The following is a 107,058-nucleotide window of genomic DNA, read 5'->3' on the forward strand; positions in this document are numbered from 1 at the left end:
GGAGAAGGCGCAAAATGCTGTCCTTACAAGGTGATATTACTAGGCCTGATTATATCTGATTTAAAAAGCTAGTTCGTAGGGCGATATCATTTTCCAGAAGTTGGGCGATATTTCGTGTGTCATCGATACCGGAATGCAGTCGCCCACTAAATGTAAGCCCCGATAGTTTAATAGCCTTGGCTAGGTTGACGCGGTGTCCTTTATTGTCAGCGAATATTTGCTTCACATTAATGTGAGGCAGGTACTGTAAGGGGTTTGCTATTTCCTTTCTGCCTGTTTCCATGCGCAATTGCCATGCATCAAAATTTCCCCAGCTGCCCCATGCGGCTAATTCATAGTTGGAAAGCCAATCTTTGAATTTATCCAGTACCCCGGGTAACAACGAGGCCTTATCAACCTGCTCCTGAGTAATACCCGTTAATTCGGTACAAAATAGTGTCAATTTCCTGTGAAGAAAGGGTTTTACGTATAGCTGCCTTTCATCTAATTGAACAAAAGATTTTTGTGTCAAACTTCCCACTATCGCACCCAACTCTATGGTTTCGGCTTCTTCTGGAGGGAGGGGCGGCTCGTTATCACAAGTACATTCGAGATCAACCAAAAGGATACAGGTTTGATTCTTCATCGTTAATTGAGAAGCTTTTTGCAAGAATATTCATGACAATGTTTAATTTATAGTCTATGTAGTTATTCGGATAAAGCTGGCGTGATTTTCTCTAATTTTTCATTATTTCCTAACTCGGTTATTGCAGTTATTGGATTTGCGTTATTGATTTATTAAAGGGGGAAACAAAACGCGCACCAAAAATTTGTATCGTCCAGCAGTAAAAAGTAGATGGATATATTCTTATGGGGATATCTCTTTGATTGGGGTTGGGAAATTGACTACGAATGAGCATACAAATGGCTGGCAACCACCGATTCTTGAAGATCCCAGCAGATACTTGAAACTAGCAAATAATTCTTGGTTTAACTTGCTGGTAGATTTGCAAGACATACTTACTCGAGAGACAGCAATGTTCTGGCGAGGCCAGGGAATTGGAACCGTTCACTTACCTGTTACGACTGGTAGTATTTCGAGCCCAGTTGGGCTGGGCAGTGATTCAATTCCTGTGAGTATTCAATTAAATGGTCAGGAAACATATCTAGCCGACTCCATGCAGTTTCAGCTTGAGTTGTGTTGTCGAATGAAGCCTCGGGGCGCTTATTATCTAATGCCGTCATTTCGTGGGGAGGACTGGGACGCTACACATCTCTGTCAGTTTATGCACAGCGAGGTAGAAATTGGTGGCGACTTGGATGAGGCTATGTCTTTGGCTGAAGGATATATCCGTGTGCTTTGCGAAGCGATACTTAGGGAGCAAGCTGAGTCAATTACACGAGCAATCGGCAGCTTAAGTCACTTAGAGTCAGTGGCAAACGGAGATTTAACTTTTAATTCTGTTACTTTTGATGAAGCCGCCAAGCTTCTTCAGGACAAGCCGGAGTTTATCGATAAAACGGATTACGGGCGAAATCTTACTAGAGCGGGAGAGCGAGAGCTTATCAGAACTATTGGCCCCTTTGTTTGGGTTACCAAGTGGGACCATGGAATTGTTCCTTTTTATCAAGCCATGGATAAAAACGGCTATAGCGCATTAAATAGTGATCTCTTATTTGGATGTGGCGAAGTGGTTGGTTGTGGTGAGAGACATGTTGACGATCTGGCCGTTCTCACAGCTATGAAGGTACATGGGGTAAATCCAGAATCCTATAAGTGGTATACGAATATGAAGCGGGTTTACCCATTGAGAACGGCTGGATTTGGCATGGGTGTTGAGCGATTTTTGATGTGGGTGCTCCAACACGATGATATTCGGGATCTCCAGATATTACCTCGTAGAAATGGATTTGAATTGTCACCATGAGTTCTTTCGATAGGGACCCTTCAAGTTACAATATTTCTAATCAGGTAAGAATTAGCTCACTGGGATTAGCTGAAGATAGAGTACCTCAGCACTTACACCCCATACTTTCATTTATCAATTCATGGGCAAATCAACAAGATGCACCAGTGACTATAACTATAGGTGGAAGCATCGCATCTGGTGAAGCCGATGCTTTTAGTGATTTGGATATCACGGCAGTCTATGAGTCGACTAATCCACTCAATAGGGCCAGAGCTGAATTTGAGCAGATGTTCACCCGGTATTTTAATATTTGCGTGACATTCTCTGCTGTGCATGCGGGAATCCCAAATTTACTTGTTTTCTATACTCGACAAGATGACTGGATTGTAAAGTTAGATATAAGTTTTTTGTATTGTGCAGATCCTCCCTGCTGTATCCAAGAACCATTCATCGTCTTGCGTAAAGATATTCCTATCAACCAAAACACCATGCCTGATACGGAATCAATGTCAGTGCAGGATATTATTCCTCGTTATTGTGGATGGCTTTGGTATACATTTGCAAAAATTAAAAGAGGTGAGAGTCTGGCTGCTTGTGACTCTCTCGCCTTTACACGTAAACATGCCATTATCCCACTTATTCAACAGGCTACAGGTGTTAAATTACAGGGGGATCGGCGATTAGAGCAGCGATTGCCGACCGACTGGGTAGAACAACTTCATAACACTCACCCTCGTACTTTGAAGCCTGAGGATCTTTATTTGAGTCAAGCTAGCCTTCATCAAATTTTCCTGCGAGCGGTTAATGAAATAGGAAAGTCTGATTTGTTACTAGAGGAGCAAAAATATAATCAGCTTGTTGATGTGTTACGACGGCAGGGGCTAACCATTGACTGGCCTGAATAATGATGCAATGTCGGTAAACTTTGGGCGCTCTGGGCATAAGCCCAGAGAAACAATGTTCGAAATGAAAAGTTCACGCTATCAATATGAATAACAGGTTTTATCCTAAGTTAATACCGGGAAAGGCGATAGCAATATATTCACCCTCTTCAAATGTAGCAAGTGAATATCCTGACCGATTAATTCGGAGCGTCAAAGCCTTGGAGCGAACCTTGAATACAAAGGTTGTACTGCCGGAGCAGGTGTGCTTTTCAAGAGGATTTACGGCAGGGACTGCATTGGAGCGGGCTCAGGCGTTTGAGAGTTTATTACTCGATCACTCGATTGCGGGAATCATGTGTTCAATTGGAGGATTCAACTCAGCTGAAATATTAGAACACTTGAATCGAGATATTGTTTGCCGATACCCCAAAGTGTTAATTGGCAACAGCGATGCGACAGCCTTGATTTTAGGTATTTTTAGTTTGAGTGGATGGACTACTTATTTTGGCCCCACGCTGTTACCCCAGTTTGGCGAATACCCTCAGCCTTTTGCTTTTACGATCGAGAACCTTTTTTCTGCCATCGGTAATAATGAGACCTTGACAGAGCTAAGAGATCCTGCTGCATGGACTCGTGAATTTACTGACTGGGGTGAAAGTCCGCAACGGCGTCGTTTGATGGGAAAAGACAGTCACCGAATAGTTTATCGAGAAGGGCTGGGTGAGGGGATATTGTTTGGAGGGAATATAGAGACGCTAAATATGCTTGTGGGTACGCCATATCTTAATATCCCCTCAGATATTATTTTTTTCTGGGAGGCCCATGCTGAAGAAGCGCGACTAGAGAGGGTTCGTCGTGCCCTTACCCATCTGCGTCAATCAGGGATACTCTCTCACGTTAGAGGTATGCTTATTGGACGCTCTCCATATTGCACTGATATTGCCGGCGTCACGCTAAAAGATACGGTTCTTGAGGCTTGTGCAGATTTCGACTTTCCAATAGTGGCGAATCTAAGTTTTGGGCATACGGATCCCATGTTGACTTTACCAATCGGCGTTTTGGCTAATGTTTGTGTAATGAAAGGTAGTGAGGCTCGTATCACAATTGTCTAACTTACTTTTGTCAAAACAGGGATGCCCATGCGGTTATTGCTTGAGTACCCCGGGGGAGAGGTCGCAATTTATTGTCTGTCAAAATGATGTTGCGACCGCACTAATACCGATACGTCCGAGAATTAGGGGGAATGTGGTGGTGGTGCCTCACGCCTATCATACGGATTTTTCCACATTCAATCAGAGTGAGTTCCGCGATCTGTTTAAGTGTGTCAGGGAGTCTACTTTTGCAGTAGAAAACCTCTATGATCCGGATGGTACCAATGTCTGGTGTGATTGGGGGGGAATTACGGGGCGATCCTATCTTCACTTAGTTTGGGAGATTGTCCCCAGGAGTGATAGGAAAGCGGGTAGAAAATATCGCTATACGGATATTTTTTCGTGTCCGCAATGGAGTTCGCCGGAGAGGGCGAAGGAAGCTGCACGTCTACGCGGTGCTCTCAATTTCTCGAAATAACCCCTATTATAAAACGATCATAACTTGTATTGAGTTTGCTGTGCCTTATACGTTTCGAGTTCGAAGGCCGTGCCCGCTATGTACACTGATGCATTCGAGTGTTCCGCTGGTAAAGGAGATGAAGCACGCTTGCCTGGCGGTAAATCCGAGGCAGCGCAGTAAAGGCGCATTGTTAGTAATCCCTTCTTTGCACACGAATCATTTTACCGCTTGTGACTCGGTAGTTTTATCAGATGTCAGCAATTTGATCCTAACGGGTGTTGATATTCTGCGAGAGGCATTTCAGCCAGATGGTATTCATACATTCTGCAATTCCGGAGTGTCCGCAGGCCAGTCTGAAGATCACATGCATGTGCAAATCATCCCGCGATATGCAGATGAGCCCTATTCATTTGTACCCAGTGATGAGATTCCACTATTAGCTGAGGATAAGTTAGCCGAACTCGTCAGCGTTCTACTGCGAAGGAGCGCCAATGTAGACTAGCAGCAGTTTTTTCAGCCGGCTCTAGTGAGCGGTACAGCATCCATTCAACAGATTGTTCCCACTCTTTAGAACTGAGTGCTTGTCAGGTTCCTCAAAGCCGAGACTGTTGACATTAGGGCGCTTCGGCCCTAGATTCAAACGAGCGTTTGAAACACTTGAATGAGGACCGGGAGCATGGCCGACTATAAGGCGCCACTAAGGGAGATGAACTTCCTACTTCACGAGGTATTTGCTGCGGAAAAACTCTGGGCGGAATTGCCCGGGTTGGCTGGGGCGGTAGATCGTGAGACCGCAGATGCGATTCTCGAAGGGATGGCCAAGCTGGCTGCCAACACCCTGGATCCGATCAATCGCACTGGCGACGAAGAGGGCTGCCAGTGGAATGACGGTGTGGTGACCACGCCGAAAGGCTTTAAAGAAGCCTATGCCACCTTCTGTGAAGGCGGTTGGGGTGGACTGCTGGGCAACCCGGAATACGGCGGCATGGGTATGCCGAAAATGCTGGGCGCTCAGGTTGAGGAGATGATCAATGCTTCAAATATCTCTTTTGCACTCTACCCGGTTCTGACTAACGGCGCCTGCCTGGCAATTGATGCCCACGCCAGTGATGCGCTGAAAGAAAAATACCTGCCCAAGATGTATGAAGGCACCTGGGCTGGTGCCATGGGCCTTACCGAGCCTCACGCCGGTACAGACCTGGGTATTATCCGCACCAAGGCCGAGCCCCGTGGCGATGGCAGCTTTAGCATTAGCGGCAGCAAGATCTTTATCACCGGCGGTGACCAGGATCTGTCCGAAAATATTATCCACCTGGTATTGGCAAAATTGCCGGACGCACCCAAGGGGCCGAGAGGCATTTCGCTGTTCCTGGTGCCCAAATACAAGGTGAACGAAGACAACAGCATCGGCGAACACAACGATGTGAACTGTGGCTCAATCGAGCACAAAATGGGTATCAAGGCCTCCGCTACCTGTGCGATGAACTTCGACGGCGCCCAAGGCTGGCTGGTCGGCGAGGAGAACAAAGGACTCGCGGCCATGTTTACCATGATGAACTACGAGCGTCTGGGTGTCGGTATCCAGGGCCTCGGCGCTTCAGATCGCTCCTATCAAAATGCTGTTGAATACGCTCGCGACCGTATCCAAAGCCGCTCTCCAGCGGGCGCCAAGCAGCCAGAGAAAGCCGCAGACCCCATCATTGTTCACCCGGATGTGCGCCGTATGCTGCTCACCCAAAAAGCCTTGGTCAACGGCGGCCGCGCTCTGTCCACTTACGTGGCCAAGTGGTTGGATATTTCCAAGTTCGGCGAGGGTGAAGAGAAAAAGAACGCGGAGAATATGGTTGCCTTGCTGACCCCGGTAGCCAAAGCCTTTACTACTGATATGGGATTGGATTGCACCATCCTCGGTCAGCAGGTCTTCGGTGGCCACGGTTATATCCGCGAATGGGGCCAGGAACAGTTGGTGCGCGATGTGCGTATTACTCAGATCTATGAAGGAACCAATGGTATCCAGGCTCTGGATCTGGTGGGCCGCAAGACTGTAGCTACCGGCGGTGCTCTATTCGAATTGTTTGCTGCAGATGTACAGGGCTTTATCGATGCCCAGATTGATCTCGAGGAAATGGCAGAGTTTATCCAGCCGCTCATCGCTGAGATGCAACGCCTGCGTGAAGCAACTGAGAATATGGTTGCCGCCACTCAGCAAGACCCCCACGCACCGGGTGCTGCCTCTGTAGAGTACCTGCACCTGTTCGGCTACGTCGCTTACGCCTTTATGTGGGCGAAAATTGTGTCTGCGGCGCTGCCGAAAGCGGAAGCGGATAGCTTCTACAACGGCCAGATAAAGACAGCGCGCTTCTACTTTGCTCGCCTGTTGCCACGTACCCAGGCATTGGCCGGCAGTGTCAATGCAGGCAGCGCTAGCTTGATGGACTTGGAGGAAGAGCTGTTCTAACAGCCCCCAAAGAAAGTGTTAAAAAGCCCCGCATCGCGGGGCTTTTTTGTGGAGCTGTAGAAAGCTTTCTCCTAAACTCAGGGCACAAAAATAACGAGCGAAAGTGCCCATGTTAGATCCCTCCGAAAAGAAACTCTCCGATGAAGACCAAGCCAAGGTCGATAAATACCTGCAGTCCGGCATCAACAGTGTCGAACGCAAGCCTTTCCGTCCCTGGGTATTGTTACTAGGCTTGTTAGCGTTATTGACGCTGCTATCGTTGCTGAGCCTGTACATCGCCCAGACAAAAGGTATCGTCTAGCGCGGCGTGGAGCTTCCCAAGTGCTGGAGTAGCTGCCATTCGTCACCGGAAACTGGCTGGATAGACAGGCGCCCCTGTTTTACCAGCACCATCTCTGCTAACTGGGGGATGCCCTTGATTTCTGCGAGGGGCACCGGCCGCTGGAACTCACTTCGCCAGCGAATATCGACGCAGTACCAGCGCGGTTTATCCTCGCTGGACTTGGGGTCAAAGTACTTGCTTTCTGGGTCGAACTGGGCCGGATCGGGGTAGGCAGAGCGAACCACTTCGGCGGAGCCCACAACTGCCGGCACCTTACAGGCACTGTGATAAAACAGCACGCCATCTCCTTCCTTCACCTTATCGCGCAAAAAATTGCGTGCCTGGTAATTGCGGATACCATCCCAGCGACCGCAACCGCTGGATTCGGCAGCGAGGTCCTGGAGGCTGTATTCATCGGGCTCAGATTTAAATAACCAGTAGGTCATGCGGCAGTTTGTCTCTTTGCTGCGCCGGTTGGTGTTTCGCCGGCTTTCGACGCCATTTAGTATGAAGCTGCCGATTAGTGTCAAATCGGCGCATAGATTTTTACCCAATAAGCGGGAGATTATGGGAAGCAAAACACTTCAGTGGCTCTCACAGAAGCTGGCCAGTCGTCGTTCACAGTACTGGGCCTTGCAGCTCTCTGGTTGGGGGGGCTATACGCTGTTGACCTTTGTGGGCAGTTTTTTCTGGGTGAATGACCACTGGATTCACTCGGGCTACATCATTGTTGCCACTACTGCGGGGGTTGTTCTCAGCGAGAGCATGCGCTTGGGTTTCCACCGCCTGTGGAGTAAGCCCCCAGCACTGCGATTGCTAGGCTCTTTACTGCTGGTGGTAATGGCGGCAGTGATTTGGGCAGCAATAAAATTCGCCGGCTCCCTGTGGCTTTATGGCCACGATGGTGATGAGCACCCGGCACTCCTGGCTATCTACTGGTTCACCTATTCATTTCTGATTCTGATGACCTGGGCGGCGCTCTATTACGGCATCAAGTATTACCGCTCCTCTCAGGCCCAGCAGGAGAAGGCGCTGCGGGCGGAATCAATGGCGCATCAGGCTCAATTAAAAATGCTGCGTTACCAGCTGAATCCGCACTTCCTGTTTAACACACTCAACGCAATCTCCACCTTGATCCTCGATAATGACGGGCGCACGGCCAACAATATGGTGACACGCCTGTCTCAATTCCTGCGCCACTCCCTGGATAATGACCCCATGCAGAAGGTCACTCTGGCGAAGGAAGTTGAGGCGCTGATGTTGTACCTGGACATTGAAAAGGTGCGCTTCGCCGATCGCTTGGGGGTGAATCTGGATTTACAGGGGGAGTCCCCCCAGGCCCTGGTGCCGAGCCTGTTGTTGCAACCGTTGGTTGAAAACGCGATCAAATACGGGATTGCACAACTGGAGTGGGGCGGTGAGATTGGCATCAAGTCACGGGTTTTCGCCGGTGAACTGTTACTGGAAGTCAGCGATAACGGCCCCGGTATGTCGGAAGAGGAGCTGCGCCTGATTGGCAAAGGCTACGGAGTGGGCATTCGCAATACCTGTGAGCGCCTTAAGGCCCTTTATGGCGATGACCAGAGAGTGCGTTTCCGCAATCGTCCGGAAGGGGGCTTGTCGGTAAATATTCGTATTCCCTTTGAACAGGAATAAAGAAATGAGTGGAGTAGAGATCCTGAGGGCGATCGTTGTCGATGATGAACCCCTGGCTCGTCGCGGCTTGCGGCTGCGCCTGGAGCAGATGGCTGATATCGAGGTGGTTGCAGAGAGCGGCAATGGTCGCGATGCGTTGGAGAAAATACTGGAGCTGAGGCCCGATGTAGCATTTGTGGATATCCAGATGCCCGGCGTAAACGGTTTGCAACTGGTTCAGTTGATTCCGTTGGACTCTCTGCCTCATGTGGTATTTGTCACGGCCTACGACCAGTATGCGGTAGAGGCTTTTGAAATTAATGCGGTGGACTACGTATTAAAACCCATCGAAGAAGAGCGCTTGGAGTTGGCTCTTACCCGAGTCAGGGAACAGAGAGCCAACGCTGATATCGCTAACCAACGAGAGCAATTACTCGAAGCTGTTGCCGATTTGACCAAGGAATCCCCTGAGGTGCTGGAGCAGAAGCTGGTTAGCGGGCAATTTGCCGGCAGTGCCTATCCGGACAAAATTGCAGTGAAAGATGCGGGCAAAATAACTTTGGTGCCCTCCAGTGAAATCGACTGGATCGATGCTGCCGGTGATTATATGTGTGTGCACGCTCGGGGTGAGACCCATGTGATGCGTATCACCATGAAAGAACTGGAGCAGCAGTTGGACCCGAAACTTTTCCAGCGCATACATCGGTCAACAATCGTCAATTTAAGTCGGGTAAGGGAAATACGTGCCCATATTAATGGCGAATACCATCTGGTATTAGATAGCGGCGAGTGTTTAAAAATGAGCCGCAGCTATAAAAATAAAGTCCAGCACTTCCTCTGATCCATAATTTTTTTATGGCTCTTAGGTGAGGCAGCAAAGCAGATGGGTTTTCCACTGTAACGCTGCCTCTTAAGGCATGGATTTCATTTTGTGAATTTTTATTTTCTTTCCGGCGAATAAACGGGCTCTTCATGGCCTGATCGAATTTTCCTGGCAACTAGTCGCAACTGCCTTGTAAGGAATTCATATTCCGCTAGCCTTCAATCCCAATAAAAAACTGGGGCTGAAGTAATGGCATTAACACGCGCCGCTTTAAAAAATCCCGCTGCTGCGGGGGTCGCTGTGGTTATGGCTGTTCTGCTTGGAGCTTTCCTCGCCAGCCAGCTGCCGGTTCAACTTTTCCCCGATATCGACAATCCTCGTATCGCTATCCAGGCAGGCTGGAGAGCGGCCGCACCGAAAGAGGTGGAGGCAGAAATTGTCGAGCCGATCGAATCCGTATTACAGGGCCTCACCGGTCTGGAAATGATGCAAGTCAACGCCGGTCGCGGTGGCGCCTGGGCAAATCTGGAATTTGCCATGGGCACCGATATGAACAAGGTGCTGATTGATGTTATCAGTCGTATGAGCAGCCTGCCGCCACTGCCCCGGGATGCGGAGCCACCGCGAGTAATGCTGGGTGGCTGGGGTGGAGATGCGACAGCACTGACCTATTTCTTTCTGCAAAAATTACCTGATAACCAGAATAACCTGGATGACTACGCTGGCCTGATTGAAGATGTACTGCGCCCGGAGTTGGAGTCGGTGCCCGGGGTTGCCAGTGTCCAGGCCCAGTCTGGGAGTGCGGCACAGGAAGAGTTACAGATTATTTTTGATCCCTGGAAAGCTGCTGAACTGGGAGTAGAGCTGCCTACAGTGAGTCGGCAGCTGGCGTCTGCCAGGGATGTCTCCGGCGGATTTACCGACGTTGGGCGGCGTCGCTATACCCTGCGCTTTGTCGGCGAGTATGAACCCAAAGACTTATCCGAATTAGTATTGGAATGGCGCAATGGACAGCCGGTGCGCCTGGGCGATATTGCCGAGGTCAAGGTGGGGCCGTCAGAATCCCGCGGTGTCACCACGCAGAATGGCAACCCGGCAGTTTCTCTCCGTATTAACCGTACCAACAATGCCAATATGCTGGCGACTTTGGAGCGGGTTAAGCAAAAAGTCGCTGAGCTGAATGAAACTAAATTGAAAGCTGAGCAGCTTGTGCTGGTGCAATCATTCGATGCATCGGTGTTTGTTTACCGGGCTTTAAACTTGCTCGGCGGTAATATGATTTTAGGTATCGTATTAGCTGTCGGAGTCCTCTGGTGGTTTATGCGACGCATGCGTGCGACCTTGATCGTTGCCGCAGCGATTCCAATTTCATTACTTTCGACCTTTGTGGTGCTGTCGGCCGCAGGCCGCAGTGTAAATGTAATTTCTCTGGCGGGACTGGCCTTTGCCACCGGTATGGTGCTCGATGCTGCGATAGTAGTGTTGGAAAATATTGTGCGCCTGAGAGAAAAAGGTCGGGGGGCAGAGGAGGCTGCGGAGCAGGGTGCGGGCCAGGTGTGGGGTGCACTGTTGGCCAGTACTGCGACAACCGTTGCGATATTCCTTCCGGTATTTTTCCTTAACAGTGTCGAAGGGCAGGTCTTCGGTGACCTGGCCCTGACTATTGCTGTGGCTGTGGTATTTTCCCTGTTGGTTGCGGTGGCTGTGGTTCCCCTGGCTGCGCGTCTGTGGCTACCCTCTATCTCTACTGAAGACCGTCTCTCCCGAGTGTGGGAAAAAATAACTGCGCGGGTAATGGCTTTGACGAGTACCAGGACCCGCCGTTGGCAGGTGATCGGGGGGCTTTTATTAATGCCCATGGTTGCGACTTATTTATTCTTACCAAACCTGGATTATTTACCGCCGGTAAAAAGGGATGCGGTCGATGTGTGGATGAATTTCCCCGCATCCACTAATACCAAAACTTTAGAAACAGAAATCGTCAACGAGTTGGATAAGCGTATGGCACCCTACATGAGTGGTGAGCGCGAACCAGCCCTAAAGAACTACTACGTGATCACCTGGCCCAATGGCGGCACTATGGGAGTTCGGGTTAAGGATATGGATCAAGCCAAGGAGATGGAGAGAGTCCTGCGGGAAGAAATCCTGGTGGATATTCCTGATTTCCAGGGATTCGCCGCGCGGGGTAATCTGTTTGGCCAGTTCGGTGGTGACCGCAACATTGCTTTACATCTGCAATCCCGTGATGCCGAAGCATTGATGCGTGCGGCTGCCCTTGGAGTTGAGGTTGTTGAAGAGGTGATGCCGGGAACGCCGGTGCAGACCAACCCGGGCTTATCTTTATCAGAACCTGAATTGACAGTGCGCCCCAATGATCGCGCAATGCTGGAGCAGGGCTGGAATCGCCAGGATATGGGCGGACTGGTTCGAACGCTGGGTAATGGTCTCTATGTTGGCGAGTATTTTGACGGTGAAAAGCGCCTGGATATTATTTTTAAAGCGCAGCCCTGGAGTACTCCAGAACAACTGCAAAATACGCCGTTGGTAACGCCCCGTGGGGAAGTGGTGCCACTCAGTCAGCTGGCCAGTGTGGAGCGGACTGTGGGGCCGGGCAGTTTGCGCCGAGTCGATGGTCGGCGCACTATTACACTGAATATAGTACCGCCGGAAGATGTGTCCCTCGAAGAGGTGCGCGCACAGCTGGAGGCGGATGTATTGCCGAAGATTCGCGAAGCTCTGCCCGCTGACGGGAGTATTTTGGTGGGAGGAAATGCCAGTGACCTGGATAAGGCGTTGGCTTCGCTTTCCAAGAATTTCCTGTTAGCGCTGCTAATTTTATTCCTGCTGATGAGTGCACTGTTCCGCTCCTTGCGGGATGCCTCTCTGGTATTGCTCACCGTGCCCCTGGCGACAGTGGGCGGCGTGTTGGCGCTACAAATTTTAAACTTGATCGATTTCCAACCACTGGATCTGCTCACCATGATTGGCTTTGTGATACTGCTAGGCCTGGTGGTGAATAATGCTATTTTGCTGGTACACCAGACGCGAGCGGCAGAAATGGCGGGTAGCACTCGGGTCGACGCTGTAGAGCAGGCCTTGCGCCTGCGCTTGCGCCCTATTTTTATGAGTACCTTGACCAGCGTGTTTGGCATGTTGCCACTGTTGGTTGCTCCCGGTGAGGGCAGTGTTATCTACCGTGGCCTGGCCGCAGTGATTGTGGGCGGCATGGCAGTGAGCACGCTCTTTACCCTGGTTTTATTGCCGGCATTACTGCAAACCGGCAGCCTGCCACTACCCAAATTTACGGCTATGCGCGAAAGGTTTGCCCTGAGGAGTTCACAATGAAGAAATTGCTCGCAGGTATCGTTTTATCTCTGGGCGCTAATGGCGTTTGGGCGCAAGGCGATCCTATTGCGGTATTGGTGGACCGGGCCCAAGTTCGGGAAATTGCTCCGAGCCAGTGGTCTGCAGGTGAGGTGGTGAGCCGACGAGATATCCTGGTTTCTTCTGAACTGGATGGTGTGTTGGAATTTGTCGCTGAACCCGGCAGCTTTATAAAAAAGGGTGAGCGCCTAGCCGAGCTGGACAGTACTCATTGGCGATTACAGCTGCGCAATAGTGACAGTCGTATTGCACAATTGCGTGCGCGGTTGACCTATATGGATGCTCAGTTAAATCGACTGAGTAAGTTGGCGGAAACCAATAGTACCTCCCGAGCTGCACTGGAAGAGCAGCAGGCGGAGCGCGAGGCAATGGCTCAGGACCTGATTGCGGCTCAAATTGAGCGCGACCGACGGGCCTATGAATTATCTAAAACAGCCATTGATGCACCCTTTGATACTTTAGTGGTGAGCCGCGAATTACAGGCGGGAGAATATGTGCGCACCGGTTCGGAATTACTGCGAGCCCTGGATATGTCACAGGTGGAAGTGGAGGCGGATATTCCCTTGACGGCTCTGCCGCTGATTCGCATCGGTGACACGGTGGCGCTACGCAGTGATTCTGTCTCTCTGCCGGGAGAGGCACGGGTGGATGATCAATTATTTAGCGGCCGGGTACGTCAATTTGTGCCTGTGGCCAGCGATCGCTCCCGGCGAGTTAAGCTGATGGTAACTTTGCCACAGAGTGTGCCGGAGCAGTGGGACTGGATTGTCGGTATGCCGGTACAGGTCTCTGTGCCCATTGCGCAGGCGCAGGCCACCATGTCTGTGCCAAGGGATGCCTTGGTTTTAAGAAATGGCGATACCTTCGTATATCGAGTGGGCGAAGAGGATAAGGCTGAGCGATTATCTGTGCGTATCGGCAGTGGCGATGGTGAATGGGTGTCGGTAAGCGGTGATCTCACCAAGGGCGATCGTGTGATAGTGCGTGGTGCTGAGCGCTTGCAGCCTGGACAGGAAGTTAAAGTGCTGTCGGAAGTGGTGCGAGATAAAGAGCCATTACAGGCGGGTAGCGGTTAATTTCCAACCTGACCATAATTTTGTGAAGTCACATATCGCTGTGCTGATAGGTTAAGCTGATAATCTTGGGATTGCCAAACTCGCACCATACCCTTAGCGGATTGCAATTTGCTGATGATATTAGCCATGCGATCCCTGCTTACCCTATTTCTTGTACTCTTCTGTTCTGTTTCGGAGTCTCAGGTTCGATCGGACCACCTGCCTCCCGGAGCTGAGCCTATCGAAGTGAATAACCAGACAGTTTTTTATAAAAATGGTTATTTCTACCGCAAAGGCCCCGACGCCTATACCCGGATTGAGCCGCCTCTGGGAGCTCGGGTCTCCCGAGTACCTTTTGGAACCCCCATTAACTTGGGTAACAAGCATTATGTGCTTGCGGGTAATGGTACCTTTTTCTTATTAGACCCCAGGGACAATCAATATGTGGTGGTCACGCCCCCTCCCAATTGGCAGCATGTTAATCGCAATCCCCTAGCTCCGAAAAAGAAAATATACCCCCGAGCGTATCCGCCCCGCCATTTGCGGCACCGCTCAGAGGGTAAACGAGTCGATCGTAAGGATTGGGATATTTACTGTGAAGCCCGGGCGGCAAATTTGCTGCGTAGTACGGGTGAGCCTGGTAACACAACCAGACGGGCTATGCGTGAATATCGCAAGATATATAGAAAATGTTTGCGTCAAAGTCGGCGCTTCAGGTAAATGCATGGGGCAGGGAAGTCCCTGGGCTACACTGAACAATATGGCCCAGTAGGCGCCTATTTTATTAGTGCCGGATTTTTTCACGGATAGAAGTATTTTATGCCGGGTGCCAGCCTTTTTATCCCTCGTTGTAGTGCCGGCAAAGAATTTTCTTTTCTTCACCTCGCCCTTTCATTTCTCCTTTTCTTTAGTGTCGCCTGTGTCTCTGTTTCCAGTGTCGCCCAGCTTCCCGGTAGTAAACCCAAGGAGTTTAAGCCGGAGGTTCCAGATTTTTCTGACCCCTCTGCAGATTGGTGGACTGGATGGACCAGTGCATCTCCCGAAGAGCGACGAGAATGGCTTAGCTTGGTCACAAAGAGCTGGGAGGAGTGGGAAAAGGATTTGCCGGAGGATGAGGCCTTACAGGAGGGTGCAGAAAAAATTAGCCAAAGTTTACAAGGGATCGCAATTACCTGGAAAAAACGAGAGGAGTACCTGAAAGTCCCTTTAATGCCGGATGTGGATTTTCCAGAAAACCCAACGGTATTGAACTGGGCCAAGGCTGATTCTGCCATCAGCCGTGGCCGACGTAGGTTGAAAGGCGTAGAACTGGAGGCTCGCCAACTTAAATCAACCCAGTCCCAGTCTCTATCTTTACTGCGTAAACAAGTGATTGTGCTGCGGGATTCCAGTGGACGAGAGGAGGATGAGGCGGCGCAGGCCCTACTTTTAGCTCAAATAAATCACCTAAATATTATTGAGCAGCTGAGTACCGTTAATACTTTCCTGGGAACCTGGCGGGAAAAGATTAACAGCGCAGAAATTAAATTGCGGAGACTTCTGGATACCCTCGTCTACTCCAGTAAAGATGCAGAGGAAATAGATAAGGATATTGCCGCGAACGAAAAGAAAATCGGACGTATTTCTGCGACCCGCACCAGTATTCAAAGCACTACAGAACCCTCCACTGACCCCACCATCAATATGCAGAAAGACCTCACCCTGATGCAGCTTGAAGTGGACTTGTTAGAGGAGCAGCTGGAAAAACGCAAAAGTGAGTTGCTGCAATCCATCAATGAGGTTCTGAATGAAGAGGGCGAAGAGCGCCCGCTGATTATCAGTCGGGATTTATTGGAAAACGCCAACTCTGTGATTGAAAGTGCGTCGCGGGAGTTGGCGGTGCGCCAGCGCCAGGTGGTGGCCTGGCGCGAAGATGAAGAGAATGAAGACCTGAGTCGCTGGTGGTCTTACTTTGAGCGTATTGGCAGTGGCCTGGCCCGCGCCAATGACTTCGAACAGGATATTCAGCGCTATGAAAAGGCCCAGCTGGAGGTTTACAAGGAGCGCCAGGGTTGGTGGGCAACAGTGCGCGAACGAGTCGCACTGGGCGCAAGACAAGCTTATAACCGCTGGCGTAAGTTGGCGGATTATCAGCTATTTACCGTTGCTCAGAACCCGATAACCCTGCGGTTGATCGCTAAGATGATTGTGGTCCTGGTGGGGGCCTGGCTATTGTCTGGACTCACCCAGGCCTTCCTGCGCCGGCTTGTGCGCAGGGAGCATGCCAGTGAATCCTCCATGTACAATCTTGGGCGGGTGTTGCACTACATCTTTATTTCCGCGGCCCTGATTGTGGTGCTTAGCATGTTGGGCCTGGATACCTCCAAGTTGGCCCTGGTCGCTGGAGCCCTGTCGGTAGGTATTGGCTTTGGGCTCCAGGCAATCTTCTCGAATTTTATCTCCGGTTTGATTTTGCTGTTTGAGCGCCCTCTCAAAGTGGGTGATCTGGTGGAGCTGGAGTCGGGCGTTTTTGGCCGCATCCGCGATATCAGCGTGCGCTCAACCCGTATTACCACGCGGGACAATGTGGATATCTTGGTGCCGAACACTGAGTTTGTTGCGGGCCGGGTTATTAACCACACACTGGATGACCCTGTGCGCCGTATTCACGTACCCTTTGGTGTGTCTTATGCCTCGGACCCAGACTTGGTACGGGAAGCTGCCCTGGAAGCTGCCGCTCGAGTCAATATCACCCATACCGACTGGAAGCGAAAAACCGAGGTGTGGCTGATGGGGTTCGGAGATAATGCCCTCGACTTCAAGTTGGTGGTGTGGGTCAACAGCAATATGGTGACTTCCCTGGGAGACTCCTATGCCCTGTACAACTTGGAGTTGTTGCGGGAATTTCGCGATAAGGGTATAGAGGTACCTTTCCCTCAGAGAGATCTGCATCTGCGCAGTTGGGATGTTCCGGCGATCATTGGCCGTACCGCCAGGAAGTAAGTGAGGTCCGGCTGGCATGACACCTCTGGGATTTCATAGTATTTTCAGCCCACTGGCCTTTGTGTCGGTGCAAGTTCATTTACCGGTGTTACTGCGTTTTCTCTCAGGGCGCTGATGAAATCACAATAAGGGAAGCCCGTGCTGATCACCCCCATCCAAAACAAACCCGACTGGCGCCGGCCGCCATTAATGTGTTTTGCGTTGATTGCCCTTAACTTGCTGATGTTTGTTTTCTATCAAGGGGGGGATGAAGCACGCTGGCAGGAAGCTGAAGATTACTATTTTGAGAGTGACTTACCGGACCTCGAAGAGCAACGCTTTCTTGTGTATGTCAATGAAATGCACCCAGAGTGGAGAGCGCAGATGGGTGTGGAAGGGGAAGAGTTTTTTTACCGGGAATCCCTCGGTAACCCTGAATTCCACCACTGGCTGTTGCCGAAGCTCGAAGCAGAGGGTGAGACCGAGTGGTTACGACAGAGGCTGGAGTTTGCCCAACTGCGGGATAGGGTCAGTAGCAACGCTCTGGGACTGATACCGGCAGACCCGAGTATTGCTGGGGCCTTTGGCCATATGTTTCTACACGGTAGCTGGGATCACCTTATTGGCAATATGGTGTTTCTGCTGTTGTTTGGCTTGTCGGTTGAGTTGGCCCTGGGTGGGGTGTGGTTTATAGGGCTCTACCTGGTGGGAGGATTGGCGGCAGCGGGTCTGCATGTGCTGGTGGAATCCGGCAGCCATGTACCGATGGTGGGTGCCTCCGGTGCGGTCTCGGCAATTATGGGCATGTTCGTCGCGGTTTACGGTGTGCGCCGGTTGCGTTTCTTTTACACCATTGGTTTCATGTTTGGCGAATTCAGTGCACCGGCGCTGCTGGTGTTACCGCTGTGGTTGGGCAAAGAGATTTTCGGTTATTTGTATGGAGATGCCAGCATTGCTTACTGGGCCCATACTGGTGGTTTACTTGCGGGTTTTGCCCTGACTTTGGCGGTGCTGTATTGGCGCCCGATGGTGGAACCTATGCCGGAGGAAGAGGAGGCCCCGTCCCCCCAAAGGGTAGCCCTGGCGCGGATTGATCGTTTTTTGGAAGAGGGAAAAATCCTGGAAGCCACTGAAGCGGCAGCCTCAGCGGTGCGGCAATATCCACAGGCTTTAACACTGATTGAGCGCTATATAGAACTGACCTCAGCGGCGCCAGAGAGTGAAGGTTACCACCGGGCCAATCTCGCTTTATTTGCCCAGGCAGGAAATCTGGAGATCGATGGCCATACCCTGGCAAGTGGCTATCGCCGCTACTTGGCGGCAACAAAAAGTCCAAAGGCGCTCACCGGAAAGGCAAACTTATTGATGGCACGGCGTGCAGCGGAGGAAAAGGACTGGCCGTGGCTAGAGAAATTACTGCGCCACTTGAAACAGCAGCGAGTGAATCACCCCTTGATTCCGAAGCTGGGAATGGTTCTGGTCAATTACTATCGTCGCCTGGGTGAGGAAGGCCGCGCGCGCGAGGTGAAAGAGATGACCCAAGATATGGCTGCCTCAGGTTGAAGAACATAATTCGGTATGTCTTATAAATAATTAAGTAATGTATTGGGGGCAGAGTGAGTCGCTATATTTTGACCGGGACCGAAATTGCAGGGATGGAGGGGGAGCGCAAGGTACATTTCCTCAATGCCAATGCGGTGCGTAAAAACAAGTCTCTGGGTGATCTTACCGGCATATCCGGCTTTGGTTTCCATATGATCGAAATCGAGCCAGGTTATGAATCCACAGAATTCCATTGTCACTATTTTGAAGACGAATGTGTTTATATCCTGGAGGGTAGGGCCGAGGTGCGTATTGGTGACGATCACCACCAGGTTTCTGCAGGGGATTTTATTGGCTACCCCGCTGGAGGCCCAGCTCATGTGATGCGGAATGTGGGGGAAATGACCTTGCGCTGCATAGTTGTAGGCCAGCGACTGCAACATGATGTTGCCGACTACCCAGAAAAAAATCAGCGGATCTACCGAAATAATGGTTTACCCTGGGAGTTGGTGAATCGCGATGACATTGACCACCCTAAGTAGTTTTCGCCGGTAGAAAAAGAGTGGATTTTTAGCTTATGCCTGAAAAGATTCGGGTTTTTTATAATTCTGCTTGTCCAGTCTGTAACGCAGGAATTTCAGCACAAAAGAAAAAGTCCGTCTCCTGCCAAGTGGATTGGGAGGATGTTCATATTGATGAAGATAAAGCGAAGGAACTGAATACAGATTTAGAGTTTGTCCGTGAGCGGTTGCATGTATTGGATGCGGATGGAAATCTGAAAGTGGGCTACGAAGCTTTTATTACAATTTGGGAGAACTCTCCCAAGGAGCAATGGAAGGCTAGGGTGTCGAAGCTACCCGGCCTTAGGTGGTTTTTGAATAAAGGTTACAACGTTTTTGCGCGAGGTTTGTATCTATGGAATCGGGCGCTAAAGCATTGGTAGCGAATATCGGGCTAGGTTTAGGGTAGCCACCATAGATGGCTACCCATATTTTGTTATTTAGTGAATTTCGGCAGTGCTGTTAAGTACTTTCCACAGGGTATCGATTTCAGAACGCAAAGCACTCTCTGGAAATTTCTGTCGGACAAAGTGCAGTAGTTTTTTTGCTAAGTCTTCTCTATCCAATCCATCCATATACACTTGTGCCAATAACAGATAGGCAGCATCGAGTTGTGGATAGGCCTCTTTATGTAAATTATTGAGCAGCTGTGCTGCCAATTGGTACTTATGCTGTTGGTATAGCACCTTGGCTAGTGCATGGCGTATCTCGGGCTTAGCCACAGGCGGGCTGGGCTCTGTGGCCATATACAGTTCAGCTGCCTTATGTGGGCGATTTATCTGTACAAATTTTTCTAATAGATGTGGCCCCAGCTCCTGAAGGGCTTTTTTATCGTCGGTAGCAAGTAAAAGGCGGTAGTAGCGCTCATTAAGAGTTTCGTCGTTAGGGAAGCGGCGCAACCCTTCAACCAGAGCCTGGCGAGCGCCCTTGAAGTCCCCTTCGCGTAAAAATATTTGCGCTTCAGCCCGAGCGCGCTTACACAGGAATTCATTTTCCTCTAAGTAATTTTCATCATCTTCTTGTATTGAGGCTATTCCCAGTTTTTGCTGTCGAGTTAAGCAGATATATCCCATCACAGCACTTGAGACGATGGAAAAGTAAGAGACAATGGCTGCTGTGGTCGGGAAAATTGCCCAAGCCGGCAGTTTATCGCTGACCACGGCCATTAGTATATTGGGTGCGAAAGAAATGATATTGGTAATAATTAACAGCAACCAATAGGGCCAGCCAATGATTAGGGTAAATTCCAATAATTTGAGTGGGTTGATTGCGGACCTCAAACTATGGGTAAGCGCTAAGGCAATCATTGCAGCCGGCGCTAAAAATGACAGGGCGGCCGCATAAATCATTATGACATTGAGGCTCCCAGTAAATTGTACAAGCTTGTAGCCAACGAAACCGGCGATCAATGTCATTCCAATGACTTTCAGAAATAACATTGCACCATTGCCATCAAGTGCATCTGCCAGTGGAGGGGCTTCCAGTTGGCCTCCTGCGAGTCTTTCGATGACCAAGAGATTGTAGCGGGATACAACAGCTACAATGGCCACCAAAGCGACAAGAGCCAGAAGACCCATTGACGTTATTGCCATACTGCCCGCTGCTGCAACAGCCATGATTGTTAGAGGGCCAGGCTTAAAAGCATAGAGAAAGTAAAATAATCCCATTTGCCAAAAAGGCTTGGCGTTGTTACTGGCTCCAATATATTCCAGGCTATCGCGGCAGAGCGGGCATTCGGGACCCTGCCCATGGTAATTGGTACTCGAACCCGGAATACACTCGCCACAGAACTGACGGTTGCAGGGCTGGCACTGCCAGGATGCAGTCTTGCTAGTGTGATAGTGGCAGGAATCAGCCATTTATTCTTCCCTAACGAATTTCTCTACTTAATAGTTATTTTGTCTTGGTTCACAGTTTATCTGTCGACTCGGTGGCGGTGCAATCATCAAGTATTTTTAATGTCCTGTTAGAATGCAGGAGAAATACCGATAAAATTGGTACACAAGTTTCAAAATAGGTGTTGTATGACAAAGGCTATGCATATTCATTTGGTTGAGGGCTTTGCGCCGGAACCCTGGGGAGAATCAGCACTGCTGAGCTTTGATGGTAGCGCTGCCAATATTCATATTAGCGCTGCGAAAGGCGCTGTGTTGGTTGCAGCGCAGCGAGCTGCCCGAAAGCTCGATGGTATGGGGGTCAACGATGTTGTCCTCAAAGGAGAAAGCTGGAGCATTGAAAGCCGCTGGGCATTTTGGGCAGGTTTTTTTAACCCGCGTAAATCCAACAAAATTGACTGGGGGACTGATGACAGCGCTGAGTTAAAAGAACTCGCCGCCCGTGAAAATGCCAGTCGCTGGGTTCGTGAAATTACTAATGGTACTCCTGATGATGTGTCTCCGCGTGTATTGGCGGAGAGCGCTGCAGAAATGCTGCAAAAGCTGGCTCCCAGTGCGGTAACTTACCGTATAGTTGCCGGGGATGACCTGCTGCGTGAAGGGTTTGTCGGTATCCATAACGTTGGGCGTGGTAGTGTACGTGAGCCCGTGATGTTACAAGTGGACTTCAACCCGACGGGTGATGACCAGGCGCCGGTTGATATGTGTTTGGTGGGTAAAGGAATTACTTTTGACTCCGGCGGCTACAGCATTAAGCCGTCCAACAACATGGCCACAATGAAATCCGATATGGGGGGCGCGGCCATGGTAACTGGAGGCTTGGCTCTCGCAATAGCCAGAGGTCTCAACAAGCGGGTTAAACTCTATCTCTGCTGCGCAGAAAATCTGATCTCCGGTCATGCCTTTAAATTGGGCGATATTATTAAATATAAAAACGGAGTGAGTGTAGAAATACTGAATACCGATGCTGAAGGGCGCCTGGTGCTGGCTGATGGTTTAATTGCAGCTTCGGAAGAAGAGCCTCGCTGGTTATTAGATGCCGCTACTCTGACCGGTGCAGCAAAGATGGCTGTAGGTCGGGATTTCAACTCTGTCTTTAGTTTTGAAGATGAAGCAGCCCAAAAGGTATTGTCTGCAGCTTCTGAGGAAAATGAAAAGGCGTGGAGACTGCCTTTAGAGCCTTTCCACCTTGAGCAAACCCCGTCCAACTTTGCCGATATCGCCAATGTTGGTATTGAGGGAAGTCCAGGTGCATCTACGGCAGCCTCCTTCCTGGCTCGCTTTGTTCGGGATGAAGGTCGCAATTGGGTGCATATGGACCTTTCCGGCTCTTACCAGCCCAGTGGCAATGATCAGTGGGCGCCAGGTGCTAAAGGGCACGGCCTGCGTACAATTGCACGCTTCCTTTTGGATAATTAGCAACCGGCAATTTATGCCAAATTCCCTTCGAAACGCGCCTAATAGTCGGCGCGTTTCTTTTACCTCTCTCTTAATACCTATAAGTCATTAAAAAAATTGTACTCCAGCTGATATTCGGGATATTAGTAGAGTTCTGCTAATTGAGGTATTTCGGTTCTGGTTCGTTAGCAGATACTTGGGCCTGGAAGCTTTTGCCAGGTGAATAAGATAATCAGTGATTCGGTGAGCGGTAATGAGCACTGCAACCTCTACAAATAATTCGGATTATAATCCAAACCATTGTGCCAATTGTCATGCAGAGCTATTGGGGCCCCATTGCTATGCCTGTGGTCAGCCGGTTAAAGGCATGGTTCGTCATTTCTCCTCAGTAATTGGAGACTTTTTTGATACCCTGCTTGCTTTTGATTCTCGCACATGGAAAACAATACCCTCTCTGTTTTTTAGACCTGGATTTTTAACCGCTGAGTATTTCTCTGGTCGACGGGTCCGTTATGTCAGCCCTGTACGCTTGTTTATCTTTCTATGTATCACCAGCTTCTTTGTAACCCAGATAAATAGTGATTGGGCTATTAATTTTGGAAATGTAGACGTTGAGTCAGTCGATGTTGAAAAAGCGAGCCAAGGTTATAACGACGCCATCGAAGATATTCGAAAAGGCAAAGAAAAGCACGTTAACAATAGTTATGCTGTCGCTGTTTTGGAAGATGTTGAGAAAAATCTGATTAGCGAACAAGAGAAGCTTACCGGTGGTTTGCATAAACTCAATGAAGATTTAAGTGAGATTGATGGAGGCCAGAATGGATCGGAAAACCTTTCTAAAGAGGAACTGGCCTCAGGATTAAATGAGACTATTAGTGAGTTAGATAGAGAGTTTCTTCAAGTTGATTGGCTTCCCAAACCATTAGAAGATTGGGTTAACCGTAAGGTAGAGAGCGCCCATAAAAATGTAGAAAGGGTGACCGATGATCCAAATCGTTTCAAAAAAGCATTCTTGGGAGCTCTTCCGTCAACTCTTATAGTCATACTGCCAATATTTGCCATGATGCTGTGGGTGCTTTACGTCTTTAAACGCAGACTTTATATGGAGCACCTGATTGTAGCGTTACACAGCCAGGCTTTTATCTGCCTGAGTATTCTGATTGGCAACCTGTTTTATAGTATTAGTAGTCAACTGGAAGGATACGCATTTATATCCTCATCTCTTAATAGCCTGATGGCACTATTAGTTCTTTGGGTTCCTGTATATCTTTTTTGGATGCAAAAGCGTGTATATCAGCAGGGTTGGTTCATGACATTGTTTAAGTATTCTTTTTTGGGGTTGGCCTATCTAGTTTTATTATCTGTTGGTGCGGCTCTTACTGTATTTTGGAGTTTGGCAGAGTTATAAGGATATATCCTAATAGGATTCCAACCATTAAACGCATAAGCGTTAAATGGTTGGTGTTGGTGAAGCTGTGCTGTTTAGATGTTAAGTTATTCAAACTAGAGAGTTTACTCGCAGCACTGTCTATATTCAGAATATTGTATTGCAAATTTTTTATCCATAATTCTGTTCAGAAATTGGACTTTCGATTACTGGTGGTAAGTAGTTAAAGGGAATGTTGAAGGAAGTAGATCTTGAGTAGTACGACATCAATAGCAAGTGTTTGTAATGAAGATAATAAGTGCGCAAACTGCTGTACACAGTTGTTAGGTCCCCATTGTTATGCTTGTGGTCAGCCAGTTAAAGGTATGGTGCGGCACTTTTCATCTGTAATCGGTGATTTCTTAGATACCTTGTTGGCGTTTGACTCCAGAACATGGAAAACCATACCTGCGCTATTATTCCGACCAGGGTTTTTAACAACAGAGTATTTTTCTGGTCGTCGTGTTCGATATGTAAGCCCTGTACGGCTATTTATTTTTCTCTGTATCACCAGTCTTTTTGTAACTCGTTTGAGTGGAGACTGGACAATCAATTTTATGGATGCTGATGCTTCAAATGAAGGACCTCAGTTAGAAGCGTCGGGTGTCGACCTCCTTTTGCAGGCGGATCGGCCAGTACATACTAAAATTCCTGAACAAAAAGGCCTGCTAGGAGAAATTAAGAAGGCTGAAATAAGTCTTATCGAAGCTAAAGAGGAGGTTGAAGAGGGTATTAAAAGAGGTATTAAAAATGAGGTTGTTAAAGGCAGTGATAAGGGGCGAATAATTTCTCAAGAGGACTCGGAGCCGGTTTGGCAGTCATCAGCCAATGATCCAGATAATAAATTGATAAGAATGGATATCAAAGGCCTGCCAAAGCCCATGCAAGACTGGATGGATGCCAAGACTGAAAATGCCAACCAGAATATTAAACAAGTTACTGAAAATCCAAATCGGTTCAAGAAAGTATTTCTTAAGACGATCCCTTATACATTGTTAATTATGTTGCCAGTATTTGCCATGATGTTATGGGTGTTTTACATCTTTAAACGCCGACTATATATGGAACACTTAACTGTAGCTTTACATAGTCATGCTTTTATATTTTTAAGCATCCTGATTGGAAATATCTTATACATGCTAAGTGTTAATATGGCAGGCTATACTGCTATAACATTAGTTTTAGAGACCTTGATAACCTTGTTGGTTTTTTGGGTTCTGGTTTATCTCCTTTGGATGCAGAAGCGTATATATAGGCAAGGCTGGTTTGTAACTTTTTGTAAATATTCAGTATTGGGGATGGCTTACTTATGTTTATTATCAATTGGAGCGGTTTTTACCATCGTTTGGAGCCTGGCTGGATTATAATAGCGGTTTTAGCGATATAAGTTGATGGAAATTTAAAGTTTACAGTTATAAATAGCCGGAAGATATAGTGGGTATTAGAAGTCGAAAGGAAGCGCCGGTAGAGAGGCAAGATTACTGCTCTAATTGTAATACAATTTTATTGGGGCATTTCTGCTATGGTTGTGGACAGTCAGCAGAAGGTATTGTGAGACGCTTATCAAGTATAATTAGAGACTTTCTAAATACCCTTGTGGCATTTGATTCACGCTTGTGGAGAACACTGCCGGCTTTACTGCTATCCCCAGGGTTTCTAACGATAGAATATTTATCTGGAAGGCGAGCACGATATGTAAGCCCGGTAAAGCTGTTTATCTTTCTTTGCGTAAGCGCCTTTTTCCTGATTCGTATCAGTAGTGATTGGAGTATTGCTCAAGAGCACTCTATTCGCACTAGTGAGAATGTTACCGCAAAAATGGCTCCATCATCCACAGGTGATACAGAAAAACAATTTGACTGGGATTTGCCTGGTGGCGGGAAATTAAAAGTTCGTGGAGCGGAAAATAAGCAAGAAGTATGGTCGATATCTTTTAATCGGGTACTCTCAATTATTGAAGAAAAAGTCTATGCCGTAGAATTTATGCCGCAGTCATGGCGTCATTGGTTTGATATCGAATTCAAAAAGGCGAGAAGTAATATTGAGCGAGTGTCGGAAAACCCTACAATCTTTGCTAAGGCTTTCTTCGGATCTCTTCCTACAATGCTGTTACTTATGCTGCCAATATATTCAGGTATATTGTGGCTACTTTATGCGTGTAGAGAAAAATTATATATGGAGCATGTTATTGTGTCGCTCCATAGTCATGCCTATGTGAGCCTAACGTTGTTGCTAGGAACTGCTATTTTTCTCTTGCAAGAATCTGTTGAGCCTTTGTTTTGGGCAGAAATTTTATGTTATGGAGTTTTGCTACTGCTTTTCCTCTGGATGCCAATAAATTTACTAGTAATGCAAAAGAATATTTATAAAGAGGGGTGGGTTTCGACCTGTATTAAATACTCGGTTTTAAGTTTTGTTTATCTGCCACTAATCATGCTCGGTACGGTAATGGCAGCATTTTATAGTTTGGCTGAATTATAAGTTTCTGGTTATTCCAATTTGTTATTCTGGCTCCAGCTGCGTTATTTTGCTATTTATATTTGTATGATAGGTGGCTTTCTATTTTAATTGTTATTAGAAATACATGGTTTGAAGGTGTTTATTTTTTGTTTGCATTCAATAGCAAGCAAAATTAATTCCCGCCAGAATTTTGCTGTCTCCATAGATATTCATTAAGCGCAGTTTACAATCGCTCTGCCCATAAATTCAGTCTCATTTACATGAAGCTGGAATGGGTAAATTTGCAGGGTGTATTCACTTAAATGGAGGGCGTTATGTTTAAAGTTATATTGCGTGTAGTTATTTTAGGGGTTTTAGCTTCTAGTAGTTATGCAGATCCAATTCAAGATTTAAGTATGCAAAACTATGAAGCGGGTTGGTTTCCAAATTATTGGCAGGGGCAGGGCCCACTGACATGTCGTCGGACTTGCGCAATTTGGGTTGGAGGTGTACCTGAGTCAGAGGCTGCTACCGACTTGATAGATGATTTTGAATCTACCAGTGTTTGTAAGGTAACTCGCGACCCTGAAATAATCGAGAAACCTGTCAATGACCCATCATCTCACTGGCTCTACGGCAATCAGTTTGACGATAAGCCGGTTTGCTATGTCGGAACCCCTTATGGTGTCAAAGAAGATGATCACTATATGTGCCTGTGTGTATGTAATAAACCTGACCTGATAGTGAGCGAAATCTATGATCCGATCTGGAATCCTGGAACCGGGCAATCCATCATCGTAGTCGATATCACTAATATAGGTGCTCTGGCAGCGCCAATCAGCCAGGCTCGTCTATTAGATCTTGATACACTAGCCAACGATGTACAGGCGACGCCTGCAATTCCTGCTGGTGGCACTGTAAGTATTGTATTTACTTTGGGTTACTGGGTTTTTGACCCGGATGCGGTTTTAGAGGTAACTGCTGACTTTACCAATCTCGTCGATGAGTGTAACGAAAATAACAATACACTGACTTATGCCGAGCAAGGGTAGTAGTAGATAGGGGGAGAGCTCCCGGAACTAAGCCGTAGGGAGCTTTGAGATACTAAATAAGATTAGCTCGAAAGAAACACATTAATAACCTGGCAGCTTTCTTTATCCACCGCAGCATTAGGCTGTTCATTACCGACTGTTTGCTCCCCTGATATTTTAGGTAGCACGAGATACATTCGTGGATAGTCTCGGACTATATAATCTTTTTTATCTGCACTCAGCCAAGGGTATTCAGCGGCAATGGCTGTTACTCCACGGAGTAAAGCGATACCATCTGTGCAACTATTAGGAGTAGTAGCTGTGGTGAGCATGGCAAAAGCTAATGAAGAGAAGTTCATAATCTCTGCTATCCCAATGGGTCTTCAGACTGACGTTATGTTTATTCTGGGGACAGTATAGCTGAGCTTGATTATGAGCAACAGATAGCTCTATTAAAGCGGCCAGCCGAAGCTGGTCATCTTCTGCACTATGCGTGCTTTACAGAGGTTTCTTCGACTTTCTCCCAGAGGCGTGTCTCTGTCGGACTAATTAATTTGGACAAAAGGTTAGGGGCCACAGAGGTTAGCCCAATAAAACCAACTATCGCACGGAAAATAAATGAGTCAAGCCAGTAGATAAGGCCTATTAACAGTATTGCTATCACAAGTAACGGTAGAGTGGCTTGCAAACGAGACCGCTGAATATGCTGATAATCCATTGTCTCAGGTAGTTGTTTCTCGATACGCTCTAATGCGTGCGCTTTTACTGTTTGGTTTAAGAACTCAACAGAATGGGTCTTATCCCCGTGCTTGATCGTTATTACATCTGAATTGTGGTCACTGCTAAGTGAATTTATTTCATTGAGAGGGATTCGTGCTGCGGTATCAGGTTTACACAAATGATATATTTCTTCAGGGGATTTCCCCGCTTGATAGGCGGATTGAGCAGTTGAAGCCTGTTTTTTCGGGATATCAAAATAGACGAGTTCATCTCCTTCTAAGGCGACGAGGTAGTTATCATCGATATCAAGCCAGGACGTCTCAGTATAAAAGCCCTCGGGTAGTGCTTTTTTTGACTCCCTTACAAACAAGAAGCTTAAAATCCAATATAAGACGAGGCAGATACCTATAGTGATAGGTGCTGCTTGAATCAGGTTTCCTACAGGTGTGTTACTTTCGACATCTCTTTGAGCATTTTGCGCTAATACATGCCCGTAGATGTCGCCCTCTGGAAACCATACTTCGATAGGTTGACCTTGTTTATATTGACTATAAATTCCTTTTGGAACCTCTGCGGAGGATTCAAAGTCTTCATCTTCATAGTTAAACTGGTAGTCAATATAGTAATTTGTACGATAGCGCTTTTTACCTTTGCGGCCACGGTACTCTTCTTCCTCCTCTCTTAACGCTACTACTTCAGCATCTAGAGCTTGATGATTTTCGATCCAACTTAATGATTCATTGTTGGCACGAGAGTAATAGTTTGACAGAAAGTAAGTCAGAATAAGGAAAACTAAAATACATACTGTACGTACCATTGATTTTCTTTTTTGTCCGGGGGACTTCTGTAACGCCATTTAATACATCCTCACTGTATTTCTTGTGCTTTAGGTATTGGTACTTTTGGAGTAATAAGTTGTTTTTTATGGGGTGGAAACTTGGTGTGGGTGAAAAAAACAACTGCAGTTTGTTTGGTGAATAAAACTGAAGGTTAACTCTAAATTAATTTTTATTACTTGACCGGCATCATGGTTGGTTCAGTTGCGTCTTGAGTATTTTTATAATGCCTATTTGTTATTGAGTAAAACTTCCTATTTAGGATAAGAGCTGACCAACTTGGTACGAACAGTTTGAATAATAAGAGCCTTACAAATATTGAGCAGCTGAATGGTAGAGTTTTAATTGCTTTGGGATTTGGACTGACTAGCTAATCTTTTGCCAGCCTTATGAGGTTGGGTGGTTCAGTTTCATGGAGGTAGTTCTATGTTGAACTAGTTTAGGTGCAGTACCAATGTCGTTTTGTGTCGTAAATGTGTCATAGCAGACGCGCCCACTGGAGTACAATTCCCTGTGTGGAGGAGATGCTATGACCAAGAAGATAGGTTTTTTTGTTGCTGATGGATTCCAAGCGTTAGACCTTTTTGGGCCCTTGGATGCCTTTATGGAGACCAATAGTTTCGTCAGTGAGGCCTATACCTGTCGTTTGACAGGTTTAACCAACGCACCAGTTAAAACCGCGTACGGCCAAACCCTATCTGTGGACTTTGATATCTACCAGGAGACTGAGATTGATTACTTAGTCATTACCGGCGGTACTGGGATGCGGCAGCTGCGCTTAAGCCCTAAGCAGGTAAATGCGCTGCGTGCAATCGCAGACAAAGCAGAGCGCGTCTTGAGTATCTGTACAGGTGCATTCTTACTAACAGATATATTTCCCGAACAAAAGCACCGTATTACCACTCACTGGCGGCATTGCCGGCAACTTGCCGAGCAGGCAGTCAATTATCAGGTTGAGCAGGACCCCCTATTTATTGAAAGCGGAAAACTGTGGTCTTCAGCGGGAATTCTATCTGGAGTCGACTTGGCCCTGGAAGTGATTCGCCAGGATTATGGTAATACTATTGCGGCAAGTGTGGCTAAAGACCTGGTGGTTTATCTGCAGCGCAGGGGAGGGCAGTCCCAGTACTCTGATCTGCTTAAAGTGCAATCCAGTGACAGTATGAGGCTCAATCCCCTATTGGAGTGGCTGTCGGAGAATTACCAGAAATCAATCAGCGTTTCTGATATGGCGGAGCGTATTTCTGTTAGCGATCGACAGTTAACTCGCTTATTCAAACAGCATCTTAATAGCACCCCCGGACATTATCTAAACCAACTCCGTTTAAACCGGGCGCGGGATTTAATCACCTGTGAATCAGCAAGCCTTGTTCAGGTGGCTCGGCAGGTAGGGTTTGCAAGCTATGATAGCTTTCGTCGGGCTTTTTATGGCCAATTTGGAGTTTCCCCCTCATATTTCAGTAGGAATAGTTAAGCCGCGCTCTCACAAGTGTCTTAGCTTTAAGAGTGCGGCGAGATTGAGAGCTATTCCATTACCACTCGACACAGATCTTGCCAAAGTGCGACCCGCTGGCCTGGTACTCAAATGCCGCAGCCAGTTCCTCCATAGGGTAAGTCTTATCAATCACTGGCTGTATCTGGTTGGCTTCCAATGCAGTGACATATTCCTGTTGATCCCTACGGCTTCCAACGATCAAGCCCTGTAACCGGACCTGCTTGGCCATCAACAGTGCTGTGGGCACTTCTCCCGAGCGGCCGGTTAAAACGCCAATCAATGAAATATGGCCGCCAACTCTGACTGAATGGATCGATTGCTCTAAGGTACCGGGGCCACCGAGCTCAATAATATGGTCCGCACCCTTGCCTTCCGTCAACTCCATAATCTTTTCTGACCACTGTGTATGGGTGCGATAGTTGACTCCATGATCGGCGCCTAACTTTTTAGCGCGCTCCAGTTTCTCGTCGGAAGAAGAAGTAACAATAACTTTCGCCCCCAGTATTTTGGCAATCTGAATTACCGTAATAGATACTCCGCCAGTGCCTAGAGTCAATATCGTGTCGCCAGGTTTTACCTTGCCGTCTACTACCAATGCCCGCCAAGCAGTAAGGCCTGCGGTAGTAATGGTTGCCGCCTGAGCGTGGCTCCAGCCTTTTGGGGTAAGGGTAAAAGCGCTCTGATCGCGCACAACAAACTCAGCGGCCATCCCATCGATACCGTCACCAGGCGTATTGGCAAAGTTACCCACGGAAGCCATAGGCGTACCTGCTGGCCACTGTGGGAAAAAGCACGACACAACAGAATCGCCGACCTGAAAATCGGTAACATCCTCACCAACTGCATCCACGATACCGCCGCCATCAGACATCAGAATACGGCCGTCTTCTGTGGGAATACCGCCATTGGCGACCAAAAGATCGTGGAAGTTGAGGGAAGAGGCTTTAATTGCAACACGGATTTGGCCTGGGCCGGGCGCTCCCGGGTCAGCGATGCTGCTAACCGAAATGTTTTCTAGTCCGCCTGGTGATTTTAGCGCTATTACTTTCATTATTTCTTCCCTATGTATTGAGTGATAGTTCCCTATACCCAAGTGTATGGAAGTTAATCATCGAGTTTAACAGACCTAAATTGATGTCTATGAATGAGGTCATTAACCTGCGATGGCAATTATCTATGTCAATCTCTTCCGCGATTCATAAGTCTTAGATAGACTGGGGTTAATTGTAGTGGCATATACGTAGGTAACCAGCTACCAGGCGTAATAAGCACATTTATAGCTCTTAAATACCCAAAACCGAGGTCTATCAATGTATCAAATTGACAGGAATACTAATCGACTCGAGCCACTTAAGTTGAAAAAGTTTTCTGATTTAGGCTTCCGTGAACGCGAACATCTGCAAGAGTGGTTAGCAGCTAATCCCGAAGTACTGGGTGAGGAATTGCTTATTATTCAAAAAGAATTTGATGGTTTTAATGAGACTCGTGAACGCTTAGACCTGCTTGCCCTGGATAAACATGGTCATTTAGTAATTATTGAAAATAAACTCGATGATTCTGGACGTGATGTAGTGTGGCAAGCACTAAAGTACGCGTCCTACTGCGCCAGCCTAACAAAAAGTCAGATCATAGAAATCTATCAGCGTTTTCTTGATAAAAGAGGTTGCGAGCAGAATCAAAGTGCGCGGGAACGGTTAGTGGAATTCTTTGCTGATAGGGATTTCGATGAGCTGATTTTGAACCCTGATGCTGAGCAGCGCATCATTCTTGTTGCTGCACATTTTCGTCGTGAAGTAACTTCTACCGCACACTGGTTGATGCGTCATAACCTGCGTCTTCAGTGTATTAAGGCTGTGCCCTACGCGAAAGGAGATCAATTATTCCTAAGTCTAGAGCAGATATTACCAATGAAAGAGGTCGAGGAATATGTGATCGGCCTGGCAGAAAAGAAGCAGGAAGAGCAGACCAATGCTCGTGAGCTAGCTCAGCGCCACCATACACGGCGAGAGTTCTGGAAGCAGTTCATTGAAATTATGCGTGAAAGTGACTGTAGGTTATTTGATAATGCAAATGCCGTGACTCAGAACAGTCTCCGAGGGCGATCTGGTTTGACTAAGGTGACTTATCAAGTTGTATTGAATCAAGACTCTATCCGGGCTGAATTTGTCATAGGACGTTCAGAGCGTGATGAAAATAAATATTTGTTTGATTCTTTGTTTTCTAAAAAGAATAAAATTGAGTCGCGCTTTGGTGATACTTTGGTGTGGGATCGTCTGGATAATTATATCGGATCCAGGGTATTTACAGAAATTTCAGCAAATGGCCACAATAAAGAAGAATGGCCGACGCTGAACAGTTGGTTATGCCAGAAAATTACAAGTTTGGAAGAAGCATTTTCTCCGGAGATTGGGCATTGCAGAGAGCTTCTGACTACAATGCAAAATAATCTGTCACAATTTAATGAAGTATTAGAGTGAAACATGGCGGACTTATACTCCTTAAGACGTGCATAAAATTTTAAGCTTATTTCCTCCTTTAAACTTGGTTTATGAGTTCAAAAGTCAGTTTCATTTGAGATAAATATATTAAGACCTCACTGTAACTTTGGGGTGCAAAAAGTGAGCACTCATTTCCAAGATTAGGAGTGGATGTTACTACACCAGAAAAGAAGCTGATCTTTCGCAGCTTATCGGCAAAACTTTAAATATATATATTTTTTAACGAGTAAAGTTGCTCGAGCAACGATAAATCACGTATTTTTGATGCGAAATGGGATTGGTACCCAGTGGTTTGATTTTTTCACTAGGTCTTAAGCAAAAATCACAACGTATTGTGAACATAAGAAGGTGGTGGGCCCTCCGGGACTCGAACCCAGGACCTGCCGATTATGAGTCGGATGCTCTAACCAACTGAGCTAAGGGCCCACACATTGCTTGCGAGGATCGTTGCAAGCGGTTGAGAAAAGTACAAGATTTTCCCTTGTAAATCAATGCCTTTGTTAGCACTCAAAGCCGATATGGGCAAATTCTAGAAATCTTCTTTCCCTGTTGCTCAAGCTTTCGCCAACAACCGATCTTTATGGAATAGATGCCCACCTTGAGAGGGCTGCCAAACAGCTTAATTGGTTCGATCGTCTTAACTAGAAGCTTCAATTGGTACGAATGTCTTGTTTATGAGAAATGGAGGCCAAAATCTCATACTAAAGTATTTAAATCGGCAGTTTGGGGATAAGGATACAGCACCAAACTAGGAATGCAGCGAAGAGGGCGACGGCAACGGCGGCGGAGCCTGTGTCTTTGGCAATCTTGGCCAGCGGGTGTTTCTCGGGGCCGATACGGTCCACGGTTGCCTCAATAGCGCTGTTGATAAGTTCGATTGGGAGGACAAACATCAGGGCTGCAATCAATATGGCGCGCTCTGTAGGTGTCTCCCCTGCCCAGAGTGCGAATGGGACTAGCAGGCATATACCAATGACTTCCTGGCGAAAAGCCTCCTCATTGCGCCATGCAGCGGCGAGCCCCTGGCTGGAGTAGCTAGTGGCAGCCAGGAGGCGAGCAAATCCTTTCTTGCCGGGCTTGTTGGCAAGCTCTTCAGATTTTTCCTGCTTATTCGCCATTTCTTTTTGCATGCTTATCTCCTGCTTTCACTAAGCCTGCGCGGGGAGGTCATCTTTATGTCACAAAAAAAGCCCGGTTGAACCGGGCTTTAGTCTAGCGCTTACTCGTCGAGGAAGCTGCGTAAATGCTCCGACCTGGAGGGGTGTCGCAGTTTGCGCAATGCTTTCGCTTCGATCTGACGGATACGCTCGCGGGTTACGTCAAACTGTTTGCCCACCTCTTCCAGAGTGTGGTCGGTATTCATATCAATACCGAAACGCATACGCAGTACCTTGGCTTCACGGGCGGTGAGGCCGGAGAGCACAGAGCGGGTAGCGTCGTGCAGGCCAGTTTGAGTGGCGGTATCCACCGGCGAGGATTGATTTTGATCCTCGATAAAGTCACCCAGGTGGGAGTCTTCGTCGTCGCCGATAGGCGTCTCCATGGAGATCGGCTCTTTGGCAATCTTGAGGACTTTGCGCACCTTGTCTTCCGGCATTTCCATGCGCTCGCCCAGTTCTTCCGGAGTGGGCTCGCGACCCATTTCCTGCAGCATCTGGCGGCTGATACGATTGAGCTTATTAATAGTCTCAATCATATGTACCGGGATACGGATGGTACGGGCCTGGTCCGCAATAGAGCGGGTAATGGCCTGGCGAATCCACCAGGTGGCATAAGTGGAGAACTTGTAACCGCGACGGTATTCGAACTTATCCACAGCCTTCATCAAGCCGATGTTGCCCTCCTGGATCAGGTCCAGGAATTGTAGGCCGCGGTTGGTGTACTTCTTGGCGATAGAGATAACCAGACGCAGGTTGGCTTCGACCATCTCTTTCTTGGCGCGGCGTGAACGGGCCTCACCAATGGACATGCGGCGGTTGATCTCTTTGATTTGGCCCACTTCCAGCTTGGCGCGCTCCTGGAACTGAGCCAGTTTGCGCTGGGCGCGAACAACTTCGTCTACGACGTGGCGCAGGGCATCGGAGTAATCGCGCTTTTTCTTGATGATGGCGGGAATCCAATCATCATTGGTCTCGTTGCCGGGGAATTCCTTGATAAAGGTCTTGCGCGGCATGCGGGCGCGTTTGATACACATGGCCATAACCACGCGTTCTTGCTCGCGTACGCTGTCGAGTACGTAACGAACTTCACCATAGAGTGGTTCGAACTGGCGGGGAGCCAGTTTAAAGAAGCGGAATACATCGCCAACGGCTTCGAGGGCCTGGCCAGCTTCTTTGGAGTCGCGGCCGTGGGCGGCGATGGCTTCGTCGGCAGCTTTCTGTGCGGCGATCAGCGCGTTCATGCGCTCGGCGAGCTCTTCGGGGTCGATACCGCCGGTAGCTTCCTCTTCCTCGTCGCTGCTGTCGTCATCGCTGTCGTCGTCTTCGGCGTCGTCATCGGAATCTGATGACTCCGGCGCGCTGGCAGCGGCGGCGGCTTGGCCGGCCTGGGCTCCGGGCGGAACCTCGTCGGCGGGGTCGAGCCAACCGGAGATAATATCGGGGATGCGGCGTTCTTCTTTTTCGATCAGAGCGTACTCATCGATAATCTGCTGCACTGCACCCGGCCAGTAGGCCAGGGCGGCCATCAGTTCGCGCAGGCCCTCTTCGATACGCTTGGCAATGGCGATCTCGCCTTCGCGCGTGAGCAGCTCTACGGTGCCCATTTCGCGCATATACATGCGTACTGGATCGGTGGTTCGGCCTACGTCGGACTCTACGGCTGCCAGGGCAGCGGCAGCTTCGGCTGCGGCGATTTCATCAGCGGAGCTGTCGCCTTCAGCCATCAACAACTCTTCGGCATCCGGTGCGGTTTCAAACACCTTGATGCCCATGTCGTTGATCATGCCAATAATGTCTTCCACCTGATCGGGATCGGAAATATCTTCCGGTAGGTGGTCATTTACCTCGGCATAGGTCAGATAGCCCTGCTCTTTACCGCGGGCGATCAGTTCCTTAATGCGGGACTGTTGCTGGGTTTTGTCGGTCATGCACAACCCTGAATTCTGGGAATGAAAATACGGGACAAAGACGCGGGATTATAGCGTATTTGCACTAGCAATAACCACTCTAGCTGTCAAGTAACGGCATAGGTGCGATGTTTAGGGTGCTGGGGTTCCCGATCCCGCCCGGCGGGGGTGAGTGAATATAGTGCTGAGCCCGCAGTTTTCAAGGGGTTGGCGCTTATTAATTCTGCTTTTTTCGCCAATTGGCTAATAGAGCCAGTTGTTCTTCGGGGCTCAACTGGGCGCTGTTCTTGAGTTGATCGAGTAAATCGCGGTTGCGCTGTTTGTCTGCAGCTTGTTTCAGGCGCAGTAGACAGTCGTTAAATTCGGTGTGCGGATCGTATTCCAGGTTGCTGTCATCCTGGGCGAGTTGCCGCGCGACCGATACCAGTGGAGAAATAGCGAGCTTGGCCAGGGTATCGCAAGATTCTGCGCTGTGGTGTGCACGCCAGTGGCCGATCAATTGATAGAAATTTAATTGGGGGCGACTTTTGTACAGTTCCACCAGCTGGATAAACAATGCCAGGTCTGCATTGCCGTCGATGGGGAATTGCTGTGGATTTTCGATTTGTGCTGCCAGCTCCGGGTGGTGCAACAGCAGGGCGATCAGCATGCGCTCTGGTGGCAGGAGATATTGGCTCTGGCGGCGCGGACTGTCGTAACTCGGTGCTGCACTTTCACTGAAGTTGCTGTCGCGCTGCCAGGGTTCCGGCGGTGTGCGGTGCTCCAGCTCCTCGTGAGGGGAGGGTGCTTGGTTTGGCTCTCCCGGTGCAGCTGTAGGTTGCGGGTGGGGCTGTTGCGGCGTGCGAGCTTTTTCTGTGCGGATAACCTCTTGCAGGGTTTCCTTGTCGAGTCCGGTGCGCGAGGCCAGTTGTTGGAACATCAGCTGGCGGTAGACGCCATCGGGCAGCAGGTCCAGCAGGGGGGCGGCGAGTTTGGACAGGCGCGCGCGGCCGTCCATGGTCTGCAGGTTGATATCTTCGCTCAGCAGGTCGAAGAGAAAATCTTCCAGCGGTAGGGATTGCTCCTTAATTAGCTGCTGGAAACGTTCACCGCCCAGTTGGCGTACCAGGGTGTCCGGGTCCTCGCCTTCCGGCAGCAGCAGGAAGCGCAGGCTGCGCCCGTCCTGCATCTGCGGCAGGGCCGACTCCAGAGCGCGGCGGGCGGCAGCGCGGCCGGCGCGGTCGCCGTCGAAGCAAAACAGCAGTTCCGAGGTGTGGCGGAAGGCGAGTTGAATATGGTCTTCGCCACAAGCGGTGCCCAGGGTGGCGACGGCGCAGCGGATATCGAACTGGGCCAGGGCCACCACATCCATATAGCCTTCAACCACAATCAGGCGTTCTAAATTGCGGTTGGCCTGGCGCGCTTCCCACAGGCCGTAGAGTTCGCGGCTCTTGTGGAAAATCGGGGTTTCCGGGGAGTTCAGGTACTTGGGTTTGTCGTCGCCCAGTACCCGCCCGCCAAAGGCGATGGCGCGCCCGCGCTGGTCGCGGATCGGGAAAATAATACGGTTGCGGAAGCGGTCGTAGTGGTGGCGCGCGTTGGGCTTGGTGTTGCCATCACTGTCCTGGCGGCGAATGGCCAGGCCTGCCAGTTCCAGTTGATCCGCTTTCTCGGGGGTATCGGCTAATGCATTGAGCAGGTTGTCCCAGCCCGGGGGCGCAAGGCCGATACCAAAGTCCCGGGCAATCTCACCGGAGAGGCCGCGATTGCGCAAGTAGGCCACCGCATTGCCTGCGGCGGGGTGGTTGCGCAGTTGTTCACGGTAGTAGTCGGCGGCTTTCTCTGTGAGCTGGTAGAGAGATTGACTCTCCCGCTGGCGCTTTTCTTGCCCCGGTGCCAGTTGTTCCCTGGGAACTTCCAGTCCACGGGTGGCCGCGAGTTTTTCCACCGCTTCTGGGAAGGGCAGGCGGTCGTACTCCATGAGGAAGCCGATGGCATTGCCATTGGCGCCGCAGCCGAAGCAGTAATAAAACTGCTTGTCCGCACTCACGGTAAACGATGGGGTTTTCTCGTCGTGGAAGGGGCAGCAGGCAGAGTAGTTTTTGCCTGTTTTACGCAGCTTGACCCGGCTGTCCACCAGCTCGACGATATCTGCCCTTGCGAGCAGATCGTCGATAAAGTGCTGGGGTATCTTGCCGGCCATGGGAATTCGCTCAGCTTAGGCCAGTTGGGCCTTCACCAGTTTGCTCACCGCGCCCATATCTGCACGGCCCTGCACCTGGGGTTTAACCTGGGCGATGACTTTGCCCATATCCGCCATGCTGTTGGCACCGGTGTCTTTGACGGCGGAGGCAACGATATCGGTGATCTCAGCTTCGCTCAGCTGCTTCGGCAGGAATTCCTGGATAACTTCAATTTCAGCCTGCTCTACTGCTGCCAGCTCAGCCCGGCCAGCTTTCTCGTACTGGGTAATGGAGTCGCGGCGCTGCTTGGTCATTTTGTCCAGCAGGGCAAGGATGCGGGCGTCATCCAGGTCGATTCGCTCGTCGACTTCAACGCGTTTGATCTCGGCGTTGATCAGGCGCAGGGTGGCCAGGCGCTCTTTGTCTCGCGCTTTCATTGCGTCTTTAGTGGCTTGAGTCAGGGTTTCCTTGAGAGTGCTCATAGTGAGTGTTCCGAGATTGTTGGCAATGAATTTTGGATCAGGGGCTTAGGATAGCTTGTCTGTTGGGCGGGGGAAATGTGTTAGCCCAAACGAAAAACGGCGCGCGAGTATGGCTCGCACGCCGTTCTTTATAGCTCCGCTACGGGCTAAGCCCGTCCGGCCGCCTCGCTGCGACAGGCTTATGCAGCCTGCGGCTCTTAGTAGAGACGCTGGAACTTGCGGTTTTCGCGCTGAAGCTTTTTAGCGTGACGCTTTACAGCGGCAGCAGCTTTGCGCTTACGAACAGCGGTGGGCTTCTCGTAGAACTCGCGACGACGTACTTCAGACAGTACGCCTGCTTTTTCACAGGAGCGCTTGAAACGGCGCAGGGCGATATCGAAAGGTTCGTTGTCTTTGATTCGTACAGAGGGCATTAGGATACCTGTTAAAATTCGTTTCTCTCGGCCATTCCGGCAATGCTCTCGCAGTTGCATCCGGTGGCCGGTTCACAGCGAGGGCGCAAATTCTAAACACTCCTATACGGGATCGCAACCCCATTTTCCAGTATGATAACCACCCCTCGAAGTAGTCACGAGAATGAGATCAAGTGCGCGTCCTTGGTATAGAAACTTCCTGCGATGAAACTGGCGTCGCTATTTACGATTCTGAGTCCGGTTTGCTCAGCCATGCCCTGTTCAGTCAAGTGGACCTGCATGCCGATTATGGCGGTGTAGTCCCCGAGCTGGCGAGCCGTGATCATGTGCGCAAACTCTTGCCGCTGATTCGCCAGGTAATGAAGAAGGCCGATACCAGCCCTTCAGACCTCAATGGCATCGCCTATACCGCGGGTCCCGGTCTGGTGGGAGCGCTGATGGTCGGGGCCTGCGCGGCCCGTGCACTGGCCTATGGCTGGGATATCCCGGCGGTGGCGGTGCACCATATGGAAGGCCACCTGCTGGCCCCAATGCTGGAGGATAATCCGCCTGCCTTTCCTTTTGTGGCCCTGCTGGTTTCCGGCGGACACACCCAGCTGGTAGAGGTGCGGGGGCTCGGCGATTACGAACTGATGGGTGAATCCCTGGATGATGCCGCCGGCGAGGCCTTTGATAAGGCCGCCAAAATGCTCGACCTGGATTATCCCGGTGGCCCGCGTTTGGCTGCCCTGGCGGAGAAAGGAGACCCCAAACGTTTTACTTTCCCGCGTCCTATGACGGATCGACCGGGGTTGGATTTCAGTTTTTCAGGCCTTAAAACCTTCACCCTGACGACGGTGCGCAAGCACGCCCTGGAGGATGGTTTGCCGGACGAGCAGACTTGCGCAGATATTGCTGCGGCTTTCCAGGAGGCGGTAGTGGACACCCTGGTGATTAAATGTCGTCGCGCCATTAAGGCTTCTGGCTATAAAACCCTGGTAATTGCCGGTGGAGTTTCCGCAAATAAATTATTGCGCGAGCGTTTGGAAACGAGCCTGAGAAAGGATAACGCCAGCGTCTACTATCCCCGTCATGAATTCTGTACTGATAACGGCGCCATGATCGCCTATGCCGGTAGTTTGCGTTTAAAGGCCGGAGAGCAGACGAGCCTTGCGGTGGATGTGCGCCCGCGCTGGCCTATGACAGACTTGCCCAAGACCGAACTTTAAAAATCCCAGGGCTAGCCTGGCAGTAAAAAGAAAAGAGCCGATAGATGGATATTGTTTATATACGGGATTTAAAGGTGAATACCATTATTGGTATTTACGATTGGGAGCGGGAAGTGCGCCAGACGGTGAGCCTCGATCTGGAGATGGCTTTCGATATCAGTGAGGCGGCGCGTACAGACAATATCGAGCACACACTTAACTATAAAGCGGTGGCCAAGCGCTTGATCGCTTTTATTGAAAGCAGTGAGTTCCTGCTGGTGGAAACCATGGCAGAGCAGGCTGCGGCAATTGTCAGGGAAGAGTTTTCTGTAAGCTGGCTGCGACTGCGTTTGTCCAAGCCGGGTGCGGTCAGGGGGTCCAGGGATGTGGGTGTCATTATTGAGCGCGGCGAGAGGCCGGCAAAAGGTGCAGCAGCGATGTCTGCGGGAGTGTAAACGTGGCTCAGGTGTATCTCAGCCTCGGCAGTAATATCAATCGTGCGCAATATATCCGCGCAGCGCTGGATGCCCTGACCGGACGGTTTGGCGAATTACAGGTGTCCCGGGTCTTCGAAAGTGAAGCGGTGGGTTTCCAGGGCGATAACTTTTACAACCTGGTGGTTGGGCTGCAAACTGACCTGCCGGTAGGACAACTGGCCCTGTGTCTGCGCGGTATTGAAGATGCCAATGGCCGCCTGCGCTCCGGGCCCAAGTTCAGTGCACGAACCCTGGATATTGATATTCTCACCTATGATCACCTGACCGGAACTGTCGACGGGGTAAAGTTGCCTCGAGGTGAGATTGTAAAAAATGCCTTTGTTTTACAGCCTCTGGCAGAGATTGCTCCAGAAGTATTGCATCCGGTCGAGCAGAAAACTTACCGTCAGCTGTGGAATGAGTACGACCAGGCTTCACAAAAATTGTGGCCGGTAGAATTTATTTGGCCGTGATTCCAAGAATTTTTTAAAAAATGCAGATAAAAAAGCAGCCCTTTGAGGCTGCTTTTTTTAGGAATAACTAACTCAGGCTCATTAGCGCTTCTTTGGTGAACGGAGTGATTTCCTCCGCGCGATCTTCACGCACCTTGGCGAACCAGTGTGGGTCTTGTAATAGCGCGCGGCCAACGGCAATCAGGTCGAACTCCTGGTTGTCCATACGGCGGGTCAGTTCGCCTAAATCGGTAGGATTGGCAGTACCGCCCATGCCCTGGTTATTGCCGCCGATAAAATCATCGTCAAGGCCGACACTGCCGACAGAAATTACCGGTTTTCCCGTCAATTCCTTGGTCCAGCCTGCCAGGTTGAGATCAGAACCCTCAAATTCTGGCACCCAGAAGCGTCTTGTAGAAGCGTGGAAAATATCAACGCCGGCTTCAACCAGCGGTGTCAGGAAGCGTTTCAGTTCTTCCGGGTTTTGCGCCAACTTGGCTTCGTAATCCTGCTGCTTCCATTGGGAGTAGCGCAGCACTATGGTAAAGTCTTCGCCTACGGCTTCACGTACCGCTTTGATAATTTCCACTGCAAAGCGGGTGCGATTTTCGATGGAGCCACCGTACTCGTCATCGCGTTGGTTGGTACCTTCCCAGAAAAACTGGTCGATCAGGTAGCCGTGGGCGCCGTGGATCTCTACGCCGTCAAACCCAACTTCCTTGGCTGCTTTGGCCGCGTCCGCAAAAGCTTGTACAACTTCCCGAATGTCCTCTTTGCTCATCGCCTGGCCATTGGGCTTGCCGGGTTTGAACAGGCCTGAGGGGGAGTAGCCGGGCACTGATTTATCCGGGCCTATGCCCTCTTTGCGCACGGAGCCTACGTGCCATAACTGCGGGATAATCTGGCCACCGGCAGCGTGTACTTCGTCTATCACTTTTTTCCAGCCGGCAAGAGCGGCCTCACCGTAGATTGCCGGAACATTCTCGTAGCCGTTTGCGGCTTTATGATTAACGAAGGTGCCTTCGGTAATAATCAGTCCCACTTCGCCCTCGGCGCGGCGGCGGTAATAGCCGGCCACTTGATCATTGGGGGCGTAGCCCGGTGACATAGTGCGGGTCATGGGAGCCATCGCAACCCGGTTGCGCAGTTTTAGGGATTTATGCTCGAAAGGACGCAGCAGGCTGTCCAGGGAACCACTCATATCTCTCTCCTGAATGTCTCGATTCAAAATTGGGACTCAATGGTCCCGCTCGGTCACAATTAAAACGGTTGCGTTATAAGACCTTATTTCGAGACTGAGTTCAATATCTGGTTTCGTATTGCAACTCTTTTGCCGGTATACTGGCTAGGGAGCCTCTGAATAACTCCGTGATGCCTCTGCGGGCCATGAAGGCTGCAGATGTTAGGCGCAGCTCGCCGCGAATGGCTCAGTCCTTTGCAAGAGCTGCAACGCAGCAGCTGTGGCCTTCAAGGCCCGCCCTTCGGGGCTTGCAGAGCGATTCACACTCCGCGTTGCGACTTCTTGAAAGGTCTAGACATTCCTGCGAAGCCGCGCCTTGATTGTGAACCGCTCTGCATGCCAGAGGTATCACGGAGTTATTTAGAGGCTCCCTATATGTCACGTAAACGCTTTGATGATCTTGATTGCTCCCTGGCTTGCGCCCTGAATGAGGTGGGGGACTGGTGGTCCCTGCTGATAATTAAGCAGGCGATGCTGGGTACCCGCCGTTTTGTGGATTTCCAAAGAAACCTGGGAATTGCCAAAAATATCCTTGTGGATCGGTTATCACGTCTGGTGGATAACGAGGTGCTGGTACGCTTTGATGCGGGTGAACACGGCACTCGCTACGAGTACCGTTTAACGGAAAAAGGTCGGGACCTGTTTACGGTGGTAATCGCCCTACGCCAGTGGAATCTGCGCTGGAACGGCAATAAAGATGGGATGCATCTGGTCGATAAAAACAGTGGTGAGCCTATCTCCGAAGTTGCTGTGCAGAATGCCCAGGGACAAAAACTCAGTATTCGCGATGTATTATTTGTGGATGAAAATGGCCAGCCCCTAGAGCAAGCTGGCTAGCTGGCTTTTTGAGGAGCTCTATCAATCCTGGCTCTTGGATAGCAGTCTGATTATGTCCAGAGCCCTGCCCGGCTCCCAACGCATAACAGAGACAACGCCGTGCATGGCCAGTAGGCGCTGGTCTATTTCCCCTTTCTCCTGCAGCTTGTGTAATTTCTCTGTGGTCTCGGTAAAGCCGCGCTGCTCATAAGTGAGTAGTAATTTGACGGTCTGCTCCGCCGGAGTGATTTGGCGTGGAACAGGGGTATACCCCATCGCGCTTACCATACTCTCAGCTGCCAGCCAGGTGGACCAGGGGTTTTGCCCGGTAATAAGCTGGCCATCCACGCTGACTTGTTCCAGGTAAGTGGGCCCAGCCTGAAAAAACGCGCCTTGCTCACGTAAGCGATCCTCAAGCAGGAATGGAAATCGTTGCTCGGCGTCAGGGATAAGAAAAAGCTCCTCTTCGTTAGTAAAAGCACTGATCTGCCGATCGGCGATTAAGGGCTTGCCATTATCCAGGGTGATATTGGCAAGGGCTGCTGGCCCGTGGCATACCGCTCCGATAATTTTGCCGCTGTTATAGATTTCCCGCACCAGGGACTGGATATGGGGGTTGTCGGGGAAATCGAACATGGTGCCTTTACCGCCGACAAAAAATACGGCCTGGTAATCCTCTGCTGATACCTGATCGATAGGAATACTGTTGTTGACCTTTTGTTGTGCCTCCGGGTCATTGAGAAAGGCATAGTCGAAAGGCCCCAGATCATCTTTATCGATCACCGCAGGCGGTTTGCCGCCTTTGGGACTGGCAATATCGACAATAAATCCGTTGGCTGAGAAGATGTAATAGGGGCGTGCCAGTTCAGTTAATTCATAACCAGTTGCCTTGCCATTATCTCCCATCGTTTCAGTACTGGTGACAACAGCTAAGATTTTTCCTCGGCTTTCCCTGGGTAATTGTTGTAAATACGGCAGGTCACTTACTGTCGTAGTGGAAAAGTCCTGCTCTTGGGGTGGAATTAGGCCCTTAATCCAAATAATAAAACCAAAAAATACGGACAAAGTCAGAGCCAGGGAAATAACAATTTTCTTCAACATATTAATCTCCAAAATTGCAGTAGCAGACGGAAAATCTTCTAGTGAGTTCGTAGGAGAATAAGGGATGGAAGGTGAAATTCAGGTGAGATTGCAATTGCTATTTAGGAAGAAAGAAAAAGCTGCGCTCGAGATCGTATAAGGTATGGATGCTGATTCACTGTGCATCTCGAGCGCATACGGTAAAAATTTGAATCTTAGAACGCTACTTTGTAAAAGATAGAGCGCACTGATAAATATTGTTCCGACATTGGATAGAGATGGTCCAATTTAAGGCTTCACAGATTCTCTTGGCCAGGAAAAGGCCTTGACCAATACCGTCACTGCCTTCCCTTTTTTGGCCGGGTAAGAGGGAGGTTTCTAGATCTAATTGGTTGTCTGTGGCGTTCTCAAAAAAGAGTGTGTCCCCCTTATAGGTAATAACCAATTCAGGGCTGGTAGCGTGCTGTAATGCATTGCTGATCAAGTTGTCGAAGAGCAGACTTACCAGGTGTCGATTGGCCAGGACTCTGACTTTGTGCCCTAACTTTAAATCAACATTAAAATGCTTTTGTACAATTAACTGGTGTTGAGCTAAAAGACGTTCCTCTAGTAAAGCGCACAATGGGATATCTTCCGACTGTAGAGACTCAGAGCGGGCGAGGGCTAATAGTGTCTTAACGGTTTTTTCCATACCGGTAACAGTTTCTAATAGCTCATTTTTCTCAGCTAAAGTTATTTCCCGATTTTGACTGAGAGCCAGTGTGCTTTTCAGAATGGTTAGCCCGGTGCGCAACTCATGGCTTGTATCCCGGGTAAACTCAGTTTCCCTGCGCAATGTTAGCTTGAGCTGGTTAAGAGTATCTTGCAACGTACTTGCGAGATAACCGATTTCATCTTGTTCATTGTTATAGGGCAGGGAAATTTGAGAATCGCAGTTTCTCTGCTGCTGAACTGCTTTAGCAAGGGCTACTACAGGCGCGATGGTTTTACGGGAAATACGATAAGCACAATAGAGGGCTAAGAGTAGGGTCAAGATACAGGCGCTGGCAAAAAGCCAGAGAAGCTTTGAAGATTGTCGGGTAACAGTGAGCAATTCACTGACTTCAGCTACGAGAACGGCGGAATGGTTGTCCGGAAAATGTACTCTGCGTAAATGGAAGTGATGTTCAGTATCACTAAACCACTCAGCCTTTTCTGCATAGCTTGGTAAGGCAGTGCGCAGTTCGGCCGGAATTATTTTGCTTTCAGTGTATAGCGTTAAATAGGGTAGGCGTGGCTCTGGGGTCGCATTAGTCAGTCTTGCCTGCTGTTCGAGGTAGCGGACTTCTCCGGCCAATAAGTTATCGAGTAAATGGTCTTCAACTACATAGGCCACCATCATACAAATGGCAAAAAACACCAAGCATAGCAGCAGGGTAAAACTGCCAAAAATAGCGAAGACCTTCCTCTGTAAATTACTGGTTTCGCGCATTGGGAGTTTCCAACTGATAACCGAGATTGGTGATGGTTTTTAACATAGGGGCCTGGAAAGGCTTATCCAGTGTTTGGCGAAGACTATAAATGTGGGATTTTAAGGCGTCTGTTTCTGGGGGTTCATCACCCCAAATATGGTGGATTATTGCCGAGCGGCTTACTGGTGCTGGCGACGCCTGGGCGAGCATAGTGAGAATGCGAAAACCGATAGTTGTCAGGGGCAGAGGTTGTTTATCCCGGTAGGCCGTTTGCTGGCGCTGGTTTATCTGTAAATCACCGACCTTAATTTCTTCACTGGTATGCAGCTGGTGTCTACGTGCCAGGGCACGGCATCTCAGTATCAGTTCCCTTGGTTCGAAGGGCTTACATAAGTAGTCATCGGCACCGATACCAAATCCGCGTTCTTTATCTGCGAGAGCATCTCGGGCAGTTAACATCAGAATTGGCATGTTAACTGGCGCTTGTGCCTTGATCTTTTCGCAGACCTCTAAGCCGTCCATATCCGGCAGGCCCAGGTCGAGAATAATCAGGTCGAAGATTTGTTCCAGGGCCAGCTGTAAGCCCTGGCGGCCCCGCTGGGCATAATCTATCTGCCAGCCCTCAGCGTGCAGGAATTCGGCAAGCTGGCGGGCGATAGTGGGGTTATCTTCAATCAACAATATCTTCAGTGAGCGCACCGGCAAATCTCTTTTGGCAGAGGAAGTTGCAAAACATTCTGACAGAGTGCCGGTGAAATTGAAGTGAAGCCTCGTTGTTGGACTGTTTATTGGTTGGGCTGCTCTAGATATTGAGGTTGCGGCCGCCGTCAACGGCAATAACCTGACCGTTGATATAGGGGGCGTCACAGACCAGGAAGCGCACGGTTTTGGCGATATCACTGGGGTCACCGGTTCGTGCCAAAGGAATGCGCTGGGTGATCTGTGCTTTCTTGGCTTCGTTAGTTGCCTCTTGCTCTGGCCAAAGAATGGCACCGGGGGCGACTGCATTGACCTGGACCTGGGGAGACAGCTCCAGAGCGAGGCTTTTTGTCAGCATTACCAGCCCAGCCTTGGCGGCGCAGTAAATAGTGTGCTCGGGCATCGGGCGCTCGGCGTGAATATCCGCCATATTAACAACGCAACCCTGTTGTTGGCTGAGTGTTTCTTTCAGGGCCTGAGTGAGAAAGAAAGGGGCTTTGAGGTTGCTGCCTACCAGCCGATCCCAGTCCTCCTCGGTCGCATTCCCCACAGGTGTGGGGTGAAATGCTGAGGCATTGTTGACCAGAACATCAATACTGCCCCAGGCCTCTTGTGCGCGTTGGGCCAGATTGGAACAGGCTTCGGCGCTATTCAACTCACTGTGCAACGCTATGGCAGAGTTGGGGCGACGTTGGTTCAGCTCGTTTGCCAGGGCCTTGGCAGCATCAGCCGAGTTGCGATAGTGAATAACAACTCTGTGATCTCTGTGCAGCTCTTCAGCAATAGCACGGCCCAGGCGTGCGGCGGCACCGGTAATCAACACATTACGCAATGTAGTTATCCTTTACTCTGGCGATTGCCTTGATGCGCTCCCGGTCCAGTGCTTGCCCCAGTTTCGCACCCTGGTAGCCCTGTTTAATCAACTCCTCGGCAGTTACTGCCGCTGCCCCATCTCGAGCGGCGCGCAAAAATTCCACCTGTGGATAATCTCGATTCTCCAGCCCCTCACGACCTCGGGCATCTGCCTCACAGGCGCGAAGAAAGTTTTCAAATCGCTCGGGACGTCGCAAGGCATCCAGACTGCGGATCATTTTCATAATGGTCTGTGGGCGCAATTCGAAGGCTCTGTGGCAATGCAGGTGGTATTCGCAGACCCCGACAGCTAGTGCAGTCAGGTCTTTTGGGGTACGCCAGCGCTCACAGACGGCCTTTACAAGAGGTACGCCTGCGGCCTCGTGTCCGTGGTGGCTGGGGAGAATCTCCTCGGGAGTCAGTCCTTTGCCCAGGTCGTGTAGCAGTACTGCAAAACGCAAGGGGAGCTCTGGCGGTGCGGCGCGCAGGGCTAGCAGTACGTGTTCTCCAGTGTCCACTTCGGGGTGGTGTTTGGGCGGCTGGGGAACACCAAACAAATTCTCTAACTCTGGTAACAGTACCGAGAGGGCGCCGCAGTCTCGCAGTACCCGAATAAAAATATCGGGGTCTGGCTCGGTAAGTGCCCGGCTTACCTCTTTCCAGACCCTCTCGGCCACCAGGTATTCCACTTCACCCGCTTCTACCATCTGGCGCATGAGTATCATGGTCTCAGGGGCAACGCTAAAGCCAAGGTGATGGTAGCGGGCGGCAAAGCGGGCCACTCGCAGTACTCTTAGCGGGTCTTCGGCAAATGCAGGGGAAACATGGCGCAAAAGCCGAGCTTCAAGATCTTCCTGCCCACCGTAGGGGTCAATTAGATTGCGGTCTCTGTCTTCTGCAATGGCATTAATAGTGAGATCTCGCCGCAGGAGATCCTCTTCCAGGGTGATATTGGCATCGGCGTTAACGGTAAAACCGCCATAGCCGTGTCCGCTCTTTCTTTCGGTGCGAGCGAGCGCGTATTCTTCACCGGTCTCAGGGTGTAGGAATACTGGAAAATCTTTGCCGACTGGGCTGTATCCGAGGTCCTGCATTCTATCTGCATCTGCCCCAACCACTACCCAGTCACGCTCGGTGACTGGGCGATTCAAAAGTCTGTCGCGCACTGCGCCGCCAACAAGGTAGATCTTCAAAGCATTTGCTCCAGAGCTGGAGGGACCAGTGATCTGATAGGTGATTGTACTGCCATAAGTCCATTTGTTCCGGCGTTGTTCCAGGTTTGTCTGCTGGACGGAGGATGAGCGGTAGGAGTGTAAGAAGCTTCGGCAAGATAAAAAAAAGGCCCCGAAAAAACAAGGGGGCCCAGGGTCTTAGGGTATTCGCTTAGCAAACATTTCTTTGCCAACTGTGGGGGCTCTGACTTAACGGCCACACCACTGGAAAGGATCGCGTGACAAGTCCCAAGTCACGAATCTAGTGTCATTCTAAGAAACCTGTCTTACCTGTCAACTATATCTATTAGTATTTTTTGAGGGGGTTGTTCCGCTGTTCGTTAATAAATTACATGGACCGAATTTCGGGCTGGGTTTGCAGCATTAAACAGCATAATTTATAGGGGCGGTTCAGCTGGGCAGGATAATTTCACGTGTAACTCTGTGGGGCAGAGGATACTTTCGGGAAGTTGACTGTTCTTCTTTTTAATCGCAGTTGTTGGGGAGAATAAAGATGAGCGAATTACATGTGCTAACCACCGGGGAAGCAGCCAGGTACTGCGGTGTTAACTTCCGAACGGTGATTCGCTGGATTGAGCGTGGCCAGCTCAAGGCATACAAACTTCCAGGGCGTGGTGACCACCGTATCTGTGTTGAGGATTTCGTGGGCTTCCTGCGGGACAACTCAATGCCAGTTCCGAACGACCTGGCAGTTCCCAGTCGAAAAGTGCTTTTGTTAACGACTGATCCTGAGCTGACTTCAGGTGGACGCCAGGCGCTTCAGCAGATGGGGTGTGAAGTAGAAGTAGCTAGTGATAGTTTTTCCGCCGGTATCTTGATGGCGAGTGCCAAGCCGGCGTTGTTAGTGGTTGACACTGGATTGCTTGGGGAGAGTGGGTTTCAGGTGCTGGACTACCTCAGATCCCGCAGTGAGTATTCAAATTTGAGCATTCTGGTTGTGCCTTCTGATGACGATGGCGAGAAAGCCCGTTGGCTGGATGCTGGAGCTGATGCTCTTTTAACTCACCGCTCTGAGCACGGTGAACTTTCTGCAAAGGCCAAGCTTTTGTTGGAAGCTGATGCCTAAGTAGCGCGATTCGCTAGAGGGTATTATTTCCCCATTCTGTGCGGGGCTGGTATTTCAACAGCTCCCGCGCTGAAACCTAAATGGGTTTTGGTATTAACATAGACTCTTCTTCACCCTCCGGTCGGTCCCGACCTTGCTCCGGGCAGTGACAACTGGCCGTTATTTGATCCCCATTCAAACTGTTCAGGTGAACATCGAAGCCCCATAGCCGGTGAAGATGCCTTAATACCTCTGCTGTATCTTTACCAAGAGGGCGACGGCGGTGCTGTGTGTGGTGCAGGGTCAGTGAACGGTCACCACGGGTATCTACTGAATATACCTGGATGTTTGGTTCCCGATTGCCTAGGTTGTACTGTCCCGCAAGGTTCTCTCTCAACTGGCGATAACCGCTCTCATCGTGAATTGCGCTGACAATGATATCGTTCTCTTTATCGTTGTCGCTGATACAAAATAGTTTCATGTCTCGCATAACCTTGGGAGACAGGAATTGTAAAATAAAACTTTCATCTTTGAAGTCGCGCATGGCGAATTGAAGGGTTTCACGCCAATTACTTCCAGCAATGTCTGGGAACCAGCGGCGATCCTCTTCAGTGGGGCTTTCACAGATACGCCGTAAGTCAGTAAAAATACTGAAGCCTAGGGTATAGGGATTGATACCGCTGTAGTGAGGGCTGTCAAAAGAGGGTTGGTAGATAACATTGGTGTGGCTTTGAAGAAACTCCATCATAAAGCCTTCAGTCACCCGCCCGCGCTTATACAGCTCGGTTAAGAGAGTGTAATGCCAGAAGGTAGCCCAGCCCTCATTCATTACTTGGGTTTGCCGCTGTGGATAAAAATATTGGGCCAGCTTACGTACAATACGCACCAGCTCCCGTTGCCAGTTTTCCAGGAGAGGGGCATTTTTCTCAACAAAGTACAGGATATTCTCCTGAGGCTCTTCGGGGAAACGTTTCTCCTTTGTCTCCTCTATACCGTCACCGAGTTTTGGGATGGTCCTCCATAAATCATTGAGCTGTCTCTGGCGGTACTCTTCTCGCTCTTGCTGTTGGCGTTCTTCTTCAATAGCCGAGATTGGGTAAGGGCGTTTATAGCGATCTACACCGTAGTTCATTAGGGCATGACAGGAGTCGAGAATGGCCTCGACTTCATCAAGCCCGTAGCGCTCTTCACAGCGGGAAATATAATTTTTGGCAAAGATCAGATAGTCAATAATACTGCTGGCATCTGTCCAGGAGCGAAACAGGTAATTCCCTTTAAAGAAAGAATTGTGCCCATAGGAGGCGTGAGCAATCACCAAAGCCTGCATTGTCATGGTATTTTCTTCCATGAGGTAAGCGATGCAGGGATTAGAATTAATGACTATTTCATAAGCCAGCCCCATCAATCCGCGCTGGTAATTATTTTCCACGCTGATAAATTGCTTGCCAAAAGACCAGTGGTGATAACCCACTGGCATTCCTACCGAGGAGTAGGCATCCATCATCTGCTCTGAGCAGATAACTTCAATCTGATTTGGGTAGGTATCTAACCCAAACTCTTCTGCCAGTGCGCCGATGGCGCGATCATATTCCTGAATTAATTCAAAAGTCCATTCTGAGCTTGTTGATATGGGCTGACGCGACTCAGATTCAGATGCTTCAGCGCCACTGGCAAATTTGTCGAGCATCAGGCAGTCACCTTTTGGCGGAACAGTTGTCGGAACACCGGATAAATATCCTGTACATCGACAATCTGCTCCATAGCAAAGTGATCGGGGAATAAAGTGCGGACACTTTCATACTCTTCCCACAGGGCCTGGTGATCTCTGGGAGTAATTTCCACATAAGAGTAATACTGCACATGGGGCATAATATCGTCGATAAGGATTCGGTGGCAGGTACTGGAGTCGTCGTTCCAGTTATCACCATCTGAGGCCTGGGCTCCATAGATATTCCATTCGCTGGCGGGGTAGCGATCTCTTATAATACGTCGCATTAATTTGAGCGCGCTTGAGACAATGGTGCCGCCAGTTTCCCGTGAATAGAAAAACTCCTCTTCATCAACTTCTTTGGCGCTAGTGTGGTGTCGAATAAAAACGACTTCTGTATATTCATAACTGCGCTGTAGGAACAAATATAAAAGTAAGAAGAAGCGTTTGGCCATATCCTTTGTGGCTTGGTTCATCGAGCCGGATACATCCATCAGGCAAAACATCACCGCCCTAGATCGAGGTTTTGGTTGTCGAATCAGCAGGTTATATTTCAGGTCGAAATCATCGAGGAAAGGGACTCGATTGATACGGCTGCGAAGTTCGGCGATTTGGTTTTTAAGAGCCTCAATTTTGCGCTGGTCTCGCAGAGCAGTATCTTTGTTTTCTTCTTGGGATAGGTCTTCCTCTAAATTGCGCAGGTTTCTTCGCTTATTACTGGTCAAGGCTATGCGTCTTGCATGGGCAGCCCTGAGTGAGCGGATCACATTGAGACGACCTGGAGTTCCTTCATTACTAATTCCGGCACGTACTATTTGAAAAGACTCGTTGCCGGCCAGGCGTTGCTTGATCATATTGGGCAGCTGGAGCCCCTCAAACATAAAGTCCAGAAACTCTTCTTGTGATATCTGGAAGACAAATTCATCAACCCCTTCCCCGCTATCGCTGGCACCACCACCATTTCCATCACCGCCTCGCTGACCTTGACGAGGGATACGATCACCAGCAGTAAATTGCTTGTTTCCGGGTAAAACTCGCTCTACGTGCCCACCGCTACCGTGAGAAAATAAGGGTTCGCTGATATCCCGAGTAGGAATACTGATTTGCTCTCCCTTATCCATGTCCATAATAGAGCGGCTATTCATGGCGTCGCCGACAGCTTTCTTAATGTGAGCCTTATAGCGCCTTAAGAATCGCTGCCGATTAACGGTACTCTTTTTCTTTCCATTCAAGCGGCGGTCGATGATATAGCTCATATTTCTGCCTTTGTTCTGAATAAAGCTCACAGGCATTCATCGCCATAAATCTATTCAGAATATTTCCTGCTGAATCCACCAAACACAATTATTGGTATCTTCACTATAGCGAGCCATTGAGGGTCCCGATGAGATGCTGTGAAATCACTCAAGTGCTCACTAAAAGTTAATGATCTAATCAGTATCCGGGTTTGGCTTCCTCGTGTTTTTCCAGTGACCTTAATGGAGGAAAACCTTACTATTGAGATTTTCTCACGCGTAGATACCATTCGGATAACAATCTAACCTGCTTCTCGGTATAGCCGCGTTCAACCATACGCGCAACGAAGTCTGCATGCTTGCGTTTATCATCTGCTGACGCCTTGGTATTAAAGGATATAACTGGCAGAAGATCTTCCGTATTGGAGAACATTTTTTTCTCGATAACGGCACGTAATTTTTCGTAAGATCTCCAGTCGGGGTTTTTTCCTTGATTGTTAGCCCTGGCGCGGAGTACAAAATTGACTATTTCATTGCGGAAATCTTTCGGATTGGAAATTCCTGCAGGTTTTTCTGTCTTTTCAAGCTCTTCATTAAGGGCGCCGCGATCCAGTATTTCACCGGTTTCTGGGTCGCGATACTCCTGGTCCTGTATCCAAAAATCGGCGTAAGTGACATAGCGATCAAACAAGTTTTGGCCGTATTCAGCGTAGGATTCCAGGTAAGCTGTCTGAATTTCCTTGCCGATAAATTCTACGTATCTTGGAGCTAAATATTCCTTGATAAACCCGAGGTAAGTCTCTTGTACTTCTGGTGGAAATTGCTCCTGCTCTATTTGCTGTTCCAGAACATAGAGTAGGTGGACCGGGTTTGCCGCCACCTCAGTGGCATCGAAATTGAAAACTTTTGAGAGGATCTTAAAGGAGAAGCGGGTGGATAGTCCGTTCATGCCTTCGTCTACCCCTGCATTATCCCTGTATTCCTGAATGGTTTTTGCTTTGGGGTCGGTATCCTTTAGGTTTTCACCGTCATAGATACGCATCTTTGAGTAAAGGCTGGAGTTCTCAGGGTTTTTGACTCTCGATAATACAGAGAATTGCGCCAACATCCGCAGGGTGTCTGGTGCACAGGGCGCTTTTGACAAGGAGCTATTTTCTAGCAGTTTCTGATAGATTCTTATTTCTTCCTGCACTCTTACACAGTAGGGCACCTTGACGATATAAATACGATCCAGGAAAGCCTCATTGTTGCGATTATTGCGGAAGGATTGCCATTCTGATTCATTGGAATGAGCGAGGATTGTACCGTTGAAAGGAATTGACCCCAATCCCTCTGTACTGTTGTAATTTCCTTCTTGTGTTGCAGTTAGTAGGGGGTGAAGCACCTTGATAGGCGCTTTGAACATCTCGACAAACTCCATCAGTCCCTGGTTGGCCCTACATAAACTACCAGAAAAGCTATAGGCATCAGGGTCATTCTGGGGGAAATCCTCAAGCTTACGAATGTCGATCTTGCCAACCAGTGATGAAATATCCTGGTTATTTTCATCACCGGGCTCTGTTTTTGAGATGGCAACTTGATCGAGAATAGAAGGACGAATTTTTACGACACGGAATTTACTGATGTCCCCTTTAAATTCATGCAATCGCTTAACAGACCAGGGAGACATAATAGTGTTGACGTATCGACGTGCAATGCCGTAGTCCTCTTCAAGGATGCGGCCATCCTCAGTAGGAGAGAAAAGGCTCAAGGGAGATTCAAATACTGGAGATCCCTTAATTGCATAGATGGGCACCTGCTCCATCAGGGCTTTTAGCCGCTCTGCAAGGGATGACTTTCCGCCACCAACAGGACCTAGCAAGTACAGGATTTGCTTCTTCTCTTCCAGACCCTGTGCGGCATGTCGGAAGAAAGAGACAATTTGCTCTATGGCTTCCTCCATACCATAGAATTCACTGAAGGCCTTGTATCGCTTAATAACCTTATTACAGAAAATACGTGACAGGCGCGGGTCCCGTGAGGTGTCTACCAGTTCGGCCTCGCCAATGGCCATCAGCATCCTCTCAGCTGGTGATGCATAGGCACTGCGGTCTGTCTTACACAGCTCCAGGTATTCCTGAATACTGAGTTCCTCGTCCTGGATAGATTCGTATCTTTCCAAGTAGTGATTGAAAATTGTCATGGTGTCTACCTCCCTGTAGCCTACTGGAATTAGCTCAGTTCCCTGCTTTGGTTAGGATGTCGTACGCCCTTGGCTTCTCTTGCCCAAATGGGACGAGCGATGTATGAGCTGTAAAGTCCAGATCGTGTTTGGGATACGCTTGGCGTGAAGCACTATCGTTATTGCCGTTGTGAACCTTGTTCTTTGCTGGAGTAAGTGTTGAATGCTCTCCAGCTTTTCCAGCATAGCTTTCCCTTTGAATGAGACAGTGGAATGTCACTTATATAGGTTGAATTGGGCGGCTGTTTTACGCTTTACTACAGCCCATATTGGGTATTAGAGAAATATTGAGGAACATAAATGGCGATTTTGGTGACTGGTGGTGCCGGATATATTGGCAGTCATACCTGTATCGAGTTGCTTGCTGCCGGCTTTGAGCCTGTAGTTGTGGATAACCTATCGAACAGCAGTGAGGAAGCCCTACGGAGGGTCGAGTTAATTGCTGGCAAAAATATCCCTTTTCACCATCTGGATATTAGTGATAAGGAAGGTTTACGCAAAGTATTCTCTGATCATAAGATTGACGCCGTAATTCACTTCGCGGGGTTGAAAGCAGTTGGTGAATCTGTTGCGCAGCCTCTGCGCTATTACCAGAATAATGTAGCTGGGACCTTAACTTTATGTGAGGTGATGGAGGAGTTTGGAGTTCACCGCCTGATCTTCAGTTCGTCGGCAACGGTCTATGGTGATTCTGAAACAGTACCAATTAAAGAAGATTTTCCTACTGGCGCAACCAACCCCTATGGCTCAAGTAAGTTGATTGTGGAAAACATGTTGCGAGATCTTTGTGCTGCGCCGAACAGCCAGTGGAAAGTGAGCTTGTTGCGTTATTTCAATCCGATTGGGGCCCATGAAAGTGGGACTATTGGTGAAGATCCTAGTGGTATCCCCAATAACTTACTACCCTATGTTTCCCAAGTGGCAGTAGGTAGATTGGAGCAGCTACAGGTTTTTGGTGGTGATTATGATACCGTCGATGGTACTGGGGTTCGAGATTATATACATGTAGTTGATCTGGCTCGCGGACACTTGGCGGCGCTAAACTTAATATGTAAAGAAGAAATTTCTGAGGGTTGTTATACCCATAATCTGGGAACGGGACAGGGCAGTTCTGTTTTACAAGTCGTTCGTGCTTTCGAGAGTGTCAGCGGGAAGGAAATTCCCTATAACATTGCTCCGCGGAGACCCGGAGATATTGCAGAGTGTTACGCAGATCCAGAGCTGGCTGAAACAGAGCTGGGGTGGAAAGCTGAGTATGATTTAGTGCGTATGGTGAAAGATACCTGGCGTTGGCAGTATAAAAATCCTAAAGGGTACAGTGCAGATTAGGCAAAATTAAGTTAAGGAAATTTGATCCTATTTTTGCCTCACAGAGGATTAGGTTTTTCTATCAACCTGATAATGCTCATTGCTTGCGCAGCTCCATGCGGATATTGCAGGCAATGAGTTTCTTTCATGTTCTAAATAAAATTATATCAATAGTACCTGCGTTAAGGGGTCATTAAGCTACTGATAGATACAATCCTGTTGATTGACTTGAACGTTTCTGATTAACGAAGAATAAGAATTATTTGTCTGTCTGGTTGTATGTATAACTCTGTATTGATAGTTATCAATATATGGAAGCATTTATTACTTCAATTTTTCTTTATTTTTTTCAATCTAAAAGGAGTTAAGATTGAAATATATTCAGTTTTTACTGTTAGTTTTAACTGGTTTTTCAGCTTTAGCTGAAGATATATCTGGGGTGGATATCGCGATTGAGAAGCAGGGCGATAAGCTCTGGAAGCTTACCTATCAAATGGATAGGCCGGCAAGCCGGATTAGCTTTGTACGTAACCCGGGTACCTCTCGTATAAAACGCTGGAAGCCTGTGTCACCAGAATTTGAATTAGTTTCTATGGATGGTGAAGAGTTTCTGGTTAGAAAAGATAGAAGTTCATTCGAACACATTGAAATTTATTTGACGCCTAGCTATATATCTCTTCCCAAAGACTATGCACCTTTCTCCCCCTATTCAGATGGTGGAAGCCTGATATACACAGGCCGCTTTTTTGCTTGTATTGACAACTGTGATGATAAAGTAAAAGCCTGGCGAATAACTATGCAAGTTCCCCCAGGTGAGCATATGATCATTAACGGGAAGATAAATGTTGGGACCGCCAGCTGGATTGATCGTGATAATGGAATGAATGTCTATGTTGGAACTCAAGAACCTATAAATACAGCTAGTGTTGTAGCTGTTATTGATAACGGTTTGCCAGAAAAATTGAGATTGTCTTTAGAATCAGATATTCCCAGGTTAATGAGTTATTTTGAGCAAAGGCTTGGGGCACTAAGTGGAACAAAGCCTGCTTTGTATGCATCCTATGCGAATGTCGATGATAACTCTTGGCAGGGGGGGACCTTACCACATCAGGTTTTTATGCATTGGAATATGAATGAACTTGATGGGAAATTTTCCGACCCTAACTTTATTAATGAAACCATTTGGTTTTTTGCTCATGAGGTCGCACATTTATACCAGCAGGGTAGTGAAACAGGATTGTATGGTGATGCAAATGAATCGTGGTTACATGAAGGGAATGCGGATTGGTTTGCCGCGCTGGTTTTATTAGATTTGTATCCCGAGTCATCAAAATATGTCTCTAATAAAATTAAGGCTTTTAAGGAAAGTTGCACAAAAGGTGTAAAAGAGATTCCTTTGGTTGAGGCTGCTAACAGGGGCAGGTTTGATCTGTATTATAGCTGTGGTCTGCTCATACATCGAGCAATTGACCTGTTTCTGCAAGGTGAAAATACTGATCCGTCAAATATTTTTTCAATGTGGAGTAGTTTTCGTCAAGAGGTCGAGGGCGGCGGAGAAAAAGGCGCTGATACTTTCTTGGTGCTTCTCAGCCAGAGGGAAGGAGCAGCGGAACTTGTTAACTCTATTGAGCTTTTACTTGATGGGAAACCGTCGAGTGTAGGAGTTGCTTTGGATCAATTAACTTATGGCTTATAAGGTTATTCAAGCTAGGTAAACTGACAGTTACACTCCCAGGTGATAATTGTCAGTTTATTTTTTTAGATTCGGTAGGTTTAAATTCTTCTTTTAGGCTTCAGGGCGAAGTGATTTTTATAAGCTGCAGTCTGTACAAAAAAATTCTTCATCACTTAATCGCATTGCAGTCAGGTACCCACCCCAAACGCAACCTGTGTCTAGGGCATAGATATTCTCAGTATCTGCGCGGCCTTCCAGGGCAGCCCAATGCCCAAAAATAACCTTGTCATTTCTGGTTTTTCGATTGGGAAAGCTAAACCATGGCTGGTATTCACCGTGAGAGGCCTGGACCCCCTTTTTATTGATTAGATCCAGAGTGCCATCAGCCTTACAAAATCGCATTCTTGTGAAGTAATTGGTAATGGACCGCAGGCGTTCGATGCCGATCAAATGATCATCCCAACAGTGTGGCTCATTACCGTACATGCCATAAAAATATGCCTTTGCCATAGCTTCGTCGGCGAGGGCCTTATGCACTTCAGTGGCGAGCTTTTGCGCTTTAGTAACGCTCCAAATGGGGGGGATACCCGCATGCACCATGGTGTACCCCTTCTTATGTACTAGAAGGGGTAGGCTTTGTAGCCACTCCAGTAACTTATCAGAATCTTTTGCTTTTAAAACCTTGGCAAGGTCGTGCTCTTTTTCAGACAGAGATTTAGCGCCATGGGCGATCGCCAGTAAATGGAGATCATGGTTGCCCAACACTGCTGTAACCTGCTGGCGGTGCTCATAGAGATAGCGAAGGGTGCTCAGGCTATCCTCACCCCGGTGAACCAAGTCTCCGGCAAGCCAGAGTTTGTCACGGTCAGCACTAAAATTGATTTTCTTGAGAAGGCTTTGAAAAGCTGCAAAGCATCCTTGAATATCTCCGATGGCGTAAGTTGCCAAGGTTCCCCCTAATAATGTGAAAAATAATTATTGTTGTTGCAAGTCTGTACAGTAGTCGGCCAGCTTAACAAAGTCCTCGACGCTTAAGGTTTCTGCTCGGCGGCCGGCATCAATGGGTAGCAGCTCGGGGTCGAGATCCGGGAATAGGGGTTTTAAAGCATTGCGCAGGGTCTTACGGCGCTGCTGGAAGGCTATATTGACGATTCTTTCCAATAATCCTTCATCTTTTGCGGTAAATGGCAGAGTGCTGTGGGGAACCAATCTCACGATGGCAGAATCCACCTTAGGGGCGGGCCGGAAAGACTGCGGGGGTACAGGGAACAGGCCCTGTACGCGACAGTAATATTGAACCATCACGCTAAGTCGCCCATAAGATTTAGTCGAAGGCGTAGCGCTGAGCCGATCTACCACCTCTTTCTGCAACATAAAATGCATATCCTGGACTTGCCCGCGAAAACTGAGCAGATGGAACAGTAACGGTGTGGATATGTTATATGGAAGGTTACCGACAATGCGTAGCTGCTTATCTCCAGCAAAGGTGCCAAAGTCAAATTTTAATGCGTCCTTTTCAATGATGCTAAATTCCGGGTATTCCCTGAATTTAAATTCCAGCATCGGAATCAGGTCGCGATCCAGTTCGACAGCGGTTAGAGATGGGCAGCGTTTTAATAGTAATTCTGTAATTGCCCCTTGACCCGGGCCAATTTCCACTAGCGTATCTGATTCTTTAGGGCCTACCGCACGAACAATGCGCTCGATAATATTTTCATCGACGAGAAAGTTTTGTCCAAAGCGTTTGCGGGCTTTGTGTTGAAAGAAGTTATCCATTGATATATCTGTAACCTGGATGATTAATTTTGCGGTTAAGCCTTGGGGTGCTAGTGAGCATTTCAGTTGGATACCCTTTAGGGCCTTTCACTGCGCTCACGTGGTGAGGGCATGGTTCACACTTTCTCCAAGCAAGTTTTAGGCACTGGTTAGGAACTGCGCAATTTAGCTATCGCCACAGCCTGAGACAGTGCGGCTTTGAGGCTGCCGCAGTCTGCAATACCTGTGCCCGCGATATTGAGAGCTGTGCCGTGGTCTACTGAAGTGCGGATAAAGGGTAGCCCCAAAGTGATATTGACGGCGTGGCCAAAACCCTTGAATTTTAACACTGGAAGCCCCTGATCGTGATACATAGCTAAAACGGCGTCACATTCCGACAAATGCGGCGGGGTAAAAAGACTGTCTGCGGGAAGTGGACCTTTCAGTGATATACCTTGGTGGCGCAAGTGTTCAAGTGTGGGTTCAATTATTTCTATTTCCTCATGCCCTAAGTGTCCCCCTTCTCCAGCATGGGGGTTGAGGCCGCAAACGCTAATACGAGGATTGGAGATGCAGAAATGTTCCCGCAAACTGGCGTCGAGGATGGTAATAATCTGCTCTAGAAGCGGGGGGGTGATAGCAGCGCTCACATCTTTGAGGGGCAGGTGAGTTGTCACCAGAGCAACTCGAAGGTCCTCTGCTGCTAGCATCATAACGACACGCTCAATCCCGGCTTTTTCAGCAAAGAACTCTGTATGGCCGCTAAATGGAGTGCCGGCATCATTGATAATGCCCTTGTGTACGGGCCCTGTAACCACGGCATCATACTGACCGGCCAGGCAACCCTCTGCCGCAACTGAAAGAGTTTCCAATACATAGGGTGCATTGACTGCATTCAATAGACCGGGTTTAGCAGGCTCGGCTATGGAGACCGGTAGTATGTAGAGAGCACCGGCAGGTGTCCCCTCTGTGCCTGCTGTGGACAGAGGAAGGAGCTGAAGAGGCAAACCCAATGCCGCAGCGGTATCTGTCAGTAGCTGGGGATCAGCAATTGCGACAATCTGTGCTGGAGAACTCTCTTGTGCAATCTTCACAGCCAGCTCAGGGCCAATACCTGCAGGTTCTCCGGGGGTGAAGGCAATTTTAGGAGCCATTGCTATATAACTTTCCTGTAGCTACAAAAAAAAACCGGGCACAGGGCCCGGTCTTTCCCGCTGAAAAAGCGGCTTACTATTGGTTTCCTGAGTCCTCGGTGGTCTCAGAGTCCGGCAATTTGATCTCAACGTATGCCTGGTCGCGAATCTCACGGCGCCAGTTTTGCAGTTCTTCTTCATAGCGGCGGTTGCGCAGCAAATTGGCTGCCTGATTGCGGATATATTTGTCCGTCATATCCTGTTTGCGCCGATCTTCAACCTGCAGGATATGCCAGCCGAACTGGCTGCGGAAAGGCAGGCTAATGCTGCCAATCTCAGTTGCATCCATAGCCTGGGTAAACTCTGGCACAAACTGTCCGGGCATAGACCAGCCAAGATCGCCACCGGATAGCATAGAACCTATATCCTCTGAGTTCTCGCGCGCGAGCTCGCTAAAGTTATCGCTGGCCATGGCCTCTTCACGGAGCTCAATCAGCTTATTGTAAGCTTGGTCATCGGTAAGAATAGCGGATGGCTTAAGCAGGATATGGCGAACTTTTGTCTGTTCCACCAACTGCTCGTTGGCGCCTTTCTGCGCGTGAATCTTTAATAGATGAAAGCCGGCATCACTGCGGAAAGGCTCGGTAACATCACCGGCTTTTAAATCGGTGAGGGCATCGGCAAAAAGAGTGGGAAGCTCGACGGTCTTGCGCCAACCCAGGTCGCCACCGGAGAGGGCATTCTGGCCGGCAGAGTTGGCGATTGCCAGGCGGCGGAAGTCAGCGCCGTCTTTGGCCTGTTGGGCTAGGTCTTCAGCCTTCTCCCGTGCCTGGGTAACTTCGCTGCTGGGAGCGCTGGAACTCACGGGGATCAGGATATGGCCCAGTTCAAATTGAGGGGACTTCCAAAACTCCCCCTCCTTGGAGCGCAGGAAGTTATCGATATCCTGGTCAGTAATCTGGATCCGGCGGTTAACGCTGCCTTGCTCGACACGGCGAATCATCAGCTCCTGGCGAATTTGCTGACGAAAGCTCTTCATGCTCATACCGTCAGCGAGCAGGCGTTGGCGGAATATTTCGGGGCTGACTCCGGCATTTTGCTGGACGCGGGCGATAGCTTGGTCCAGTTCCGATTCAGAGACGGTGACCCCTGCGCGAGAGGCCATTTGCAGTTGCAAACGCTCGATAATCAGTTGTTCGAGGACCTGACGGCGCAAAACGTCCACGGGAGGGGCCTGCACCTGTTGTGCTTGGATTTGGCTGGCGATGGTATTCATGCGCTGGGCCAATTCACTGGCCATTACAACATCGTCGTCAACAACAGCGACTACCCGGTCAAGGTTTCTGACTTGTGCGGTGGCAGTGGCGGCGATCAGAGCGCCAGCTGCCAGTACGGGTGCCAGGCCTAGTTTCGGTATGAACTTCTTAATTATTCTCATCACTGTTTCAGCTCTTCTCTCTGATCAAAGTTGGCAATCCCCTGGGTCAGCATTTCTGTCACGGTTGAACCAAAGCCTGCTAGTCCTTTGAGCTCGACTTCAAGATAGATGCCCTCGTCGTACTCAAGGTCTTCAGCAGATACAACCCCTGCGAGATCATTGTCCAGTGTGCGTCGCCACACCAGTCGGGTACGGTAGCAGCAGTCGTCATATTCGATACCTGCCAGGTATTCCAGTTCCCGATTTAAAGTAAGATCATAGCTGGCACCAGCCATGAGTGAGGTATGAGTACCAAGTGGGAGGACAGTTGAGGCGTTTAATTGGCTCACGGTTTCATCTTCATCTTCGTCCTCATCCTCATCATCCGTCGAGTCTGGGCGCTCGTAGTAATAGCTTAAATTAAAGATGCGGTAGTCGTCGTCAAGATAGCGCAGGCTGAAATTACCGCGATTAATATTGTGCTCACTATCTTCATAGACCAGCTCAGTCCCCAAGCGAAGGGATTCGAAAGGGCGACTCTCGATTCGTGCAGCCAGTTCTGACCGTTGGGTATCCTCAATGTAAGCGGTGCGGCCAATTTGCCTGTCACTGGAGTAGTAGACCTGTCCGACACTGGCTGAGAAAAGGTCGCGGCCACTTACAGGGTCGATAAAGCGGGTTGTCAGGCCCAGAGCAAGTCTGTCTGCATCGTCGATCCGGTCATTACCAGTAAATCGGCTATCGCGGAATAACTGGTCGTAACTGAAAGTGTAAAGTGACGTGTCGTACAGCAGGTTGTTACTGTCAGGGTCGATCCTAATTTCAGGATCGACATCGTTAGCACGACCGCTGATATCAAAGAAATCACTCTGATCAGCATTGCTGCTAATCAGGGTAAACAGCCGAGGTTCCAGTGTCTGGATAAAGTCGCGGTTAAATAGGTAGCTATCGCGCTCAAAGTAGAGCCCAGTATCCAGAATAAATTGGGCGGCAGCCGCATCAGGGGTATCGTCGGCATCCTCAGGTAGAAACAGGTCACTCACACTGTAAGCGAGGTAGCGACCAGCAACTCCCGGCTTAAAATATCCCCAGAGCCACTCTTTATCCCAGTAGAATTCATAGTCGAGGCGCAGGCGATCTGCGGTAATAAAGTCCCGAGTTTGAGTCTCGACACTGTCGGGGTCATCGGTGTCTTCAATAAACCTTATGGTTTGTGTGTCACTGTGATCCCAGCTGGTGACTTCGTTCTGCATAGTCAACAGCCAGTCATCCCAGCGGTAATCGCCGTCTATATCCAAACGGGGGTACTGGGCAAATGTATCGAAGTCGTCATTTTCCAGTACCTGATAGTCTTGGGTACGTAGCGTTGCTTGCCAGTGCTCGCTGCGCAGTTGCCCCTGAACTTTCTGGCTAACTTGGGTTTCTGCATTGATATCGAGGTTGGCCGTGCTTAAATCACGGAAATAGTCTGGGTCGCTGACCTTGGTGTAGTCGATATCGGTACGCCAGACGCTGCCGCTGTAGCCCCCTTGCTGCTCCAAACTGATGAGCCAGCGGTCATCACCTTTGTAGGGGAGAACCAAGTCCTCAGGGAAGCCCTCATCAATCAGGTCCTGGGCAAGGTCATTATTGCCGCCATCGTCGTCGGGGAGATCGGCAAGACGGATTTCTGTACTAAACATTTCTGCCAGGTGCCTGAACTCAACCTCTAGCCCGGCTCCGCGATATTGGATGTAACGCGGGGAAATGGTGGCGTCCATCTGCGGGGCAATATTCCAATAATAGGGAATGGCCAGGTCCCAGCCATTCTTATCGCTGTTGCTGAGTGTGGGAAACAGGAAGCCGGACATGCGCGCATCGCCCACAGGAAAGCGAAAATACGGCAGGTATAAGACAGGTACGTCCAGAATCTTCAGGCGCACATCCCGTGCAGTACCCTGGCTTTCTACTTCATCAATATTGATCTCGCGGCCCGTGAGTTGCCAGAACTCACGACCGGGCTCACAGCGGGTATATGTCCCTTCGGTCAGGGTTAACTCACCACTGGTTTGACGCGCTACTAGCTCGGCCCCGCCGTGGATAAAAGCATCGTGCACCACATAAGTGGCATCCTCTACAGAGGCCGCTTCGCTCTCGGTATGAACTTCGGCGGAGGAGCCACGGATCAGCAAACCGGGCTCTCGAAGCTCAATCGCGCCATCTAAAGTAGCGATATTTTTTGGGCGATTCAGTTTGACTTGGTCGGCGAAGAGCTGTCGGTAACCCTGGGTAATATGCACATTCCCGCTCAGCTCGGCTGAACCATCTTCCAGCCACTGGGATTTCTCAGCAGTGGCTCTCAGTGGGGCCTCCCCAGGGGGCAGGTCAGAACCAGGATAGTTGCGCGGAGGGGCCACAAAGGCGCCAGAGCACACCGCCGGTAAATTGGCTAGCTCCTCCGGGGTTAGCTCAGAGCGGGGCAACCAGTCCAAGTACAAATAGGGGTTGTAGTCGGGATCAGGATACGGTTCGCCCTGATTGGCTTGCGCCCACAAGGGCTGAGCAGCGATCAGGCCGAGAGCGATGGAGCGGGCTTGGGAGTTATTAGCAATCGCCAGAGCGAGGCGACGCCACCGGGAGACTTCAAGCATCAAACGATATGTTCCAGCTATCTTTTAGTGTTTCTTTATCGATGGATACGTGCGACAGCTTTCGAGCCGGGGCGCGCAAAATCATCGTCCGATTCTACTTGAATGTAGATGTGGTTAATAGCCGTACTGAAGTCGTAATGTTACAGCTAGAGGCTCAGCTTCGAAACGTAAATTACCTGGAACTCGTGTTCTGTTTTTAGCTGAGGCAAAGTAGGGGCTCCAATAAATAGTGATGGCGTCTCTAGACGCAGAGAGGCTCGGGGTTAAAATGCAGCTAGAAACAGTTGGAATATAAGATGAGCCTAAGATCGAGCAGTGAAGTTGAGCAAGGGTGCGAGATCGACTCCGATCCCAGACGCAATGCCTTGAGTGAGTGGGTTGGCGTGGCCCTGGGTATGGGGGCTCCGGCTGATTTATCGAGCCTGGCGGGGGATGCTGGATTTCGCCGTTATTTTCGCACTCTAACCGAGCCGTCACTGATAGCGGTAGATACTCCTCCCCAATTGACTAACCCCGCCCGCTTTGTGGCTCTGGCTGATTACTTGCGCCGCAACGGTATCCATACTCCGATGGTGATTGCTGCAGACACCGCGGAAGGGTACCTGCTGCTGGAAGATTTGGGGGATACCCAGTTATATAGCGTGCTCAACAGCGACAGTGTTGAAGGACTCTACGCAGAGGTGATGAGTGAACTTTTGTGCCTGCAGCAAATCCCTTTTGAGGAACAATTATTCCCAGCTTATAGCCGGGAACTACTTCATAAGGAAATGCAGGTTATGCCTGAGTGGCTGATGCGAGAGCTACTTGGCTACCAGCTTTCAGGGCGGGAAGAAAAGCTGCTGGAGCAAACCTTTGAATTGTTGCTTAACAGTGCGGAGGAACAGCCTCACACTATTGTTCACCGGGATTACCACAGTCGCAACCTGATGATCCGCGACGGGGAAAGGCCGGGGATTGTCGATTTTCAAGACGCAGTGTGGGGGCCCGCCACCTACGATCTGGTGTCTCTGCTCAAAGATTGTTATATCCGTTGGCCCCGCGAGCGGGTAGAGCGTTGGGTGCTAGCTTACGTTGCGACCGCTGAAGCGGCGGGTGTTATGCAGCCTGTGGACCCACAACTTTATCTTCGTTGGTTCGACTGGATGGGATTACAGCGTCATATTAAAGTGCTGGGTCTGTTCCCGCGCCTCAGTCTGCGTGATGGAAAGCAGGGATACTTGCAGCACCTGTCGCTGGTGATTCGCTATGTTTTGGAAACCGCTGAGTGCTACCCAGAGCTGAAGCCGTTTACTGATTGGTTCAGCGGCACCCTACTGCCGCAGATAGAGCCTTTGCCCTGGTACACCGATTACCGCTGTGCCGGTGACCAGCTGAAGTAGGCCGTACGAAAACTGTACAGATTAATTTAATGAGCAAACCCAAAGAGAATTCCCCTTTGACTGCCATGGTATTGGCAGCAGGTTTTGGGCGCCGTATGCGCCCACTGACGGACCAAACTCCAAAGCCTCTGTTGCCGATTGGCGGTAAGCCCCTGATTGAATATGCAATTGAGCGCTTGGCAGCTATTGGTGTGCAAAAGGTCGTGATTAATCTGGGCTACTTGGGACCCAAAATTCGTCAACAGCTCGGTTCTGGTTCCCGCTGGGGGGTGGATATTCACTACTCCGTCGAGCATGAGGAGGAGCCACTGGAAACTGCCGGTGGGATTCTCAAGGCGCTGCCACTGATCGGCGATTCATCGTTTCTAGTGGTTAATGGTGATGTTTGGTGTGACTATGACCTGTCGCAATGGATCGAGAGGCCGCTGCCGGAGTCTTGCCCTGGGCGTCTTTTAATGGTCCCTAATCCTCCCCATAACCCCGATGGAGATTTTGGCATAGAAGGTGGCTTGCTGTCGGGTACAGCCAAGCCCCGCTATACCTTTGCGGGTATTAGCTGGCTGCGAGCTGAAACCCTCACTGAATACCCTAAGCGTCGCGAATGCTTTGGGCTTGGGGAAGTGTTCACCTTTAATGAGGATAAGCTACAAGCTGAACTCTATGAGGGGGACTGGTGCGATGTGGGAACCCCCGAGCGCCTGGAAAATTTAGATCGCCGACTGACTGGCGAAAGTTGAGTTACCAAAGGATATTTTGATGTCAGATTACAAGATCGCCCCCTCTATTCTCTCCGCAGATTTCGCACGTTTGGGTGAGGAAGTGGACAATGTGTTGGCAGCCGGAGCGGACTGGGTGCATTTTGATGTGATGGACAATCACTATGTGCCAAATCTCACGATTGGCCCTATGGTATGCCAGGCCCTGCGCAAACACGGTGTAGAGGCTCCGATTGATGTGCACCTGATGGTGGAGCCGGTGGATGAAATGATTCGCATGTTCGCCGATGCCGGAGCTACCTATATTACGTTCCACCCAGAAGCCTCTCGTCACCCGGACCGCTCCCTACAATTGATCCGCAGTCTCGGCTGTAAAGCCGGGCTGGTGTTCAATCCAGCCAGTGGCCTCGATGCGGCCAAGTATGTAATGGATAAGCTGGATATGATCCTGCTGATGTCGGTGAACCCGGGCTTTGGTGGGCAGAAGTTTATCCCCAATACCCTGACCAAGTTAAAAGAAGCCCGCAAGTTGATTGATGAGTCTGGGTTTGATATTCGCCTTGAGATCGACGGCGGTGTGAATCGCGACAATATTGCCGAAATTGCTGCAGCTGGAGCAGATACCTTTGTCGCTGGGTCTGCCATATTCAATACCCCAGACTACGCTGAAGTGATTGCAGCTATGCGTAAGAGTTTGGCTTAATTTACAAAACTGGCGGGCAATCTCTTGCCCGCCATAGACGGGATTTGTTAACTTGTGCGCCTGCACTGAGGGAATTTCCGTGAACCACTCTTTCTCCCTGACAAACAGTTGGCGATGGCGCCACTGACCTGCTGAGGCCCAATCGAGTTTGGCGATTGAGGCACCTTTCCCGTGGGCGCTGCTTATACTCTGGCGCCAATCGTAAAGAATGAAAAATTGATCGGAGTCTCCATGACCCCTACTGAATACGCTCAACTTGCGTCTGAGGGTTATAACCGTATCCCCCTAGTAAGGCGCGTACTGGCGGATATTGAAACGCCACTGTCCACCTATTTGAAACTGGCCGGAGGCCGTTACAGCTATTTGCTGGAATCGGTTCAGGGCGGGGAAAAATGGGGGCGCTATTCCATTATTGGTTTACCAGCGCGGACTCTGCTCAGGGTTAAGGGCACTGACATCACCGTGGAAACTGATGGTGAGGTTGTAGAGAGCCACAGCGCCGCCGACCCTCTGGAGTTTGTTGAACAGTTTCAGCAGCGCTATCAGGTGCCTGAATTAGCGGATCTGCCCCGTTTTAACGGCGGGCTGGTGGGCTATTTTGGCTATGACTGCGTGCGCTATATCGAACCGCGTCTGGCCGCCAGTACTCCGCCGGATACCCTGGGAAACCCGGATATCCTGTTGATGGTCAGCGATGAATTGGTGGTTTTTGACAATCTTGCCGGTGCGGTAATTCTGATTGTCCACGCAAATACAGCTGAAGAAGCAGCCTATGAAAAAGCCCAGCAGCGCCTGGACCAATTGGTTGGCCAGTTAGCGCAATCGCTGCCGGATACTGTGCCCCTCGATTTGCATGGGCGCGGCATTGATGAGAGCGAATTCCAATCCCACTTTGGCGAGGACAATTTTAAGCGCGCAGTAGACCGGGTTAAAGAGTACGTGCTTGCCGGTGATGTGATGCAGGTGGTGCCCTCCCAGCGCCTGTCTGCGCCTTTCGATGCGCCGCCACTCAATTTTTACCGTGCTTTACGCAGTTTGAACCCTTCGCCGTATATGTATTTCCTCGATCTGGGTGACCACCATGTAGTGGGCTCCAGCCCAGAAATTTTGGTGCATTTAGAAGAGGGAGAAATGACTGTGCGACCTCTGGCGGGAACCCGCCATCGGGGAGCCACTGAGGAGGAGGATCTTGCCCTGGAGGAAGAGCTGTTGGCAGATCCCAAAGAACTCGCCGAACATCTGATGCTGATTGACCTGGGGCGCAATGATATCGGCAGGGTGGCTGATACTGGCAGTGTTAAAGTCACCGACCAAATGTTTGTCGAGCGCTATTCCCACGTGATGCATATCACCTCCAACGTTGTCGGCCGGTTAAAGCCGGGCCTCACCGCCATGGATGCTCTGCGCGCGGCACTGCCGGCCGGTACCCTGTCGGGCGCCCCCAAGATTCGCGCTATGGAAATTATCGATGAGCTGGAGCCAGAAAAGCGTGGCATTTACGGTGGGGCGGTTGGCTACCTGGCTTGGAATGGCAATATGGATACCGCTATCGCCATTCGTACCGCAGTTATCAAGGATGGCCGACTATATGTGCAGGCGGGGGCTGGCCTGGTGGCGGACTCAGATCCACAGTCAGAGTGGAATGAAACAATGAATAAGGCCCGAGCGCTTTTCCGCGCTGCCGGTATGGCGCTGGCCAAGAGTAGTGACCCTGTAAAGATCGAGCAAGATGAGCGAAGTTAGTATTTCTCAAAAGTTGACCCTGGCTGAGCGCTGCGAGCGAGTCGTCGCAGCGCCGTTATTTAACCAAATCATTATCGGAATGATTCTGCTCAATGCTGTCGCTGTTGGGTTGGAGACTTCCACTTGGGTGACGGAGCGCTTTGGTACGCTGCTGGGCGCTATTAATCAACTGATTCTCGCCTCATTTGTTATTGAGGCGCTGGTTAAAATTTTTGCCCATGGGGCCCGTCCCTGGCGTTACTTTGCCAGTGGTTGGAATTGCTTTGATTTTACTATTATTGCACTGAGTTTGATTCCTGCTACAGGGCCGCTAGCTACCCTGGCGCGTTTGGTGCGGGTATTAAGGGTTTTGCGGCTGGTGTCTGCATTTCCGGAACTCCGCACACTGGTGGACACGCTTTTGCGCAGTTTGCCAAGCATGATGCACATTGCTTTGTTGATGAGCATCATTTTCTATATCTATGGTGTAGCGGGTTATTTCCTATTTCACGATATTGATCCAACTCACTGGCGCACTTTACCCATCGCATTTTTGAGTTTATTCCGCATTGTCACCTTCGAGGACTGGACGGATATTATGTATACCGCGATGGATTCGATGCCTTGGGCCTGGCTTTACTTCGTCAGCTTTGTGGTCATGGGGGCGTTCGTAATGATTAACCTCTTTATCGGTGTAGTCTTGAATAACCTGGAAGAGGCCAAATTGCGACGAATGGATGAAATGTGCCTGCCTCCAAGCCAGACCGAAATCCTGCGCGAACTCCGCGCAACCCAGGCCTCTCTCGCACGCCTGCAAAAAAGAATGGAAGAATCCACTTATCAACCAGAGGCTAAGGGGGCCGCACAATGATTTTAATGATCGATAACTACGACTCCTTTACCTGGAATGTAGTGCAGTACCTGGAAGAGCTGGGTGCAAAAGTGATGGTAAAACGCAACGACGAAATTACCCTGGATGAAATCGAGGCAATGGCGCCAGAGAAAATTGTGATTTCGCCGGGTCCCTGTACCCCCAATGAGGCGGGTATTTCGCTCGATACCATTCGCCGTTTTGCCGGCAGTATCCCTATTTTGGGTATTTGTCTGGGGCACCAGAGTATTGGACAGGTCTTCGGTGGCAGGGTGGTTCGTGCCCGGCAGGTTATGCACGGCAAAACATCTCCTATAGTGCACAACAATTTGGGGGTGTTCCACGGTTTGTCCAACCCGTTTGAGGCGACTCGCTATCACTCACTGGTAGTGGAGAAAAGCAGTTTACCGGTATGCCTGGAGATCACCGCCTGGACTGAGACAGAGGATGGTGAAATTGATGAGATCATGGGCGTGAAGCACAGGGAATTAGCGGTAGAAGGGGTGCAATTTCATCCTGAGTCGATTCTCACCATGCACGGTCACGATATGTTGAGAAACTTTATCGAGTCTTGAGGGCCGGAAGAATAAGTGCGCGGCGGGCAGGCCCCGCCAGAATCAATAACCAGAGCGGGGCAAAGGGGGAAAAATGAATATTCAACAGGCCATTGCCAAACTGGTGGATGGCGAACACCTTACTCGTGAAGAAATGCGCGAAACCGTGGGCCAGATTATGTGTGGCGAAGCGCTGGAGTCTCAGATAGGCGCACTCCTTATCGCATTGCGCATTCGCGGGGAAACAGTCGATGAAATTGTCGGCGCTGTGGAAACCATGCGTGAGCTGGCGGTAAAGGTTGAGCTCGATCTGGAAAACACGGTTGATATTGTCGGCACCGGCGGTGATGGCGCCAATCTGTTTAACGTGTCCAGTGCGAGCAGCTTTGTGGCAGCTGCCGCCGGAGCTAAGGTAGCCAAGCATGGCAATCGCTCGGTGTCGTCTAGTAGTGGTTCTGCGGACCTGCTTGAGCACGCCGGCGTATTTTTGGAATTGAGTCCCTCGCAGATGGCGCGATGCGTAGAGACTATCGGTATTGGCTTTATGTTTGCGCCCAGCTTTCACAATGCGATGCGCCACGTTGGCCCATCGCGCAAGGCGCTGGGACTGCGTACCATCTTCAATTTACTCGGGCCGATGACAAATCCGGCGGGGGTAAAGCGCAAAGTAATCGGTGTGTATGACAAGCGCTACTGCCGCCTGTTGGCTGAGGTTTTGCAAAAGCTCGGTTCAGAGCATGTGTTGGTTTTACATAGTGATGATGGGCTCGATGAAGCCAGTATTGCTGCGGATACCTTTGCTGTGGAATTAAAGGATGGTGCCTTGCAGGAGTATACCCTCAAGCCTGAAGACTTTGGCTTGCAGCGCCGTGACCTCTCTGATCTTAGTGTTTCTGGTTCCGAGGACTCCCTGGCCCTGATTCGCGATGCGCTGGGTAAGCGCAATACTGAGGCGGGGCAAAAAGCTGCGGATATTATTGCGCTTAACGCAGGCCTGGCAATTTATGTCAGCGGTGTTGCGCACTCTGCAGAGCAAGGTGTCGCTATGGCACAAGATGCTATCGACAGCGGTCTCGCCGGAGAGAAAATTAACGATCTTGCCGCGTTTACCAGTGCGTTTCGCCCAGAGGAAATTCAATCGTGAGTACACCGACCATTTTAAAAACAATTGTCGAGCGCAAGTGGCAAGAGGTTGCTGAGCGCAAGGCTGAGTGCTCCACCGACGAAGTTCGACTTCGCGCCCGGGATCAGGAGCCGGCGAGAGGTTTTGTTGATGCAGTGGATCGCAAGATTTCCACTGGTGAGGCTGCAGTAATCGCCGAAATTAAAAAAGCCTCTCCCAGTAAAGGTGTGATTCGCGAGGATTTCCTTCCTGCAGAAATTGCTACTAGCTATGAAAAAGGTGGCGCGGCTTGTCTGTCAGTACTAACCGATGTGGACTTTTTTCAGGGTGCAGATAATTACTTGCAGCAGGCCCGCGATGCCGTACGCCTACCGGTGCTGCGCAAGGACTTTACCGTTGATCCCTACCAAATCTATGAAGCTCGCGCGATTGGGGCCGACTGTATTTTGCTGATTGCAGCCTGCCTGGAAGATCCACAGATGGCGGATCTCAACGGGCTCGCTTTGGAGTTGGGTTTGGATGTCTTGGTGGAAGTGCATAACCACAAGGAGTTGGAGAGGGCCCTGGCATTGCCTAACCGCTTAATCGGCATCAATAATCGCAATCTGCACACTTTCGATGTGCAGCTGGAAAATACCTTTAAGTTACTGGACTTGATCCCCGAAGACCGTCTTGTGGTCACGGAAAGTGGTATTCATACCACAGATGATGTTGCGGCGATGCGCGGTCATAACGTCAATGCTTTCCTGGTGGGAGAGGCCTTTATGCGGGAGGAGGAGCCGGGCAGGAAACTGATGGAAATGTTTAACTGACCGCTTACTCCAGTAGTAGAAATAAAAAAGGGCGATGTAAAAATCGCCCTTTTTTTATGCGGTGTATTTATTCGGATACTAGCGGGTACCGTACACCACCATGGTTTTACCTTTAACGGAAACCAGGCCCTGTTCTTCCAGGGTTTTTAATACGCGGCCCACCATTTCCCGGGAGCAGCCGACGATACGGCCAATTTCCTGGCGGGTGATTTTTATTTGCATGCCCTCGGGGTGAGTCATTGCATCCGGCTCATTGCAGAGATCGAGCAGGGTGCGAGCGACACGTCCGGTAACATCCAGGAAGGCAAGATCGCCAACTTTGCGCGTGGTGTTGCGCAGGCGGCCTGCCATTTGGGTGGCCAGGGCGAAAAGAAACTCTGGGTGCTGGCGAGTGAGTTCTTGGAACTTGGTGTAGGAGATTTCTGCCACCTCACACTCGGTTTTGGTGCGGACCCAGGCACTGCGGGTGTCCTGATCGAACAGGCCCATCTCACCGAAAAAGTCTCCGTCGTTGAGGTAGGCAACGATCATTTCGCGGCCTTCATCGTCCTCAATCAGAACTGTAACGGAACCGCGCATAATGAAATAAAGGGATTCACAGCGGTCGCCAGCATAGATAATTGTGCTCTTGGCCGGGTAGCGACGCCGGTGGCAGTGGGCCAGAAAGTCTTCAATATTGCCGATAGTCATGGGGTCTTCGATAGCAACCGTCACGGATTTATTCCTCATTTTTTGTCTTGTGCTCTATCCCGGCTTTAGCAGCTGAGCACTATTGAATTATCGCGCGAAAACAAAATCCCCAACAGGGGCTGACCGCGGCAAAGTTCCGCAGTGTGACCTGTGACACTATGGCACTGGGTCGCTTGGACTTCATAAACCACGATGCGTTCATAGAAAAAGCATTTGATCATGCGTCATTCGGCTTTCGCGCGGAGGCGTACCTGACACTATACCGGAAACATACAGGCGCCGGGATAGACTTCGCCGATATGCTAAGCTTCGCCGCTGAAGTTTTAATGGGAGTGGAGTGATGCAGGGGAAAGTAACCTGGGTAAATGATTTAACCTTCGTCGGTGAAGCCGGCAGCGGTAATTCGGTAGTGATGGAAGGTGGCCGCACAAATAATGGTGTGCGCCCGATGGAAATGATTTTGCTGGGTGTCGGTGGATGCGCGGCTTACGATGTGGTGAGTATTTTACAGAAGGCGAGACAAGACATTATTTCCTGTCATTGTGAACTGGAAGGTGTGCGCCCGGATACAACTCCATCGCCATTTGAACGAATTGAAATGAAGTTTGTAGTGCGCGGTCGCGGATTGAAGGAATCCCATGTTGCCCGTGCAGTGGAACTCTCCGCAGAGAAATACTGCTCAGGCTCCATCATGTTGCGCAATGCGGGTGTCGAGATTGTGCACAGCTACAGCGTTGAAGAAGCTTGAAGAGAAATTAGCCGGGAAGGGAGGGAGGAAACTGGGCGTAACCTCCCTAAACTCCAAGTCGTTTTAATGATTGAAGAGTAACGGTCAGATTTTATAACTGGCCGAAGTCATCACTTTGGATACGAGAGACATCACTCCTTTTACCGGAGTGGGGAAGCGGGCACCACCGGCGGCCAGTGCAGCGTGGGCGTGCTCGTCTTCGTCAATTAACATCTGTTCCACTACCGCACGGCTTCTCTTGTCGTCGGCGGGAAGCTTTTCGAGGTGGCTCTCAAGATGTTTACACACTTGGTCTTCCGTAGCGGCCACAAAACCGAGGCTGATTCGGTCGCTGATTTTCCCGGCGGCGGCGCCGAGCCCAAAGGACATGCCGTACCACAGTGGGTTGAGTAGGCTGGGGCGGCTGTCCAATTCCTTCAAGCGCTGTTCACACCAGGCCAGATGGTCGATCTCCTCATCGGCAGCGCGCTCCATTTCCCCCCGCACCTCGGGCAGCTTGGCGGTCAGGGCCTGGCCCTGGTAGAGCGCCTGGGCGCAGACTTCACCGCTATGGTTGACCCGCATAAGGCCAGCGGCGTGTTTGCGTTCGCTGTCGGTGAGGTCTATCTCGGCTTCACCCTTCGCCGGGGATGCCCGGCCGTGGCAGGGTTCGCCGGGACTCAGGGTGCGCAGAGCCCGATCTGCTTGAATTAACAGGCGGTCGAGTCCGCTGAGGCTGCGTTTACTCATAGTCTTCTGCTCCCTGTGGAAGGCGACCGCTTATGAGCGGCCGCCGATGCCAGCTGTTAGTCCTGCTGCTCTGCAGAAACCTTTTCTCTTTCGACAGCGCGGTAGCCGATATCTTTCCGGAAGAACACGCCATCCCAGTAGATAGCCCGAGCTGATTCATAGGCATTTTCCTGAGCTTCAGCGACGGTATCCCCTAATGCTGTGGCGCACAACACCCGGCCACCATTGGTGACTACGCGCTCACCATCCAGTGCGGTACCGGCGTGGAAGACCTTGGCGTTGTCACCGTCTGCTTTGTCCAGGCCGCTGATGGCGTCGCCCTTGCGGTAGCTGCCGGGATAGCCGTGCGCGGCAAGTACCACACCCAGGGCTGGGCGGGGGTCCCACTCAGCAGTGACAGTGTCCAGCTTCTTGTCCAGAGCAGCCATGCACAGGTCGACCAGGTCTGATTTCAGGCGAATCATAATTGGCTGGGTTTCCGGATCGCCAAAGCGACAATTGTACTCGATAACCTTCGGAGTACCGTCGCTGTCGATCATCAGGCCGGCGTAGAGGAAACCGGTGTAGGGCGTACCCTCAGAGGCCAGGCCTTTAACGGTGGGTTCGATTACCTCTTGCATAATGCGCTGGTAAATGGTGTCAGTCACCACCGGTGCAGGGGAGTAGGCACCCATACCGCCCGTATTAGGGCCGGTATCGCCATCGCCAACGCGCTTGTGATCCTGGCTGGTGGCCATCGGCAGGATATTTTCACCATCCACCATCACGATAAAGCTCGCTTCCTCACCCTGGAGGAACTCCTCGATAACCACGCGGCAGCCGGCTTCACCAAAGGCGTTTCCAGACAGCATATCGCGTACAGCGAGCTCAGCCTGCTCTTCGGTTTCGGCAACGATTACACCCTTGCCCGCAGCCAAGCCGTCGGCTTTAACCACGATGGGCGCGCCGCGCTCGCGAATGTAGGCAACCGCCGGCTCCACTTCGGTGAAATTGCGGTAGGCAGCGGTGGGGATTTTGTGGCGCTCGAGAAAGTCCTTGGTAAAGGCTTTGGAGCCCTCCAGTTGGGAGGCGCCTTTGCTGGGGCCAAAAATGGCGAGGCCACGGGCATTAAAGAAATCGACAACGCCGTCTACTAGCGGTGCTTCCGGGCCGACAATAGTTAGTTCTACGCCGTTTTCTTCGGCGAAATCTGCCAGGGCGGCGAAGTTATCCACACCGATCGCGATATTTTCCAGCTTGGGTTCGCGGGCAGTGCCGGCGTTGCCTGGGGCAACATAGACGGTGCCGACATTTGGGTTTTGCGCTGCTTTCCACGCCAGAGCGTGCTCGCGGCCACCTGATCCGATAACCAATACGTTCATTCTTAAATCCCCCTAAGTCGACCGATCCGGTCCATTGCACAGGTTATAGGTGTGCTAGTTTAACGTGGAATTGATTCTGAGGCCTGAGTCTCGCCCCTGGATTCCAATGATTTGTGCGAGCTGGGAAGTATCGATACTTCCCAGCCCGCTGATCATAGCCCGCAACAGTATGCATTTGCGGGCGCACAATCTTAGTGGCGGAAGTGGCGCATGCCGGTAAATACCATGGCCATATTGTGCTCGTCCGCTGCGGCGATCACTTCTTCATCGCGCATGGAACCGCCGGGCTGGATGACCGCCTGGATTCCCACAGCGGCAGCATTATCGATGCCGTCGCGGAAGGGGAAGAAGGCATCGGAAGCCATAACGGACCCTGCAACGGCGAGGCCGGCGTGCTCGGCCTTGATCGCGGCGATACGAGCGGAGTTTACGCGGCTCATCTGGCCGGCGCCTACGCCCACAGTGCGACCGTCTTTGCCGTATACGATGGCATTGGATTTTACGAACTTGGCCACTTTCCAGGTAAACAGCAGATCGCGGATTTCTTCTTCAGTGGGCTGGCGCTTGGAGACCACCTTCAGGTCGGCAGCGGTGATCAGGCCGTCGTCGCGGTCCTGAACCAGCAGGCCGCCATTTACGCGCTTGTAGTCCAGTGCCGGGGTGCGCTCGCTGCTCCACTGGCCACATACCAGCAGGCGCAGGTTCTTCTTTTCGGCAACGGCCTGTTTGGCCTCTTCGGAGACTGACGGTGCGATGATGACTTCAACAAACTGTCGCTCGACGATAGCGCGGGCAGTGGTGCCATCCAGCTCTCGGTTAAAGGCGATGATACCGCCAAAGGCCGATTCGCTGTCGGTAGCGAAGGCCAGGTCGTAGGCCTTATGAATATCTTCAGCGATCGCCACACCGCAGGGATTGGCGTGTTTTACGATCACGCAAGCGGGTTGCTCGAAGGACTTAACGCACTCCAGTGCGGCATCGGTATCGGCGATATTGTTGTAGGACAGCTCTTTGCCCTGCAGCTGGGTGGCAGTGGAAATACTGGCCTCAGCTGGGTTGGCTTCGGTATAGAAAGCGGATTTCTGATGCGGGTTCTCACCGTAGCGCAGGTCCAGTTTCTTGATGAATTGGCTGTTGTAGGTACGCGGGAACAGCTGCTTTTCTTCGCCTTTAATGGTGCCCAGGTAATTGGCAATAGCGCCGTCATAGCCCGCCGTGTGCTCAAAGGCTTTTACCGCAAGGTCAAAGCGGCTGGCGTGGCTCAAGGTGCCATCGTTAGCTTTCATCTCCTCGATGATATTGCCGTAATCGCTGGCATTGACCACGATAGTGACATCTTTGTGGTTCTTGGCGGCAGCGCGAACCATGGTGGGGCCGCCGATATCGATATTCTCGATAGCGTCTTCGAGGGAACAGTCGGGCTTGGCAACGGTTTGAGCGAAGGGGTAGAGGTTAACCACCACCATATCGATCGGGGTGATACCGTGCTCGCCCATGATGGCATCATCGGTACCGCGGCGCCCTAGAATGCCACCGTGTACTTTCGGGTGCAGAGTTTTGACACGGCCGTCCATCATTTCGGGGAAGCCGGTGTAGTCGGAAACTTCTACCACGGGAATACCCGCTTCCTTGAGCTGGCGGTGGGTTCCGCCGGTGGAAAGAATCTCAACCCCCATTGCGGAGAGCTGTTGAGCGAACTCTACAATGCCACTCTTGTCAGAGACACTAATTAGAGCGCGGCGGATGGAAACCTTGTCTGTCATTGCACTTGATCCAACTGGTTTTCGAAAAGGATGTTTAAAGGGTTTTAGCGGTTGTCCACTGTGGCAACAAAAACGCTGCCGGGAAAATAGCGAAGGGGGATGAGTTACCTCATCCCCCTTCAAAATTTCGCTCGGTGGGAAGCTTACAGTAGGCCGTAGCGCTTCAGCTTCTTGCGCAAGGTGCCACGGTTGAGACCCAGTAATTGCGCGGCGCGGGTCTGGTTGTGACGGGTGTATTTCATCACCACTTCGAGCATGGGCGCTTCGATCTCCGACAGCACCATGTCGTAGACATCGGTTACCATCTGGCCATCCAGGTGGCGGAAGTAGTTCTCCATTGCATGCTCGACGGCATCGCGCAGGGACTGCTGCTGTGGCTGAGCCAGTTGAGTCTGTCCCCTGGAGGATACTTCTTCATTGCCAGTATCCGGAATTAATACTTCGTTGTTCATGCCGCTTGTGCCCCTCTCGTTATTCGGCGTTCAAACCACTCGTGAACGCTGGCATGTTGTACTTCTGCACTCTCTATTTGGAAAAAGGTCTTGCGGAAGGACTCGCTATCCGCGAGCGTCTTCAAGTACCAGCCCACATGTTTGCGAGCGATACGGACCCCCATCACCTCACCGTAGAATCGGTGTAGCTCGCCCAAATGGGCGAGCAAAATATTCCTGACTTCATCCAATGTCGGTTCGGGTAGCCGCTCGCCAGTGGCGAGATAGTGGGCTATTTCCCGAAAAATCCATGGTCGTCCCTGTGCTGCACGGCCAATCATGACCGCCGATGCGCCAGTGTAATCGAGCACCTCTCGGGCTCTCTCAGCACTGCAGATGTCGCCATTGGCAAAAACCGGGATTTCTACCCTGGATACAATTTCGGCAATGGTATCGAATTCAGCCTGTCCGTGGTAGCCACAGGCGCGAGTGCGACCGTGAACCGCCAGTGCAGCGATCCCGGAATCCTCGGCCATTTTGGCTACAGTGACGCCATTGCGGGAATCCGGGCACCAGCCGGTGCGGATCTTTAGCGTCACCGGGACGGAAACAGACTGGACCACGGCTTGAAGAATATCCGCTACCAGCTTTTCATCCCGCAGCAGGGCGGAGCCCGCTGCTTTCTTACACACCTTTTTTGCCGGGCAACCCATATTAATATCGATGATTTGCGCGCCGCGACGAGCATTCTCCCGAGCGGCTTCCGCCATCATCTCAGGATCACCGCCGGCGATCTGCACCGATATGGGCGCCGCTTCGCCACCGTGATCCAGGCGCAAGCGGGACTTGCGGCTGTTCCACAGGCGAGTGTCCGAGGTCACCATCTCCGAAACCACCAATCCGGCGCCGAGTTCTCGGCACAGCTGGCGGAAGGGGCGGTCGGTGACACCGGCCATGGGCGCCAGAATTACCGGGTTGTCGATAATATAGGGGCCAATGGCAGTAGACACGGTAGCTCCATTTGGGCTGTAGGAAGGGCAATCTGTGCCCCGGCAAAACAGCCGCCTATGATAGCGGCTGGCCCGTTAATGGCAAAGCGAAAAAGCGGGCAATTTGATCGAACACTGTTCATTTAGCCTGCTGAATGCGCAGGTTTGGTTGTTTATGGCGCCAAATCCCCTTTGCTAAAAACTTGCCCGGGGTGCTTGTGTGCGCTCAGTGAGTGATGTTCAACTCGTAGTTTACCGCTTCTGCACCGGGGTCAACCACCTCAATCGCGATATGAATGGGGCTGTCCTGGGGCATTAGTTTGCGTCCAGCCAACTCCCCCTGTAGGTACTCGTTCGGGGTAAACCGGCGACTGGCCACAGCCTTGTCCTTCAGGTCGCTGAAGTTCAGCAACAGGTTGGGGAAGGGTTGTGCGTAGGGAGCGGTATTTAGTAGCACTGCATCCACTACCAGGGCGCCCTGCAGCTGCGGGTGGGTACGCACCATTAAGTTTGTGGCCTGGATCGCCCGGGTATCTTTTAGTTGGGGTAAAGTGCAGCCGAATAGTGGGCAGGCGGCAGCATAGAAGTCGCGCCAGGGCTGTTTGCGGCTGAGGCTATCGAACTGGAAGTATGCAACCTGAATCACTATGCCGAGGATCGATAGGGGAATCAATGCACGCCACAGCCAGGGAGAGGCTGTGCGTTTCTTTTTGGGGATTCCCCACGACATCTCCACAGGCGCGGGCTGGATGGCTGAGATCAATTGCTCCCGCTGCGGCTCTTCGGCAGTGGTAGATTCGCCACCGAAGTAAGGCTCCTGGCGGCTTTCCTCAGTGGGGGGAGGTGTATCTACAGACTCGGTTGATACTGCAGGCTCATTGTTGTCCCAAGACGATTTCTCAGCGAGGGAGCTAGAAGTTTCAAACTCCGGTACTTCAGGTTGGCCGTTGTACTCGGGCGAAGGGTCAGAATCAAAATCAGGAAGTTCTTCCCAGTCCGGCTTGAGGATTTTATCCAGGTCCTCTTCGGGTTCCGCTTCCTCTTCAGTGTGAGATGCTTCCAGCTCCTGCCACTCATGGTCGCCAAAGGCGTCACCAATTAATTCCTGCGCTGCTGCACTATATTCTTTGGGTTCAGATTTGGGCGCGCTGTCAGGTGCACTCTCATTGGTTGCACTCTCCCGACCGGCAGTTTGATCCACAGCTGGTGGAGATGGCGGGGTGGCGGGTTCGTCCTCGTCGAGCTCGATATCGTCGTGAATCAGGAAGTCATCGTCTTCCAGCAAAGCTTCCAAATCATTGCGGCTCTCGCTATCACTTTCTGAGAAAACGATATTTTCGTCTGCGCGAAACACCTGCAGGCAAGACCCACAGCGAACGGCGCCGCGGGCAGCGCGCAGTTGCTGGTCATTAATATGAAATGATGTGCTGCAATGAGGGCAGCGGGTTACCAGTTGAGACATTCGACTAGAGCGCAGTTTATTTAGCAGCCAAGTTTATCAGCCCAAAGGGGTCCCGCGTAGTGCTCGGGAGCGCATTTAGCGCACCCGCTTGCCTGTCAGTCTGACCCATCCCTCGTGTTCGCCGTCAGGATCGAACTCAATCCATTCGCTGTAAGCATTTTTCACCTGCTCTGCCTGGGAGCTGAGGATGCCGGACAGACAGATTTTTCCGCCCAATTGAGTGAGCTGTATCAGTTGAGGGGCGAGTTCTACCAGGGGACCGGCGAGGATATTGGCCAACATAACATCGGCGGCTTCGCTCGGCATTTGTTCTGGCAGGTAGACCGGGAAGCGATCGGGGTCTATGCCGTTGCGCTGGGCATTGTCGCGGCTGGCGAGCAATGCCTGGGGATCGATATCGGTGCCGAGAACTCGCTCTGCTCCCAGTAGAAGTGCGCTAATCCCCAGAATACCCGAGCCGCAACCGAAGTCGATGGCACTCTTACCTGCAAGCTCCTGCTGTGCCAACCATTGCAGACATAGGAAAGTAGTTGGGTGCGTGCCAGTGCCGAAGGCTAGGCCCGGATCGAGCAGCAGGTTCACGGCGTCCGGTTGTGGTGGCTCACACCAACTGGGGCAGATCCACAAATTGGGGCCGCACTGGATGGGTTTGTAGTGGGTCATCCACTCCCGCTCCCAATCCTTGTCCTCAAGTTGCTCCCAGCGGGCATTGGGCAACATTTCGCATAGGAAGGAAGCTGCCTTTGCCTCGGTAACCGCGGTGTCGACTTCCGCATCGAACAACCCGGTAACCCGTGTTTGCTCCCATAGGGGCACCTCTCCGAGTCCGGGCTCAAGGATCGGTTGGTCAGCGTTGTCTTGCAGGGTGACAGATACGGCACCGGCAAAAAGCAGTGCGTCTTCGATTTTTTCCGCGTGATCACGGTCGGTGTCCACGCGGAGTTGTAGCCAGGGCATAATTATTCCGGAATTGTTATAGCGATGTTTACGGCATTGTTGCGGCTGGGCCGCACTCAGATAACGACGGTTGCCACGCCATCCTTGGCAAGGTTCAGTGTCGTTATGTTTGCCGCAATTCTCGCTAACTTTGCCCCGGCTGGCGAGCGCTTAAAGACCTAACTTCTTCTCCAGGTAGTGGATATTGACCCCACCCTTGGCAAAGTTTTCATCTCGTACCAACTCTTCCTGTAGGGGAATGTTGGTTTTGATACCGTCCACCACCAGTTCCGACAGAGCTACACGCATACGCGCCAACGCGGTTTCACGATCTTCCGCATGGGTGATCAGCTTGGCGATCATGGAATCGTAGTTGGGGGGTACCGAGTATCCGGAGTAGAGATGGGAGTCGACTCGCACACCCAAGCCGCCAGGCATATGGAAGTTGTTTACCTTGCCGGGGCTGGGGAAGAAGGTCTGCGGATCTTCGGCATTGATACGGCACTCAAAGGCGTGACCTTTGATTACGATATCTTCCTGCTTCAGGGATAGCTTCTCACCGGCACAAACCCGAATTTGCTCTTTGATCAGGTCGACGCCGGTTACCATTTCGGTAACGGGGTGCTCCACCTGGATACGGGTGTTCATTTCGATAAAGTAGAAGCGCTCATTTTCATACAGGAATTCAAAAGTACCCGCGCCGCGATAGCCGATATCGATACAGGCTTGTACACAGGACTCATGTACCTGCTCGCGCACCTTATCGGGAATACCTGGAGCTGGGGCTTCTTCCAAAACCTTTTGATGGCGGCGCTGCAGGGAGCAGTCGCGATCGCCGAGATGGATGGCGTTGCCCTGGCCATCGGCCATTACCTGGATCTCAACATGGCGGGGATTTTGCAGGAATTTTTCCATGTAGACGGTGCCGTCACCGAAGGCCGCTTGGGCTTCGGACTTGGTCACGGCAATCGCGTTCACCAGCTCCTCTTCCTTTTCCACCACACGCATGCCGCGACCACCGCCACCGGCGGCAGCTTTAATGATGACCGGATAACCGATGCTGCGGCCGATCTCCATGCAGCGCTCGCTATTATCGGGCAGTGGGCCGTCAGAGCCTGGAACGGTGGGAACGCCAGCCTTTTTCATGGCGGCAATTGCAGACACCTTGTCACCCATCAGGCGGATCACATCGGGATCAGGGCCGATAAAGGTGAAGCCGCTCTTTTGCACCTGTTCGGCGAAGTCGGCGTTCTCTGCAAGAAAGCCGTAGCCGGGGTGCACGGCTACTGCATCGGTGATTTCCATGGCGGAGATCAGGGCCGGCACATTTAGGTAGCTCTGCGGGGATGGGTTGGGGCCGATACATACAGATTCGTCGGCCAGGCGTACATGCTTGAGATTGCGGTCTACCAAAGAGTGCACCGCCACAGTGGCGATGCCCATCTCTTTACAGGCGCGCAAAATCCGCAATGCGATTTCGCCGCGGTTGGCGATTAGGATTTTGTCGAACATTGTGACTTACCCCACTCAGACGATGGTCACGAGGGGCTGGTCAAACTCAACCGGTTGGCCGTCTTCCAGCAGGATCGACTCAATGGTACCGGCCTTGTCGGCTTCGATCTGGTTCATCATTTTCATCGCTTCGACGATGCACACAACATCGCCAATTTTGACCTGCTGGCCCACCTTCACGAATGCCTCGGCGCCAGGGCTGGGGGCAGCGTAATAGGTGCCTACCATCGGGGACTTCACCGCGTGTCCGCTGATAGCCGGTTTGGACTCTTTTTCAGCTGGGGCAGCAGGAGCGCTGGGCGCCGGAGCAGCGGGGGCGGCAACCGGTGCGGGAGGCGCGCTGTAAATCGGTGCAACGGGTTGGGCTGCGCTGCTGACGCCGCGACTGATGCGCACGGACTCTTCGCCTTCTTTGATTTCTAGCTCGCCGATATCCGATTCTTCGAGCAGCTCAATCAATTTTTTAATTTTGCGGATATCCATAGTTATTTACTCGCAGTTTGATTCATTGTTGTGCAGGTGTGGCATCCAGTTGATGGATGGCTGCCTGTAGAGCCAGGGTGTAGCTGTTGGCGCCAAAGCCACAGATTACGCCGCAGGCCAGATCTGAAAGATAGGAATGGTGTCGGAAAGCTTCCCTGGCGTGGGGATTGGACAGGTGAAGCTCAATAAACGGGATGGCAACGGCTGCCAGGGCATCGCGCAAGGCGACACTGGTGTGGGTCAACGCAGCGGGATTGATCACGATAAAGTCGACCCCACTGGTCGCCGCCAAGTGGATTCGTTCGAGCAGGGCTGATTCACTATTGCTCTGCAGGACTTCCAGTTCGTGGCCGGCGGCGTCGCACTGGCGCTCGGCGGCTTCATTGATATCCGCCAGGGTGGTAGACCCGTAGATGTGCGGTTCGCGACTGCCTAAAAGATTTAGGTTGGGGCCGTGAAGGAGAAGAAGTTTAGCCATAATTCGCCCTGAAGAAAGTTGCCGAAAACCCATATAAAGTGGGTTAAAATTGGCTATCTTGCGGGCAAACTCGAAATTTCGGCCTAGCTGCCCGGACTCATTAACCGAGTCTGCCGCAAAAGTGACTCCCTGTCCATGCCAGACTCGGAGTTTATCGAAGTTAGCAGCAGTTCGGCGATATTGGGCAAAAAATTAGTTCAAAATATCCGGGCTGTGGCCTGTTTACCTTGGGTTATTGGCTACAAAGGCGCCAAAAACTTTACTGAGTCACCCCAGTGCTCAAAGGGGAGTCCACAGCGTTCTCCAATTCCTGTAGTAAATCATCTTGAGAAAGTATTTGCGGCAGTATTTTTGCGTTGCCCCCATCGGCGGGATAGAGGAGATACAGCGGCACACTGGTACGCCCGTATTTGGCCAATAATTCGCTGATTCGCGGATCCTGGTTGGTCCAATCGCCTTTCAGCGCGACCACGTTGAGGCGCTCCAAAGCATCACTGACCTCGGTGCTCGACAGCACAGCTTTCTCATTCATCAGGCAGGTGATGCACCAGGCCGCGGTCATATTGGCCAGAACTGCACGCCCCTCACTGCGTGCAGTCTCCAGTCTCTCTGCCGAATAGGGCTCCCAGTAATCGCTGCTGGACAATTGTTCAGACTGATTGATGGTTTTCAGTTGCGGAAGTAGAAAAACTGCCAAGGCCAGGGAGGCCAGGGCCAGGGAACCGCGCAGCCAGTGCCATTGCGGACGCGGCCAAAGCCACAGGGCAAATGCAATGGCTACAGCACCAGCCAGTACCAGGGCAACTCCATCCCCCCCGGCTTGTCGGCCTAGAACCCACAGTAGCCATACCGCAGTGAGATACATCGGGAATGCCAACAACTGCTTTAGGCGATCCATCCAGGGGCCGGGTTTGGGCAGCTTTTCCGCCAGAGCGGGGATATAGGTCAACAACAGGAAGGGGGCCGCCATGCCGGCGCCAAGGGCGGCAAAAACACTTAGCGCAATTAGCGCGGGCTGCGTAACAGCAAACCCCAGTGCGGAGCCCATCAGCGGTGCAGTACAGGGACTGGCCACCAGGGTTGCCAGCGCGCCGGATGCCACAGAGCCCGACAATCCCTGACGTTTATTCAGGTTGCCGCCAATACCCATCAGGTTACTGCCGAGTTCGGTCATTCCAGACAGGCTCAACCCCATGATAAAAAACAGGTAGGCGAGTGCTGCCACCAACCAGGGGGATTGAAGCTGGAAGCCCCAGCCAACAGCCTCTCCGCCGGCGCGAAGGGCGAGCATCACAGCGGCGATAGCCACAAAGCTCAAAACTACGCCCAGTGTATAAGCCCAGCCGTGGTGGTGCCTTTGGCTTGCATTTTGTGCCGCCTGGCTCACTGCCAGTAATTTAATCGACAGTACTGGGAAGACACAGGGCATCAGGTTCAGGATCAGGCCACCGGCAAATGCGAGAAGCAGCGCCAGTGATAAGGTGACATTGCTATTGCCTGCGGCACCGCCAGCACTCGCTGGCGGAGTGGGCGCGCCTGTAATTAAGGCGCTGTCCTGCGGTTCTATATCCTGACTGGCAAAATCCACACTGTAGTATCGGGTCTGAGGCGGATAGCAAAGGCCGGCATCTGCGCAGCCTTGATAGTGGAGCTCCAGTTGGGTAGAACCGCTGGTTTCAGGGATATCCAGGGCAAATTCGAGCTGGCCTCGGTAGACCTCAGTCTCTTTCTCGAAATAGTCGTCCCAAATGACTTCACCGGTTGGCAGGTTCAGGGGGATGGGAGTTTTTTCACCATTATCGACCCTGTACAGCGCCAGTTTTTCGCGATAGAGGTAGTACTCTGGGGCAATCTGGAAGAGTGCACTGAGGCCGTTGGCATCAAAGAGCAGATCCTGTTGATAAGCTTCATCGACCGGCAGGAAAGTGTTTTCCTGGGCGCTGCTCAGCGAGGCAAAAGGGTTATCGGAATTCTGCGCTGTAGCTCCAATGCTGGTTATGGCCAGCAGGATTGTCAGCAGAACGAGGAAATTTTTTCGGAAACTTTTGGTCATCACAGCCATAGATGAAAAAATTCATTATAGTCAGGCGCATAGTTCAGACTGCTGCACCAGACGGGGGTTCAGTCGCCGCAGCAGTATAGCGACGCCAGTGGTACAAAAAAACAACAATAGGGGATTGTTTTGCCGTCATTTGAACGCCTTCACAGCCTTGGGGTTTTACTGCTACTGGCATTTTGCCTGGGGGCCTGCTCATCCAATAAGCCCGCACCTAAAACGGTTATCCCTCCTCCCGCCCCTAAAAAGACGCCATCCCAGGACCAGGTTCGGCGCAACAATATTTCCTTTTTTTTGAATCGTGCGGAACAGGCGCTACGCAAAGGGCATCTAACCCAGCCTGCCGGTGCCAGTGCCTACGACTATTACCTGCGTGTATTGCAACTGCAACCGGATAACAGCAAGGCAGAAACCGGTATTCAAACCATTGTGGTCACCTATGTTGAGCGGGCGCGGGACGCCCTGCGTCGCAGGGATTTTGGGGCGGTGAATACCCTGTTGAAACGGGCCGAGATGTTGGCCCCGGCCAATCCGCTGGTGGCTGAAGTGCGTACACAGTTGGTCCGCGAGCGGGGGAGAGCGCAGCTCGATTTACCACAAGGGGAGGTGATAGGTCTGCCAGCCGGTGAACTCGCAACAAGGTCTGCCGGGTTGGTGGAACAGTTGCAGCGAGTAGCGGGCAGGATTCGCAGCGAGCAGCTGCGCGTCATTATCGTAGCGCGCACTGATGCTGAGGGCCGTTGGGTTTATCAGCAACTGCGCGAGGCTGTACCCGGGTATCGGGTGCGTGGAGATATCAAAGTCGGGAATCCGGCGAAACTGATTCTGATTAAGCCCAGCGGAGGGGCACCATGAAAAAAGTATTGGCATTTGCCTTTTTAATCACCGCACTCCTTGTGTCTAAAGGCGCCTATTCCATAGGAATTACAGCGGAGGGGTATGCCCGGGAAACTCCTCCGGGACCTTCGATGAGCGCTGCCTTTGTGTCGCTGCACAACACTGGTGATTCGAGTCAGGTACTCACGGGTGTGGAGTTGCCGGGTGTTGAACAGGCTTCGGCAGACCTGCATACCACAATATCGGAGAATGGAATAAACCGGATGCGCCCGCTGGATCAGCTGACGATTGCCGCCGGGGCAAGTGTAGATATGGCTCCCGGTGGAGTTCACTTAATGATTAAAGGTCTGCGCTTGCAGGCGGGGGAAGAGTTGCCGTTGCGACTGCTTTTTGCCGATGGCAGCAGTGTAGATATTCTTGTGCCAATAGTTCGGATGAGTGATGAGGGGGAGCACCACCACCATCACCATGGCTGAATTGGCAGTTTTTTTGAAGTGAGGGGGAATTAAACATGAAGAAGTTATTGGTTTTTGCCGGTGCGCTGCTACTCAGCGCTTGTGCTCACAGCCCGCTGCAAATTTGGCTGCAGCCTCAGGTTCAGGTTGCTCCTGAAGCGATAGGCGAAGGCTTTAGTATGAGTGTGATGGGAGTTAATGAACTGCCCTCTGGCGGCTTGGGATCATTGGGTGGTGTTTATGCGGATACTGCTCAGGTAAGTATTGGCAATGACGCTGGTGAGGCTATTACGGCGGGATTGCGTGAGGGTTTTTCAAATTGGTCATTCCGAATTACCGATAGCGCGCCGGAAGTTCAGGTGATCGCAAAATTGGTAAAACTCACCTACAACAGTCCAAATACGGTTTATACCACCGAGATTGACACCTCTGCTGAAATTCACCTGGAAGTGAAAATTGGTCCTCGCACTTATTTCGGCACTTACAGCGCTTCTGGCAAAGATCGGAACCTGGTTAAGCCCAGTCGTGAAGAAGTCCAAAGTCGTGTGAATGGACTGCTTAGCGCAACCTTGCAGAGAGTATTTGAAGACGAGAAATTAAAAAATTTCTTGCGCAGCAATCTGTGAATGTGCAATTTATACATTTGCAGAAAAAACTCGGCTGGGAGGCTGGATAATTGAATAAAATCGGCGATCGTGGGCGATGATGTCGGTAACCTTTTTCGGTTATGGCCTGTCGCAAGGCACCTCCCCGCTGCCGGGAAAGGTTTGCGCTTTGCTCTGTTGTGTTTTGAGTGAGTTTTCCCGTGACGCTGTTTAATCCAGAGGCGGCAAGTTACCTCGGCCCCCTCGCCCAGTTGGAAGAGGGGCTGCGCGCCTGTGAGCAGATCAGTTTACAGGCGGCGGAGGCGGCTCTCGGTGAAGTTGCCGATGGTGTCATTGTCACCGATGCTGCGGGCACGGTGGTTTACACCAACCCCCTGGTCAACGAAATGACTGGGGACCTGGTTGGACTGCTGCCCGGCCAGCCACTCAGTGAAGGTTTGCGCCTGTGCAATAGCCGGGGCGATGCGATAGAGCCGATATTGCCGGCATCCAGTGACCTGGGTGAAGTACCCAGAACCAGAGAGTTTAATGCCTGTATTGAGCGCCCAGGGGAAGAGCATGTCCCACTTGAAGTGACCGTGCAGGTAATGGCTCTTTGGGATATGGGGGTGCTTAAAAATTATGTTTTGGTGCTGCGGGATACCTCTGCCGCACGCCGGGTTTCCACCCGCCTTATGTGGCAGAGCAGCCACGACGCCTTAACCCGACTGCCCAACCGACAATTCTTTGAGAGTGAGCTGCAAAGCCAACTCAGCCTCTGTGTCGATAAACGCCAGCACCATGTATTGCTGTACCTGGATGTTTATCAATTCAAAGTTATTAACGACACCCTGGGCTTTGTTGCCGGGGACCAGTTGTTGGTTCAGTTGGTGGAGTTAATCAAGCGCTGTCTCTCCAGCGACGATCTGTTTGCCCGAGTCGGTAGTGATGAGTTTGCGATATTATTGCGCGACTGCACCCTGGAAGAGGGTGGTCGTGTGGTGGCTCGGCTGCGAGACTCTGTGCAGAACTTCAGTTTTTTCTGGGAGGGGAATGACAACCGGGTCGCGGTGTCGATCGGTGTTGTTGGAGTCGATCACTTTACCCCCAGTGCCAGTCAGCTACTGGCGTCGGCCAATGATGCCTGTTGCAGTGCCCGCGAGCAGGGCAGAAATCGCGTTAAGCTGTTTGGTGACTCCCGCAAGGTATTGGAGAAGCGTCGCGAGACCACCTGGGTTGCGGAAATTCACGCGGCTTTGCGGGAAGATCGCCTGATGTTGTACCGACAGCCAGTGGTTTCACTAAAGGGGGACCGCAATGTCCACCACTATGAAATCCTGGTGCGGATGCGCGGCCGTGATGGTGGAGTGATTTCACCGGGGCTGTTTTTGCCAGCCGCAGAGCGCTACGGCTTGATCGAGGAAGTGGACCGCTGGGTAATTCGCCGGGTCTTTGACTATATGGCCCAGGAGCAGCGCCTGGGGATGGGCGGAATTAATTATGCGGTCAATATTTCCGGTATCAGCCTGGGGGATGAGACCTTTGCTGATTTTGTGCTGCAGTCTTTGTCCGATGCCGGTGTAACGCCTTCGCGGGTTCAATTTGAAATTACAGAAACCAGCGCCATTAATAATCTCGAACGAGCCCTGATATTTATCCACAAGCTGAGAGCCGCTGGTTGCAGCTTTGCCCTGGATGACTTTGGTCGCGGTGTTTCCTCCCTGGCTTATCTGCGCCAGCTGCCGGTAGATTTTCTTAAAATCGACGGAAGCTTTGTGCGCAATATGCTCGAGGATGAAATTGATAGCGCAATGGTGAGCACTATTGATCACTTGGCGAAGAGAATGGGTATCAGCACTATCGCCGAGTATGTAGAGAGCCCGGAGTTAATGGAAAAATTGAGCCAGATGGGGGTGGACTATGCCCAAGGCTTCGGTATTTCCGCAGCGACGGGGTTGCCGGAGCTGGATAGCTACCCGGGGATGCTCCACCATTCCAGAGGGCCCAAGCCTTAGGGGCCCCTGGAAATCATGTGTCTATAGATAGCTGCTATTAGGCAATTGCTATTAAACAACCGGTGCGAGTAATTCGGAGTGCTGTTCGGCTTCTAGTCGCGGGCCGTATTGGCTCACTACCTGGGCGGCAGCGCGGCAAGCGAGTTCGCCGGCTTCGGTAAAACTCATTTCGCGGTTGATACCGTAGAGGAAAGCACCGGCAAACATATCGCCTGCGCCGTTGGTATCGATGGCGCGGACTTCGGGGCTCTCTATGCGGTGAACGTCGTTGCCGTCCCATAGCAGTGCGCCATCGGCGCCCAGGGTAATCGCGAAACTGCGGCAGTAATCGCGCAGCGCTTCAACGGCGCCCTCCACAGAGTCGGTACCGGTAAAGCCCAGAGCCTCATCCCGGTTGCAGAACAGCATATCCACACCGCCGCCAATCATTTCCCGCAGCCCTTCGCCGAAGAACTGAACCATAGCCGGGTCAGACAGGCTGAGAGCGGTTTTAACTCCGTGGGCTTCGGCTTCTTCGCGAAGCTTGATCGCTGCGGCACGACCCGTTTCAGAGGAGACCAGGTAGCCTTCGATATAGGCCCACTTGGAGGCGGACAGTGCATCGCTATCCAGCTCAGCGACTGAGAGCTGTTCACTCATTCCCAGATAGGTGTTCATACTGCGTTCGGCATCCGGGGTGATAAGCACCAGGCATTTGCCGGTAGTGCCCTCATCAGCTTGCTTCAGTGTTTCGGGGTAGTCGACCCCGGCGCTGTTAAGGTTGTTTCTGTAGAAATCACCATTCTCGTCAGCGGCAACTTTGCACGAATAGAAGGTGCGGAGACCGAAATAGCTGGCAGCAATGACTGTATTGGCACCGGAGCCACCGCAGGCCAATTTGGCAGTGACCATATGGTTTTGAAGGTCGTCTACCAGTTGTTGCTGACGGGCATCATCTACCAGGGTCATGATTCCCTTTTCCACGCCAAGGCTGCTCAAATCCTGGTCCGACACTTCGATTTCTGTATCGAGTAGGGCGGCACCTATGCCGTAGAGATCGTATTGCTGCATATCATTCCTATTCGGGCTTATTGTCTACATTTCCGCCGCATTATGGACGTGATTTTGCCAAGTGCAAGGCATTGGGGAGGGCTGGCGACAGCAAACCCTCACATAGGCGCTTGTTACATCTTGGTGAACTTATAGGCGGTTGCTGCGGTCAATCCTCGCACAGGTGTAAATAGCACCTTCACGTAAACCGCCAGGTGATAGATACTGCCAAGCCTGGATTTTAGCCCGCTAATTGAGTGGGCCCGCCAGTGCTGAAAGGCACTGGCAGCAAGATACCAGCGGAGCTGCCACCTGCTGGTACCCTGCCTTCGACTCTTCGATTGGGGCTGGTTAGGTCTCATGAGTCGCTTGATGTACTGAGTTGGCAGCGGGACTGAATCCTCATATGGCATCAACGAAACGCCGGCGCGTCAGAGCGTCAAAGCCCAAACGACGATATCGCTGGCTCAAGCTGCTAGTGCTTTTAGCCCTGGTGGGCTCCCTGGCGCTGGCAGCGTATATGGCTTACCTGGATGTGCAGCTGCGCGAGCGACTGGATAGCCGTCAATACCAACTCCCCGCCCGAGTCTACGCTCGTCCGCTGGTGCTGCGCGAGGGTATGGCAATGCATCCGGATGAGTTGGAGTCCGAATTTGCTGCCTTGAATTACCGCAAGCAGGGCACTCTGAGTGAGCCTGGTTCCTGGGTTCAGGACGGAATGAATTACAAAGTCTGGCGCCGGGACTTTATCCATGCCAATGGCCGCCAGCCTGCTGCAGTGGTCTCCTTCCGTCTGCGCAATGATCAAATCAGCGGCCTGCGTGATGACAATGGCCGAAGCCTGGCAGAATTCCGCCTGGATGCGGCTAATATCGGCTCCCTGCTGGGGGGAGGCGATGACCGCAATCCAGTGCGTTTCGATGATATTCCTCCTTTGGTAGCCAATACCCTGATTGCTGTTGAGGACCAGGACTTCCTCAATCACTTTGGTGTTTCCCCTCGCGGTATTGCCCGGGCCATGGTGGCCAACGCAAAAGCCGGACGATTGGTACAGGGTGGCTCCACAATCACTCAGCAGTTGGTCAAAAATATCTTTTTTGACCATAAGCCCAGCCTGAGGCGTAAATTCAACGAGGCCCTGATGGCCATCCTGATGGAGATGCACTACGACAAGCGCTATATCCTGCAGGAATACATCAACGAAGTGTGGTTGGGTCAGCAGGGTGCCAGAGGTATTTATGGCTTTGGGTTGGCCTCTGAATTCTATTTCCAGCAGCCCCTGGACACCTTGGAACCCCATCAGGTAGCGCTGTTGGTGGGGCTGGCGAAAGGTGCGTCCTACTACAACCCCTGGCGCAATCCGGAGAGAGCACTGCAAAGGCGCAATACCGTGCTGGAATTGATGCTGGAGCAGGGGTTGATTACCCAAGAGGAGTTCCAGAAGTATTCCGCCAAGCCTCTGGGGGTGGTCAAGGGTGGTGTCGGTGCGCAGAATCCTTACCCGGCCTTTACTGAGCGGCTATTGATTGAATTGCGTCCCTACTACTCCTACGAGGAATTGCGCACTTCGGGTTTACGGGTTTACACCACCTTGGCCCCTTCGGTGCAGAAGTTGGCGGAGGAGTCCATCAGTCAGGGCGTTAGCCAGCTGGAGAAAGACCGAGGGATCAAAGCCAATTCACTCCAGGCCGCGACAATATTGTTGGATAATCGCAATGGCAATGTGCTGGCCATGGTGGGAGATCGGAACCCGGACTACCCAGGCTTCAACCGGGCGCTGGAAGCCCGCCGCCAGGTGGGCTCCCTGATTAAGCCGGCTGTGTTTCTCACTGCTCTAGAGCGACCGGAAGAGTACAACCTGGCCACCCTGATCGATGATGCCCCGGTGAGAATTGAAGAGGCGGATGGCGATGTATGGATGCCGCAGAACTTCGATAAGCGCGCTCACGGACAGATACCGCTTTATATCGCTCTGGCCAAGTCCTATAACCTGGCGACGGCCCATTTGGGATTGGATCTCGGCCTGCAGAATGTGCGCCAGACGATTCGCCGCCTGGGTGTTGAATCCAGGCTCCCCCGAGTGCCGGCGATGTTGCTTGGTGCTGTGGAGATGACCCCGTTCGAAGTTGCCGGTATGTACCAGACCATCGCGAACAATGGTGAGACGGTACAGCCGCGCACACTGCTGGCGGTTTCCGATGCCCAGGGCGGCCGTGTACAGCACTTCCGCCGCAAGGCTAATCGCGGTGTCGACCCCGTTCCAGCTTACCTGTTGCGCTGGGGGCTGGAGCAGGCCATGCGTGAGGGTACCGGACGCCGCTCCGCCAAGCGCTTGCCAAGTAGCATCGCCTTTGCCGGGAAAACCGGAACCACTAACAATAACCGCGATAGTTGGTTTGCGGGCTTCTCCCCGGAAGTAACCGCCGTAGTCTGGCTCGGGCGCGACGACAATGAGCGCACGCGCCTAACTGGCTCTACCGGCGCACTGCCGATCTGGACGGAAATTATGCGCAAGCTGCCCCATCAACACGGACCGGCAGAGATGCCCCGAGGAGTGGAGCTTAAGTCAGTGAACTCCCGGGGGCAGTTTATGGACCCGGATTACTGTCGCGGTGGTTATGAGATTCCTTTCTCCTACGAGAGCCAGCTGCAACCGGCGCCGGAATGTCGGGGGCAGAATCGCTGGCGCTGGTTCCGCAATCTATTCGGCAATGGTCGCGACGAAGCGGCTCCCAGAGAGGAGATGAGTCCCGGTTGGGGGGTGGATACCAGTGAGCAGCAGATGCGCGATCAGCGCCGCCAACAATTGCAGGAGCAACTTCGAGGTGACGATGCGGAAGAGTTTGGTGTAGATCCCGAGTATGGCTCCGGTTATGAAGAGGAGCCCCTGGAGCTGCCAAGAGATAATACTTTTGGCGGGAGGGCTCACAGCGTACCGGTAGAGGAAGCCCAGCCGGTGGGGCCTGACCTGGAAGATCAGTGGCCCTAGGGAAGGTAGCGCGCGATTGAATCGCGCGCTTTATCGCCGGCTATCAGTCTTGCAGCAACTGTGCGGCTTCTTCGGCGAAATAGGTGAGGATGCCGTCGGCACCGGCGCGCTTAAAGGCCAGCAAGGACTCCAGAATAACCGCCTCTCGCTTCAGCCAGCCATTTTCAAAGGCGGCGCAGTGCATCGCATACTCCCCACTTACCTGATAGGCGAAAGTGGGAACCCGCAATTCTTCTTTTACCCGACGCACTATATCCAGGTAGGGCATACCGGGTTTCACCATCACCATATCCGCGCCCTCTTGCAGATCCAGGGCGCACTCGTGCAATGCCTCATCGGTATTGGCGGGGTCCATTTGGTAGCTCGCTTTATTGCCACCTTTCAAGTTCCCGGCAGAGCCCACTGCATCGCGGAAGGGGCCGTAGTAAGCGGAGGCATATTTAGCGGCGTAGGACATAATCAGGGTATTGCTGTGGCCCGCGCCTTCGAGAGCATCGCGAATGGCTCCGATACGGCCATCCATCATATCCGAGGGTGCCACCATATCGGCACCGGCCGCAGCGTGTGACAGGGCCTGCTGTACCAATACATCAACGGTTTCGTCGTTGACGATATAACCGCTGTGGTCCATCAGCCCGTCCTGGCCGTGGCTGGTAAAGGGGTCCAGTGCTACGTCGGTGATAACTCCCAATTCCGGTACCGCATTTTTCAGCTCGCGAACAGCCCTTTGTGCCAAGCCATCGGCGTCGTGGGCGGCACTGGCGCAGTCGGACTTTGCCGACGGGTCAACTACCGGAAACAGGGCTATGGCGGGGATTCCCAACTCTCGAACTGTCTTCGCTTTCTTGGCCAACAGGTCTACGCTCAGGCGTTCAACACCCGGCATTGAGGCTACTTTTTGGGTTTCGTTACGCCCCTCAATAACAAACAGTGGCAGGATCAAATCGTCACTGCTCAACTGGGTTTCCCGCACCAGTCGACGGGAAAAATCCTTTGCACGCAGGCGACGCAGGCGAGTGTTGGGGTAGGCACCACGGCCGAAACTTTGGCTCATCGGGAAATTACTCCGGCTATCCATAGGGCCGCAGAAACCCCGCAGCCGCAATTGGCAGCCATCATATCAAATTGCCGCAGTGGGTGATTTTCGATTGCTGAGGGAAAGCGGTTTAAAAATGGGGCTGATGTAAGTGCCTTACCAATAGTTTGCCGGCGGCTTCTATATGTTTTGCCAGCAGTGCGGCGGCTTGGTCCCCGTTTCCCTCTTGGAGTGCATTGAGTATTGCAAAGTGCTCGTCCTGACTGGTGTCCTGGTAATTCAGACCGTGGGATTGGTAACCGATATAGCGCTCACATTGCCGGTGCAGTTGCTCGACGGTACTAAATAGCGTGGGTCTTGCAGCTGCCCGGTAAATACAGGCATGGAACTCCCAATTCATTTTTCCGATCTGCTCGGCGGAGAGTTCAGGTTTGGCTTGCATGGATTCCAGAATATCTCTGGCCCGCCCCAGGATCTCTCCATTAAGGCTTTCCAGTGCCAGGGATTGCAGCAGCGGTTCCAAGCGCATGCGCATCAGGTAGAGGTCTTCCACTTCAATAGGGTCAAACTGCGGCACTGCGACGCCGCGTTTTCCGTGTCCGGTTAACCAGCCCTCATTTTTCAATCTTTGTAGAGCGTCCCTAACCGGAATACGGCTCACGGCGTAAAGCTTTGCCAGTTCGGCTTGCTTTAGCACCTGGCCGGCGGCGAAGCGCCCATGCTGCAAGTCCGACTTAATTTTTTCGTAGAGGCCCATCGATGTTTATTAATTCCTGCGCTTGAAAAACCAGTAACACACCAGCCCTCCCAGCAGCCCCCAAAAGGCAGAGCTAATGCCAAAGAGGCTGATACCGGAAGCACTGATCAGAAAAGTGATAATTCCGGCTTCGCGGCTGTCGGCCTCGGCTGTTGCTCCAGCCAGGCTGCTACCAATGACGCCAATCAGTGCCAAGCCGGCGAGGCCGGCAATCAGTGCCTGGGGAAAGGCACTGAATAATGCCACAACGCTAGCGCCGCAGAGGCCCACCAGCAGATAAAAAATACCGGCGGCAATGCCGGCGGTATAGCGTTTGTCGGGGTTGGGATGGGCTTCCGGGCCGGTGCAAATAGCAGCGGTAATAGCCGCCAGATTAAACGCAAAGCCACCAAACGGTGTCAGCAATAAAGAGGTGAGGCCGGTGCCGCTAATAACAGGAGATATAGGCACTCTACTGTAGCCACTGGCGGCCAGGGTTGCCGCTCCGGGCAGGTTCTGAGAGGTCATAGTGACGATAAAAAGAGGAAGGCCAATGCCAATTAAAGTGGAGAGGCGGAATTCTGGCGTTACCCAAACAGGGTGTGCCGCTTGCCAGCCGATCTGGGCCGATGCAATGAGTTGCAACTTCCAGCAAGTCACCACTCCAGCCGCTAGTACCAAAATAATGGCATAGCGAGGCGCCCAACGGCGCCCGACTAGATAGGTCAGTAACATGATGCCGACCAATAGCGGTTGTGCCTGCAGAGAAGTAAATACTGAGAGACCAAATTGCAGCAGTATGCCTGCGAGCATAGCGCTGGCAATCGGTGCCGGCACCATTCGCGCTACCCGCTCAAAGGCTCCGGACAAGCCCACGAGGAGTGTTAACAGGGCGCTAAACGCAAAAGCACCAATCGCCTCAGCAATGGGGATGCCACTTAAACTGGTGGCCAAAAGTGCAGCACCTGGAGTCGACCAGGCAGTGATTACCGGGGCGCGGTAATACCAAGAGAAGGCAATACAGGTAATGCCCATCCCCAGGCCCAGAGCTCCAATCCAGGAGGCGATCATTGCTTCACTTGCGCCAGCTGCACGCGCGGCTTCAAAGACTATGGTGGCGGAACTGGCTACTCCCACCAGCACGGCGACAAAGCCTGCGCTGATGGCGGACAAGCTGGTATCTGAAAACGGTGAGTTTTTCAAAATGTATACCTTTTATATTTTGTATACATTTTTAGCTGTTAGTTTTTTTGAGCGCAATAACTTTGCGGTGAAGCGACTGGGGCTTTATTGGAGGGGGGGTAAAGTAAAACGGGTATAGAAGCAGCACCCGCAGGCTGCGGGTGCTGGAGAGGGGCGGGCAATTAGCCGAGGCGGGCGAAGACGCGTTCAGCGGCAGTGATTGTGGCCTCAATATCCTCATCGGTATGAGCTGCGGACATAAACCCTGCCTCATAGGAGGCCGGTGCCAGGTAGACACCTTCCTCCAGCATGCCGTGGAAGAAACGGTTAAAGCGCTCGTTATCGCAGGCCATTACCTGTTGATAGTTAGTTACTTTAGGTTCTTCGGTGAAGAAGAAGCCGAACATGGTGCCGGCCTTGTTGGCAGTAATTGGGATACCTGCGGCTTTACCGGCCGTCAGGATGCCCTCCACCAAACGGTCGGTTTTGGCAATTAAAGGCTCGTAGAAGGCGGGTTCTTCCACCAAACGCAGGGTTTCCAAGCCCGCGACCATAGCCACAGGGTTACCGGACAGGGTGCCCGCCTGGTAAACCGGACCCAGAGGGGCGATTTGTTCCATGATCTCGCGCTTACCGCCAAAGGCGCCAACGGGCATACCGCCGCCGATGACTTTGCCGAGGGTGGTGATATCCGCCTCGATACCGTAGAAGCCCTGGGCCCCGGTCAAGCTCACCCGGAAGCCGGTCATCACCTCATCGAGAATCAACAGGGCACCGTGCTGGTCGCAAACTTCGCGCAGGGTTTCCAGGAAGCCGGGTACCGGCGGAATGCAGTTCATATTGCCGGCAACAGGCTCGACGATGATACAGGCGATTTGATCGCCCAGCTCTTCGAAGCAGCTGCGCACACTATCAGCATCGTTGTAGCTCAAGGTGATGGTGTGATCTGCCAGGGCGGCGGGAACGCCGGGAGAGGAGGGTACACCCATGGTCAGGGCCCCGGAGCCGGCCTTAACCAGCAGGGAGTCGGAGTGGCCGTGGTAGCAGCCCTCGAACTTCACAATCTTGTCGCGCCCGGTAAATCCACGGGCCAGGCGAATCGCGCTCATGGTGGCTTCGGTACCGGAATTGACGAAGCGCACCAGGTCCATATTCGGCCACAGGCGGCAGAGTTCTTCGGCCAGTTCGGTTTCCAATTCGGTTGGCGCACCGAAGCTCAGTCCCGATTGGGCCTGTTCCACCACGGCTTCAATAACTTCCGGGTGTGCGTGGCCCAGCACCATGGGGCCCCAGGACTGTACGTAGTCGATGTAGCGTTTCTCGTCTGCATCGTAGAGGTAGGCGCCCTCGGCACGGCGGATAAACACCGGGGTACCGCCGACTGCGCGAAAAGCCCGTACCGGAGAGTTAACGCCGCCGGGAATGTACTGCTGTGCTTCTGCGAAGAGCTGCTCGGATTTACTCATAAACTTATATTCAGGTTCTGCATAAAGGGCCTGGCGAGCATTATCGCGGGGGTGGCGCCTGAGGACAATGTGTAGATTGGCGACGACCGGTCACAGACTGTGTAGACAGAAGATCTCACCGTCATGGGGACGGTGAGACTGATCGGGGCAGGGGCGAAATTTGTGTCAGCAGCTCCAGGTTTAGCGTTCGCACCAGAACAGCCGGTTGGGAATCGGCCTTCCCATGCCCAGGCGCCGGCTGTCTTTGATCGCACTCCAAGCGTATTGCTGACTGCGGGTAACCGCTTCGATAATGGTCAGCCCGTGGGCGATATGGCAGGCAATGGCAGTAGCGAGGGTGCCGCAGACGCCATAGGCCGCTGGCTGCAAGCGCTCCCACTTGAACTCTCGCATGAGGCCGCGCTCATCGTAGAGCCGGTTCTGTAATTGTTGCTCGTGGGGCACGCCAGTCAGCAACAGGTAGCGACAGCCGGATTCGAGGATTTCCTGGGCCATGGCGTCGAGGACATCGGCCTCCACAGCCATGGCGCGAGCTTCCCTGCGGTTGGGGCACACCATGGTCGCCTTGGGCAACAACAGCGACACCATAGCCTCCCACAGAGGCGGGGCGAGTACGCTATCTTTGTCGGCCAGTGTGGCATCGGGGTCGATAACGACGGGAATATCCGGGTAGTCGTGGAGTACGCTGTGAAGCGCGCGCACATTCTCCACAGAGCCCAGGTAGCCGACCTTGATCGCGGCGATCGGCATGTCTTCCAGAACGGCCCGGGTTTGTTCAATTAGCAGGCTGTCGTCGACTGGGGCGACACCCAGCAATTCACCGGTGTTACACACGCTGATGGCGGTAACTGCCGAGGCCGCATGGCAGCCGAGACTGACCGCTGTCTCAGTATCTGCGGCAATTCCGGCGCTGCCGCTGGGGTCGTGGTGAGTAACGGTCAGAATAACGGGCTGAGGTGTATCCATAAGTGCTCTACATGACGGCCATTAGCTGTGCGCCTAATTCTAGTTGCTGAGCGCCTTTGACAAGGAATGAATACGCGCCAAATTAAAATGGCTTTACGACAACCAAAATGACGATGGCGACAAGTGCAACTGCTGGGAACTCATTAAATATTAGGAAGTAGCGGCGGCTGCGGGTAACGGTTCCCCGGGCAAACTTGCGAACATAGGCGCCACAGATATGGTGATAGCCCAGGAGGAGAACAACAAAAGTCAGTTTTGCGTGCATCCAGCCGGCGGAGGTGTAGTAGGCCGGGTTCAAACTGTAGAGCCAAATGCCCAAGGCAACGGTGGCCAGCATGGAAGGAATGGCAATACCGCGATAAAGGCGGCGTTCCATAATACAGAAGCGGTCGCGACTAACGGCATCAGTGGCATCGACATGGTAGACAAACAGTCGTGGCAGATAAAAAAGTGCGGCAAACCAGCACACCATCGCAATAATGTGAAAAGCCTTGATCCACAGCATTGAAAGTCCCCTTAAAAGAAACGGGAAGAAAAATTACTTCCGGTAAAAGTTGTTAATTTGTAGCGGCAGAATAATGCCCGCCGTGCGATTGTCCAGCGAACCGCTTTTATGACGGCAGACATATAGGCCATCCGCGCCACTTCTCTCCAGCTTTTGCGAGGCCTCCAGCATTGTCGCTCGCCAGCTTAGGGACGCCAGCTGTTTGCGTTCGCCGGGTAGTCTCAATAAATCGATCATTTCTCCCGGGTCTAGTAATTTATCTGATGCGGAGGAAACTTGTTTTTCACTCTCGGCCGCCTCTTTCGCACCACCGCGAAGAAAAGTTGCCAAGTCTGCTGCGCGCAGTAGTTGCGGTGCCGGCTCCTTGGGTAAGTCGATAAGAATCCACTCGGGATGTTGATTAATTAATTCTGTTGCCGCAGCGCGGGTAATTTCCCTAGGAGTCACAACAAAGCTCTGATTCATTTCGCTGGCAACTCCGACACTGCTCAGCATTTGCTGTCGCCAACTCGGCATTCCCGCTTTATTCAGGGCTCGCAGCGTTACGTGATAGAGACCGATAGTGGAAAAGAGTTGGCGGCTTACTAATGTGGCCACCACGATCATCATCATTCCAGGGAATAAAATATGTGGGTTATAGGTAAGTTCCAAGATAGCGAGTAGCGCAGCTAGAGGCGCATTGAGCATGGCAGCCATCATTGCCGCCATACCCACCATGGCATAAAAGCCGGGGCTCGCGGTGTGCTCACCCAGCCACAAGTTAGCCAGGCCACCGGCAATACCACCGATACAGGCACCGATAATCAGGCTGGGGCCTATTACCCCACCGGGAATTCCGAGCCCTGCCCCCAAAGCGGTTGCGACTAATTTCGCGGCGACAATAGCAATGAGTGTCGCTACCCCCAACTCCCCCAGCATTGCCATCTGCAAAGTGTCATATCCACCGCCCAGGATTTCCGGTACCCAGATACCCAAGGTGCCAGTAACAAGGCCAACCAAGAGAAATCGAAGAAGTGGGGAATAACGCTGCTGGGGAATCAAAATACGCTGGGAGCGGATAAATAATCCGGCGAGAACCCCAATAACCAGTGCGCAAACGAAAAGTATCGGCAGCTCGGCAAGGGAATTGAGTTGAATCGCGGGTACATTAAAGTCAGGCTGGCTACCGAAAGTCAGCTGGGTAATGGCGCTACCGGCAACAGCCGCGAGAATTATCGGTAAAAAACCTGCCACAGTATATTCCAGCATCACGACTTCCATCGCGAATACCACGCCCGCCAGCGGGGTATTAAAGGAGGCCGCAATTGCTGCGGCTACACCACACCCCAGTAGGTTGCGACCGGAATTATTGGGGAGCTTCAGCGCCCTAGCTAACCAGCTGCCACTGGCTGCTCCCAGGTGTACAGCTGGGCCTTCCCGCCCCACCGAGTGGCCGCTTATTAAAATTATTGCGCCGGCAAAAAACTGTAGCAGGGCATTTTGCATTGGCATTTGCCCCTGGTGATTGTAGAGCCGGTCCAGGACATGGACCACTCCCACCTGGCGGCGTCTGGGATTTAGAAATAAATAGATACATCCCACTACCAGAGAGCCGATGACTGGCAATGCGAAGCGCCAGAAAGGAGGAAGGGATTCGTAATTTTGTGGGATTGATAAAAACAGCGTGGTCGGCCACTCCATTGCCAGCCGAAAAAGTACAGTTACCCCTCCGGCCAGGATGCCGGTGATCAGGGCCATCCCCAGCAAAGGCGCCAGCGCGTCTTTGGAGGAAAGCTGTAAGCGTATATTTTCGAGGCTGCCAGGCCTAACTAAATAACGCGAAAACGACTTTTTTAGCGAGTTCCTTGGGGGCTGTGACACCGCACATCCTTAAAATGCTGGGGCTTGTGGTAGAGTGCCTGTCTGGTTTTACGATTATCGTCTCAGTTGGCGGATATACCGGAGATTTTAGCAAGGTGATAAAAGTAGCGATTGTCGGGGGCACCGGCTATACAGGGGTGGAATTACTTCGGCTTCTCTCAACACATCCACAAGCGGAAGTTACCGCAATCACCTCCCGTTCGTTGAATGGTACCCCGGTTGCCGAGCTTTTCCCTAGCCTGAGAGGGCACTCGCAGCTGTCTTTCTGTAGCCCCGATCTCGAACAGCTGGCGGATTGTGACGTTGTATTCTTCGCTACACCTCATGGCGTTGCCCAGGCCCAGGTACCGGCACTTATTGAGCGCGGAGTTCGAGTGATCGATTTGTCCGCCGATTTCCGCTTGAAAGATATACCTACCTGGGAGCAGTGGTACGGTCAGGCCCACGCCGCTCCGGAATTAGCTCAAAGCGCTGTTTATGGTTTGCCAGAAGTTAATCGGGAACAGATTGCCAATGCGCAGTTGATAGCCTGCCCGGGCTGTTATCCCACCGCGATTCAATTGGGATGGATACCGCTTTTGGAAAAGGGCCTGGTAGAACCTGGTGAGCTGATCGCCAGTGCGGCCAGTGGTATCAGTGGTGCGGGGCGACAGGGTAAGACCGACTTGATTATGGCTGAGAATAGCGACAACTTCCGCGCATATTCTGCCGCCGGGCACCGTCATTTACCCGAGATTGAACAGGGGCTTCGTCGAGTGCAGGCCACTGAATCCTCTCCCGCGCAGGTGACTTTTGTACCGCATTTACTTCCCATGATTCGCGGTATCCACGCTACTTTATTTGCCCGGTCAGCGGGGAAGGTTGATGCCGATGAGCTTCAACAGATCTTTGAAAACCGCTATAAAAATGAGCCTTTTGTAGATGTGATGCCGGCGGGCAGCCACCCTCAGACTCGTACGGTTAGAGGGACCAATATGTGCCGCATCTCGGTATTGCAACCCCAGGAGCGGGATACGGTACTGGTATTATCGGCCATTGATAACCTGGCCAAAGGCGCGTCCGCCCAGGCAATCCAGAATATGAATATTATGTTTGGCTTAACTGAGACGTTGGGCCTGGATAGCCCAGCACTGCTGCCTTAGAATCGGGTGTTTCCCGACAATCGATAAATCCCGGATAAGACTTAGCAGATTTCATGGTGCTCAAAGTTAAAGGCAGCAAGCAGTACCGCATGAAAGTGGTGCCTCATAAACCCTTCTCTGGTGTCATTGCCGTAGTGGGGGTCGTTTTTTTGGTATTAGTGACCTCGGCCGGGTCCTATTTCGCCGGGCAGTATCAGCTGCGCCAGAGCCTCGATCGCAAGACACTGGAGCATACTCAAGTACTCGATCGTGTTACCGCGCTTCAGAGTGAGAATGAATCCCTGCGAATGAGGGTTGCCACTGCAGAGCAGTCGCTGACTATCGGTGAGCAGGCGAGTGAGTCGGTGCGTGCGGAACTGGTGCAGAAAGAGAGCCAGATCGCAGAGCTAAAGCAGGAAATTTCTTTCTATCGCGGCGTCATGGCCCCTGAAGATGGGGGTGAGGGGGTGTCCATTGGACGCTTTATCCTCTCGCAGACCGGCGATCCAAAAAGTTACCAGTACAAGTTACAGATCAAACAGTCCGCAGCGCGTCGGGATGTTGTAAAAGGCACGGCCACATTTACCGTAGTGGGCCGTCAGGATGGGGAACCGAAGAGTTACCCTCTGAAGGAACTGTCGGAGCAGGTGAATAGTGAGTCGATTCAGCTGCGTTTTAAATATTTTCAGAATATCGAGGGAGAGCTGCGCTTGCCGGAGGGGTTTGTGCCCGAAGGTGTGGAGTTGTCACTTAAATCTTCTGGGCGCAAGGGCTTTAATATTGAGCAGCGCTACGGTTGGTTAGTACAGGAAAGTTAGCATAGGTGCCAAAGGCACGAGGTTTTGGGGATTATGTTAAGAAAAAAAGAGAAACAGATAACTATGGCCAATACCGGTAGTAACCACACGACTTTGATCGCTCGTCAGACTGAGATCAGCGGTGATATCCACTTCCGTGGCAACCTGGTCATCGAAGGTAAGGTGCGTGGCAATGTTACCGCTCACAGTGATAGTGATGCGCGCCTGCAAATTGTGGATGGCGGCATCATTGAGGGTGAAATTCGTGTGCCTCAGGTAGTGATCAATGGCAATGTCAAAGGGGATGTGTTTGCTGCGCGCCACCTGGAGCTCGCTTCCAAGGCAATGGTAGAAGGCAATGTACACTATAAGCTGATCGAGATGCTGAAAGGTGCCCAGGTAAACGGTGCCCTGGTATCCAGTGCCGACTTGAGTAGCGCGGGTGAGCCCCATATGCTCGGCTATTCCGAAGATGAAACTGTCATTGAAGCCTCTTAAGTCCGGGTAGTATTGGCTGGCGCTGGTACTTTGTTGTACCGGCCCACCTGCCGGTTAATACTTGACTGAATTGCTGGGTTTAAGCAAGATGACGCCCCCGGGGCTGCACTCGTTATAACTTTTATACGAGCGGTGAATGTCCCGATGAGTTGAGAGAGACTTATGTCAGAAGCTGTATCCTTTTCTCCCGCGCCACTCGTGGTCACAGACAAGGCTGTGGCCAAGGTAAGAAGCCTGTTGGAAGAGGAGGGCAACCCGGAGCTGAAACTCAGGGTGTTCGTGACCGGAGGCGGCTGTTCCGGTTTCCAATACGGTTTTACCTTTGATGAATTGGTTGCCGAAGATGATGCCATCATAGAAAAGGATGGCATTCAGGTCTTGGTGGATGCGATGAGCTACCCCTACCTGGTTGGCGCCAATGTTGATTACGAAGAAGGCCTTTCGGGGTCGCGCTTCGTAGTACAAAATCCCAATGCGTCCGCTACCTGTGGCTGCGGCTCCTCTTTCTCTATTTGAGAAATCCTAACCCGCCCTATTGATCAGGGCGGGTAAATAGCCCCTAGCACCGCCTCTTTCTGCGCGCCAGTCACTCCCGGGCAATTACCGGGTAGTCCTCTCAATGTCTGGCGGGCTAACCAGGCAAATCCAACGGCTTCGAGCCAGTCTGCGTCAATACCGTAACTGCCCGTGTCAGTAATAGACCAGGTGGGCAAGCGGCGCTGTAATCGCGCAACCAAGTCCTTATTTTTTGCCCCGCCCCCGCAAGTGAGCAGCTCGCCGCCTTCGGCAAAATTATGCACGGCATCTGCGATACTGGCTGCGGTCACTTCAGACAGGGTCGCCTGCACATCTACCGGTGCCACTTCCAAACCGGCGCAGGCCTGTTCGAGCCAGCTGGGGTTAAAAGTTTCACGGCCAGTGCTCTTGGGTGGTTCGGCGGAGAAATAGGGATCTGAAAGCAGGCGGTTGAGAAGTTCAGCATTGGCGCGACCGCTCGCGGCCCAGTCTCCATTTCTATCGTAGGGCTGGTTTTTGTGTAGGTTCACCCAGTAGTCGAGCAATGCATTACCCGGACCTGTGTCATAGCCGTAAACCTGGCCATCTGCCGTCAGCTCAGTGATATTGGCCATCCCTCCGATATTGACCACAGCACGGCTTCCATCAGCTTTGAAGGCAGCCTGGTGAAACGCCGGCATTAAAGGCGCTCCTTGACCACCGAGAGCGATATCCCGGCGACGGAAATCCGCAACGGTGCAGATGCCCGTCAGTGCTGAGATGGTGTTGGGGTCACCGAGTTGCAAAGTAAAGGGAGACGTCACTGTGCCTGGGGGGCGGTGGCGTACGGTTTGGCCGTGACTGCCAATGGCGGTAACAGACTGACCCTCAACACCGGCTCGGGCTAGCAGGGTATTGGTGGCCTCGGCAAAAACCTGTCCCAGTTGCCGGTCTAACTGTCCGGCGCGATCCAGCTCTGAAGGGCCGGGGGCGCAGAGGCTGAGGATAGCTTCGCGCAGGCCGCTGTGAATCGGGTGGGCTAGCGCAGCCAGGATACGGGTGTTAATTTTTTCTTCATCGCCAAAATCGACTAGCACCGCGTCAATGGAGTCAACGCTGGTGCCGGACATCAGGCCGATAAACAGATCGGGCATATTCGTTGGCGCTTGTTAGGGGCTTTCTTCATCCAGTTGAGCCAGAGCCGGCCCCTGGAAGTTTTCTAGTTTCGCCAGAAGTGGCTGGGTCTGGTTTTTAAAACGGATCATCTCAGAAGTCGGTACCGACTTTGCCTTGGGCAATTTGCGCACAATGGTGGCGGGGTTGCGATGTCTGCCATCCACCAGGAATTCGTAGTGCAAGTGCGGGCCAGTGGCATAACCGGTAGACCCCACAGTGCCAATAACCTGGCGCTGCTTAACGCGCTGGCCCTTTTTGACTTTGCGCTTGGTCAGGTGGAGATAGCGGGTTACATACCGTTCGCCGTGCTGGATAAATACGTAGTTGCCGTTGGGTTTGCTATAGCCGGACGCGATAACCCGACCATCGCCAGTAGAGTAAACGGGGGTGCCTCTTGGAGCGGCATAGTCGGTGCCATTATGAGGTCGGCGTGACTTGAATACAGGGTGCAGGCGGCTCGGGTTGAAGTGAGAGCTGATACGGACTATGTCCAGTGGTGTGCGGATAAATGCCTTGCGCATACTTTTGCCTTCAGGCGTGTAGTAATTGGCATCACCACTGTTATCCACATAGCGTACAGCGCTAAAAGTTCTTCCCTGGTTGGTAAAACTGACCGCCAAGATAGGACCGTTGCCAATTTTCTCCCCATCCAGGAACAACTCTTCGAACATCACACTAAAGTTGTCGCCCTTGCGAATATCTAGGGCAAAGTCGATATCGGAGCTGAATACATCCGCCATCTCCATTATCAGGCTGTCACTCAGCCCAGCATCGCTACCGGCCAGGAATAGGGAACTATCGATCTGGGCCTGTCGGTAAGCCGGGTGGCTGTCGGGCTCACGAGTTATCAGTGCGTGTTCAAACTTATCTGCATTTGTGCGGGTAAACTCAATTTGATTGAGTCGGTCCCGCTGCAATTTAAGGGACTGCAGCTGGCCATCATTATTTGTTTGAAAGGTCAGCTCTTCACCCGGAGTTAGACGTGCCAGCTGTTTTGCCTCTTTGCCGCTACCCAGAAGCTGGTACATCTCTTTGGCGCTGATTTTTGCACGTTGAAATAGGTCTGACAGAGTATCCCCGTTACGTACTTCAAGACTCAACGACTTGACTGCCTCAACACTGACGTTAAGCAGTGGGGTCTCCGCCGGCGTATAAGTGAGTGCAGGTTTGGCTTCAGTGCTGTCGCCGCTTGTGACCTCTGAAAGTTTGACGGGTAGCGATGTACGTTTGGAGGAAATCTCCGGTGAAGGAATCA

At 51.5% G+C, this 107,058-nt stretch carries 96 protein-coding genes and 1 tRNA gene (1 of these 97 cut by a window edge); 49 read left to right on the plus strand and 48 right to left on the minus strand.

Annotated elements, in window-relative coordinates; genetic code table 11:
- Positions 1 to 49: 49 nt before the first annotated feature.
- On the minus strand, positions 50 to 649 hold the full coding sequence (locus ACJJI8_RS08085) for a 3'-5' exonuclease (protein WP_444934751.1): 600 nt from the start codon (positions 647 to 649) through the stop codon (positions 50 to 52).
- 295 nt (positions 650 to 944) lie between these two features.
- Here ACJJI8_RS08085 and ACJJI8_RS08090 point away from each other — a divergent pair, with 295 nt between their 5' ends.
- From ACJJI8_RS08090 to ACJJI8_RS08120, 7 genes are all read left to right on the plus strand, one after another.
- Positions 945 to 1,907 (plus strand): amino acid--tRNA ligase-related protein, encoded by a 963-nt coding sequence (locus ACJJI8_RS08090; protein WP_444935156.1) that lies wholly within the window; start codon positions 945 to 947, stop codon positions 1,905 to 1,907.
- Entirely contained in the window at positions 1,904 to 2,794 is an 891-nt protein-coding gene (locus ACJJI8_RS08095) for a hypothetical protein (RefSeq protein ID WP_444934752.1), read from the plus strand. The genes ACJJI8_RS08090 and ACJJI8_RS08095 overlap by 4 nt, the downstream gene beginning before the upstream one ends.
- 83 nt (positions 2,795 to 2,877) lie before the next feature.
- A complete protein-coding gene (locus ACJJI8_RS08100; protein ID WP_444914897.1) occupies positions 2,878 to 3,885 on the plus strand; it encodes a S66 family peptidase in 1,008 nt (335 codons plus the stop codon).
- Entirely contained in the window at positions 3,860 to 4,342 is a 483-nt protein-coding gene (locus ACJJI8_RS08105) for an HIT domain-containing protein (RefSeq protein ID WP_444934753.1), read from the plus strand. The genes ACJJI8_RS08100 and ACJJI8_RS08105 overlap by 26 nt, the downstream gene beginning before the upstream one ends.
- Before the next feature lie 118 nt (positions 4,343 to 4,460).
- Entirely contained in the window at positions 4,461 to 4,826 is a 366-nt protein-coding gene (locus ACJJI8_RS08110; RefSeq protein WP_444934754.1) for an HIT family protein, read from the plus strand.
- Positions 4,827 to 5,000: 174 nt separating this feature from the next.
- Positions 5,001 to 6,782, plus strand: coding sequence for an acyl-CoA dehydrogenase C-terminal domain-containing protein (locus tag ACJJI8_RS08115; RefSeq protein WP_444934755.1), 1,782 nt, complete (start codon positions 5,001 to 5,003; stop codon positions 6,780 to 6,782).
- A gap of 109 nt (positions 6,783 to 6,891) precedes the next feature.
- Positions 6,892 to 7,083: a DUF3094 family protein gene (locus tag ACJJI8_RS08120; protein ID WP_413664201.1), complete on the plus strand. Its 192-nt coding sequence runs from the start codon at positions 6,892 to 6,894 to the stop codon at positions 7,081 to 7,083.
- Here the strand turns inward: ACJJI8_RS08120 and ACJJI8_RS08125 are convergent.
- Positions 7,080 to 7,550: an EVE domain-containing protein gene (locus ACJJI8_RS08125; protein WP_444914894.1), complete on the minus strand. Its 471-nt coding sequence runs from the start codon at positions 7,548 to 7,550 to the stop codon at positions 7,080 to 7,082. The two genes, ACJJI8_RS08120 and ACJJI8_RS08125, sit on opposite strands and share 4 nt — an antisense overlap.
- A 121-nt stretch (positions 7,551 to 7,671) precedes the next feature.
- On the opposite strand from ACJJI8_RS08125, the gene ACJJI8_RS08130 reads away from it, so the two are divergent.
- The 9 genes from ACJJI8_RS08130 (at position 7,672) to ACJJI8_RS08170 (ending at position 19,447) form a co-directional block, all read left to right on the plus strand.
- The gene (locus ACJJI8_RS08130; RefSeq protein WP_444934756.1) at positions 7,672 to 8,760 is read left to right on the plus strand and encodes a sensor histidine kinase; all 1,089 of its coding nucleotides are present in this window, start codon (positions 7,672 to 7,674) and stop codon (positions 8,758 to 8,760) included.
- A gap of 4 nt (positions 8,761 to 8,764) precedes the next feature.
- Positions 8,765 to 9,580: a LytR/AlgR family response regulator transcription factor gene (locus ACJJI8_RS08135; protein WP_444912010.1), complete on the plus strand. Its 816-nt coding sequence runs from the start codon at positions 8,765 to 8,767 to the stop codon at positions 9,578 to 9,580.
- Positions 9,581 to 9,811: 231 nt separating this feature from the next.
- Positions 9,812 to 12,907: an efflux RND transporter permease subunit gene (locus ACJJI8_RS08140; RefSeq protein WP_444934757.1), complete on the plus strand. Its 3,096-nt coding sequence runs from the start codon at positions 9,812 to 9,814 to the stop codon at positions 12,905 to 12,907.
- On the plus strand, positions 12,904 to 14,022 hold the full coding sequence (locus ACJJI8_RS08145; protein WP_444934758.1) for an efflux RND transporter periplasmic adaptor subunit: 1,119 nt from the start codon (positions 12,904 to 12,906) through the stop codon (positions 14,020 to 14,022). Before ACJJI8_RS08140 ends, ACJJI8_RS08145 begins: the two co-directional genes overlap by 4 nt.
- Before the next feature lie 114 nt (positions 14,023 to 14,136).
- Positions 14,137 to 14,721: a DUF6515 family protein gene (locus ACJJI8_RS08150; RefSeq protein ID WP_444935157.1), complete on the plus strand. Its 585-nt coding sequence runs from the start codon at positions 14,137 to 14,139 to the stop codon at positions 14,719 to 14,721.
- A gap of 99 nt (positions 14,722 to 14,820) precedes the next feature.
- Entirely contained in the window at positions 14,821 to 16,983 is a 2,163-nt protein-coding gene (locus ACJJI8_RS08155; RefSeq protein WP_444934759.1) for a mechanosensitive ion channel family protein, read from the plus strand.
- A gap of 138 nt (positions 16,984 to 17,121) precedes the next feature.
- The gene (locus ACJJI8_RS08160; RefSeq protein WP_444934760.1) at positions 17,122 to 18,525 is read left to right on the plus strand and encodes a rhomboid family intramembrane serine protease; all 1,404 of its coding nucleotides are present in this window, start codon (positions 17,122 to 17,124) and stop codon (positions 18,523 to 18,525) included.
- A gap of 53 nt (positions 18,526 to 18,578) precedes the next feature.
- On the plus strand, positions 18,579 to 19,046 hold the full coding sequence (locus tag ACJJI8_RS08165; protein ID WP_444934761.1) for a cupin domain-containing protein: 468 nt from the start codon (positions 18,579 to 18,581) through the stop codon (positions 19,044 to 19,046).
- Between the two features lie 35 nt (positions 19,047 to 19,081).
- On the plus strand, positions 19,082 to 19,447 hold the full coding sequence (locus tag ACJJI8_RS08170; protein ID WP_444934762.1) for a thiol-disulfide oxidoreductase DCC family protein: 366 nt from the start codon (positions 19,082 to 19,084) through the stop codon (positions 19,445 to 19,447).
- Between the two features lie 57 nt (positions 19,448 to 19,504).
- Here the strand turns inward: ACJJI8_RS08170 and ACJJI8_RS08175 are convergent, their stop codons facing one another.
- Positions 19,505 to 20,923, minus strand: a complete 1,419-nt coding sequence (locus ACJJI8_RS08175; RefSeq protein ID WP_444934763.1) for a hypothetical protein — start codon at positions 20,921 to 20,923, stop codon at positions 19,505 to 19,507.
- A 165-nt stretch (positions 20,924 to 21,088) separates the two neighbouring features.
- Here ACJJI8_RS08175 and pepB point away from each other — a divergent pair, with 165 nt between their 5' ends.
- The 5 genes from pepB to ACJJI8_RS08200 all read left to right on the plus strand — a co-directional run bounded on the left by pepB (position 21,089) and on the right by ACJJI8_RS08200 (position 27,274).
- Entirely contained in the window at positions 21,089 to 22,378 is a 1,290-nt protein-coding gene (gene pepB, locus ACJJI8_RS08180) for an aminopeptidase PepB (protein ID WP_444934764.1), read from the plus strand.
- 232 nt (positions 22,379 to 22,610) lie between these two features.
- Complete coding sequence (locus ACJJI8_RS08185; RefSeq protein WP_444934765.1) at positions 22,611 to 23,765, plus strand: DUF3667 domain-containing protein; 1,155 nt, start codon at positions 22,611 to 22,613, stop codon at positions 23,763 to 23,765.
- A 230-nt stretch (positions 23,766 to 23,995) separates the two neighbouring features.
- Positions 23,996 to 25,150: a DUF3667 domain-containing protein gene (locus ACJJI8_RS08190; protein WP_444934766.1), complete on the plus strand. Its 1,155-nt coding sequence runs from the start codon at positions 23,996 to 23,998 to the stop codon at positions 25,148 to 25,150.
- Between the two features lie 67 nt (positions 25,151 to 25,217).
- Positions 25,218 to 26,264: a DUF3667 domain-containing protein gene (locus tag ACJJI8_RS08195; RefSeq protein WP_444934767.1), complete on the plus strand. Its 1,047-nt coding sequence runs from the start codon at positions 25,218 to 25,220 to the stop codon at positions 26,262 to 26,264.
- Between the two features lie 293 nt (positions 26,265 to 26,557).
- Positions 26,558 to 27,274, plus strand: a complete 717-nt coding sequence (locus ACJJI8_RS08200) for a CARDB domain-containing protein (RefSeq protein ID WP_444934768.1) — start codon at positions 26,558 to 26,560, stop codon at positions 27,272 to 27,274.
- Between the two features lie 62 nt (positions 27,275 to 27,336).
- Here ACJJI8_RS08200 and ACJJI8_RS08205 read toward each other — a convergent pair whose 3' ends face one another.
- Together ACJJI8_RS08205 and ACJJI8_RS08210 are read right to left on the minus strand one after the other, a co-directional pair.
- Positions 27,337 to 27,612 carry a hypothetical protein gene (locus ACJJI8_RS08205; RefSeq protein ID WP_444934769.1) on the minus strand — a complete coding sequence of 92 codons (276 nt, stop codon included), beginning with the start codon at positions 27,610 to 27,612 and terminating at the stop codon, positions 27,337 to 27,339.
- 128 nt (positions 27,613 to 27,740) lie between these two features.
- Positions 27,741 to 28,829 (minus strand): hypothetical protein, encoded by a 1,089-nt coding sequence (locus tag ACJJI8_RS08210; RefSeq protein ID WP_444934770.1) that lies wholly within the window; start codon positions 28,827 to 28,829, stop codon positions 27,741 to 27,743.
- A 509-nt stretch (positions 28,830 to 29,338) separates the two neighbouring features.
- On the opposite strand from ACJJI8_RS08210, the gene ACJJI8_RS08215 reads away from it, so the two are divergent.
- Complete coding sequence (locus tag ACJJI8_RS08215; protein ID WP_444934771.1) at positions 29,339 to 30,283, plus strand: GlxA family transcriptional regulator; 945 nt, start codon at positions 29,339 to 29,341, stop codon at positions 30,281 to 30,283.
- Positions 30,284 to 30,341: 58 nt separating this feature from the next.
- On the opposite strand, the gene ACJJI8_RS08220 is transcribed toward ACJJI8_RS08215, so the two are convergent.
- On the minus strand, positions 30,342 to 31,355 hold the full coding sequence (locus ACJJI8_RS08220; protein WP_444934772.1) for a zinc-dependent alcohol dehydrogenase family protein: 1,014 nt from the start codon (positions 31,353 to 31,355) through the stop codon (positions 30,342 to 30,344).
- 259 nt (positions 31,356 to 31,614) lie between these two features.
- Here ACJJI8_RS08220 and ACJJI8_RS08225 point away from each other — a divergent pair, with 259 nt between their 5' ends.
- On the plus strand, positions 31,615 to 32,781 hold the full coding sequence (locus ACJJI8_RS08225) for a DUF4268 domain-containing protein (RefSeq protein ID WP_444934773.1): 1,167 nt from the start codon (positions 31,615 to 31,617) through the stop codon (positions 32,779 to 32,781).
- A gap of 370 nt (positions 32,782 to 33,151) precedes the next feature.
- Here the strand turns inward: ACJJI8_RS08225 and ACJJI8_RS08230 are convergent.
- The 6 genes from ACJJI8_RS08230 to rpsU all read right to left on the minus strand — a co-directional run bounded on the left by ACJJI8_RS08230 (position 33,152) and on the right by rpsU (position 38,926).
- Positions 33,152 to 33,228, minus strand: a tRNA-Ile gene (locus ACJJI8_RS08230).
- Positions 33,229 to 33,512: 284 nt separating this feature from the next.
- On the minus strand, positions 33,513 to 33,932 hold the full coding sequence (locus tag ACJJI8_RS08235) for a diacylglycerol kinase (RefSeq protein ID WP_444934774.1): 420 nt from the start codon (positions 33,930 to 33,932) through the stop codon (positions 33,513 to 33,515).
- An 89-nt stretch (positions 33,933 to 34,021) separates the two neighbouring features.
- Positions 34,022 to 35,890, minus strand: a complete 1,869-nt coding sequence (rpoD, locus tag ACJJI8_RS08240) for an RNA polymerase sigma factor RpoD (protein ID WP_444934775.1) — start codon at positions 35,888 to 35,890, stop codon at positions 34,022 to 34,024.
- A 196-nt stretch (positions 35,891 to 36,086) separates the two neighbouring features.
- Positions 36,087 to 38,051, minus strand: coding sequence for a DNA primase (gene dnaG / locus ACJJI8_RS08245; protein ID WP_444934776.1), 1,965 nt, complete (start codon positions 38,049 to 38,051; stop codon positions 36,087 to 36,089).
- A 15-nt stretch (positions 38,052 to 38,066) separates the two neighbouring features.
- Complete coding sequence (locus ACJJI8_RS08250) at positions 38,067 to 38,513, minus strand: GatB/YqeY domain-containing protein (RefSeq protein ID WP_108731584.1); 447 nt, start codon at positions 38,511 to 38,513, stop codon at positions 38,067 to 38,069.
- A 197-nt stretch (positions 38,514 to 38,710) separates the two neighbouring features.
- Entirely contained in the window at positions 38,711 to 38,926 is a 216-nt protein-coding gene (gene rpsU, locus ACJJI8_RS08255; RefSeq protein WP_020411530.1) for a 30S ribosomal protein S21, read from the minus strand.
- A 173-nt stretch (positions 38,927 to 39,099) separates the two neighbouring features.
- Between rpsU and tsaD the strand changes: the two genes are divergently transcribed.
- From tsaD to folK, 3 genes are read left to right on the plus strand one after another with little or no spacing between them, the layout of a single operon-like run.
- Complete coding sequence (gene tsaD / locus ACJJI8_RS08260) at positions 39,100 to 40,134, plus strand: tRNA (adenosine(37)-N6)-threonylcarbamoyltransferase complex transferase subunit TsaD (protein WP_444934777.1); 1,035 nt, start codon at positions 39,100 to 39,102, stop codon at positions 40,132 to 40,134.
- Between the two features lie 44 nt (positions 40,135 to 40,178).
- Entirely contained in the window at positions 40,179 to 40,568 is a 390-nt protein-coding gene (gene folB / locus ACJJI8_RS08265) for a dihydroneopterin aldolase (protein WP_282934467.1), read from the plus strand.
- Between the two features lie 2 nt (positions 40,569 to 40,570).
- Positions 40,571 to 41,062: a 2-amino-4-hydroxy-6-hydroxymethyldihydropteridine diphosphokinase gene (gene folK, locus ACJJI8_RS08270; RefSeq protein WP_444934778.1), complete on the plus strand. Its 492-nt coding sequence runs from the start codon at positions 40,571 to 40,573 to the stop codon at positions 41,060 to 41,062.
- 67 nt (positions 41,063 to 41,129) lie between these two features.
- On the opposite strand, the gene ACJJI8_RS08275 is transcribed toward folK, so the two are convergent.
- Positions 41,130 to 42,242, minus strand: a complete 1,113-nt coding sequence (locus ACJJI8_RS08275; protein ID WP_444934779.1) for an NADH:flavin oxidoreductase — start codon at positions 42,240 to 42,242, stop codon at positions 41,130 to 41,132.
- 414 nt (positions 42,243 to 42,656) lie between these two features.
- Between ACJJI8_RS08275 and ACJJI8_RS08280 the strand changes: the two genes are divergently transcribed.
- Entirely contained in the window at positions 42,657 to 43,118 is a 462-nt protein-coding gene (locus tag ACJJI8_RS08280) for a winged helix-turn-helix transcriptional regulator (protein WP_282934464.1), read from the plus strand.
- 21 nt (positions 43,119 to 43,139) lie between these two features.
- Here the strand turns inward: ACJJI8_RS08280 and ACJJI8_RS08285 are convergent, their stop codons facing one another.
- The 5 genes from ACJJI8_RS08285 to ACJJI8_RS08305 all read right to left on the minus strand — a co-directional run bounded on the left by ACJJI8_RS08285 (position 43,140) and on the right by ACJJI8_RS08305 (position 48,372).
- Positions 43,140 to 44,198 (minus strand): type 1 glutamine amidotransferase domain-containing protein, encoded by a 1,059-nt coding sequence (locus ACJJI8_RS08285; RefSeq protein ID WP_444934780.1) that lies wholly within the window; start codon positions 44,196 to 44,198, stop codon positions 43,140 to 43,142.
- 202 nt (positions 44,199 to 44,400) lie between these two features.
- Positions 44,401 to 45,648, minus strand: a complete 1,248-nt coding sequence (locus ACJJI8_RS08290) for a sensor histidine kinase (protein WP_444934781.1) — start codon at positions 45,646 to 45,648, stop codon at positions 44,401 to 44,403.
- Positions 45,632 to 46,327, minus strand: coding sequence for a response regulator transcription factor (locus tag ACJJI8_RS08295; RefSeq protein ID WP_413664232.1), 696 nt, complete (start codon positions 46,325 to 46,327; stop codon positions 45,632 to 45,634). Before ACJJI8_RS08295 ends, ACJJI8_RS08290 begins: the two co-directional genes overlap by 17 nt.
- Before the next feature lie 103 nt (positions 46,328 to 46,430).
- Complete coding sequence (locus ACJJI8_RS08300; protein ID WP_444935158.1) at positions 46,431 to 47,150, minus strand: pteridine reductase; 720 nt, start codon at positions 47,148 to 47,150, stop codon at positions 46,431 to 46,433.
- A 1-nt stretch (position 47,151) separates the two neighbouring features.
- Positions 47,152 to 48,372: a multifunctional CCA addition/repair protein gene (locus tag ACJJI8_RS08305; protein WP_444934782.1), complete on the minus strand. Its 1,221-nt coding sequence runs from the start codon at positions 48,370 to 48,372 to the stop codon at positions 47,152 to 47,154.
- Positions 48,373 to 48,904: 532 nt separating this feature from the next.
- Between ACJJI8_RS08305 and ACJJI8_RS08310 the strand changes: the two genes are divergently transcribed.
- On the plus strand, positions 48,905 to 49,477 hold the full coding sequence (locus tag ACJJI8_RS08310; RefSeq protein ID WP_413664235.1) for a helix-turn-helix domain-containing protein: 573 nt from the start codon (positions 48,905 to 48,907) through the stop codon (positions 49,475 to 49,477).
- A 76-nt stretch (positions 49,478 to 49,553) separates the two neighbouring features.
- Here ACJJI8_RS08310 and ACJJI8_RS08315 read toward each other — a convergent pair whose 3' ends face one another.
- The 3 genes from ACJJI8_RS08315 to ACJJI8_RS08325 all read right to left on the minus strand — a co-directional run bounded on the left by ACJJI8_RS08315 (position 49,554) and on the right by ACJJI8_RS08325 (position 54,581).
- Positions 49,554 to 51,143 carry a SpoVR family protein gene (locus tag ACJJI8_RS08315; RefSeq protein ID WP_444912041.1) on the minus strand — a complete coding sequence of 530 codons (1,590 nt, stop codon included), beginning with the start codon at positions 51,141 to 51,143 and terminating at the stop codon, positions 49,554 to 49,556.
- A complete protein-coding gene (locus ACJJI8_RS08320) occupies positions 51,143 to 52,420 on the minus strand; it encodes a YeaH/YhbH family protein (RefSeq protein WP_413664237.1) in 1,278 nt (425 codons plus the stop codon). Before ACJJI8_RS08320 ends, ACJJI8_RS08315 begins: the two co-directional genes overlap by 1 nt.
- A 238-nt stretch (positions 52,421 to 52,658) precedes the next feature.
- Complete coding sequence (locus ACJJI8_RS08325; protein WP_413664238.1) at positions 52,659 to 54,581, minus strand: PrkA family serine protein kinase; 1,923 nt, start codon at positions 54,579 to 54,581, stop codon at positions 52,659 to 52,661.
- A gap of 339 nt (positions 54,582 to 54,920) precedes the next feature.
- Here ACJJI8_RS08325 and galE point away from each other — a divergent pair, with 339 nt between their 5' ends.
- Both galE and ACJJI8_RS08335 read left to right on the plus strand, forming a co-directional pair.
- A complete protein-coding gene (galE, locus tag ACJJI8_RS08330; RefSeq protein ID WP_444934783.1) occupies positions 54,921 to 55,949 on the plus strand; it encodes a UDP-glucose 4-epimerase GalE in 1,029 nt (342 codons plus the stop codon).
- A gap of 349 nt (positions 55,950 to 56,298) precedes the next feature.
- Positions 56,299 to 57,624 (plus strand): M1 aminopeptidase family protein, encoded by a 1,326-nt coding sequence (locus ACJJI8_RS08335; RefSeq protein WP_444934784.1) that lies wholly within the window; start codon positions 56,299 to 56,301, stop codon positions 57,622 to 57,624.
- A gap of 114 nt (positions 57,625 to 57,738) precedes the next feature.
- On the opposite strand, the gene ACJJI8_RS08340 is transcribed toward ACJJI8_RS08335, so the two are convergent.
- The 5 genes from ACJJI8_RS08340 to ACJJI8_RS08360 all read right to left on the minus strand — a co-directional run bounded on the left by ACJJI8_RS08340 (position 57,739) and on the right by ACJJI8_RS08360 (position 64,538).
- Positions 57,739 to 58,551, minus strand: coding sequence for a symmetrical bis(5'-nucleosyl)-tetraphosphatase (locus ACJJI8_RS08340; RefSeq protein ID WP_444934785.1), 813 nt, complete (start codon positions 58,549 to 58,551; stop codon positions 57,739 to 57,741).
- A 27-nt stretch (positions 58,552 to 58,578) separates the two neighbouring features.
- On the minus strand, positions 58,579 to 59,379 hold the full coding sequence (rsmA, locus tag ACJJI8_RS08345) for a 16S rRNA (adenine(1518)-N(6)/adenine(1519)-N(6))-dimethyltransferase RsmA (RefSeq protein ID WP_444934786.1): 801 nt from the start codon (positions 59,377 to 59,379) through the stop codon (positions 58,579 to 58,581).
- 149 nt (positions 59,380 to 59,528) lie between these two features.
- Positions 59,529 to 60,512: a 4-hydroxythreonine-4-phosphate dehydrogenase PdxA gene (pdxA, locus tag ACJJI8_RS08350; RefSeq protein WP_444934787.1), complete on the minus strand. Its 984-nt coding sequence runs from the start codon at positions 60,510 to 60,512 to the stop codon at positions 59,529 to 59,531.
- Positions 60,513 to 60,588: 76 nt separating this feature from the next.
- The gene (locus ACJJI8_RS08355; RefSeq protein ID WP_444935159.1) at positions 60,589 to 61,929 is read right to left on the minus strand and encodes a peptidylprolyl isomerase; all 1,341 of its coding nucleotides are present in this window, start codon (positions 61,927 to 61,929) and stop codon (positions 60,589 to 60,591) included.
- Complete coding sequence (locus ACJJI8_RS08360; protein ID WP_444934788.1) at positions 61,929 to 64,538, minus strand: LPS-assembly protein LptD; 2,610 nt, start codon at positions 64,536 to 64,538, stop codon at positions 61,929 to 61,931. The genes ACJJI8_RS08355 and ACJJI8_RS08360 overlap by 1 nt, the downstream gene beginning before the upstream one ends.
- A 296-nt stretch (positions 64,539 to 64,834) precedes the next feature.
- Between ACJJI8_RS08360 and ACJJI8_RS08365 the strand changes: the two genes are divergently transcribed.
- The 8 genes from ACJJI8_RS08365 to trpC all read left to right on the plus strand — a co-directional run bounded on the left by ACJJI8_RS08365 (position 64,835) and on the right by trpC (position 72,418).
- On the plus strand, positions 64,835 to 65,917 hold the full coding sequence (locus ACJJI8_RS08365) for an aminoglycoside phosphotransferase family protein (protein WP_444934789.1): 1,083 nt from the start codon (positions 64,835 to 64,837) through the stop codon (positions 65,915 to 65,917).
- Between the two features lie 29 nt (positions 65,918 to 65,946).
- Complete coding sequence (locus ACJJI8_RS08370; protein WP_444934790.1) at positions 65,947 to 66,654, plus strand: nucleotidyltransferase family protein; 708 nt, start codon at positions 65,947 to 65,949, stop codon at positions 66,652 to 66,654.
- Positions 66,655 to 66,673: 19 nt separating this feature from the next.
- Positions 66,674 to 67,336 carry a ribulose-phosphate 3-epimerase gene (gene rpe / locus ACJJI8_RS08375; protein ID WP_444892691.1) on the plus strand — a complete coding sequence of 221 codons (663 nt, stop codon included), beginning with the start codon at positions 66,674 to 66,676 and terminating at the stop codon, positions 67,334 to 67,336.
- A 231-nt stretch (positions 67,337 to 67,567) separates the two neighbouring features.
- Positions 67,568 to 69,079, plus strand: a complete 1,512-nt coding sequence (gene trpE, locus ACJJI8_RS08380) for an anthranilate synthase component I (RefSeq protein WP_444934791.1) — start codon at positions 67,568 to 67,570, stop codon at positions 69,077 to 69,079.
- The gene (locus ACJJI8_RS08385; RefSeq protein WP_444895314.1) at positions 69,066 to 69,929 is read left to right on the plus strand and encodes an ion transporter; all 864 of its coding nucleotides are present in this window, start codon (positions 69,066 to 69,068) and stop codon (positions 69,927 to 69,929) included. The genes trpE and ACJJI8_RS08385 overlap by 14 nt, the downstream gene beginning before the upstream one ends.
- On the plus strand, positions 69,926 to 70,504 hold the full coding sequence (locus tag ACJJI8_RS08390) for an anthranilate synthase component II (protein WP_413664250.1): 579 nt from the start codon (positions 69,926 to 69,928) through the stop codon (positions 70,502 to 70,504). The genes ACJJI8_RS08385 and ACJJI8_RS08390 overlap by 4 nt, the downstream gene beginning before the upstream one ends.
- A gap of 73 nt (positions 70,505 to 70,577) precedes the next feature.
- Positions 70,578 to 71,627, plus strand: a complete 1,050-nt coding sequence (gene trpD, locus ACJJI8_RS08395) for an anthranilate phosphoribosyltransferase (protein WP_413664251.1) — start codon at positions 70,578 to 70,580, stop codon at positions 71,625 to 71,627.
- Positions 71,621 to 72,418, plus strand: a complete 798-nt coding sequence (gene trpC / locus ACJJI8_RS08400) for an indole-3-glycerol phosphate synthase TrpC (protein ID WP_413665837.1) — start codon at positions 71,621 to 71,623, stop codon at positions 72,416 to 72,418. The genes trpD and trpC overlap by 7 nt, the downstream gene beginning before the upstream one ends.
- Positions 72,419 to 72,496: 78 nt before the next feature.
- Here trpC and crp read toward each other — a convergent pair whose 3' ends face one another.
- Positions 72,497 to 73,147: a cAMP-activated global transcriptional regulator CRP gene (gene crp, locus ACJJI8_RS08405; RefSeq protein ID WP_051089460.1), complete on the minus strand. Its 651-nt coding sequence runs from the start codon at positions 73,145 to 73,147 to the stop codon at positions 72,497 to 72,499.
- A gap of 301 nt (positions 73,148 to 73,448) precedes the next feature.
- Here crp and ACJJI8_RS08410 point away from each other — a divergent pair, with 301 nt between their 5' ends.
- Entirely contained in the window at positions 73,449 to 73,856 is a 408-nt protein-coding gene (locus ACJJI8_RS08410) for an OsmC family protein (protein ID WP_282934442.1), read from the plus strand.
- 84 nt (positions 73,857 to 73,940) lie between these two features.
- On the opposite strand, the gene coq7 is transcribed toward ACJJI8_RS08410, so the two are convergent.
- The 7 genes from coq7 to prmA all read right to left on the minus strand — a co-directional run bounded on the left by coq7 (position 73,941) and on the right by prmA (position 81,548).
- The gene (gene coq7, locus ACJJI8_RS08415; protein ID WP_444918904.1) at positions 73,941 to 74,585 is read right to left on the minus strand and encodes a 2-polyprenyl-3-methyl-6-methoxy-1,4-benzoquinone monooxygenase; all 645 of its coding nucleotides are present in this window, start codon (positions 74,583 to 74,585) and stop codon (positions 73,941 to 73,943) included.
- Between the two features lie 56 nt (positions 74,586 to 74,641).
- Positions 74,642 to 75,946, minus strand: a complete 1,305-nt coding sequence (purD, locus tag ACJJI8_RS08420) for a phosphoribosylamine--glycine ligase (RefSeq protein ID WP_444934792.1) — start codon at positions 75,944 to 75,946, stop codon at positions 74,642 to 74,644.
- A 191-nt stretch (positions 75,947 to 76,137) separates the two neighbouring features.
- Positions 76,138 to 77,709, minus strand: coding sequence for a bifunctional phosphoribosylaminoimidazolecarboxamide formyltransferase/IMP cyclohydrolase (gene purH, locus ACJJI8_RS08425; RefSeq protein ID WP_444914851.1), 1,572 nt, complete (start codon positions 77,707 to 77,709; stop codon positions 76,138 to 76,140).
- Between the two features lie 143 nt (positions 77,710 to 77,852).
- Positions 77,853 to 78,161 carry a DNA-binding transcriptional regulator Fis gene (fis, locus tag ACJJI8_RS08430; RefSeq protein ID WP_020411495.1) on the minus strand — a complete coding sequence of 103 codons (309 nt, stop codon included), beginning with the start codon at positions 78,159 to 78,161 and terminating at the stop codon, positions 77,853 to 77,855.
- Entirely contained in the window at positions 78,158 to 79,150 is a 993-nt protein-coding gene (gene dusB, locus ACJJI8_RS08435) for a tRNA dihydrouridine synthase DusB (RefSeq protein ID WP_444914850.1), read from the minus strand. Before dusB ends, fis begins: the two co-directional genes overlap by 4 nt.
- A 205-nt stretch (positions 79,151 to 79,355) precedes the next feature.
- Positions 79,356 to 80,591, minus strand: coding sequence for a DUF3426 domain-containing protein (locus tag ACJJI8_RS08440; protein ID WP_444914849.1), 1,236 nt, complete (start codon positions 80,589 to 80,591; stop codon positions 79,356 to 79,358).
- A 75-nt stretch (positions 80,592 to 80,666) separates the two neighbouring features.
- Positions 80,667 to 81,548, minus strand: coding sequence for a 50S ribosomal protein L11 methyltransferase (prmA, locus tag ACJJI8_RS08445; RefSeq protein WP_444914848.1), 882 nt, complete (start codon positions 81,546 to 81,548; stop codon positions 80,667 to 80,669).
- 24 nt (positions 81,549 to 81,572) lie between these two features.
- On the opposite strand from prmA, the gene ACJJI8_RS08450 reads away from it, so the two are divergent.
- Positions 81,573 to 81,710 carry a hypothetical protein gene (locus ACJJI8_RS08450; protein WP_444934793.1) on the plus strand — a complete coding sequence of 46 codons (138 nt, stop codon included), beginning with the start codon at positions 81,573 to 81,575 and terminating at the stop codon, positions 81,708 to 81,710.
- Here ACJJI8_RS08450 and accC read toward each other — a convergent pair.
- The 4 genes from accC to ACJJI8_RS08470 form a co-directional block, all read right to left on the minus strand.
- Entirely contained in the window at positions 81,699 to 83,039 is a 1,341-nt protein-coding gene (gene accC / locus ACJJI8_RS08455) for an acetyl-CoA carboxylase biotin carboxylase subunit (protein WP_444914847.1), read from the minus strand. The genes ACJJI8_RS08450 and accC overlap by 12 nt on opposite strands.
- A gap of 15 nt (positions 83,040 to 83,054) precedes the next feature.
- Positions 83,055 to 83,522 carry an acetyl-CoA carboxylase biotin carboxyl carrier protein gene (gene accB / locus ACJJI8_RS08460; protein WP_444934794.1) on the minus strand — a complete coding sequence of 156 codons (468 nt, stop codon included), beginning with the start codon at positions 83,520 to 83,522 and terminating at the stop codon, positions 83,055 to 83,057.
- Positions 83,523 to 83,544: 22 nt separating this feature from the next.
- Complete coding sequence (gene aroQ, locus ACJJI8_RS08465; protein ID WP_444934795.1) at positions 83,545 to 84,000, minus strand: type II 3-dehydroquinate dehydratase; 456 nt, start codon at positions 83,998 to 84,000, stop codon at positions 83,545 to 83,547.
- A 259-nt stretch (positions 84,001 to 84,259) separates the two neighbouring features.
- Positions 84,260 to 86,053 carry a protein-disulfide reductase DsbD family protein gene (locus tag ACJJI8_RS08470; protein ID WP_444934796.1) on the minus strand — a complete coding sequence of 598 codons (1,794 nt, stop codon included), beginning with the start codon at positions 86,051 to 86,053 and terminating at the stop codon, positions 84,260 to 84,262.
- 129 nt (positions 86,054 to 86,182) lie between these two features.
- Here ACJJI8_RS08470 and ACJJI8_RS08475 point away from each other — a divergent pair, with 129 nt between their 5' ends.
- The 4 genes from ACJJI8_RS08475 (at position 86,183) to ACJJI8_RS08490 (ending at position 89,947) form a co-directional block, all read left to right on the plus strand.
- Positions 86,183 to 86,911, plus strand: a complete 729-nt coding sequence (locus ACJJI8_RS08475) for an N-acetylglucosaminyltransferase (RefSeq protein WP_444934797.1) — start codon at positions 86,183 to 86,185, stop codon at positions 86,909 to 86,911.
- Entirely contained in the window at positions 86,908 to 87,369 is a 462-nt protein-coding gene (locus ACJJI8_RS08480) for a copper chaperone PCu(A)C (RefSeq protein WP_413664261.1), read from the plus strand. Before ACJJI8_RS08475 ends, ACJJI8_RS08480 begins: the two co-directional genes overlap by 4 nt.
- A 35-nt stretch (positions 87,370 to 87,404) precedes the next feature.
- Positions 87,405 to 87,974 (plus strand): YajG family lipoprotein, encoded by a 570-nt coding sequence (locus tag ACJJI8_RS08485; RefSeq protein ID WP_444934798.1) that lies wholly within the window; start codon positions 87,405 to 87,407, stop codon positions 87,972 to 87,974.
- A 179-nt stretch (positions 87,975 to 88,153) separates the two neighbouring features.
- The gene (locus ACJJI8_RS08490) at positions 88,154 to 89,947 is read left to right on the plus strand and encodes a putative bifunctional diguanylate cyclase/phosphodiesterase (protein WP_444934799.1); all 1,794 of its coding nucleotides are present in this window, start codon (positions 88,154 to 88,156) and stop codon (positions 89,945 to 89,947) included.
- Between the two features lie 51 nt (positions 89,948 to 89,998).
- Here the strand turns inward: ACJJI8_RS08490 and ACJJI8_RS08495 are convergent, their stop codons facing one another.
- Positions 89,999 to 90,997: an adenosine kinase gene (locus tag ACJJI8_RS08495; RefSeq protein WP_413664263.1), complete on the minus strand. Its 999-nt coding sequence runs from the start codon at positions 90,995 to 90,997 to the stop codon at positions 89,999 to 90,001.
- A gap of 385 nt (positions 90,998 to 91,382) precedes the next feature.
- Between ACJJI8_RS08495 and mrcB the strand changes: the two genes are divergently transcribed.
- Entirely contained in the window at positions 91,383 to 93,965 is a 2,583-nt protein-coding gene (gene mrcB, locus ACJJI8_RS08500; RefSeq protein WP_444934800.1) for a penicillin-binding protein 1B, read from the plus strand.
- Between the two features lie 43 nt (positions 93,966 to 94,008).
- On the opposite strand, the gene hemB is transcribed toward mrcB, so the two are convergent.
- The 7 genes from hemB to ACJJI8_RS08535 form a co-directional block, all read right to left on the minus strand.
- Entirely contained in the window at positions 94,009 to 95,019 is a 1,011-nt protein-coding gene (gene hemB, locus ACJJI8_RS08505; protein WP_444934801.1) for a porphobilinogen synthase, read from the minus strand.
- 112 nt (positions 95,020 to 95,131) lie between these two features.
- Positions 95,132 to 95,758 carry a GntR family transcriptional regulator gene (locus ACJJI8_RS08510; protein WP_444934802.1) on the minus strand — a complete coding sequence of 209 codons (627 nt, stop codon included), beginning with the start codon at positions 95,756 to 95,758 and terminating at the stop codon, positions 95,132 to 95,134.
- 9 nt (positions 95,759 to 95,767) lie between these two features.
- Positions 95,768 to 96,940: a benzoate/H(+) symporter BenE family transporter gene (locus ACJJI8_RS08515; RefSeq protein ID WP_444934803.1), complete on the minus strand. Its 1,173-nt coding sequence runs from the start codon at positions 96,938 to 96,940 to the stop codon at positions 95,768 to 95,770.
- A gap of 161 nt (positions 96,941 to 97,101) precedes the next feature.
- Complete coding sequence (gene hemL, locus ACJJI8_RS08520) at positions 97,102 to 98,385, minus strand: glutamate-1-semialdehyde 2,1-aminomutase (protein ID WP_444895296.1); 1,284 nt, start codon at positions 98,383 to 98,385, stop codon at positions 97,102 to 97,104.
- 180 nt (positions 98,386 to 98,565) lie between these two features.
- Positions 98,566 to 99,351 (minus strand): bifunctional hydroxymethylpyrimidine kinase/phosphomethylpyrimidine kinase, encoded by a 786-nt coding sequence (gene thiD, locus ACJJI8_RS08525; protein ID WP_413664269.1) that lies wholly within the window; start codon positions 99,349 to 99,351, stop codon positions 98,566 to 98,568.
- Between the two features lie 82 nt (positions 99,352 to 99,433).
- Entirely contained in the window at positions 99,434 to 99,856 is a 423-nt protein-coding gene (hemJ, locus tag ACJJI8_RS08530; protein WP_282934420.1) for a protoporphyrinogen oxidase HemJ, read from the minus strand.
- A 33-nt stretch (positions 99,857 to 99,889) separates the two neighbouring features.
- Positions 99,890 to 101,716 carry a chloride channel protein gene (locus ACJJI8_RS08535; RefSeq protein WP_444934804.1) on the minus strand — a complete coding sequence of 609 codons (1,827 nt, stop codon included), beginning with the start codon at positions 101,714 to 101,716 and terminating at the stop codon, positions 99,890 to 99,892.
- Positions 101,717 to 101,811: 95 nt separating this feature from the next.
- Between ACJJI8_RS08535 and argC the strand changes: the two genes are divergently transcribed.
- The 4 genes from argC (at position 101,812) to erpA (ending at position 104,648) form a co-directional block, all read left to right on the plus strand.
- Positions 101,812 to 102,858: an N-acetyl-gamma-glutamyl-phosphate reductase gene (argC, locus tag ACJJI8_RS08540; protein WP_444913416.1), complete on the plus strand. Its 1,047-nt coding sequence runs from the start codon at positions 101,812 to 101,814 to the stop codon at positions 102,856 to 102,858.
- A gap of 53 nt (positions 102,859 to 102,911) precedes the next feature.
- A complete protein-coding gene (locus tag ACJJI8_RS08545) occupies positions 102,912 to 103,655 on the plus strand; it encodes a DUF6776 family protein (protein ID WP_282934418.1) in 744 nt (247 codons plus the stop codon).
- A gap of 33 nt (positions 103,656 to 103,688) precedes the next feature.
- The gene (locus ACJJI8_RS08550) at positions 103,689 to 104,132 is read left to right on the plus strand and encodes a bactofilin family protein (RefSeq protein ID WP_282934417.1); all 444 of its coding nucleotides are present in this window, start codon (positions 103,689 to 103,691) and stop codon (positions 104,130 to 104,132) included.
- A 162-nt stretch (positions 104,133 to 104,294) separates the two neighbouring features.
- Positions 104,295 to 104,648, plus strand: coding sequence for an iron-sulfur cluster insertion protein ErpA (gene erpA / locus ACJJI8_RS08555; protein ID WP_444934805.1), 354 nt, complete (start codon positions 104,295 to 104,297; stop codon positions 104,646 to 104,648).
- 23 nt (positions 104,649 to 104,671) lie between these two features.
- On the opposite strand, the gene ACJJI8_RS08560 is transcribed toward erpA, so the two are convergent.
- Together ACJJI8_RS08560 and ACJJI8_RS08565 are read right to left on the minus strand one after the other, a co-directional pair.
- Positions 104,672 to 105,781, minus strand: a complete 1,110-nt coding sequence (locus ACJJI8_RS08560) for an anhydro-N-acetylmuramic acid kinase (RefSeq protein WP_444934806.1) — start codon at positions 105,779 to 105,781, stop codon at positions 104,672 to 104,674.
- A gap of 15 nt (positions 105,782 to 105,796) precedes the next feature.
- Positions 105,797 to 107,058, minus strand: partial view of an OapA family protein gene (locus ACJJI8_RS08565; protein ID WP_444892708.1) — the 3' portion only. It continues 118 nt past the right edge of the window; 1,262 of the gene's 1,380 nt are visible here — the last part of the coding sequence; the start codon falls outside the window, past its right edge — the gene reads right to left on this strand; it ends in the stop codon at positions 105,797 to 105,799.

The sequence above is a fragment of the Microbulbifer maximicatervae (SeqCode) genome, from assembly GCF_052467695.1.

Bases quoted from the DNA above. Each gene is read 5' to 3' on its own strand.
- hemB (WP_444934801.1), bottom strand. From the start codon at position 95,019: ATGAGCCAAAGTTTCGGCCGTGGTGCCTACCCCAACACTCGCCTGCGT.
- coq7 (WP_444918904.1), bottom strand. From the start codon at position 74,585: ATGAGTAAACGCAGCCTCAGCGGACTCGACCGCCTGTTAATTCAAGCA.
- ACJJI8_RS08200 (WP_444934768.1), top strand. From the start codon at position 26,558: ATGTTTAAAGTTATATTGCGTGTAGTTATTTTAGGGGTTTTAGCTTCT.
- ACJJI8_RS08385 (WP_444895314.1), top strand. From the start codon at position 69,066: ATGAGCGAAGTTAGTATTTCTCAAAAGTTGACCCTGGCTGAGCGCTGC.
- rpe (WP_444892691.1), top strand. From the start codon at position 66,674: ATGTCAGATTACAAGATCGCCCCCTCTATTCTCTCCGCAGATTTCGCA.
- ACJJI8_RS08355 (WP_444935159.1), bottom strand. From the start codon at position 61,929: ATGAGAATAATTAAGAAGTTCATACCGAAACTAGGCCTGGCACCCGTA.
- ACJJI8_RS08560 (WP_444934806.1), bottom strand. From the start codon at position 105,781: ATGCCCGATCTGTTTATCGGCCTGATGTCCGGCACCAGCGTTGACTCC.
- accC (WP_444914847.1), bottom strand. From the start codon at position 83,039: ATGTTCGACAAAATCCTAATCGCCAACCGCGGCGAAATCGCATTGCGG.
- ACJJI8_RS08115 (WP_444934755.1), top strand. From the start codon at position 5,001: ATGGCCGACTATAAGGCGCCACTAAGGGAGATGAACTTCCTACTTCAC.
- ACJJI8_RS08170 (WP_444934762.1), top strand. From the start codon at position 19,082: ATGCCTGAAAAGATTCGGGTTTTTTATAATTCTGCTTGTCCAGTCTGT.
- prmA (WP_444914848.1), bottom strand. From the start codon at position 81,548: ATGCCCTGGCTACAACTCCGCGTGGACACCGACCGTGATCACGCGGAA.
- ACJJI8_RS08120 (WP_413664201.1), top strand. From the start codon at position 6,892: ATGTTAGATCCCTCCGAAAAGAAACTCTCCGATGAAGACCAAGCCAAG.
- ACJJI8_RS08325 (WP_413664238.1), bottom strand. From the start codon at position 54,581: ATGACAATTTTCAATCACTACTTGGAAAGATACGAATCTATCCAGGAC.
- rpsU (WP_020411530.1), bottom strand. From the start codon at position 38,926: ATGCCCTCTGTACGAATCAAAGACAACGAACCTTTCGATATCGCCCTG.
- fis (WP_020411495.1), bottom strand. From the start codon at position 78,161: ATGAACAACGAAGTATTAATTCCGGATACTGGCAATGAAGAAGTATCC.
- ACJJI8_RS08145 (WP_444934758.1), top strand. From the start codon at position 12,904: ATGAAGAAATTGCTCGCAGGTATCGTTTTATCTCTGGGCGCTAATGGC.
- mrcB (WP_444934800.1), top strand. From the start codon at position 91,383: ATGGCATCAACGAAACGCCGGCGCGTCAGAGCGTCAAAGCCCAAACGA.
- ACJJI8_RS08280 (WP_282934464.1), top strand. From the start codon at position 42,657: ATGTCACGTAAACGCTTTGATGATCTTGATTGCTCCCTGGCTTGCGCC.
- ACJJI8_RS08495 (WP_413664263.1), bottom strand. From the start codon at position 90,997: ATGCAGCAATACGATCTCTACGGCATAGGTGCCGCCCTACTCGATACA.
- accB (WP_444934794.1), bottom strand. From the start codon at position 83,522: ATGGATATCCGCAAAATTAAAAAATTGATTGAGCTGCTCGAAGAATCG.
- rpoD (WP_444934775.1), bottom strand. From the start codon at position 35,890: ATGACCGACAAAACCCAGCAACAGTCCCGCATTAAGGAACTGATCGCC.
- ACJJI8_RS08365 (WP_444934789.1), top strand. From the start codon at position 64,835: ATGAGCCTAAGATCGAGCAGTGAAGTTGAGCAAGGGTGCGAGATCGAC.
- trpD (WP_413664251.1), top strand. From the start codon at position 70,578: ATGAATATTCAACAGGCCATTGCCAAACTGGTGGATGGCGAACACCTT.
- thiD (WP_413664269.1), bottom strand. From the start codon at position 99,351: ATGGATACACCTCAGCCCGTTATTCTGACCGTTACTCACCACGACCCC.
- ACJJI8_RS08150 (WP_444935157.1), top strand. From the start codon at position 14,137: ATGATATTAGCCATGCGATCCCTGCTTACCCTATTTCTTGTACTCTTC.
- ACJJI8_RS08110 (WP_444934754.1), top strand. From the start codon at position 4,461: ATGAAGCACGCTTGCCTGGCGGTAAATCCGAGGCAGCGCAGTAAAGGC.
- folB (WP_282934467.1), top strand. From the start codon at position 40,179: ATGGATATTGTTTATATACGGGATTTAAAGGTGAATACCATTATTGGT.
- ACJJI8_RS08220 (WP_444934772.1), bottom strand. From the start codon at position 31,355: ATGAAAGTAATAGCGCTAAAATCACCAGGCGGACTAGAAAACATTTCG.
- ACJJI8_RS08550 (WP_282934417.1), top strand. From the start codon at position 103,689: ATGTTAAGAAAAAAAGAGAAACAGATAACTATGGCCAATACCGGTAGT.
- ACJJI8_RS08480 (WP_413664261.1), top strand. From the start codon at position 86,908: ATGAAAAAAGTATTGGCATTTGCCTTTTTAATCACCGCACTCCTTGTG.
- ACJJI8_RS08140 (WP_444934757.1), top strand. From the start codon at position 9,812: ATGGCATTAACACGCGCCGCTTTAAAAAATCCCGCTGCTGCGGGGGTC.
- aroQ (WP_444934795.1), bottom strand. From the start codon at position 84,000: ATGGCTAAACTTCTTCTCCTTCACGGCCCCAACCTAAATCTTTTAGGC.
- pepB (WP_444934764.1), top strand. From the start codon at position 21,089: ATGACAAAGGCTATGCATATTCATTTGGTTGAGGGCTTTGCGCCGGAA.
- ACJJI8_RS08205 (WP_444934769.1), bottom strand. From the start codon at position 27,612: ATGAACTTCTCTTCATTAGCTTTTGCCATGCTCACCACAGCTACTACT.
- rsmA (WP_444934786.1), bottom strand. From the start codon at position 59,379: ATGGATAACTTCTTTCAACACAAAGCCCGCAAACGCTTTGGACAAAAC.
- erpA (WP_444934805.1), top strand. From the start codon at position 104,295: ATGTCAGAAGCTGTATCCTTTTCTCCCGCGCCACTCGTGGTCACAGAC.
- ACJJI8_RS08290 (WP_444934781.1), bottom strand. From the start codon at position 45,648: ATGCGCGAAACCAGTAATTTACAGAGGAAGGTCTTCGCTATTTTTGGC.
- ACJJI8_RS08440 (WP_444914849.1), bottom strand. From the start codon at position 80,591: ATGTCTCAACTGGTAACCCGCTGCCCTCATTGCAGCACATCATTTCAT.
- ACJJI8_RS08410 (WP_282934442.1), top strand. From the start codon at position 73,449: ATGCAGGGGAAAGTAACCTGGGTAAATGATTTAACCTTCGTCGGTGAA.
- purD (WP_444934792.1), bottom strand. From the start codon at position 75,946: ATGAACGTATTGGTTATCGGATCAGGTGGCCGCGAGCACGCTCTGGCG.
- ACJJI8_RS08320 (WP_413664237.1), bottom strand. From the start codon at position 52,420: ATGAGCTATATCATCGACCGCCGCTTGAATGGAAAGAAAAAGAGTACC.
- ACJJI8_RS08510 (WP_444934802.1), bottom strand. From the start codon at position 95,758: ATGGGCCTCTACGAAAAAATTAAGTCGGACTTGCAGCATGGGCGCTTC.
- ACJJI8_RS08225 (WP_444934773.1), top strand. From the start codon at position 31,615: ATGTATCAAATTGACAGGAATACTAATCGACTCGAGCCACTTAAGTTG.
- ACJJI8_RS08235 (WP_444934774.1), bottom strand. From the start codon at position 33,932: ATGCAAAAAGAAATGGCGAATAAGCAGGAAAAATCTGAAGAGCTTGCC.
- ACJJI8_RS08185 (WP_444934765.1), top strand. From the start codon at position 22,611: ATGAGCACTGCAACCTCTACAAATAATTCGGATTATAATCCAAACCAT.
- ACJJI8_RS08485 (WP_444934798.1), top strand. From the start codon at position 87,405: ATGAAGAAGTTATTGGTTTTTGCCGGTGCGCTGCTACTCAGCGCTTGT.
- ACJJI8_RS08100 (WP_444914897.1), top strand. From the start codon at position 2,878: ATGAATAACAGGTTTTATCCTAAGTTAATACCGGGAAAGGCGATAGCA.
- ACJJI8_RS08450 (WP_444934793.1), top strand. From the start codon at position 81,573: ATGTTTACGGCATTGTTGCGGCTGGGCCGCACTCAGATAACGACGGTT.
- ACJJI8_RS08310 (WP_413664235.1), top strand. From the start codon at position 48,905: ATGAGCGAATTACATGTGCTAACCACCGGGGAAGCAGCCAGGTACTGC.
- ACJJI8_RS08390 (WP_413664250.1), top strand. From the start codon at position 69,926: ATGATTTTAATGATCGATAACTACGACTCCTTTACCTGGAATGTAGTG.
- ACJJI8_RS08095 (WP_444934752.1), top strand. From the start codon at position 1,904: ATGAGTTCTTTCGATAGGGACCCTTCAAGTTACAATATTTCTAATCAG.
- ACJJI8_RS08210 (WP_444934770.1), bottom strand. From the start codon at position 28,829: ATGGCGTTACAGAAGTCCCCCGGACAAAAAAGAAAATCAATGGTACGT.
- purH (WP_444914851.1), bottom strand. From the start codon at position 77,709: ATGACAGACAAGGTTTCCATCCGCCGCGCTCTAATTAGTGTCTCTGAC.
- ACJJI8_RS08285 (WP_444934780.1), bottom strand. From the start codon at position 44,198: ATGTTGAAGAAAATTGTTATTTCCCTGGCTCTGACTTTGTCCGTATTT.
- ACJJI8_RS08315 (WP_444912041.1), bottom strand. From the start codon at position 51,143: ATGCTCGACAAATTTGCCAGTGGCGCTGAAGCATCTGAATCTGAGTCG.
- ACJJI8_RS08360 (WP_444934788.1), bottom strand. From the start codon at position 64,538: ATGCTTGAAGTCTCCCGGTGGCGTCGCCTCGCTCTGGCGATTGCTAAT.
- ACJJI8_RS08545 (WP_282934418.1), top strand. From the start codon at position 102,912: ATGGTGCTCAAAGTTAAAGGCAGCAAGCAGTACCGCATGAAAGTGGTG.
- ACJJI8_RS08470 (WP_444934796.1), bottom strand. From the start codon at position 86,053: ATGACCAAAAGTTTCCGAAAAAATTTCCTCGTTCTGCTGACAATCCTG.
- ACJJI8_RS08125 (WP_444914894.1), bottom strand. From the start codon at position 7,550: ATGACCTACTGGTTATTTAAATCTGAGCCCGATGAATACAGCCTCCAG.
- ACJJI8_RS08215 (WP_444934771.1), top strand. From the start codon at position 29,339: ATGACCAAGAAGATAGGTTTTTTTGTTGCTGATGGATTCCAAGCGTTA.
- ACJJI8_RS08130 (WP_444934756.1), top strand. From the start codon at position 7,672: ATGGGAAGCAAAACACTTCAGTGGCTCTCACAGAAGCTGGCCAGTCGT.
- pdxA (WP_444934787.1), bottom strand. From the start codon at position 60,512: ATGGCTCCTAAAATTGCCTTCACCCCCGGAGAACCTGCAGGTATTGGC.
- galE (WP_444934783.1), top strand. From the start codon at position 54,921: ATGGCGATTTTGGTGACTGGTGGTGCCGGATATATTGGCAGTCATACC.
- ACJJI8_RS08275 (WP_444934779.1), bottom strand. From the start codon at position 42,242: ATGAGTGGTTCCCTGGACAGCCTGCTGCGTCCTTTCGAGCATAAATCC.
- ACJJI8_RS08135 (WP_444912010.1), top strand. From the start codon at position 8,765: ATGAGTGGAGTAGAGATCCTGAGGGCGATCGTTGTCGATGATGAACCC.
- ACJJI8_RS08155 (WP_444934759.1), top strand. From the start codon at position 14,821: ATGCCGGGTGCCAGCCTTTTTATCCCTCGTTGTAGTGCCGGCAAAGAA.
- ACJJI8_RS08175 (WP_444934763.1), bottom strand. From the start codon at position 20,923: ATGGCTGATTCCTGCCACTATCACACTAGCAAGACTGCATCCTGGCAG.
- trpE (WP_444934791.1), top strand. From the start codon at position 67,568: ATGACCCCTACTGAATACGCTCAACTTGCGTCTGAGGGTTATAACCGT.
- hemL (WP_444895296.1), bottom strand. From the start codon at position 98,385: ATGAGTAAATCCGAGCAGCTCTTCGCAGAAGCACAGCAGTACATTCCC.
- crp (WP_051089460.1), bottom strand. From the start codon at position 73,147: ATGAGGAATAAATCCGTGACGGTTGCTATCGAAGACCCCATGACTATC.
- ACJJI8_RS08370 (WP_444934790.1), top strand. From the start codon at position 65,947: ATGAGCAAACCCAAAGAGAATTCCCCTTTGACTGCCATGGTATTGGCA.
- dnaG (WP_444934776.1), bottom strand. From the start codon at position 38,051: ATGGCCGGCAAGATACCCCAGCACTTTATCGACGATCTGCTCGCAAGG.
- ACJJI8_RS08250 (WP_108731584.1), bottom strand. From the start codon at position 38,513: ATGAGCACTCTCAAGGAAACCCTGACTCAAGCCACTAAAGACGCAATG.
- hemJ (WP_282934420.1), bottom strand. From the start codon at position 99,856: ATGCTGTGGATCAAGGCTTTTCACATTATTGCGATGGTGTGCTGGTTT.